107 protein-coding genes and 1 tRNA gene (1 of these 108 running past the window's edge) are annotated in these 115343 nt (G+C 58.9%); 57 read left to right on the top strand and 51 right to left on the bottom strand.

From position 1 onward, the window contains the following. The 5 genes from uvrB to tdh form a co-directional block, all read left to right on the top strand. Nucleotides 1–1563: the 3' portion of an excinuclease ABC subunit UvrB gene (gene uvrB / locus SLH49_RS07945; protein ID WP_320268635.1), read on the top strand. The gene continues 648 nt to the left of window position 1, outside the view; 1563 of the gene's 2211 nt are visible here — the last part of the coding sequence; the start codon falls outside the window, past its left edge; it ends in the stop codon at nt 1561–1563. A gap of 423 nt (nt 1564–1986) precedes the next feature. Then, nucleotides 1987–2415 (top strand): excinuclease ABC subunit B, encoded by a 429-nt coding sequence (locus SLH49_RS07940; protein WP_320268634.1) that lies wholly within the window; start codon nt 1987–1989, stop codon nt 2413–2415. A gap of 17 nt (nt 2416–2432) precedes the next feature. Next, nucleotides 2433–2885, top strand: coding sequence for a HugZ family protein (locus SLH49_RS07935; protein WP_320268633.1), 453 nt, complete (start codon nt 2433–2435; stop codon nt 2883–2885). Between the two features lie 328 nt (nt 2886–3213). Then, nucleotides 3214–4401, top strand: a complete 1188-nt coding sequence (locus SLH49_RS07930) for a glycine C-acetyltransferase (RefSeq protein ID WP_320268632.1) — start codon at nt 3214–3216, stop codon at nt 4399–4401. An 11-nt stretch (nt 4402–4412) separates the two neighbouring features. Next, nucleotides 4413–5441 (top strand): L-threonine 3-dehydrogenase, encoded by a 1029-nt coding sequence (tdh, locus tag SLH49_RS07925; RefSeq protein ID WP_320269772.1) that lies wholly within the window; start codon nt 4413–4415, stop codon nt 5439–5441. 53 nt (nt 5442–5494) lie between these two features. On the opposite strand, the gene SLH49_RS07920 is transcribed toward tdh, so the two are convergent. Next, entirely contained in the window at nt 5495–6139 is a 645-nt protein-coding gene (locus SLH49_RS07920; RefSeq protein ID WP_320268631.1) for a TetR/AcrR family transcriptional regulator, read from the bottom strand. A gap of 174 nt (nt 6140–6313) precedes the next feature. Between SLH49_RS07920 and SLH49_RS07915 the strand changes: the two genes are divergently transcribed. Further along, the gene (locus SLH49_RS07915) at nt 6314–7519 is read left to right on the top strand and encodes an efflux RND transporter periplasmic adaptor subunit (protein ID WP_320268630.1); all 1206 of its coding nucleotides are present in this window, start codon (nt 6314–6316) and stop codon (nt 7517–7519) included. A 12-nt stretch (nt 7520–7531) separates the two neighbouring features. Next, nucleotides 7532–10780: an efflux RND transporter permease subunit gene (locus SLH49_RS07910; protein ID WP_320268629.1), complete on the top strand. Its 3249-nt coding sequence runs from the start codon at nt 7532–7534 to the stop codon at nt 10778–10780. A 9-nt stretch (nt 10781–10789) separates the two neighbouring features. Here SLH49_RS07910 and SLH49_RS07905 read toward each other — a convergent pair whose 3' ends face one another. Beyond that, nucleotides 10790–11719, bottom strand: a complete 930-nt coding sequence (locus SLH49_RS07905; RefSeq protein ID WP_320268628.1) for a hydrogen peroxide-inducible genes activator — start codon at nt 11717–11719, stop codon at nt 10790–10792. 105 nt (nt 11720–11824) lie between these two features. On the opposite strand from SLH49_RS07905, the gene katG reads away from it, so the two are divergent. Further along, nucleotides 11825–14002 carry a catalase/peroxidase HPI gene (katG, locus tag SLH49_RS07900; protein ID WP_320268627.1) on the top strand — a complete coding sequence of 726 codons (2178 nt, stop codon included), beginning with the start codon at nt 11825–11827 and terminating at the stop codon, nt 14000–14002. A gap of 144 nt (nt 14003–14146) precedes the next feature. On the opposite strand, the gene SLH49_RS07895 is transcribed toward katG, so the two are convergent. After that, nucleotides 14147–14365: a hypothetical protein gene (locus SLH49_RS07895; protein ID WP_320268626.1), complete on the bottom strand. Its 219-nt coding sequence runs from the start codon at nt 14363–14365 to the stop codon at nt 14147–14149. An 18-nt stretch (nt 14366–14383) separates the two neighbouring features. After that, complete coding sequence (locus SLH49_RS07890; RefSeq protein WP_320268625.1) at nt 14384–15007, bottom strand: RtcB family protein; 624 nt, start codon at nt 15005–15007, stop codon at nt 14384–14386. Here SLH49_RS07890 and SLH49_RS07885 point away from each other — a divergent pair. After that, nucleotides 14893–15270, top strand: a complete 378-nt coding sequence (locus SLH49_RS07885; protein ID WP_320268624.1) for a helix-turn-helix domain-containing protein — start codon at nt 14893–14895, stop codon at nt 15268–15270. The genes SLH49_RS07890 and SLH49_RS07885 overlap by 115 nt on opposite strands. Nucleotides 15271–15391: 121 nt before the next feature. Here SLH49_RS07885 and SLH49_RS07880 read toward each other — a convergent pair whose 3' ends face one another. Beyond that, a complete protein-coding gene (locus tag SLH49_RS07880) occupies nt 15392–17674 on the bottom strand; it encodes an adenosylcobalamin-dependent ribonucleoside-diphosphate reductase (protein WP_320268623.1) in 2283 nt (760 codons plus the stop codon). A 182-nt stretch (nt 17675–17856) separates the two neighbouring features. On the opposite strand from SLH49_RS07880, the gene SLH49_RS07875 reads away from it, so the two are divergent. The 3 genes from SLH49_RS07875 to SLH49_RS07865 are packed head-to-tail and all read left to right on the top strand — an operon-like array spanning nt 17857 to nt 20065. Beyond that, nucleotides 17857–18288 carry a DUF1489 domain-containing protein gene (locus SLH49_RS07875; protein WP_320268622.1) on the top strand — a complete coding sequence of 144 codons (432 nt, stop codon included), beginning with the start codon at nt 17857–17859 and terminating at the stop codon, nt 18286–18288. A 49-nt stretch (nt 18289–18337) separates the two neighbouring features. After that, nucleotides 18338–19234 (top strand): DMT family transporter, encoded by an 897-nt coding sequence (locus SLH49_RS07870; RefSeq protein ID WP_320268621.1) that lies wholly within the window; start codon nt 18338–18340, stop codon nt 19232–19234. Between the two features lie 39 nt (nt 19235–19273). Further along, entirely contained in the window at nt 19274–20065 is a 792-nt protein-coding gene (locus SLH49_RS07865; RefSeq protein WP_320268620.1) for a YkgJ family cysteine cluster protein, read from the top strand. On the opposite strand, the gene hisG is transcribed toward SLH49_RS07865, so the two are convergent. The 4 genes from hisG to SLH49_RS07845 are packed head-to-tail and all read right to left on the bottom strand — an operon-like array spanning nt 20062 to nt 23959. Beyond that, on the bottom strand, nt 20062–20754 hold the full coding sequence (hisG, locus tag SLH49_RS07860) for an ATP phosphoribosyltransferase (protein WP_320268619.1): 693 nt from the start codon (nt 20752–20754) through the stop codon (nt 20062–20064). The two genes, SLH49_RS07865 and hisG, sit on opposite strands and share 4 nt — an antisense overlap. Continuing rightward, a complete protein-coding gene (locus SLH49_RS07855; protein WP_320268618.1) occupies nt 20748–21824 on the bottom strand; it encodes an ATP phosphoribosyltransferase regulatory subunit in 1077 nt (358 codons plus the stop codon). The genes hisG and SLH49_RS07855 overlap by 7 nt, the downstream gene beginning before the upstream one ends. Continuing rightward, the gene (gene hisS / locus SLH49_RS07850) at nt 21824–23458 is read right to left on the bottom strand and encodes a histidine--tRNA ligase (protein WP_320268617.1); all 1635 of its coding nucleotides are present in this window, start codon (nt 23456–23458) and stop codon (nt 21824–21826) included. Before hisS ends, SLH49_RS07855 begins: the two co-directional genes overlap by 1 nt. A gap of 42 nt (nt 23459–23500) precedes the next feature. Further along, complete coding sequence (locus SLH49_RS07845) at nt 23501–23959, bottom strand: Lrp/AsnC family transcriptional regulator (RefSeq protein WP_320268616.1); 459 nt, start codon at nt 23957–23959, stop codon at nt 23501–23503. A gap of 107 nt (nt 23960–24066) precedes the next feature. On the opposite strand from SLH49_RS07845, the gene phhA reads away from it, so the two are divergent. After that, nucleotides 24067–24858, top strand: coding sequence for a phenylalanine 4-monooxygenase (gene phhA, locus SLH49_RS07840; RefSeq protein WP_320268615.1), 792 nt, complete (start codon nt 24067–24069; stop codon nt 24856–24858). Nucleotides 24859–24868: 10 nt separating this feature from the next. After that, nucleotides 24869–25072 (top strand): SlyX family protein, encoded by a 204-nt coding sequence (locus SLH49_RS07835; protein ID WP_320268614.1) that lies wholly within the window; start codon nt 24869–24871, stop codon nt 25070–25072. A 97-nt stretch (nt 25073–25169) separates the two neighbouring features. On the opposite strand, the gene SLH49_RS07830 is transcribed toward SLH49_RS07835, so the two are convergent. The 3 genes from SLH49_RS07830 to dnaE form a co-directional block, all read right to left on the bottom strand. Further along, complete coding sequence (locus tag SLH49_RS07830; RefSeq protein WP_320268613.1) at nt 25170–25634, bottom strand: GNAT family N-acetyltransferase; 465 nt, start codon at nt 25632–25634, stop codon at nt 25170–25172. Nucleotides 25635–25646: 12 nt separating this feature from the next. Next, nucleotides 25647–25904, bottom strand: a complete 258-nt coding sequence (locus SLH49_RS07825) for a YjhX family toxin (protein WP_320268612.1) — start codon at nt 25902–25904, stop codon at nt 25647–25649. Between the two features lie 278 nt (nt 25905–26182). Continuing rightward, entirely contained in the window at nt 26183–29710 is a 3528-nt protein-coding gene (gene dnaE / locus SLH49_RS07820; protein WP_320268611.1) for a DNA polymerase III subunit alpha, read from the bottom strand. Nucleotides 29711–29885: 175 nt separating this feature from the next. Here dnaE and SLH49_RS07815 point away from each other — a divergent pair, with 175 nt between their 5' ends. The 16 genes from SLH49_RS07815 (at nt 29886) to SLH49_RS07740 (ending at nt 47170) form a co-directional block, all read left to right on the top strand. Further along, a complete protein-coding gene (locus SLH49_RS07815) occupies nt 29886–30233 on the top strand; it encodes a metalloregulator ArsR/SmtB family transcription factor (protein ID WP_320268610.1) in 348 nt (115 codons plus the stop codon). Next, complete coding sequence (locus SLH49_RS07810; protein ID WP_320268609.1) at nt 30223–30687, top strand: SRPBCC family protein; 465 nt, start codon at nt 30223–30225, stop codon at nt 30685–30687. The genes SLH49_RS07815 and SLH49_RS07810 overlap by 11 nt, the downstream gene beginning before the upstream one ends. Nucleotides 30688–30859: 172 nt before the next feature. Continuing rightward, nucleotides 30860–32215, top strand: coding sequence for a xanthine dehydrogenase small subunit (gene xdhA / locus SLH49_RS07805; RefSeq protein ID WP_320268608.1), 1356 nt, complete (start codon nt 30860–30862; stop codon nt 32213–32215). After that, a complete protein-coding gene (xdhB, locus tag SLH49_RS07800; protein WP_320268607.1) occupies nt 32212–34530 on the top strand; it encodes a xanthine dehydrogenase molybdopterin binding subunit in 2319 nt (772 codons plus the stop codon). Before xdhA ends, xdhB begins: the two co-directional genes overlap by 4 nt. Beyond that, complete coding sequence (gene xdhC, locus SLH49_RS07795) at nt 34527–35267, top strand: xanthine dehydrogenase accessory protein XdhC (RefSeq protein WP_320268606.1); 741 nt, start codon at nt 34527–34529, stop codon at nt 35265–35267. The genes xdhB and xdhC overlap by 4 nt, the downstream gene beginning before the upstream one ends. After that, entirely contained in the window at nt 35264–36787 is a 1524-nt protein-coding gene (locus SLH49_RS07790) for an ABC transporter ATP-binding protein (RefSeq protein WP_320268605.1), read from the top strand. The genes xdhC and SLH49_RS07790 overlap by 4 nt, the downstream gene beginning before the upstream one ends. A gap of 51 nt (nt 36788–36838) precedes the next feature. Continuing rightward, nucleotides 36839–37921, top strand: a complete 1083-nt coding sequence (locus tag SLH49_RS07785) for an ABC transporter permease (RefSeq protein WP_320268604.1) — start codon at nt 36839–36841, stop codon at nt 37919–37921. Then, complete coding sequence (locus SLH49_RS07780) at nt 37918–38277, top strand: hypothetical protein (protein ID WP_320268603.1); 360 nt, start codon at nt 37918–37920, stop codon at nt 38275–38277. Before SLH49_RS07785 ends, SLH49_RS07780 begins: the two co-directional genes overlap by 4 nt. Before the next feature lie 88 nt (nt 38278–38365). Continuing rightward, nucleotides 38366–38740 (top strand): hypothetical protein, encoded by a 375-nt coding sequence (locus SLH49_RS07775; protein ID WP_320268602.1) that lies wholly within the window; start codon nt 38366–38368, stop codon nt 38738–38740. A gap of 85 nt (nt 38741–38825) precedes the next feature. Next, nucleotides 38826–39134 carry a hypothetical protein gene (locus SLH49_RS07770; protein ID WP_320268601.1) on the top strand — a complete coding sequence of 103 codons (309 nt, stop codon included), beginning with the start codon at nt 38826–38828 and terminating at the stop codon, nt 39132–39134. Further along, the gene (locus SLH49_RS07765) at nt 39135–40049 is read left to right on the top strand and encodes an ABC transporter permease (protein ID WP_320268600.1); all 915 of its coding nucleotides are present in this window, start codon (nt 39135–39137) and stop codon (nt 40047–40049) included. It abuts the gene before it with no gap. A 28-nt stretch (nt 40050–40077) separates the two neighbouring features. Continuing rightward, entirely contained in the window at nt 40078–41157 is a 1080-nt protein-coding gene (locus SLH49_RS07760) for a BMP family ABC transporter substrate-binding protein (protein WP_320268599.1), read from the top strand. Between the two features lie 578 nt (nt 41158–41735). Next, on the top strand, nt 41736–43313 hold the full coding sequence (locus tag SLH49_RS07755) for a phosphate ABC transporter substrate-binding/OmpA family protein (protein ID WP_320268598.1): 1578 nt from the start codon (nt 41736–41738) through the stop codon (nt 43311–43313). 169 nt (nt 43314–43482) lie between these two features. Beyond that, nucleotides 43483–44949: a type IV pili methyl-accepting chemotaxis transducer N-terminal domain-containing protein gene (locus SLH49_RS07750; RefSeq protein ID WP_320268597.1), complete on the top strand. Its 1467-nt coding sequence runs from the start codon at nt 43483–43485 to the stop codon at nt 44947–44949. Between the two features lie 334 nt (nt 44950–45283). Beyond that, on the top strand, nt 45284–46231 hold the full coding sequence (locus tag SLH49_RS07745; protein WP_320268596.1) for a type IV pili methyl-accepting chemotaxis transducer N-terminal domain-containing protein: 948 nt from the start codon (nt 45284–45286) through the stop codon (nt 46229–46231). A gap of 90 nt (nt 46232–46321) precedes the next feature. Continuing rightward, on the top strand, nt 46322–47170 hold the full coding sequence (locus SLH49_RS07740; protein WP_320268595.1) for an MBL fold metallo-hydrolase: 849 nt from the start codon (nt 46322–46324) through the stop codon (nt 47168–47170). Between the two features lie 56 nt (nt 47171–47226). On the opposite strand, the gene SLH49_RS07735 is transcribed toward SLH49_RS07740, so the two are convergent. Then, entirely contained in the window at nt 47227–48780 is a 1554-nt protein-coding gene (locus SLH49_RS07735) for an alanine/glycine:cation symporter family protein (RefSeq protein ID WP_320268594.1), read from the bottom strand. 11 nt (nt 48781–48791) lie between these two features. Further along, nucleotides 48792–49232, bottom strand: a complete 441-nt coding sequence (locus tag SLH49_RS07730; protein WP_320268593.1) for a universal stress protein — start codon at nt 49230–49232, stop codon at nt 48792–48794. Between the two features lie 333 nt (nt 49233–49565). Between SLH49_RS07730 and ettA the strand changes: the two genes are divergently transcribed. The 3 genes from ettA (at nt 49566) to SLH49_RS07715 (ending at nt 53238) form a co-directional block, all read left to right on the top strand. Next, nucleotides 49566–51221 (top strand): energy-dependent translational throttle protein EttA, encoded by a 1656-nt coding sequence (gene ettA, locus SLH49_RS07725; RefSeq protein WP_320268592.1) that lies wholly within the window; start codon nt 49566–49568, stop codon nt 51219–51221. A gap of 394 nt (nt 51222–51615) precedes the next feature. Next, entirely contained in the window at nt 51616–52206 is a 591-nt protein-coding gene (locus SLH49_RS07720) for an outer membrane protein (protein WP_320268591.1), read from the top strand. A gap of 822 nt (nt 52207–53028) precedes the next feature. Beyond that, a complete protein-coding gene (locus SLH49_RS07715) occupies nt 53029–53238 on the top strand; it encodes a cold-shock protein (protein WP_320268590.1) in 210 nt (69 codons plus the stop codon). A gap of 78 nt (nt 53239–53316) precedes the next feature. Here SLH49_RS07715 and SLH49_RS07710 read toward each other — a convergent pair whose 3' ends face one another. Genes SLH49_RS07710 through SLH49_RS07700 form a run of 3 tightly spaced genes read right to left on the bottom strand, consistent with a single transcriptional unit; the run spans nt 53317 to nt 54743 of the window. Then, the gene (locus SLH49_RS07710; protein ID WP_320268589.1) at nt 53317–53520 is read right to left on the bottom strand and encodes a dodecin family protein; all 204 of its coding nucleotides are present in this window, start codon (nt 53518–53520) and stop codon (nt 53317–53319) included. A gap of 38 nt (nt 53521–53558) precedes the next feature. After that, complete coding sequence (locus SLH49_RS07705; protein WP_320268588.1) at nt 53559–54140, bottom strand: SOS response-associated peptidase; 582 nt, start codon at nt 54138–54140, stop codon at nt 53559–53561. 3 nt (nt 54141–54143) lie between these two features. Further along, nucleotides 54144–54743: an arylesterase gene (locus tag SLH49_RS07700; protein WP_320268587.1), complete on the bottom strand. Its 600-nt coding sequence runs from the start codon at nt 54741–54743 to the stop codon at nt 54144–54146. A gap of 82 nt (nt 54744–54825) precedes the next feature. Here SLH49_RS07700 and SLH49_RS07695 point away from each other — a divergent pair, with 82 nt between their 5' ends. Genes SLH49_RS07695 through SLH49_RS07685 form a run of 3 tightly spaced genes read left to right on the top strand, consistent with a single transcriptional unit; the run spans nt 54826 to nt 58570 of the window. Further along, entirely contained in the window at nt 54826–55518 is a 693-nt protein-coding gene (locus SLH49_RS07695) for an ABC transporter ATP-binding protein (RefSeq protein ID WP_320268586.1), read from the top strand. Further along, entirely contained in the window at nt 55515–58031 is a 2517-nt protein-coding gene (locus SLH49_RS07690; protein ID WP_320268585.1) for an ABC transporter permease, read from the top strand. Before SLH49_RS07695 ends, SLH49_RS07690 begins: the two co-directional genes overlap by 4 nt. Beyond that, the gene (locus SLH49_RS07685; protein ID WP_320268584.1) at nt 58028–58570 is read left to right on the top strand and encodes a gamma-glutamylcyclotransferase family protein; all 543 of its coding nucleotides are present in this window, start codon (nt 58028–58030) and stop codon (nt 58568–58570) included. Before SLH49_RS07690 ends, SLH49_RS07685 begins: the two co-directional genes overlap by 4 nt. Here SLH49_RS07685 and SLH49_RS07680 read toward each other — a convergent pair. Genes SLH49_RS07680 through gltX form a run of 3 tightly spaced genes read right to left on the bottom strand, consistent with a single transcriptional unit; the run spans nt 58541 to nt 61555 of the window. After that, nucleotides 58541–59935 (bottom strand): MATE family efflux transporter, encoded by a 1395-nt coding sequence (locus SLH49_RS07680; protein WP_320268583.1) that lies wholly within the window; start codon nt 59933–59935, stop codon nt 58541–58543. The two genes, SLH49_RS07685 and SLH49_RS07680, sit on opposite strands and share 30 nt — an antisense overlap. Continuing rightward, complete coding sequence (locus SLH49_RS07675) at nt 59935–60243, bottom strand: hypothetical protein (protein ID WP_320268582.1); 309 nt, start codon at nt 60241–60243, stop codon at nt 59935–59937. The genes SLH49_RS07680 and SLH49_RS07675 overlap by 1 nt, the downstream gene beginning before the upstream one ends. Beyond that, entirely contained in the window at nt 60236–61555 is a 1320-nt protein-coding gene (gene gltX / locus SLH49_RS07670) for a glutamate--tRNA ligase (protein ID WP_320268581.1), read from the bottom strand. The genes SLH49_RS07675 and gltX overlap by 8 nt, the downstream gene beginning before the upstream one ends. A gap of 144 nt (nt 61556–61699) precedes the next feature. Between gltX and SLH49_RS07665 the strand changes: the two genes are divergently transcribed. Continuing rightward, the gene (locus SLH49_RS07665; protein WP_320268580.1) at nt 61700–62608 is read left to right on the top strand and encodes an MBL fold metallo-hydrolase; all 909 of its coding nucleotides are present in this window, start codon (nt 61700–61702) and stop codon (nt 62606–62608) included. 27 nt (nt 62609–62635) lie between these two features. On the opposite strand, the gene SLH49_RS07660 is transcribed toward SLH49_RS07665, so the two are convergent. The 3 genes from SLH49_RS07660 to SLH49_RS07650 all read right to left on the bottom strand — a co-directional run bounded on the left by SLH49_RS07660 (nt 62636) and on the right by SLH49_RS07650 (nt 65421). Continuing rightward, the gene (locus SLH49_RS07660) at nt 62636–63064 is read right to left on the bottom strand and encodes a DUF1801 domain-containing protein (RefSeq protein WP_320268579.1); all 429 of its coding nucleotides are present in this window, start codon (nt 63062–63064) and stop codon (nt 62636–62638) included. A 17-nt stretch (nt 63065–63081) separates the two neighbouring features. Further along, nucleotides 63082–63639 carry a hypothetical protein gene (locus SLH49_RS07655; RefSeq protein ID WP_320268578.1) on the bottom strand — a complete coding sequence of 186 codons (558 nt, stop codon included), beginning with the start codon at nt 63637–63639 and terminating at the stop codon, nt 63082–63084. A 120-nt stretch (nt 63640–63759) separates the two neighbouring features. Continuing rightward, on the bottom strand, nt 63760–65421 hold the full coding sequence (locus tag SLH49_RS07650) for an NAD+ synthase (protein ID WP_320268577.1): 1662 nt from the start codon (nt 65419–65421) through the stop codon (nt 63760–63762). A 155-nt stretch (nt 65422–65576) separates the two neighbouring features. On the opposite strand from SLH49_RS07650, the gene SLH49_RS07645 reads away from it, so the two are divergent. Beyond that, the gene (locus tag SLH49_RS07645; RefSeq protein ID WP_320268576.1) at nt 65577–66989 is read left to right on the top strand and encodes a 2-isopropylmalate synthase; all 1413 of its coding nucleotides are present in this window, start codon (nt 65577–65579) and stop codon (nt 66987–66989) included. A gap of 174 nt (nt 66990–67163) precedes the next feature. Next, a complete protein-coding gene (locus tag SLH49_RS07640) occupies nt 67164–67916 on the top strand; it encodes an SDR family oxidoreductase (RefSeq protein ID WP_320268575.1) in 753 nt (250 codons plus the stop codon). A 65-nt stretch (nt 67917–67981) separates the two neighbouring features. On the opposite strand, the gene SLH49_RS07635 is transcribed toward SLH49_RS07640, so the two are convergent. From SLH49_RS07635 to SLH49_RS07605, 7 genes are all read right to left on the bottom strand, one after another. Then, entirely contained in the window at nt 67982–71068 is a 3087-nt protein-coding gene (locus SLH49_RS07635; RefSeq protein WP_320268574.1) for an alpha-mannosidase, read from the bottom strand. After that, nucleotides 71065–72822, bottom strand: coding sequence for an ABC transporter ATP-binding protein (locus SLH49_RS07630; RefSeq protein WP_320268573.1), 1758 nt, complete (start codon nt 72820–72822; stop codon nt 71065–71067). The genes SLH49_RS07635 and SLH49_RS07630 overlap by 4 nt, the downstream gene beginning before the upstream one ends. Continuing rightward, nucleotides 72822–73745, bottom strand: a complete 924-nt coding sequence (locus SLH49_RS07625) for an ABC transporter permease (protein ID WP_320268572.1) — start codon at nt 73743–73745, stop codon at nt 72822–72824. Before SLH49_RS07625 ends, SLH49_RS07630 begins: the two co-directional genes overlap by 1 nt. Then, nucleotides 73742–74752: an ABC transporter permease gene (locus SLH49_RS07620; protein ID WP_320268571.1), complete on the bottom strand. Its 1011-nt coding sequence runs from the start codon at nt 74750–74752 to the stop codon at nt 73742–73744. The genes SLH49_RS07625 and SLH49_RS07620 overlap by 4 nt, the downstream gene beginning before the upstream one ends. A gap of 64 nt (nt 74753–74816) precedes the next feature. After that, nucleotides 74817–76541: an ABC transporter substrate-binding protein gene (locus SLH49_RS07615; protein WP_320268570.1), complete on the bottom strand. Its 1725-nt coding sequence runs from the start codon at nt 76539–76541 to the stop codon at nt 74817–74819. A 13-nt stretch (nt 76542–76554) separates the two neighbouring features. Next, nucleotides 76555–77262: an MBL fold metallo-hydrolase gene (locus tag SLH49_RS07610; RefSeq protein ID WP_320268569.1), complete on the bottom strand. Its 708-nt coding sequence runs from the start codon at nt 77260–77262 to the stop codon at nt 76555–76557. Continuing rightward, nucleotides 77263–78087, bottom strand: coding sequence for a phytanoyl-CoA dioxygenase family protein (locus tag SLH49_RS07605; protein WP_320268568.1), 825 nt, complete (start codon nt 78085–78087; stop codon nt 77263–77265). Nucleotides 78088–78219: 132 nt separating this feature from the next. Between SLH49_RS07605 and SLH49_RS07600 the strand changes: the two genes are divergently transcribed. From SLH49_RS07600 to SLH49_RS07565, 8 genes are all read left to right on the top strand, one after another. Further along, nucleotides 78220–79071 carry an AraC family transcriptional regulator gene (locus tag SLH49_RS07600; RefSeq protein ID WP_320268567.1) on the top strand — a complete coding sequence of 284 codons (852 nt, stop codon included), beginning with the start codon at nt 78220–78222 and terminating at the stop codon, nt 79069–79071. Between the two features lie 357 nt (nt 79072–79428). Next, nucleotides 79429–81408 carry an acetate--CoA ligase gene (gene acs, locus SLH49_RS07595; protein ID WP_320268566.1) on the top strand — a complete coding sequence of 660 codons (1980 nt, stop codon included), beginning with the start codon at nt 79429–79431 and terminating at the stop codon, nt 81406–81408. After that, nucleotides 81408–82094, top strand: coding sequence for an adenylate kinase (locus tag SLH49_RS07590; protein ID WP_320268565.1), 687 nt, complete (start codon nt 81408–81410; stop codon nt 82092–82094). The genes acs and SLH49_RS07590 overlap by 1 nt, the downstream gene beginning before the upstream one ends. A 64-nt stretch (nt 82095–82158) precedes the next feature. After that, on the top strand, nt 82159–82437 hold the full coding sequence (locus tag SLH49_RS07585) for a DUF4212 domain-containing protein (RefSeq protein WP_320268564.1): 279 nt from the start codon (nt 82159–82161) through the stop codon (nt 82435–82437). A gap of 3 nt (nt 82438–82440) precedes the next feature. Continuing rightward, nucleotides 82441–84243 (top strand): sodium:solute symporter family protein, encoded by a 1803-nt coding sequence (locus tag SLH49_RS07580; RefSeq protein WP_320268563.1) that lies wholly within the window; start codon nt 82441–82443, stop codon nt 84241–84243. Between the two features lie 66 nt (nt 84244–84309). Beyond that, nucleotides 84310–86136 carry a DUF294 nucleotidyltransferase-like domain-containing protein gene (locus SLH49_RS07575; protein ID WP_320268562.1) on the top strand — a complete coding sequence of 609 codons (1827 nt, stop codon included), beginning with the start codon at nt 84310–84312 and terminating at the stop codon, nt 86134–86136. 24 nt (nt 86137–86160) lie between these two features. Further along, on the top strand, nt 86161–86682 hold the full coding sequence (locus SLH49_RS07570) for a hypothetical protein (RefSeq protein ID WP_320268561.1): 522 nt from the start codon (nt 86161–86163) through the stop codon (nt 86680–86682). Nucleotide 86683: 1 nt separating this feature from the next. Further along, on the top strand, nt 86684–88072 hold the full coding sequence (locus SLH49_RS07565) for a 3'-5' exonuclease (RefSeq protein WP_320268560.1): 1389 nt from the start codon (nt 86684–86686) through the stop codon (nt 88070–88072). Here SLH49_RS07565 and selD read toward each other — a convergent pair. From selD to SLH49_RS07530, 7 genes are read right to left on the bottom strand one after another with little or no spacing between them, the layout of a single operon-like run. Next, a complete protein-coding gene (gene selD / locus SLH49_RS07560) occupies nt 88069–90165 on the bottom strand; it encodes a selenide, water dikinase SelD (RefSeq protein WP_320268559.1) in 2097 nt (698 codons plus the stop codon). The two genes, SLH49_RS07565 and selD, sit on opposite strands and share 4 nt — an antisense overlap. A 24-nt stretch (nt 90166–90189) precedes the next feature. After that, nucleotides 90190–90747, bottom strand: coding sequence for a pyridoxamine 5'-phosphate oxidase family protein (locus SLH49_RS07555; protein ID WP_320268558.1), 558 nt, complete (start codon nt 90745–90747; stop codon nt 90190–90192). Next, a complete protein-coding gene (locus tag SLH49_RS07550) occupies nt 90740–91765 on the bottom strand; it encodes a lipocalin-like domain-containing protein (RefSeq protein WP_320268557.1) in 1026 nt (341 codons plus the stop codon). The genes SLH49_RS07555 and SLH49_RS07550 overlap by 8 nt, the downstream gene beginning before the upstream one ends. Then, nucleotides 91755–94139 carry an ABC transporter permease gene (locus SLH49_RS07545; RefSeq protein WP_320268556.1) on the bottom strand — a complete coding sequence of 795 codons (2385 nt, stop codon included), beginning with the start codon at nt 94137–94139 and terminating at the stop codon, nt 91755–91757. Before SLH49_RS07545 ends, SLH49_RS07550 begins: the two co-directional genes overlap by 11 nt. Continuing rightward, entirely contained in the window at nt 94136–94792 is a 657-nt protein-coding gene (locus tag SLH49_RS07540; protein ID WP_320268555.1) for an ABC transporter ATP-binding protein, read from the bottom strand. The genes SLH49_RS07545 and SLH49_RS07540 overlap by 4 nt, the downstream gene beginning before the upstream one ends. A gap of 60 nt (nt 94793–94852) precedes the next feature. Then, a complete protein-coding gene (locus tag SLH49_RS07535; RefSeq protein WP_320268554.1) occupies nt 94853–95431 on the bottom strand; it encodes a hypothetical protein in 579 nt (192 codons plus the stop codon). Between the two features lie 3 nt (nt 95432–95434). Further along, nucleotides 95435–95830, bottom strand: coding sequence for a glyoxalase (locus SLH49_RS07530; protein ID WP_320268553.1), 396 nt, complete (start codon nt 95828–95830; stop codon nt 95435–95437). Between the two features lie 234 nt (nt 95831–96064). On the opposite strand from SLH49_RS07530, the gene SLH49_RS07525 reads away from it, so the two are divergent. Then, nucleotides 96065–97240 (top strand): acetyl-CoA C-acyltransferase family protein, encoded by a 1176-nt coding sequence (locus SLH49_RS07525; protein WP_320268552.1) that lies wholly within the window; start codon nt 96065–96067, stop codon nt 97238–97240. Here the strand turns inward: SLH49_RS07525 and SLH49_RS07520 are convergent, their stop codons facing one another. Continuing rightward, the gene (locus SLH49_RS07520; protein WP_320268551.1) at nt 97241–98014 is read right to left on the bottom strand and encodes an aspartate dehydrogenase; all 774 of its coding nucleotides are present in this window, start codon (nt 98012–98014) and stop codon (nt 97241–97243) included. Between the two features lie 150 nt (nt 98015–98164). Here SLH49_RS07520 and SLH49_RS07515 point away from each other — a divergent pair, with 150 nt between their 5' ends. Beyond that, entirely contained in the window at nt 98165–99001 is an 837-nt protein-coding gene (locus tag SLH49_RS07515) for a DUF2927 domain-containing protein (RefSeq protein WP_320268550.1), read from the top strand. A gap of 68 nt (nt 99002–99069) precedes the next feature. Here SLH49_RS07515 and yaaA read toward each other — a convergent pair whose 3' ends face one another. After that, a complete protein-coding gene (gene yaaA / locus SLH49_RS07510; RefSeq protein WP_320268549.1) occupies nt 99070–99846 on the bottom strand; it encodes a peroxide stress protein YaaA in 777 nt (258 codons plus the stop codon). A 79-nt stretch (nt 99847–99925) separates the two neighbouring features. Between yaaA and SLH49_RS07505 the strand changes: the two genes are divergently transcribed. Beyond that, a complete protein-coding gene (locus tag SLH49_RS07505) occupies nt 99926–100759 on the top strand; it encodes a fumarylacetoacetate hydrolase family protein (protein ID WP_320269771.1) in 834 nt (277 codons plus the stop codon). On the opposite strand, the gene hspQ is transcribed toward SLH49_RS07505, so the two are convergent. Continuing rightward, nucleotides 100756–101082: a heat shock protein HspQ gene (hspQ, locus tag SLH49_RS07500; RefSeq protein ID WP_320237244.1), complete on the bottom strand. Its 327-nt coding sequence runs from the start codon at nt 101080–101082 to the stop codon at nt 100756–100758. The two genes, SLH49_RS07505 and hspQ, sit on opposite strands and share 4 nt — an antisense overlap. 80 nt (nt 101083–101162) lie before the next feature. Here hspQ and SLH49_RS07495 point away from each other — a divergent pair, with 80 nt between their 5' ends. Both SLH49_RS07495 and SLH49_RS07490 read left to right on the top strand, forming a co-directional pair. Beyond that, nucleotides 101163–102044, top strand: a complete 882-nt coding sequence (locus SLH49_RS07495) for an AEC family transporter (protein ID WP_320268548.1) — start codon at nt 101163–101165, stop codon at nt 102042–102044. A 72-nt stretch (nt 102045–102116) separates the two neighbouring features. After that, nucleotides 102117–102707, top strand: a complete 591-nt coding sequence (locus SLH49_RS07490) for a lytic transglycosylase (protein WP_320268547.1) — start codon at nt 102117–102119, stop codon at nt 102705–102707. A gap of 155 nt (nt 102708–102862) precedes the next feature. Here SLH49_RS07490 and SLH49_RS07485 read toward each other — a convergent pair whose 3' ends face one another. From SLH49_RS07485 to ttcA, 3 genes are all read right to left on the bottom strand, one after another. Continuing rightward, nucleotides 102863–103654, bottom strand: coding sequence for a hypothetical protein (locus SLH49_RS07485; protein ID WP_320268546.1), 792 nt, complete (start codon nt 103652–103654; stop codon nt 102863–102865). Between the two features lie 385 nt (nt 103655–104039). Next, nucleotides 104040–104645 carry an outer membrane lipoprotein carrier protein LolA gene (locus tag SLH49_RS07480; RefSeq protein ID WP_320268545.1) on the bottom strand — a complete coding sequence of 202 codons (606 nt, stop codon included), beginning with the start codon at nt 104643–104645 and terminating at the stop codon, nt 104040–104042. A 116-nt stretch (nt 104646–104761) separates the two neighbouring features. Then, nucleotides 104762–105613, bottom strand: a complete 852-nt coding sequence (gene ttcA, locus SLH49_RS07475) for a tRNA 2-thiocytidine(32) synthetase TtcA (RefSeq protein WP_320268544.1) — start codon at nt 105611–105613, stop codon at nt 104762–104764. Between the two features lie 90 nt (nt 105614–105703). Between ttcA and SLH49_RS07470 the strand changes: the two genes are divergently transcribed. Next, entirely contained in the window at nt 105704–106240 is a 537-nt protein-coding gene (locus SLH49_RS07470; RefSeq protein ID WP_320269770.1) for a DUF3833 family protein, read from the top strand. Nucleotides 106241–106296: 56 nt separating this feature from the next. On the opposite strand, the gene yidD is transcribed toward SLH49_RS07470, so the two are convergent. From yidD to rpmH, 3 genes are read right to left on the bottom strand one after another with little or no spacing between them, the layout of a single operon-like run. Continuing rightward, a complete protein-coding gene (yidD, locus tag SLH49_RS07465) occupies nt 106297–106518 on the bottom strand; it encodes a membrane protein insertion efficiency factor YidD (protein ID WP_320268543.1) in 222 nt (73 codons plus the stop codon). Beyond that, complete coding sequence (rnpA, locus tag SLH49_RS07460; protein WP_413785275.1) at nt 106515–106904, bottom strand: ribonuclease P protein component; 390 nt, start codon at nt 106902–106904, stop codon at nt 106515–106517. Before rnpA ends, yidD begins: the two co-directional genes overlap by 4 nt. Before the next feature lie 14 nt (nt 106905–106918). Further along, nucleotides 106919–107053 carry a 50S ribosomal protein L34 gene (gene rpmH / locus SLH49_RS07455; RefSeq protein ID WP_007204042.1) on the bottom strand — a complete coding sequence of 45 codons (135 nt, stop codon included), beginning with the start codon at nt 107051–107053 and terminating at the stop codon, nt 106919–106921. A 312-nt stretch (nt 107054–107365) separates the two neighbouring features. Between rpmH and SLH49_RS07450 the strand changes: the two genes are divergently transcribed. The 4 genes from SLH49_RS07450 (at nt 107366) to SLH49_RS07435 (ending at nt 111065) form a co-directional block, all read left to right on the top strand. Then, nucleotides 107366–108088, top strand: a complete 723-nt coding sequence (locus tag SLH49_RS07450) for a TVP38/TMEM64 family protein (protein ID WP_413785289.1) — start codon at nt 107366–107368, stop codon at nt 108086–108088. Between the two features lie 3 nt (nt 108089–108091). Further along, nucleotides 108092–109510 carry a dihydrolipoyl dehydrogenase family protein gene (locus SLH49_RS07445; RefSeq protein ID WP_320268541.1) on the top strand — a complete coding sequence of 473 codons (1419 nt, stop codon included), beginning with the start codon at nt 108092–108094 and terminating at the stop codon, nt 109508–109510. A gap of 15 nt (nt 109511–109525) precedes the next feature. Beyond that, the gene (locus SLH49_RS07440) at nt 109526–110926 is read left to right on the top strand and encodes a HAMP domain-containing sensor histidine kinase (RefSeq protein WP_320268540.1); all 1401 of its coding nucleotides are present in this window, start codon (nt 109526–109528) and stop codon (nt 110924–110926) included. Nucleotides 110927–110988: 62 nt separating this feature from the next. Further along, nucleotides 110989–111065: transfer RNA gene (locus tag SLH49_RS07435), tRNA-Arg, on the top strand. Between the two features lie 99 nt (nt 111066–111164). On the opposite strand, the gene SLH49_RS07430 is transcribed toward SLH49_RS07435, so the two are convergent. The 5 genes from SLH49_RS07430 to SLH49_RS07410 form a co-directional block, all read right to left on the bottom strand. Beyond that, on the bottom strand, nt 111165–112202 hold the full coding sequence (locus SLH49_RS07430) for a tyrosine-type recombinase/integrase (RefSeq protein WP_320268539.1): 1038 nt from the start codon (nt 112200–112202) through the stop codon (nt 111165–111167). Between the two features lie 169 nt (nt 112203–112371). Next, a complete protein-coding gene (locus tag SLH49_RS07425; protein ID WP_320268538.1) occupies nt 112372–112782 on the bottom strand; it encodes a helix-turn-helix domain-containing protein in 411 nt (136 codons plus the stop codon). Nucleotides 112783–112791: 9 nt separating this feature from the next. Continuing rightward, nucleotides 112792–113004, bottom strand: coding sequence for a helix-turn-helix domain-containing protein (locus tag SLH49_RS07420; RefSeq protein WP_320268537.1), 213 nt, complete (start codon nt 113002–113004; stop codon nt 112792–112794). An 81-nt stretch (nt 113005–113085) separates the two neighbouring features. Then, nucleotides 113086–113904 carry a hypothetical protein gene (locus tag SLH49_RS07415; protein ID WP_320268536.1) on the bottom strand — a complete coding sequence of 273 codons (819 nt, stop codon included), beginning with the start codon at nt 113902–113904 and terminating at the stop codon, nt 113086–113088. Continuing rightward, on the bottom strand, nt 113901–115052 hold the full coding sequence (locus tag SLH49_RS07410; protein WP_320268535.1) for a hypothetical protein: 1152 nt from the start codon (nt 115050–115052) through the stop codon (nt 113901–113903). Before SLH49_RS07410 ends, SLH49_RS07415 begins: the two co-directional genes overlap by 4 nt. Between the last annotated feature and the right edge of the window lie 291 nt (nt 115053–115343).

Genomic DNA, 115343 nt, shown 5'->3' with positions numbered 1-115343 from the left:
CAGGCATTTCAGCGCGGTAGCTTCCGTGTGCGTGGAGACTCGCTTGAAATCTGGCCCGCCCACCTGGACGACCGTGCCTGGAGATTGTCGTTCTTTGGCGAAGAACTCGAAAACATCACGGAATTCGACCCACTTACAGGCGAAAAGACAGATAGCTTCGAGAAAATTCGCGTCTATGCAAACTCGCACTACGTGACGCCGCGACCAACAATGCAGCAGGCCATTCAAGGCATTAAAAAGGAACTGCGGATCAGGCTGGACCAACTTGTCGCGGACGGCAAGTTGCTGGAGGCACAGCGGCTTGAACAACGGACAAATTTCGATCTTGAGATGCTCGAGGCGACGGGCGTCTGCAACGGTATCGAGAATTACTCACGCTATTTGACAGGACGCGCACCGGGTGAGCCCCCGCCAACACTTTTTGAATTTATCCCGGACCATGCAATCGTATTCGCCGATGAGTCTCATGTCAGCGTTCCGCAGATTGGTGGTATGTATAAAGGCGACTACCGACGCAAGTTCACGCTGGCCGAGCACGGTTTCCGGCTGCCTTCGTGCATGGACAACCGCCCGTTGAAGTTCGAAGAATGGGACGCAATGCGGCCCCAATCAATTTTCGTCAGCGCAACCCCAGCGTCGTGGGAGCTTGAACAGGCTGGCGGCGTGTTTACCGAGCAGATTATCCGCCCAACAGGCCTGATCGATCCCGAAATCGAAATTCGCCCGGTGGACATGCAGGTCGACGATCTGCTGGACGAGGTGCGAAAGGTAGCCGCGAACGGCTACCGCACACTTTGTACAACGCTGACCAAACGGATGGCGGAGGACCTGACGGAATACATGCATGAGCAGGGCATCAAAGTGCGCTACATGCATTCCGACATCGACACGATTGAACGGATCGAGATTTTGCGTGACCTGAGGCTTGGCGCTTTCGACGTTTTGATCGGTATCAATCTGCTACGGGAGGGGCTCGACATCCCAGAATGCGGGCTTGTTGCCATCCTTGACGCGGATAAAGAGGGTTTCCTGAGATCAGAGACATCGTTGGTCCAAACCGTGGGCCGGGCGGCGCGGAACGCGGATGGCCGCGTCATCATGTACGCTGACAGCATCACCGGATCTATGGACCGCGCGATAAAGGAAACCAACCGGCGCCGCGCCAAGCAAATCGACTACAATACAGAGCATGGCATTACGCCCCAAACCGTCAAAAAGAATGTCGAGGATATCCTCGCCGGTCTTTACAAGGGCGATGTCGACATGAACCGCGTGACCGCCAAGGTGGACAAACCCATGGCGGGAAGCAACCTTCAGGCGGTGCTGGACGGGTTGCGTGACGACATGCGCAAAGCCGCCGAGAACCTCGAATTCGAGGAAGCCGCCCGTCTGCGGGACGAGATCAAGCGTCTCGAAACGGTCGATCTCGTGGTCAGCGATGACCCCCTCGCACGGCAACAGGCCGTAGACAAGGCAGTCGGCGAGGCACATAAGGCCGGCGGTAGAAGTACAGCCGGAAGACCCGGTCAGCGAGGTGGGAATGTGAAACGCCGAAAGCGGTGAGTATTGAATGATTGTGCCAATATGGTTTGATCACAGACAATGCAGCCTAAACTGATCAATAAATGTGCTAAAGTAGATGCTTGTCTCGTCTTTGCCGATCTAAGTCGAAGAGTTTGGTGAACCATATGACGAACCATATAGTCTTAAGGTATTATCTGGGCCACCAAGCACCTTTAGAGGCGCATCCTTGTTCGCCTCCTACTGTGAAACACTTCGCGTTCCTCCAGAAATCCGACCAACAAAATGCGAATATTTTATTTGACCATCGAACCTCCTCAATTCAAACACCGACAGCCGCAGAAAGCTAGCACGCGTTTCAAAAGGGTCACCAGATCCCGAACCGTGCGACGCAGCAGAAGAGGCCACACCAATCGCCTGATTGACGAAACTTGCCTGCGACGCCACGCCAGCTACTTCAGCTCTATGCGTATCGCTTTTGCTTTCACTCTGTTTGCGTGGCCGGCCGCGGCATGGCAATTCTCGCCCAGCCCGATCTGCACACTCACCGAAACAACCGTCGACGGTACGCTGACCATAACCTATGACGCTAGCCTACCCGAATACGTCATCACAATAACCCTACCTGATACCAGGTGGCCGAAAGCGCCAGAATTCGCAATGGCCTTTTCAGGCAACCAACCTATCGCGCTTCGGACAGAACGTCATCAACTCAGCGACGACCGTCGCAGCCTCACTGTAACTGATACAGGTTTTGGAAATGTCCTGAATGGATTGGAATTCAACTTACGTGCCTATGCGACTTCCGGCGGCACGACGGTCGGGTTCACGCTCACAGATATCGGGCCCGCGATCCGCGATTTTCGGAATTGCCCCGCTGCCAACGTTGCATGATGTCTAAGCGCGTGCCCGTGAGTGCGGCGACTGATGAGGCGCGCGCACTTGCGCGTAGCCTTTTGGAAGGGACACGCTTTGGTGCTTTGTCAGTAATTACTCAGCCAGGCGTACCCTATGTCGCGCGCGTCGCAATGCTTCCCGACAATGATGGATTACTTACCCTCATCTCGACGTTGTCGACGCACACTAAAGCATTGCAAAAAAAACCAAATTTTGCAGCGCTTATCGGGGAGCCGGAAATGAGGGGAGATCCCTTGACCCATCCTCGTATGACGATCGTTGGAACTGCAGAAATTGCGGACAAAGCCGCCAACAAAGAAAGATGGCTTGAGGCGATACCCAAGGCAAAACTATACTACGATTTCTCCGATTTTTTTCTGTTCCGTTTACGCCCGACCGACGTTCACCTCAACGGAGGCTTCGGCAAGGCTTACCACCTGACACCAGATGACATTCGCCAATTCTGAGGAGGGATGAAAGGGGTGCGTTGACGCCGGGCAAAGCATAACGATGTCAACCGATCTAGGTGCGGTGTTACCCGACATAATCGATCCGGCATACTTTAGTCCTATACTTAGCTTACTTGACGCAGTTGGTTGTCGCCGGCGCTTCATCACCCTACAGGTCCGAACAGACCATCGCGTTAAAGATCGCTTTTCGCGCGTTTTCATGGTGGTCAAAAAGACTTAAAAGCGCAACACACTGCAGATCAGATGGACTCTTGTTCTGCGTGATCCGCTATTTAGGATTGTCATCCGATATCATAGGTTCAAGGTGACATCGTAGAGGTTGACCATGTCAGATGCTTTCCTGTCACACACATCGAAGACGCTTGAGCAGATCACGAACGAAGGTCTATACAAGCATGAGCGCAAGATCACCTCGCCCCAGGGTGGCGAGATCACAGTGGGTGGCAAACAGGTCATCAACCTTTGCGCCAACAACTATTTGGGTCTGGCCGATCACCCGGTGCTCATCGAAGCGGCAAAGGCAGCAATGGGACCCAAGGGTTTCGGCATGGCATCGGTCCGTTTCATCTGCGGGACGCAGGATATCCACCGTGCTTTGGAGCAGAGACTCGCAGCCTTCTTGCGCAAGGATGATTCCATCCTTTTCGCGGCCTGTTTCGACGCCAATGGCGGGCTTTTCGAGCCATTGCTGGGCCCTGAGGATGCCATTGTCTCGGACAGCCTGAACCATGCATCGATCATTGACGGGGTGCGGCTGTGCAAGGCGAAGCGCTACCGCTACGCCAACAACGACATGGGCGATCTGGAGGAGACATTGAAAGGCGCACGCAATGACGGTGCGCGGCATGTCATGATCGCGACGGATGGGGTGTTTTCGATGGATGGCTATCTTGCCAATCTGCCCGAAATCACTCGGTTGGCAAAGGAGTATGACGCGGTGGTGATGGTCGACGATTGTCATGCCACCGGCTTTATGGGGCCACGAGGTGCTGGTACGCCGGATTATTTTGGCGTTGATGTGGACATTCTAACAGGGACGCTTGGCAAGGCCATGGGAGGCGGCATTGGCGGCTACATCGCGGGGCCGCAGCCGGTGATTGACCTTTTGCGGCAACGGGCGCGGCCGTATCTCTTTTCCAACTCACTGCCCCCAGCCATTGTCGCCGCGGGGCTGGAGGCCATCCGGCTGTTGGAAGAGGGAGGCGCATTGCGGGCGCAACTCTTTGAGAATGCGCGCTATTGGCGGGCAGGATTGACCGCGCTTGGCTTTGAGCTCTTGCCCGGTGAGCATCCGATTATTCCGGTGATGCTGGGGGATGCTAAGCTTGCGCAGGATATGGCGAACCGATTGTTCGAGGAGGGTGTCTATGTCTCTGGCTTCTTCTTCCCGGTCGTGCCGCGCGGGCAGGCGCGGATCAGGACGCAGATGAACGCGGCACTCACCAAAGAGGAACTAGACCGCGCCTTGGATGCCTTTGGCAAGGTGGGCAAGGAACTGGGGGTGATCAAGTGAGACCCAACACGATGAAAGCGCTGGAAAAATCCAAGCCGACTGAAGGGTTGTGGATGGTGCAGGCGCCCGTACCGGAAATCGGCCCGGATGAGGTGCTGATCCGTGTGCGCAAGACGGGGATCTGCGGTACCGACATCCATATCTGGAATTGGGATGAATGGGCGGCGCATACCGTGCCTGTGCCGATGATCACCGGTCATGAATTTGCGGGCGAAATCGTCGAGATTGGCAAGGATGTCACTGGGTTGTCCATCGGCCAACGCTGTTCGGGCGAGGGGCATCTGATCGGGAAGGAAAGCCGGCAAAGCCGCGCGGGAAAATTCCATCTCGATCCCGGTACGCGCGGTATTGGCGTGAACGAGCAGGGGGCCTTTGCCGAATATCTGAAGCTGCCCGCCTTTAACGTCGTGCCACTGCCGGATGACATTCCCGATGAGATTGGCGCCATCCTCGACCCGCTGGGCAATGCAGTGCATACCGCGCTCAGCTTTGATCTGCTGGGCGAGGATGTTCTGATCACCGGGGCGGGCCCGATTGGCATTATGGCAGGTGCCGTTGCGCGTCATGCAGGCGCCCGCAATGTCGTGATCACCGATATCAACCCTGATAGGCTGAGGCTCGCGCAGCACGTTGTGCCCACGGCGCGGGTCGTCAATGTTGCCGAGGAAGACCTCAACGACGTCATTGCCGCGCTTGGCCTGAAAGAAGGGTTTGATGTTGGGCTAGAGATGTCGGGCAACCAGCAGGCGCTTGATCAGATGGTTGAGGCATTGGTGATGGGCGGCAAAATAGCGCTTTTGGGCATCCCGCCCGGTAAATCGCCGGTGGACTGGTCACGCATCGTCTTCAAGGCCATCACCATCAAGGGCGTCTATGGCCGCGAGATGTTCGAGACCTGGTACAAGATGATCGCAATGCTGCAAAATGGGCTCGATGTCAGTCGCGTCATTACGCATGAACTGGATGTTAACGATTTTGCCAGTGGCTTTGCCGCGATGAAATCCGGGCGATCGGGCAAGGTTGTGCTGAACTGGGTTTGAATAGCTCGCTCCTGGAAGGGTGAGCCTTCAGATGGCCGAGCTACGGCGCCGATTCAGGTGGCGGTATCAGGGCAGGGTCGGCTGATCACGCCGTTCAGGATCAATTCGACATGCGCCTCGAAATAGGTGTCGAAGTCCAGCGTCTCGATCCGGCTGAACATCATGTTGTGCAGCGCAAAGAACATCGCTGGCGCGATCATCACCTGCGGGTTCTCAAGGATCGCCGTGTTCGCAACCTCACCGCGTTGGATGCCGCGCTCAAGAATGCGGCGCAAAAGGCTCGCGCCGCGCTTGATCGTCATCGTGTGATAGCTGGTCAGGACATGGGGGATGCGGTTTCCCTCGGTGATCAATATGCGAAACAACGTTTGTGCCTGGCCCTCGACAAAACGGCGGTAAATGCCACGCAAAAGCTGGGTCAGTATCTCGCCTGTCGTGCCTTCAAAATGGTCGAGCGCGCTTTCATGTTCGGCCATCACCGCAATGACGTGTTCTTCGACGGCGGCAAGGAAAAGCGCCTCTTTCGATGGGTAATAAAGGTAGATCGTCCCCTTTGAGATGCCCGCGGCCTTTGCGATCCGGTCAAGCCGGGCGCGTTCAAAGCCATAGGTGGCGAATTCCGCAATACCGGCTGCCACGATCTCGGCGGGGCGCGCTTCTTTCCGGCGGCGGGGTTTGGTTTTGGGGGTGTCTGTCATTTCTGCCAATTTTTTATGCACATCATAAGCTGCCGTTTTCTGTCTTCTTTTTCAATGGCCACTGAAAAAATCTCATCCATCTCTTGAAGCGATGCGTAGCAATGACAGTTTGAGCTTTACTGACCACATGGTCAGTTGTTAATGACCTAAGGGTCAGTAATTGAAGGATGCACCATGCGCAAGGTCATAGGCTTCGTTGCCAGAGCAATACGCGAACTGTTTTGGATCGCCGCGGCCGCAGCGATTGTGGTCGGCGGGTTCGTCGGGTTCAACTACCTGGGTGAGAACAGGGAAGTCGTGACTGCCGAGCCAGCGGCGCGCCCTGTGACGCTGGTCGAAACTGCCGCGTTTGAACCCGTGAACCGACCTTTGCCCATTCGGGGCGAGGGATTTGTGGAGCCATTCCGCACAGTCTCTCTTTCCGCACCGACAGGCGGTCGGATCGTCATGCTGCATCCCGCGATCACCAACCGCAACGGCTTTCAGGAAGGCGATGTTCTGGTTGAGATCGATGCCAGCAATGAGCGTGCCCAGATCGCACAGGCCAAGGCCGCAATCGCGGCGACCGAAGCGCGTTTGGACCTGATCGATACGCAATTGACGCGGGCCAGCAACCTGCTCGAGCGCAACGCCGTGTCACAGGCAACGGTTGATGATCTGCTGGGTCAACAGGAAGAGGTGCGCGCAAACCTTGAAGGACAGCGCGCGCAACTCGCATCTGCCGAAATCGCGCTTGAGAACAAGATCGTCCGCGCGCCATTTGACGGGAGTGTGCAGACCAAAGAGGCCGAGATCGGCAATGTCGTCGCCGGTGGCAGCCCGATTGCACAGATCTACACCGACGACCGGATGGAAGTGAGCGTTGCCATTCGTGAGAGCGACGCCGCGCTGATCCCCGGCCTTTTTGAAGGTCGCGCCGCGCCCGCGACAGTGACAATCGCATTTGCCGGTATCGACGAAGGCTGGCGCGCCGAAATCGTCCGTGTTGATCCATCGCTTGATCCGCAGACCCGCACATTGACAGCAACCGTAGCTCTGCGTGAGCGGATTGAGGGCGACGCGGCTTTGGCCTCTGGCGCGCCGCCTGCCTTGATCAACGCATTTGCGCAGGTGGTGATTGATGGCATAGAGCCCGCAAACACCTATGCGATCCCCTCCACGGCCTTGCGGGACAGCGATACGATCTGGCTTTTGCGCGACGGTGTCCTGGCGATCCACCCTGCATCGCTCGTTCATGTGGATGGTGAGACGTCCTTTGTCGAAATCCTTGACCTGATGCCGGATGACCGGCTGATCCTCACGACTTTGGCGGCACCGCAGCCGGGCAAGGCGCTGCGCGACATCGTCGAGGACGACCGCATGTCACTGGTGGCTGAATAGGGGGTCCGCATCATGAATGCCGCGATCAAATGGATGACGGAACACCCTGTTGCCGCCTGGCTGGCCATGATCCTGTTGGTCGGGCTTGGCGGAGTGACAGCCGCTAACCTGCCGCAAAAGACGTTTCCGGAATTTGCGCTCGATTCCGTTTCGATCTCGGTCAGCTATCCGGGCGCATCACCGTCCGAGATACAAGACAGCATCGTGCGCCCGATTGAGGATGAACTCAGCGGTGTTGATGGTATCGATGACGTGACGGCCAATATCTCGGAGGGGCGGGGCGGTGTGACCGTCACCTTCCTTGATGGCGAGGATATCGAAACCAAGCTGGATGAGGTGAAGACCGAGGTCGATAGTATCGATGTTTTCCCGGAGGACGCCGAGGAGCCTGTTGTTGTCCGGTCCGACAATTCAACGCGGGTACTTGAAATCGCGGTCCATGGCGCGGCAACCGAACAGGTTCTGAAGGAAGAAGCACGACGCCTGAAGGATGAGCTTGCCGCACTCGACGGGATTTCCTTTGTCGAGGTCGCCAATATTCGCGATTACGAAATCAGCATCGAGATTAACCGCGATACCTTGCGCGCCTACGGCCTGACACTGGGCGAAGTGGCACAGATTGTTGGCGTGAACTCGTTGGAATTGCCGGGTGGGTCGATTGAGACAGAGAGTGTCTCCATCCCCATTCGTACACTGGGGCGCAATTACACGCGCACGGATTTTGAGAACATCGTGATCCGCACAAGCGGGACAGGTGCACAGGTTTTCCTGCGCGACATCGCGACGGTCAGTGACGGCTTTGAAGACAGTGACTTGTCATCCTCTTTCAACGGCGACCCTTCGGTTTCTGTGAATGTCTACCGCGTCGGGGACGAGCAGATCCTGCGCATTGTCGAAGTGGCGCAAGAGCATTTGCGGACCTCATTCCGCCCCTCACTAGAAGAGGGGATCGAGGCGACGATCTGGCAGAATGAGGCCACGCAGCTTCAGTCGCGCATCGACCTTCTGACGAAAAACGCGGTGATCGGGCTCGCGCTGGTGATCCTATGTCTGGCGCTGTTCCTCGATGTCCGCCTTGCCTTCTGGTCGGCCATGGGGATCGGGATCAGCTTTGCAGCCACCTTCATAGTGATGGGCGCGCTGGGCATGTCGATCAACATGATCTCGCTTTTCGGCTTTATCCTGGCGATTGGGATCGTGGTGGATAACGCGATCGTGGTATCTGAGAACATCTACAAGAACGGGGAAAAGGGCCTGTCGCCGGTGCAGGCAGCAGTGCGCGGGACGCAGCGGATCGCTGTGCCTGTCATCTTTTCGACCCTGACGACACTGGTCGCCTTCTGGCCGCTCTTGCAGATGCCAGCACCCCTGGGATCGTTCCTGGGCGATATTCCAACGGTGGTGATGATCGTTTTGTTGCTATCGCTGCTGCAGGCGCTTTTGATCCTGCCCCGCAACTTGTCGAACCTTGATATCGGGCCGGATTACAAACCAAACCTCGTATTCCGTCTTATTGGCGCGATCCGTCATGTGATTGATGCGGGCTTGAAATGGTTCATCCGCTACCCGCTTGATGCGATGTTGCGCTTCTGTGTGAACAGGATTTTCATTCCGATCGCCGCCGTTGTCGCGCTGATGACCCTGACCGTTGCGTTGATCGCGCACGGCTATGTCCGTTTCAGCTTCTTTCCTGAAATTCAGGGGGAGTTCGTGACCGCAGCCGTTGAGATGACCGACGGAACAACGTTTCAACGCACCGAAGCGGTCGCCGAAGACTTGCGCGTCGCAGCCATTCGTGCCGGCGACCGTTTGCAGGAAACGTTGCCCGCTGGCGCGCCTGACGTGGTGATCGGCCAATATGTCGTCGTTGGCATCGGCGCGGGTGGTGGCGGACCCACCGGTGATGCAGCCCCTGTTGCCCCAACCTTGGCGCAAGTGGTGGTCGAGGTTACCGAGGCGTCTTCCAGAGACTGGGAAACCGCCGCCTTTGAGGCACTCTGGCGCGAGGAAGTGGGCCAGATTGCGGGTGTGAATACGCTCACAATTTCGTCCTCGCTGGTCGATGCGGGCGATGCGATTGCAGTTGGGTTGTCGCTGCCGGGCGAGGAAGACATCTCACCTATCGTGGAAGAATTGCGCGCAGGCCTCGGCGCGATCCCCGGCGTGTTCCAGATCCTTGACGACAATTCATCGGGCAAGCTGGAATACAAGCTGGAACTGAAACCCGAAGCCCGGCTTTATGGGCTCACATTGCAGGACCTAGCCGTGCAAACGCGCAATGGTTTCTTCGGGATCGAGGCGACGAGCGTGCAGCGTGGGCAGGACAATGTGTCGGTCATGGTGCGCTTCCCGTCTGAGGATCGTGACAGCCTTTACGATCTTCTCGATACCCGGATCTCGACCCCATCGGGGGACCTGATCCCGCTCTCGACCGTCGCCACTTTGGTAGAGGGCCTCTCACCTTCTGAAATCCTGCGCCAGAACGGGCGCCGCGTGACGACGGTGACAGCGGACGTCGATGAAAGCATCATCACCAATGGTGAGGCGAACCGGATCATTCGCGAGGAATTGCTGCCGCCGCTCATGGCCGCAAATCCGGGGCTGAATGCCAGCTTTGGCGGTGAGCAGGAGACGCAAGGCGATGCGCAGGCTGCCCTTGGGCAGGCGCTGGCGATTGCGCTTTTTGTCATCTTCGCCCTGCTTGCTCTGGTGTTCCGCAGCTTTGTGCAGCCGATTGTGGTGATGCTGGCCATTCCGCTGGGGTTGATCGGGGCCGTCACCGGGCACCTTATCCTTGGGATCCCGCTGGGCCTTTTGAGCTTCTTCGGGATCATCGGTCTGGCTGGTGTGGTGATCAACAACAGCCTCGTGATGATCGACCTTTATAACGAGTATCTGTCGCGCGGCTACGCGGTGAAGGACGCCGTTGTCGAAGGGACCAAAGACCGGTTCCGCCCGATCCTTTTGACTTCGGTGACGACATTCCTGGGCGTCTATCCGCTGATCATGGAGACGTCGCTGCAGGCGCAATTCCTGATCCCGCTGGCGGTTTCGATTGGCTATGGGGTGTTGCTGGGAACCGGTGTTATCATCTTTGCAATCCCGGCTGTGTTCATGCTCGTGCACTATATCTCGACGGCGTCTCTGGTGGTCGCAAAGGGCTTCTCGCCCGCAAAAGCGTCTAATGATCCTTCGCCGGAAATGGTGGTACGCAAGCCCGTTGATGGCGATGGGCCGCTTATCCTCAAAGCCGCAGAATAGCGATAGCGGTCAGGCGGTACCAGAGACCGAAGGGACCCGCTTTTCGCGGCTCGCTTCGGCCAAGTTTCGGATGGAGGCGCCGATGGTCATGAACTGATCGCCCAACGGGCTGGCCTTGCGCCAGATCATCCCAATTGTCCGCCGTGGCCGCTGACCCTGAAATCGCGCAACGCAGACTTCTGCCGAGCGTGTTTCATAGTCCAGCGCCATTTCCGGGATCAGCGTCGCGCCGATCCCGGCCCCCACCATCTGCACGAGTGTGGATAGCGAACTGCCCTCCATGATGTGCTTCGGCCTCGTCCCCGAGATCTCGCAAAACGACAGTGCCTGATCGCGAAAGCAATGCCCCTCTTCAAGCAGCAACAGTCGCATCGCCTCAAGGCTGGCGGCGCTGGGGACAGGGGCATCGGCCTCTGTTTGCGGGCGGACGAGATAGAATTCTTCGTCGAAAAGCGCGAATTCCCGCAAAGCCGGGTCCGAGATGGGAAGTGCAAGGATCGCGATGTCTAATTGGGACGAGAGCAGCCCCTCCACCAGCGATTGCGTGACAGATTCGCGCGGTTCGATCTCGACGTCCGGAAAGCGCTCGCCCAGCGTTTGGATCACGCGTGGCAGCAGATAGGGTGCGACGGTCGGGATGATGCCCAACCGCAGGCGTCCCGTCAGCCCGTCCTTGGATGAGCGGACCAGCTGTTCAAGGTCATCAACGCGGACCAGAATATCCTGTATCCGCTCCAGGAAATCTTCGCCCAAAGTTGTCAAATGCATCTGCCGCGCGGTGCGTTCGACCAGTGGCGCACCCAGCATTTCTTCCAGTTCCTTTATCTGTAACGAAAGGGCGGGTTGTGAGATCGCACAGGCCTCTGCCGCGCGCCCGAAATGGCGATGCGCAGCAAGGGCAGAGAAATAGCGCATATGTCTGAGGGTGACGCCAATCATAAGAACAGCTTATCACAGAGTTTAGAAGAATAAATTGGAATAAATGACGATTCTGCTCTACCTCACCGTCATCACCCACGAAAACCTACTCGCAGGAGATCCGACATGGACGGAAGCAACACCCCCCCCGGCACCGGTTGCCCAGTTATGCATGGTGGCAATACCGGCATGGATAACGCGGTTACCAAATGGTGGCCAGAGGCGCTGAACCTCGACATTCTGCACCAGCATGATCTGCGCACGAACCCCATGGACCCGGATTACGATCATCGCGAGGCGGTCAAGGGGCTGGACTATGAAGGTGTCAAAGCCGACCTGACGGCGCTGATGGAAGACAGTCAGGATTGGTGGCCTGCCGATTGGGGCCATTATGGTGGCCTGATGATCCGTTTGGCCTGGCACTCTGCCGGATCGTACCGGATGGGCGACGGACGTGGCGGTGCCGGGTCCGGCAATATCCGTTTCGCGCCGCTCAATTCCTGGCCTGACAATGCCAGCCTCGACAAGGCACGCCGCCTGCTGTGGCCGGTCAAGAAGAAATACGGCAACGCGCTGTCCTGGGCGGACCTGATTATTCTGGCAGGCAACGTGGCTTACGAATCGATGGGTCTGAAGACCTTTGGCTTCGGCTTTGGCCGTGAAGACATCTGGGGGCCCGAAAAGGATGTTTATTGGGGGTCCGAGAGCGAATGGCTCGCCCCGTCAGAGCTGCGCTATAGCGAGCTGGAGACCCCATCGACGATGGAGAACCCACTAGCGGCTGTTCATATGGGTCTGATCTACGTCAACCCAGAAGGCGTGAACGGCAATCCTGATCCCGCGAAAACCGCTTTGCATGTGCGCGAGACATTTGCGCGGATGGCGATGAATGATGAGGAAACGGCCGCGCTCACCTGTGGTGGTCATACCGTCGGCAAGGCCCATGGTGGCGGTGCCCATGATCAGATCGGTGCCGAGCCCGAGGGCTGCCCTGTCCACGCCCAGGGCATGGGCTGGTCAAACCCCGGCCATGACGGCAAGGCGACCAATGCGTTCACCTCCGGTATCGAAGGCGCTTGGACGAAAGAGCCGACGAAGTGGGATATGGGCTATTTCGACTACCTCTTCGGCTACGAATGGGAACTGACGAAATCGCCCGCCGGGGCCAATCAGTGGCAGCCTGTCGATATGCCGGAAGATGAGATGCCAGTTGACGCCACCGATCTGTCCAAGCGCGTCAAGCCAATGATGACTGACGCGGATATGGCGATGAAGGTCGACCCGATCTACAACGAAATCTGCCAGCGCTTCCGCGCTGATCCGGATTACTTTGCCGAGACTTTCGGGCGGGCATGGTTCAAGCTGACCCACCGCGACATGGGGCCGCGTGCGAACTATTACGGCCCTGATGTGCCTGCTGAAAACCTGATCTGGCAGGACCCAATCCCAGCGGGCTCAACCAGCTATGATGTGGATGCGCTGAAGGCCAAGATCGCCGATAGCGGGCTCAGCAGTGCCGAGATGATCGCCACAGCTTGGGACAGCGCCCGGACCTACCGTGGCTCTGACAAGCGTGGCGGCGCCAACGGAGCGCGCATCCGTCTTGCGCCTCAGAGGGACTGGGAAGGGAACGAGCCTGCGCGGCTCGCCAAGGTGCTTGGCATACTGGAGCCCATCGCGGTCGACGCAGGCGCGTCCGTTGCTGATATCATTGTCCTCGCCGGCAATGTGGGGCTAGAACAGGCGATCAAGGCTGCCGGCTTTGATGTCGCCGTCCCCTTCACGCCAGGTCGGGGTGATGCCAGCGACGAGCATACGGATGCCGACAGCTTTTCTGTTTTGGAGCCTCTGGCCGACGGTTTCCGCAACTGGCAGAAAGCAGCATATTCCGTCTCGCCTGAGGCGATGATGCTTGACCGTGCGCAACTCCTTGGCCTCACTGCATCTGAGATGACGGTGCTTGTGGGCGGGATGCGCGTGTTGGGTGCGAACCATGGCGGTACAGCTTTGGGCGTGTTCACAGACCGTGTAGGCGCTTTGACGACTGACTTCTTCGTGAACCTTACGGATATGGCGATGTCCTGGCATCCGGTGGATGGTGGCAGCTACGAGCTGCGCGACCGCAAGACGGGCGACGTGAAATTCACCGCAACAAGTGCTGACCTCGTCTTCGGCTCTAACTCTATCCTGCGTGGCTATGCCGAGGTTTATGCTCAGGATGACAACGCCGAAAAGTTCGTGCGCGACTTTGTGGCGGCCTGGACCAAGGTCATGATGAACGACCGGTTCGACTTACTGGCCTGATGGCTTGCATCGGCGCAGCGTCACTGATGCTGCGCCAACTGCTTTTGTGCACTAAACTTGATGACGTTGTCGTGTCGGAAGTGAATATCTGCAGTATACAAAACCAACGCTCATCAGTGAGTGGATTGAAAAGGTCGCCAGAAATTACCGGCGACCTTTTTTCCTGTTTTGCCAGAAAGGTGGAACGTCTCCTGCCATGATGCAGCCGTAGGGATCGATGTAATCTTCGATCTCGGCCAGATCGTAGGATTTGATCTGGGCAACCACATTATCGGCGTTTTTGTATCTCGACGAGAGTTCCGACGCATCCACGCCACCGGCACGGAACCGAATATCCAAACCCTCGGTTTCTACCTTCAGCATCTCATCTGGCGTGACCGATCACATGCGCCGCTTGTGCTCGGACCATGAGAAGTTGCGACCTGCACCATGCGGGCTGAACCCCAGACCGTGACCCGCATCCTTACCACGCACAACAAGCACGGGTTCGGACATGTTCAGCGGAATAAGCGTGAGCCCCGTCGCATCCGATGCGTATCCATCCCAGGCAGGGGTCGCGCCCTTGCCGTGATAATAGATATCACCCCGCTTGAAGACGAAATTGTGCTCGTTCCAGAACCGCTCACCCACATCACCCACGCGCGCGGCCTCGACCGTTGCTTGGTAGATGACGTTGTGGTTGGGCTTGGTCCACTTACGGATCAGCTGCAGCGCCTCCCAATAGTCACGACCTTCCTCGGTATCTGCCAAGATCCAGGCGTTCTGCTTGGCAGTCTCGGGCGATAGGTCTTCACGGAACTTCTCGGCCAGATGCATCCCATGCTTATGCAGAACCGCACTCGGCCTGCGCGACCCTTGGTGGGTCACAATCGCGATCCGTCCGGTTTTGCGTGAACGTCCGACAAACAGGAAGTGGTCACCGTCTCCGACCATACCGCCGCGAGTGCAATGGCAATGCCCAAAGAACCAACGCTCCGGTCGATACCGCAAAATCAAATAACTCAAGTCGCTCGCGTAGGCAGCGCCGACGTCATCCGCATAAGTTACTCAGTTCATTTGCATTTGCGCTACGCAGACGCCGGACTGAGCTTGGGCCAATGCAAGAAAAACTGGCACACCGGGCTGGCGTTTCGATGCGTTACATCTCTCTTTTAGAGACTCAAAAGCACCAACCGAGGCTTGACGCGATAAAGGGCCTCAGCGAAGGCCTCGAGACCACGATGGTTGCGCTTGTCTCTGAAATCGAAGACCTGCTTCGTGAAGGCTAGCCCATTGAATTGAAGCTATTTTATTGCCTCGCGGAGACAGATGGGCTCTGAGCTAGAGGTCGTTTCGTGACCCAAATAGCCATGTCGGATGACGCGTTTCAAAAAATACAGGTTTGGCTGGCTAACTACATTTGGAGTATCCACAGGCGCCGCAGGTCATGCAGCCTTCGATCATCCGCATCTCGTAAGACCCGCAGGATGAACAAGCTTTGCCGCGTGGGCCGCCATTGATGGCAACCACGTCTGCTTTTGGATCGGCTTTTAGACCCATGCCTTCGCCCGCAAGGAAGCCGATCGAGATCATGTGTTTTTCGATCACGCCACCAATCGCCGCCAGGATCGAGGGCACGTATTTGCCTTGCATCCAGGCCCCGCCGCGCGGGTCGAAGACCGCTTTCAACTCCTCCACCACAAAAGACACATCTCCACCGCGCCGGAACACGGCCGAGATCATGCGGGTCAGCGCCACGGTCCAGGCGAAATGCTCCATATTCTTGGAGTTGATGAACACCTCAAACGGTCGTCTGTGCCCGGCAATGACTAGATCGTTTACGGTGATGTAGATCGCATGCTCACTATCGGGCCATTTCAGCTTGTAGGTCGCGCCCTCCAATTCCTGCGGGCGGTCGAGCGGTTCGGACATATAGACCACCTCGGCGCCGGTGTCGCTGTCCCGGACTTGATCCGGGACCTCTGATGGAGAGGTCTCTTCCGACACTGACAGAACAGACCCTGTCACATCGTTGGGCCGGTAGGTCGTGCAGCCTTTACAGCCCTGATCCCAGGCGGCCATGTAGACCTCTTTGAAATCGTCAAAGCCGATATCTTCGGGGCAGTTGATGGTTTTGGAGATCGAGCTGTCGATCCATTTCTGCGCCGCCGCCTGCATGCGGACATGATCGAGTGGCGCGAGCGTCTGAGCGTTGACGAAATGGTCGGGCAAGGGAGCGTCGCCCTTCAGGTCGCGCCACAGTTGGACGGCGTAGTCGACCACTTCTTCTTCGGTCCGCGAGCCGTCTTTCTGCAGCACCTTGCGGGTATAGGCGTAGGCGAATACGGGTTCGATGCCCGAGGACACATTGCCCGCATAAAGGCTGATGGTCCCGGTCGGCGCAATCGACGTCAGAAGCGCATTTCGTATGCCATTTTTACGGATGGAGTCACAAACATCTGCATCCATGTGTTGCATTGCGCCACTTGCCAGAAACTGATCCGCGTCGAACAGTGGGAAAGCGCCCTTTTCCTTCGCCAAATCGACCGACGCCAGATACGCGGCGCGGGCGATTGCGTGCATCCAGCAGTCGGTTTGACGCGCCGCTTCCTCCGAGCCATAGCGCAGCCCAACCATCAAGAGCGCATCAGCGAGGCCCGTCACGCCCAGCCCAATCCGGCGCTTGGCTTGTGCCTCCTGCCGCTGCGCCTCCAGCGGGAATTTCGAAGCGTCGACAACGTTGTCCATCATGCGGACGGCGGTCGTTGCCAGATCGGTCAGGGCCGCTTCGTCCAGTGCTGCCGCGTCTTCAAACGGGTCGGCCACCAGCCGGGCGAGATTGATTGAGCCCAGCAGACAGGCGCCGTAAGGCGGCAAGGGTTGCTCACCACAGGGGTTGGTCGCCGCAATCGTTTCGCAATAGTTCAGGTTGTTCATCTGATTGATACGGTCGATGAAGATCACGCCAGGCTCGGCATAATCATAAGTCGACTTCATGATCGCATCCCAAAGGTCACGGGCTTGCAAGGTCTTGTAGACCCTGTCGCCGAACACCAAATCCCACGGCTTGTCGGCCTTCACCGCCTCCATGAACGGGTCGGTCACCAGCACCGACATGTTGAACATGCGCAAGCGCGCGGGGTCCGATTTGGCGGTGATGAAATCCTCCACATCCGGGTGATCGCAACGCATCGTGGCCATCATTGCCCCGCGACGAGAGCCTGCCGACATGATCGTGCGGCACATCGCGTCCCAGACATCCATGAAGGAGAGCGGGCCAGAGGCATCGGCTGCCACACCTTCGACCGCAGCACCTTGGGGTCGAATGGTCGAGAAGTCGTAGCCGATCCCACCACCTTGTTGCATGGTCAGCGCGGCCTCTTTCAGCATATCAAAAATGCCGCCCATACTGTCGGGCACGGTGCCCATGACGAAGCAGTTGAAAAGGGTCACTGACCGTGCGGTGCCAGCGCCTGCGGTGATCCGGCCTGCGGGCAAGTATTTAAAGTCCGCCAGTGCATCATAGAACTTGTCTTCCCAGGCCTGCGGGTCGTCCTCGACTTCCGCCAGTGACCGGGCAAGGCGCCTCCATGTATCTTCAACCGTCTGATCGATTGGTGTTCCGTCAGCCTCTTTGAAGCGGTACTTCATATCCCAGATCTGTTCGGCAATCGGGGCAGCAAATGCACTCATCGGGCGATCCTCGCGTCGGGTTGTGGCGGCGGTTGCAGGCGTTCAGTTTTGACAGGCACACCCCTGTTGGTCAATCAGAACCGGCAGGCGCGGCGGATTGAAACAGTGGCGTAGGACGCTACTTTCAGAATCGTCTGTAACGCGGTAAACAAGGATCTACATACTACATCTTGGGGTGCGAATTGGCAAGATACGTAAATCTAGTTAAGCTATCCGTCGGGACCGATGATGTCGCGGGCCTCGCAGCATGGCAGGCCACCAAACGCGCCCAAGCCAATGATGGCTTGCCACGCCATGTCACGCGCATGTGGCCCAAGCGTGGCAAAGAGATTCTGAACGGCGGCTCGATCTTCTGGGTGATCAAGGGCGTCATCCTCTGCCGACAACCCATTCTGCGGCTGGACGAATACGTGTCAGCTGATGGGATCACGCGCTGCGCCATCGTTTGCAAGCCGGGCCTGATCCGGGTCGAAGCCACGCCCAAGCGCCCGTTTCAGGGCTGGCGCTATCTCGCCGCCGCGGACGCGCCCGCTGACCTGCCAGAGGGGCGCCAGACAGAAGAACCACTGCCGCCAGAACTCAGCAAGGCGCTCGCCGATATTGGTGTACGTTAGGTGCTGTTGCACTTTGTGACGGCGGCGGCTTTGCGCTAGCTAAGCGTTCATGCAAAGCGCACGCATCACGCATATCGCGACAGTGTTGGCCGTTTCCTGTGGCCTTTTATGGGGCTTGTACTGGCTGCCTGTCAGAACACTTGCGGATGCCGGACTAGACGGCGCGTGGGGCACCTTCCTGATCACCGCGAGTGCAGTGATCGTTCTGCTCCCGTTCGCGGCGCGGCATAGGCACGATTTCCGCGCTTCATCTCCGCTGACCCTGGCAGCCATCGCACTCGGCGGGGCGGCCTTTGCGCTGTACTCAATCGGCTTTGTCTATGGGCGCGTCGCAATCATCGTCCTGCTGTTCTTTCTCACTCCGGTCTGGAGCACGTTGATCGGGCGCTACATCCTCGGCTGGCAAACCCCGCCCTTGCGGCTTGCCGCTATCGCTGTTGGATTGGTGGGGCTTGGATTGATGCTCAGTGCTGATGGGCACTGGCCGATCCCACGCAACATCGGCGAATGGATGGGTCTGACCTCCGGCATTCTGTGGTCCATCAGTTCAACGGCCATGCGGACGCGGGCATCTCTCAAACCCGGTGCAGCCGCTTTTGTCTTCGCCTGCGGGGCTACATTTGCCTCGCTCGTCATCGCCGTGGTGATGGCCACTCCTCCGGCCTTTGAGGAGGCAGGGCGCATCGCCGTCATCGCTTTTGGCACGGGCGCACTCTGGTGGGGACTGACCATTATCGCACTGATATGGGCCACGATGCGGCTCGACCCCGCACGGACCGGCATCCTGTTGATGTCGGAAGTGCTGGTCGGTGCCACCTCTGCCGCCATCATCGCCAAGGAAACACTGTCGCCGGTGGAGATCATCGGCGGGCTTTGTGTATTGACTGCCGCTGTTCTGGAGCTGTGGCCTGTCAAGGAGAGCCAAGCCGCCTCTGGACGGGCCTGACGAGCCACCTATAGTGCGCCGATAAATGCAGGAAACCACATGAAACCCACCTCTCCCCGTGCTGCGCGCAGGTTGGCAAAAAGGCAGACGAAATCCGGCGCGCTGACGCTGGCTGACCTTTTGCAACGCGTCGAACGCAGCAAGATCAAAGGGGTAAGCGGCGCGCTCGAAACCCGCGCGAAACGCATCCTCGCCTCCTATCTACAGACCGCGCAGACCTATGGCCTGCCCGTTAAACAAGTTGTGGACGAAATGGCAAGCGGTCAGGCCGCTTGGCGGCTGGGCCACGCGGTCCGCGATGAAATGCTGAAGACCCCGCCTGATGCCGTGCGCAAGGCAGCCTGCAAAGAGGGTTGTGCCTTTTGCTGCATCCTGTCAGGCGGCGAAGGCGGGGTGATCACCGGGTTCGAGGCCGCTCAGCTTCACGCCGCACTTAGCCCCCTTGCCGGTCAACCCGATGGGCGCGACTGGCATCCGCAGGCTTGCCCCGCACTCGACCCTGAGACCCGTGCTTGCCGCGCCTATGAGGCCCGCCCCATGATCTGCCGGTCTTTCCTGTCCACCGATGCAGCGGCTTGCGAAGCCAACGCCGAAGGTGGCACCGAACAGGGCGCGGGACTTCTGGGCAGCCATCTCGACTACCTTGCCGTGCATGCGCTCTGCCGTCAGGTGCTGAAAGGGATCACGGCGGTGCAAACCTACAGCCTTGCCGCAATCGCGCGGGAGGCGACAGAAGGCGCCGAGGCCGAAACGGCGCTGAACGCCGCGCGGCATGGACCTGCCGTGCTAGAAGGGGCCTGCCGCGACGCGATGGCGGCCTCCGCCAGTTAGGTAATCCCCAGCACCATCTGCAGCGTCTTCAGTTTCTGGCGTTGCGCGTCGGTCCAGCCATGCCGCCGGCCCCGCAAGAGCGTGGCCTGACTGGCATGGATTAGCCCGTCATCAAGGATCTTCAGACCGTTAGCGCGAAGGGTCTCGCCCGTCGAGGTGATATCAGCAATAGCTTCGGCGGTTTCGTTCTTCACCGTGCCTTCGGTCGCACCCTGGCTGTCGACGATCTGATAATCGGCGACACCGTTGTCGCGCAGGAACTCCCGGACGAGCCGGTGATATTTGGTGGCGATCCGCAGCCGGAAGCCGTGTGTCTTGCGGAACGCGGCAGCGGCGGCGTCAAGATCGTCCAGCGTATCCACATCGACCCAAACCTGCGGCACCGCGATGATCAGATCAGCATTACCAAAGCCCATCGGTGCGAGTTCAGCGACCCGACTGTCCCAATTTGCAAGCTTCTCGCGCACCAGATCAGTGCCTGTCACCCCCAGATGGATATTGCCTGTGGCCAGTTCCCGCGGAATTTCCCCGGCGGAGAGCAGGACCAATTCGATCCCGTCGATCCCGTCCACCGCACCCGCATATTCGCGGTCCGCCCCGGATTTGCGCAAGGTGACACCGCGTTGCCCGAACCAGTCAAACGTCTTGTCCATCAGCCGCCCCTTGGACGGCACCCCAAGCTTTAGCATGTCAGCCCCACCACAAGATCGGGTCGGATCACGCCGCCCACGGCGGGCACTGCCCTGCCCTGCCCTAGCTGTGCTGTCAGCGCATCATAGCGCCCGCCTGTGGCTACGGGCGGCAGGTCCGGCCGTTGGGTGGAGTAGAAGCCGAAGACAAAGCCATCGTAGTATTCCAGCGATGTGCGCCCATAGTTGCCTTCGAATTCCAGCGCATCGACATCCACGCCGCGCGCGCTCAGAGCATACATTCGTGCGGCCATCCGGTCCACCGCCGGGCCGATGGCTGGCAAATCGACGGCGATATCGGCGAGGGCACTCAACACGTTTGGCACAGTTTCGCGCAGATTCAAAAGCGCGTCGATCAGAGCAGTTTCCTCACTCGCGAGCGGGGCCGCGGCGGCATCGGTGCGCAAGGCATCGATGCGTGCGGCAACCTCGGCTCGACTGCGCAAGCCGATATCGGGGCCAGCATCGGCAAAAGGATCATCCGCTGCCAGCAAGGCTGATCGCGCCGCAGGGATGTCGCCGGAGCCATAGCGTTTCAAAAGCGCCTTGAACCGCCCCGGCCGCCAGATATGCCGCAAAAGCGCCGCCTTGCGCGCCTCAGTGGTCTTCAGCCCGCGCACCGCAGCGGTCAGGATGCCGATATCACCCGTCGCAGGCCGCACGGGCAGGCCGGCCAGCGCATCGGCGATGGCGGCGAACACCTCGGCATCGGCGGCGGCGGGATTCTGGCCATCAAAGACCTCGTAACCCACCTGCACATATTCATTGGCGCGGGTTTCATCGGTTTCCTGCTTGCGGAAAACCTTGCCGGAATAGGTGTAGCGTGCGGGCTCCGCATGGCTTTCCATGTGCATTTGCACGACGGGCACGGTGAAGTCTGGCCGCAGCACCATCTCGCCCCGCAGCGGGTCGGAGGTCAGGTAGGCGCGCGCGCGGATATCCTCGCCGTAGAGGTCCAAGAGTGTGTCGGCGGGCTGCAGCACATCTGCCTTGACCACCTGCGCGCCGAGGGCGGCGAAATGATCACGCAGGCGGCGCGCCTCCGTCAGCGTTTCGGGGGATGTAGGCATCAGCCGTCGCCGTTCAGGATGCTGCGGACTTTGGCAAGCATCTGGTCGGGTTCACCACGCTTATAGGGCACCTCGTATTGGCTGGGCCGGTCCTTCCATTCCTCCAGCGTCGCGTTCTTGGCGATTTCCGCGCCAAGGATCAGGTCTTTGATCTGGACGACACCTTTGTCGAACTCATCCCCGCCCGCAATGATCGCGATGGGAGAGTGGCGTTTGTCCGCGTATTTGAGCTGGTTGCCGAAGTTCTTAGGGTTACCCAGATAGACCTCGGCCCGGATACCCGCATTGCGTAACTCGGCGACCATGGTCTGATAATCGGCCATACGGTCGCGGTCCATGACAGTGACAATAACAGGGCCTTGGGCGGTGCTGTCGATGCGGCATTTGGCGTGGAGCGCGGCCAGCAGGCGATCAACACCGATGGAGACACCCGTGGCAGGCACAGCCTGCCCGGTGAAGCGCTTGACAAGGTCATCATAGCGCCCGCCCCCGGCGACGGAGCCGAAATTGCGGGGACGGCCCTTTTCGTCTTTGATCTCAAAGGTCAGTTCGGCCTCGTAGACGGGGCCGGTGTAATATCCGAGGCCACGGACGACAGAAGGATCGATAATGATGCGATCAGGGCCGTAGCCTTGTGCATCGAGGAGAGTGGCAATTTCAATCAGCTCATCAACCCCAGCCGATCCAGCCTGTGAGCTTTCCACAAGGCTGTATAGGTAATAGCAGGTTAGTAGGTTCGCCTCATAACCTATGTGTCGTTGATCAATTGGAAGTTTCTCAGGCGCGAGACGATACGAAATGAGCTTCTCTAATTCTTGGGCCTTCGGGAAATTACTTTCCTTCACTGCCGACAGGAGCGAAGCATAGTCCTCTCTCTCAACCGCACCCTTTGAGTCTACAAAGGCCATCACAACGTCCGCCTGCTCGCCCGTCAGCCCCGCACCTTTGGCGAAATCCCCGCTTTCATCCTTGCGCCCTTCACCTAACAAGGCACGCACGCCGTCCGGCCCTAGGCGGTCGAGCTTATCAATCGCGCGCAGCACGATCCCGCGCTCAGCTTCCTTGTGGTCGCCGGAAAGCCCGGCAACCTCCATCACGCCATTCAGCACCTTCCGGTTATTCACCCGGATCACGTAGTCTCCGCGCGGGATGCCGACCTCTTCGAGCGTGTCTGCGAGAATCGCACAGATCTCGGCATCAGCGGCCACGGACGCCGTCCCGACCGTATCCGCATCGCATTGATAGAACTGCCGAAACCGCCCCGGCCCCGGCTTTTCGTTCCGCCAGACCGGGCCCATCGTGTAGCGCCGATAGGGCGAGGGCAGGTCGTTGCGGTATTGCGCGGCGACGCGGGCCAGGGGGGCCGTCATGTCGTAGCGCAGGGCGAGCCAGTCGCCGTCTTCCTCCCACGCGAAGACGCCTTCATTCGGGCGGTCCACATCCGGTAAGAACTTGCCCAGCGCCTCGACCGTTTCGACGGCGGATGTCTCCAATGCGTCAAACCCATAGCGATGGTAGACCCCGGCGATCTTTGACAGCATTTCAGCGCGCGCGGTCACCTCTGCGCCGAAATAATCGCGGAAGCCCTTGGGCGTGATGGCCTTGGGGCGGGGCTGTTTTTTGTCCTTCGCCATGGTCCTATCCTTTGTGGTCGTGCGCCGTTTAGCGCGGCATTGTCACAGGGGCAATGCGGTCGTGTATTTCAGCTCTTTCAGGCTGAAAGACGAGACGACGGATTTGACAAGGGGCGAGCGGAGGAGTGTGTGGGTCATGAAGGCCTCGTAGGCTTCGACATCCTTGCAGCGGATTTTCAGGATGTAATCGGCGGTGCCGGAAATGGCATGCGCCTCCATGATTTCCGGGTGGCTGCGGATGATGGTGGCGAAACCGGCGATGGACGCCTCGGCATGGTCGGCGAGCCTGACGGTGGCAAAGACGCAGAGTCGGGTATCGGCTTTGGCAGGATCGAGGAGTGCGACGCGGCCTTTCAGAAGGCCGATATTCTCGAACTCCTGCATCTTTCGCCAGACGGTCGAGGTGGCCATGCCGGATTGCTCGGCCAGTTCGGCGAGCGAGAGGGCCGCATTGCCCTGCAGTATGCGGAGCAGGGTTTGTTCCTGATCAGAAAATTTCACTTTTGGTCCAGACTTGGTTTGATCAGACCAATTCTAGCCTCCAGCCGATCAGATTGACAGGATTTTCCCGCTAATCCGGTGCAAGCTGAACCAAAGGAGTTTGCGCCATGCCCAAAGACACGACCTACGCTTCGCTACTGCCGGATGAGAACGGGTATTTCCCTTACACGGCGGATGATGATGCGGTCTGGGGCGAGCTTTTCACACGGCAGATGGATTTCCTCCCCGGTAAGGTGGCGCCTGAATATCTCGATGGCGTCGCCAAGCTGGGGTTGAATGCGGACCGGACGCCACAAGTGAAGGATATCGACGCGCGCCTACACGCGCTGACCGGGGCCGGGGCGCATGGGGTACCCGCGATCATCCCGCCGTCGCAATTCTACGATCTGCTGAGCCAGCGCAAGTTTCCGGTAGCCACCTTCCTGCGCCGTCGCGAACATATGGATTACATCGAAGAGCCGGACCTGTTTCACGAGGTCTTCGGCCATTGCCCGATGCTGACGAATGACGCCTATTGCGATTTCATCGAAGGGTTCGGGCACCGCGCTAAGGCGCTTGGCAAGGGCTATAGCTGGCACATGTTCCGGCTGTTCTGGTTCACGGTCGAATTCGGGATGATCCGCACGCCCGACGGTTTGCGCGCCTACGGGGCGGGGATCGTGTCCTCCCCGGCGGAGGCCGCGCATGCGATGTCGGGTGATGCGCTTATGCAGGATTTCGACCTGCTGACCGTGTTCCGCACCCCTTACCGGATCGACATTGTGCAGCCGAGCTATTTCGTCATCGACAGTTTCGATCAACTGGCGGGGCTTTTGGAGGCCGATTTCGGTGCGCTGGTTAATCAGGCCAAGGCGAAGGGCGACCTGCCCGCCCTTTTCCCGGCCAAGGAAGCCAGCTAAAAGCGGTCGCATGGCCGACACCACGCATCTCGAAGAACAAATCGCCCACCTGACCCGCACGGTCGAGGAGCTGTCAGACATCGTCGCCCGGCAAGAGACAGAGCTGGCGCTGGCCACGCGCCGGGTCGCGATGCTGATGGAACGTGAGGCGCAGCGGGAGCTGGACACGGGTGGCACCGTGCCCTTGGCGGATCAACGGCCACCGCATTGGTAGGCGCTTCTACCTCGGCAAGAGCGGCCTTCACGGCAAAACCGGCGGGTATCTAGACGCGATGCCTTCCGCCACGAAAGCGGCGAAAGGCATCTCAGGGTCAGAGTGCTTTTCGGAAGGTGATCTTATCATCGCCCTCCGCCCAGAAGTCGCGGATACGCGCCTCTTCCTGATAGCCTGCCTTCCCATAGAATTGCCGGGTTCGCGCGAACGCTTCGGCCCCTGATGTATCCACGATGAGGATACGTTGCTGCTGCGCGATCAGTTGCTGCTCAACAGCGCTGACGAGGGCCGTCCCCAAACGCCTACCCTGCAGATCAGGATGCACCGCCAAGGCCAGCATGTTCCAGGTGCCGGGCGCGAATTCCTCGGGGATTGTGTAGCATAGGCCGCCCACCTTCTCATCGACCAAGCAAGTGAGACAGAACGCCTCCGTCTCGCCCGCAATGGTCGGTGCCAACATATCAGGCAGCAAATCGCTGGGGAACAGCCCGGTTCTGTCCAGCACCTCTTGCAACGCGGGAATGTCCTCGGCTGATGTAGTCTTGATGATTGGTTTTGTCATTTTTCACTTACCTTATCGGTTGTCGTATTGGGGGTTCACGGACCGGATACCCAACCTTGTGATGCGGTAGGGCCGTCCGTTAATGGATTTGATGAAGCGCCGCTTTTTCAGGCGTTCGAAGAGTTTCAGCGAGCAGTCGGACAGGACATGTCCGTCCCGCGTGAAACAGGAAACATCGCGGATTTTGCCGTTTATCATGCGCTCAAAGTGGATCGCGCCACCTTGCGCCAGGACATGCAAAACACGCTGTTCGTGCTTTGAGATATTCAATGGATTTCTCGTGAGCCTATGTCAGCCAGACAGGCTTCCGGCATCGCGCGCGGAAGGCCGTTGGTTCAGGTTGGTCTAAGGTGGTGGACCCTAGTGGCGAACCACAATTGTAGACATAAAAGCTCCATCGGTCGGGGTGTCTCCGACCGTGACGACCGTCTAACGTCTTGAGCATACTTGGGCAAGCCAGCGTGTACCCAAGCGGCGCTGGATGGTCGTCGATCAGTGCTTGGTGCAGCGTTGGCGACCAAACAGATGTTGACCACCATCCCTTAAGATCAGGCGTCTTCGACCTCGATCACACCGCCCAAGCTGCGCAAGGCGCCTTTGATCTGCGGGTTCACCGGGAAGTCGTCGCCGAGGTCGAGTTCTACCTCGCCGGGCAGGTCGTCGCCCATCAGGCAGAAATAGATCGGGCCGCGGCTCGCGCGAACTTTGCTGTCGTTCGCGGCGTTCTGTAGGATGCTGGCGACGGACGGAATCGCCTCTGGCCCGTCGATGAAGACGCGCAGGCCTGCCCCGCCCGCATCGGCCACGATGGCGTCGATAGGCGATACGGACCTCCCCAGCAGTTTCAGCTGATCGGCCTCAAGCGTGGCTTCGCAGGTCAGCACGATCTGCGCGCCGGTGTCCAGGAATTCGCGTGCGGTCTCCAGCGTGTCCGAGAACATCGTGACCTCGTACTGCCCGCTAGGGTCGGAGAGTTGCACGAAAGCGAACCGGTTGCCGCGCGCCGATTTGCGTTCCTGCCGCCCGCTGACGGTGCCTGCCATCTTGACGATAGCCGCGCCCTTTTCGGCCCGCGCTGTGACCTCGTCCAAGGTCATCACCTGTTTGCGTTTGAGCGGGCCCATATAGTCGTCCAGCGGATGGCCTGAGAGGTAAAAACCAATCGCCTTGAACTCTTCAGCCAGCCGTTCGGCGGGCAGCCAATCCTCGCCGCCCATCAGGCGCGGTTCAGGCAGATCCTCGCCCGCATCGCCGAAAAGCGAGACCTGGTCGGAGGATTTCTGGTCGTGGATCGCGCCGGAATAGGCCGTGAGCGCATCAAGACTGTTGAAGACCCGCCGCCGGTTCGGGTCGAGCACGTCAAAGGCGCCTGCGCGGGCCAACATCTCTAGCGGGCGCTTGCCAACGCGCTTGAGGTCCACGCGGCGGGCCAGATCGAATAGGTTCACAAACTCGCGGTCGCCGCGTCCGTCCACGATCAGCTTCATCGCCTCGACGCCGACGTTTTTCAGCGCGCCCAGCGCATAGACCAGCTTGCCATCGTGGACGTCAAATGTCGCCATTGAACGGTTCACGCAAGGTGGCACATAATCGAGACCGAGGCCTTTTTTGACCTCCTGGAAATAGATTCCGAGCTTGTCGGTCAGGTGGATATCGCAGTTCATGACGCCGGCCATGAACTCAACGGGATGGTTCGCTTTCAGCCAGGCTGTCTGGTAGCTGACGACCGCATAGGCGGCCGCGTGCGACTTGTTGAACCCGTAATTGGCGAACTTCTCCAGAAGGTCGAAAACCTCGCGCGCCTTTTTGGCATCAACGCCGTTCTTCTTCGCCCCCGCCTCGAATTTCGGGCGCTCGGCGTCCATCGCCTCCTTGATCTTTTTGCCCATCGCGCGGCGGAGCATGTCGGCGCCGCCGAGGCTATACCCCGCCATTTCCTGCGCGATCTGCATCACCTGTTCCTGGTAGACGATGATGCCCTGCGTCTCGTCCAGGATATGGTCAATCGACGGATGCAGAGTTTCGCGGTCGCTGATCCCGTTCTTGACCTCACAGAATTTCGGGATGTTCTCCATCGGGCCGGGCCTATAAAGCGCGACGAGCGCGATGATATCCTCGATGCAGTCGGGTTTCATGCGCTTGAGCGCGTCCATCATGCCCGAACTTTCCACTTGGAACACGGCGATGGTCTTGGCACTCGAATAGAGCGCATAAGACTTTTCGTCGTCGAGCGGAATGGCCCCGATGTCGTATTCAAACCCTTCCGGCGCATCATAGAGTTTGGTCCCGTCAGCGGCGATGTTCAGGGGCCGTCCGGCACGTTGGATCAACTCGACCGCGTTCTGGATCACGGTCAGGGTTTTCAGGCCGAGAAAGTCGAACTTCACCAATCCCGCCTGTTCCACCCATTTCATGTTGAACTGGGTCGCAGGCATGTCAGAGCGCGGGTCCTGATAGAGCGGCACCAGCTCATCCAGCGGCCTGTCGCCAATTACCACGCCGGCGGCATGCGTTGAGGCGTTCCGCAACAGCCCCTCGATCTGTTGCGCGTACTCCATCAGACGAGCGGCGGGGTTGCGGTTGCCGTCGCGGATATCCTGTTCGGTTTCCTTGATCTCCTCGCGCAGGCGCGGCTCATCCGCCAGCGCCTTTTCGATGCTGACGGGTTTGACGCCTTCAACGGGGATCATCTTTGACAGACGGTCCACCTGCCCATAAGGCATCTGCAAGACGCGCCCGACATCGCGCACCGCGGCCTTAGAGAGAAGCGCACCGAAAGTGATAATCTGACCGACCTTGTCGCGCCCGTATTTCTCTTGCACGTAGCGGATCACCTCTTCGCGCCGGTCCATGCAGAAATCGATGTCGAAATCCGGCATCGAGACCCGTTCGGGGTTCAGAAACCGTTCGAACAGCAGCGAATAGCGCAACGGGTCCAGGTCAGTGATCAGGAGCGCATAGGCGACGAGTGATCCCGCACCGGAGCCTCGCCCCGGTCCGACAGGGATGTCATGATCCTTGGCCCATTTGATAAAGTCGGCAACGATCAGGAAATAGCCGGGGAAGCCCATCCCCTCGATAATCCCAAGCTCGAAATCGAGGCGTCTTTCGTATTCCTCGACTGGAGCCGCGTGCGGGATCACGGCAAGGCGGTCTTTCAGCCCAGCTTCCGCCTGACGGCGCAGTTCCGCGACCTCATCATCGGCGAACTTGGGCAGGATCGGGTCGCGCTTATAGGCCTTGAAGGCGCAACGTTTCGCAATCTCGACGGTATTCTCAATCGCCTCTGGCAGATCAGCAAAGAGCGTCGCCATTTCCTGCGGGCTCTTGAAATAATGCTGTGGGGTCAGGCGTCGGCGCGGTTCTTGTTGATCAACATAGGCGCCGTCAGCAATGCAGATCAGCGCGTCATGCGCCTCGTAAAGATCCGTTTTGGGAAAGTAGACATCGTTCGTGGCGACCAGCGGCAGGTTCTTAGCGTACGCCATTTCAATATGGCCCCGTTCAGACAGCCGCTCTGCCTCTGGCGCGCCGTCGCCCGGGTGACGCTGCAGTTCGACATAGAGCCTGCCGGGATAGATCGCCGCCAACTCATCCATCAACGCCTCGGCCTTTGGGCGTTGACCCTGCCGCAAAAGCCGGCCAATTGGGCCGTCCGGGCCGCCGGTCAGGCAGATCAGACCGTCGTGATACGCAAGCAGTTCATCGACTGTAACCTGCGGCAGCTGTCCATCCGCATCCAGATAGGCGCAGGAATTCAGCTTCATCAGGTTCATGTAGCCCGTTTCGTTCTGCGCAAGCAGGACAATGGATGCTGGATCTTCGGGGCGTTTCCCGGGTTCAGCAGCAAGATAGGTCATATCGACCTGGCACCCGATAATCGGCTGCACCCCGGCCTTGGCGGCACCTTCAGAAAACTCCAGCGCGCAGAACATGTTGTTCGTGTCGGTCACGGCCACCGCGGGCATGTCCATGGAGGTGGCCAGATCAGGCAGTTTCTTGACGGGAATAGCCCCTTCGAGCAGGGAGTATTCGGTGTGGGTGCGCAGATGAATGAATCGGGGATCAGTGCTCATGCCGCGACCCTAGCGCATGACGGCCCATGTACAAGCGGCGGCGCACGCCTGGTGCCGTTAGACTTTCGCAGAAAGTCTGGACACAAATCCTCGCAGAGGATTTGGCTTTGCCCAAAAGTAAGCCAAATGGCTAACTTTCTTGACAAGCGCACCTCGAGTTGCAATACTTAGCCACATGACTAACCAACTTGATTCCTTCTTCGGCGCCATGGCCGACCCGACACGCCGCGCGGTGATCGAACGGCTGGCCGCAGGTCCTGCCAGCGTCAGCGAGCTACATGCACCACACAAAATGGCGCTGCCCACCTTCATGCGGCACCTGAAGGTGCTGGAGGAGACCGGCATCGTCCGGTCCATCAAAAAGGGTCGCGTGCGCACCTGCCACATCGAAGCGGCACCCTTGATCGAAGCGCAAGGCTGGCTCGCCTGGCAGCGCGAGATCTGGGAAAGCAGACTGGACCGGCTTGAGGTCCTCGCCCGTCAAATAGCCCAACAAAGTGAAGGAGAGAATAGTGACACTTGATACCAAGTCCTTTGATATGCATCGGACCCTGCCACTGTCGCCCGCCAAATTGTGGGAGGTGCTGACCGACCCCAAACACCGCGAAAAATGGGGCGGGCCGGATGCGGATACCGTATTAATCGTTGACCGGGCTGATCTGCGTGTTGGCGGGCAGGATCGGCATCGCTGCGGGCCTGCGGATGCGCCGGAATTTGTTATCGACACGCGGTGGTATGACCTGACCGCACCAGACCGCGCGGTCTTTACCGAAACGCTCGTGATCGGCAATGAGGCCATGTGTACCAGCCTGGTGACCTATGCGCTGACAGCGGAAGGGATGGGAACGCGATTGAGCCTGACTGTGGCAGTTTCATCGTTTTCCGGCCGAGAGGCACTGGCTGAGTTTCAGCAGAGCTGGCAGGGCGGCTTGGACAATTTGGAGCGATATGCCCCGACGGTACTGGCTCCGCACTAGACCGCTGCGCCCAAAGAACCGGCAATTGCCGGACCTTTGGGCGCAGCGCAGTCAAAACCGCTTGCAATAGCGTCCTAGCCTCGTTTTGATATCTTCTGGGACGGGGCAGAGGTCTACGCCGCATCGACATCTGCCCCACGACAGGCGTTTGGTAAGGCGGCAGGTTAGCATCATGGATGTGACGTTTCTTCTGAATGGGGAAACTGTGCAGGTTCAGACCGCGCCAACGCGCACCCTGCTCGATTGGTTACGTGAAGACCGGGAGCTTTGCGGCACGAAGGAAGGCTGTAACGAGGGGGATTGCGGCGCCTGCACAGTTATTGTCAGCGATGCTGATGGCACAAGGGCCCTGAATGCCTGCATCCTGTTTCTGCCGCAACTGCATGGCAAAACCGTCCGCACGGTTGAAGGGATCAGTGGCCCCGATGGCCAGTTGCACCCGGTGCAGGCGGCGATGGTAGAGCATCATGGCTCGCAATGCGGGTTCTGTACGCCAGGCTTTGTCGCCGCGATGGCCGCGGGCCATATGAATGGCCGGACCGATCACGATGACGTTCTGGCGGGCAACCTCTGCCGGTGTACGGGCTATGCGCCGATCATTCGGGCTGCGGAAGCCGCAGCGGCCACGCCTGTGCCTGAATGGATGAGCGACGATGCGCCTCAAACGGAGCCGCAGCCCTATGCGCCGGAAAGCCTTGACGAACTAAGCGACTGGTACGCCACCAATCCTGATGCGACCCTGATTGCCGGCGCCACGGATGTAGGTCTCTGGGTGACCAAGGACCTGCGCGATTTGCCCAAGGTCGCGTTTCTCAACCGATGCGCCGATCTCCGTCAGATCACGGTTGATGAAGATACTCTGCATCTCGGGGCTGGTGTGACGATGACCGAAGCGCTGCGGGTGATGGGTGACTATCACCCATCCTACGCGGAACTGATCCGTCGTTACGGATCTGAACAGGTCCGCAATGCAGCTACGATTGGCGGCAACATCGCCAATGGCTCGCCCATCGGCGATAACCCACCTGCGTTGATCGCCTTGGGGGCGACCCTCCATTTGCGGCACGGCGATGCCACGCGCGATGTGCCAATCGAAGACTTCTTTCTCGACTACGGCAAACAGGACCGCACGCCGGGCGAACTGGTGACATGCGTGACGCTGCCGAAATCCGCCCCTGCCTTGCGCTGCTACAAAATCTCCAAACGGTTCGATCAGGATATCTCAGCACTCTGCGGCTGTTTCAATGTCACCATCGCTGAGGGGATCGTACAGACCGCCCGGATCGCCTTTGGCGGCATGGCGGGTACACCACATCGGGCGCGCGCAGTTGAGGCGGCGTTGGTCGGACAAGCATGGACAATGGACACGATAAGACATGCCGCTGACAGGTTTACCGATGATTACACCCCGCTTTCCGACATGCGGGCCTCAGCCGATTACCGTCTAACCACAGCGCAAAACCTGCTGCACCGCTACTTCGCCGATTTGTCCGGTCAGGCGACGAATGTGCTTGAGGTCACCTCATGAGCGTCGCCAAGCCCCTGCCCCATGATGCGGCCCGTCTACATGTGAGCGGTGCCGCACGATACGTCGATGACCTGCCGACGCCATCAAATACGCTGCACCTTGCCTTCGGCATTTCGGAGATTGCCAAGGGACGTATCACCGCGATGAACCTAGCAGAGGTGACGAGCGCCCCAGGTGTCGTCGCCGTTCTGACTGCAGATGATCTGCCCTTCGCCAACGACGTCTCGCCTTCGATCCATGATGAGCCGCTTTTGTCGGATGGCGCGATCCACTACCTCGGCCAACCGCTCTTTCTGGTGGTCGCTGAAACCCACCTTCAGGCCCGCAAGGCGGCACGTCTGGGGCAGATTACCTATGCCGAAGAAACGCCCATCCTGACAATTGAAGAGGCACTGACGGCGGGCAGCCGCTTCGAGGACGGCCCGCGTATCTGGACCAAGGGCAATGTGGACACGGCCCTGGCAGAGGCCTCGCATCAGGTGCGGGGCACAATCAATATGGGCGGGCAGGAGCATTTCTACCTCGAAGGGCAGGCAGCGCTCGCACTGCCGCAAGAAGGTGGGGATATGGTCGTCCATAGCTCCACCCAGCACCCAACCGAAATCCAGCATAAGGTGGCCGAAGCGCTGGGGCTTCCAATGCATGCCGTCCGCTGCGAGATCCGGCGGATGGGTGGGGGCTTTGGCGGCAAGGAAAGTCAGGGCAACGCGCTAGCCGTCTCTTGCGCCGTGGCCGCGCGTGCCACAGGTCGACCTTGCAAAATGCGCTATGACCGCGATGATGACATGATAATCACCGGCAAGAGGCATGACTTCCGGATCGACTATGTCGCGGGTTTTAACGATCAGGGCAGGCTCCTCGGCGTCGATTTTACGCAAGCAACCCGCTGCGGCTGGGCGCAGGACCTGTCGCTGCCCGTGGCAGACCGGGCGATGTTGCATGCCGATAACGCCTATCATCTGCCGACCGCCCGGATCACGTCGCACCGGCTGAAAACCAATACCCAATCGGCCACTGCCTTTCGAGGCTTTGGCGGCCCGCAAGGCGTGCTGGGGATCGAACGGGTGATGGATCATATCGCGGCGACACTCAAAATCGACCCGGCAGAGATCCGGCGCCGTAACTACTACGCCCCCATGCAGGGCGTGACAGACCCGGATCGTAAGGTGGATCTTGATCCACCCCCCCAAATCACCCCCTATAAGATGCCGGTCACTGATTTCATCTTGCATGAGATGACCGACGACCTGCTGAAGCGGTCGGACTACGCCGACCGGCGCAAGGCCATCGCGGACTGGAACGGCGAGCAACCGATCCTCAAGAAGGGCATCGCCTTCAGCCCGGTGAAATTCGGGATTTCCTTCACGCTGACACATCTCAATCAGGCGGGCGCTTTGGTCCATGTCTATCAGGACGGCTCGGTCCACATGAACCATGGCGGGACCGAGATGGGGCAAGGCTTGTTCCAGAAGGTCGCGCAGGTGGCAGCGCATCGCTTCGGCATTGATGTGAGCGCGGTGAAGATCACGGCGACGGATACCGGCAAGGTGCCCAACACCTCGGCCACCGCCGCCTCCTCCGGCTCGGACCTCAACGGCATGGCCGTGGCGAATGCCTGCGACATCATCCGCGACCGGATCGCGGCTTACCTCGCCGAACTGCACCAGACAAAGACAGAAAACATCCGTTTCGAAGATGGCCACGTCTATATTGGCACGGAGCAGATCACATTCGCCGAGGCCGCCGCCACCGCCTATCAGAACCGTGTCAGCCTCTCGGCAACCGGCTTCTACAAAACCCCCGGTCTGCAATGGGACCGGATCAAAGGCGAAGGCACGCCATTTTTCTACTTCGCCCAAGGGGCCGCCGTCACCGAAGTGGTCATCGACACGCTCACTGGTGAAAACCGCATCCTGCGCACCGATATCCTACATGACGCAGGCGCGTCCCTGAACCCGGCCATCGACATTGGCCAGATCGAGGGCGGCTATGTGCAAGGCGCGGGCTGGCTGACGACCGAGGAACTGGTCTGGGATTACAAAGGTCGCCTGCGCACACATGCGCCTTCGACCTATAAGATCCCGGCCTGCTCAGACCGGCCCGACATCTTCAACGTTGCACTTTGGGATGCGCCAAACCCGGCGCAAACGATCTATCGCTCCAAAGCCGTGGGTGAGCCGCCCTTCATGCTGGGCATCTCCGCCTTCCTGGCTCTGTCCGATGCGGTCAGCGCCTGTGGACCCAACTACCCTGACCTGCAGGCCCCCGCGACTGCTGAAGAGGTCCTGAATGCCGTACACAGGGCGCGCGGATGAGTGATTGCATCCGCATCACCGTGACCAAAACTGCAGGCTCGGTCCCGCGTGAGGCGGGCACGCAGATGCTGGTCTTTGCCGATCGCTCCAAAGGCACCATCGGCGGCGGCACATTGGAATGGGAGGCGATGGCTGAAGCCCGCAAAATGCTGATCGAGGGCCGCGACCACCTGACCCGCACCATTCCGCTTGGCCCCGCACTCGGACAATGCTGCGGTGGGTCGGTGACGCTATCGTGGGAACGGGCAGACCAGCTTTCCGAAACACCAAAACGCCCGCTTTGGATCTACGGTGCGGGCCATGTGGGGCGCGCCATCGTGCATGTCACAGCACCCCTGCCAGATTTTGTGATCACTTGGATCGATACCGCCGCCGACCGGTTCCCGGAGACCGACGTCACCACTTTGGTTGCGAAAGACCCGGCTCAGGTCGTCAAACATGCGCCCAAAGATGCCGACCACCTGATCCTGACCTATTCCCACGAGATCGACCTCGCGCTCTGCCACGCGATCCTCAGCCACCAGTTCAATACGGCTGGCCTGATCGGATCAGCCACCAAATGGGCGCGCTTCAAAACGCGCCTCGCCGCATTGGGGTATGCGCCCGCACAAATCTCGCGCATCGCGTGTCCGATCGGTGATCCGGCCCTTGGAAAACATCCCGCGGCCATTGCACTTGGCGTCGCAACCAGCATGATTGCTGGTCAGAAAGGCCGGACCAAGGACCGTACTGCATGAGTGAACCGTTACTGCGCCTGTCCGGCCTGACCAAAGCCTATCCGGGCGTTGTCGCGAACAAGGATGTGTCTTTTGATATTCTGCCTGGCGAGGTGCACGCGCTGCTTGGCGAAAACGGCGCTGGCAAGTCGACCCTTGTGAAGACGATCTACGGGCTGGTGAAACCCGACAGCGGAACGATGTCACTGAACGGTCAGCCGTTCCAGCCGCCCGAACCGCGCGCCGCCCGCGCGGCTGGGGTGGCGATGGTGTTCCAGCATTTCTCGCTCTTTGACGCGTTGAATGTGGCCGAAAACATCGCGCTCGGTATGGAAAACCCACCGCCCCAGCGCGAGATCGCGGCGCGCGTGCGGAAAGTCTCGGACCAATACGGCCTGCCCCTCGACCCCGACCGGATCGTCGGTGAGCTTTCCGCAGGTGAGCGCCAGCGGGTTGAGATCATCCGCTGCCTGCTGCAGGACCCCAAGCTTTTGATCATGGACGAGCCCACCTCTGTCCTAACCCCGCAAGAGGTGGCGATCCTGTTTGAGACGCTCCGGCAACTCAGCGCCGAGGGCACGGCGATCCTCTATATCTCGCACAAGCTCGAAGAAATCCGCACCCTTTGTGACAACGCCACGATCCTGCGATTGGGCGCGGTTGTCGCGACCTGCGATCCGCGCGCGACCTCGGCCCGGGACATGGCCGAACTGATGGTCGGCAGCAAACTGCATGTGCCCGAAAAGGCGGACAAACCGGCGGGCGAGACTGCATTGACCCTGCAAAACCTTAGCGCCAAGGCGCCACATCGGTTCGGCACGGCGCTGAAAGACATCTCGCTTGAGGTCCGCAAGGGCGAAGTGTTGGGCATCGGCGGTGTGGCAGGCAATGGACAGGACGAGCTGGTCGCGGCCCTGTCGGGTGAGATGCGCGTGGCGCCTGCGATGATCACCTATCAGGGTCAGGGCATCGGGCAGATGCCACCCAATGCACGCCGCAAGATCGGGCTCTTGGCGGCACCCGAAGAACGGATGGGACACGCGGCGGCGCCCGATATGTCACTGACCGAGAATGCCGTGATGACGGCCATGACGCGGGAAAAACTGACCAGCAATGGTTTTCTGCATTGGGGCAAGGCGCGGGGCTTTGCGGAAGGTGTGATCAAGGCGTTCGATGTCCGGACGCCCGGCCCTGCCAACGCGGCCCGGTCGCTCTCGGGCGGCAATCTGCAGAAATTCGTCATCGGGCGCGAGATATTGCAGAAACCGGACGTCTTTGTGGTCAATCAGCCCACATGGGGAGTCGATGCCTCTGCCGCCGCCGCTATCCGGCAAGCGCTTCTCGATCTGGCCGCAAAGGGGGCGGCGGTGATCGTGATCAGTCAGGACCTCGACGAACTCATGGAAATCTCTGACCGTTTTGCCGCACTGAATGAAGGCCGTCTGTCACCGCCCCGCCCGGCCAAGGGGCTGACGGTCGAGGATATCGGCCTGATGCTGGGTGGCGCCCATGACATGGAGGTGGCGCATGTGGAGGGGTGAGGATGCCTCCGGCGGGAGTTTTTGGGCCAAGATGAAGGGGGCAGCCTCTTTATGATCACGCTCGAAAAGCGCCCTCAGCCCTCACGTATCTGGACCTTTGCAACGCCTGTTCTGGCGGTCGTCCTGACGATGATCTGCGGTGGCCTCCTTTTCGCCGCCCTTGGCAACAACCCGTTCGAGACGATCCGCACGATCTTTCTCGATCCGCTTTTCTCGGAGTTCGCGTGGTTCTACCGCCCGCAGCTTTTGATCAAGGGGGCCCCGCTGGTCCTGATTGCCATTGGCCTCTCTTTCGGGTTCCGGGCGGGCATCTGGAATATCGGGGCCGAGGGGCAATACATCGTCGGTGCCATTTGCGGCGCGGCGGTGGGGCTCGCCTTTTTCCCGATGGAATCGTTTATCATCTTCCCGCTGATGGTGCTGGCGGGTGCCTTAGGCGGCTTTCTCTGGGCTATGATCCCGGGTGTCCTGCGGGTGCGGTTCGGGACCAACGAAATCCTCGTCTCGCTGATGCTCGTTTACGTGGCCGAGCAGCTCTTGGCCTCCATGGCGCTTGGTGCCTTGCGCAACCCCGACGGGATGGGCTTTCCGGGCAGCCGCAACCTGTCGCAATATCCTTCTGCGGCCAATCTGGAAGTCTTTGAGGGCACCGGCATGCATTGGGGCGTGCTGACGGCGTTCATCGCTGTGATCTTTGCCTATATCGCCCTGTCGCGGCATATCTTCGGCTTTCAGGTCCGGTTGGCAGGGCAAAGCCCGCGTGCGGCACGGTTTGCAGGCGTCAATCCGGGGCTGCTGGTGCTGATCTGCATGGGGCTCTCTGGCGCGCTGGCTGGGCTCGCCGGGCTTTTCGAAGTCGCAGGTCCCGCAGGCCAGATCAGCATTGATTTCAACGTGGGCTACGGGTTCACGGCCATTATCGTCGCCTTCCTTGGGCGGCTGCATCCCGTCGGTATTCTGCTTGCGGGCGGGCTGATGGCGCTGACCTATATCGGCGGCGAGATCGCGCAATCCAATCTGGGCTTGCCACTCGCCGCGATCCAACTGATGCAGGGGATGCTGTTGTTTTTCCTCTTGGCGGTGGATGTGCTGACCAACTACCGGCTGCGGTTTGGGCGGAGGATACCTGCATGAAGCTGTTTCTGGATATCCTTGCGTTCCTGGCCTTGGCGGGCTTTGCCTTGCTGATTGTCGGCCTGGGGTATTTCGTGATGACTGTCGGGCTAAATTTTGGTTGGATTGCCATTGTCGGATTTCTGGCGTTTGTCGCCTTTGTTGGTATTCTTGAAGGGGCTATTCAGACTGTGATGCTTGCCCCGTTCTATGTGATCAAGGCGATCTTTGGACGCCGCAAGCCCGTCACTTCGGATGAGCTGAACGCGGAGGGAAAAGCCGAATTGAGGCTGATGCGCAATGGCGTTCTGTCTTGCTTTGCAATCGGGGCGATGATCGCCATCATCCAATTCATAATCACCGGAGGAATGGTCTAATGGATCTCTCCGCCATCAAACCCGCCTCCTTGCGCACAATGGATACTTTGACGCATTACCAGATGCGGTTCTGCGCAGGACAACCGGCATGAGCACCGATCAGCCCAGTTTCGAAGATTGGGTGAACGCGGTGACCAGACCCGTCATCGGCCTGTTATTGGGGCTCGTTGCTGGTGAAGTGATCAAACTTGCGATCGGCGGATCAATCTGGTTGGCCGTAATCACGGCAGTAATCTGCGCCGCGATCTGGTTCGGGCTCCTCTTTCTGGAAAAACTGAACATCCGGGTCTCCACCTGGTTGTTTGGCGGATCGGGCGTGCAGCCCGCTCGTTTGCGCCGAAAGAGGGCGCCCGGCACATCCTGGCCTGCCAGGGTTGGACGCTATGGGCTGGCTGGCGGCATGCTGGTTGGATGCCTTACCGCGCTCGTGCTGCCACAATCACCGTTGGTTCTGTTGGTATGACCGAGCTTTCTACGATCAACCCGGTCTTGCCACCCGCCGGGCGCGAACGCGCGACTGTTCAGCAAAGTTGCAAAAGGAAGCACGCATGACGACCACGACGAAGCCCTTGCTCATGGGCGCATCGATGGGGCTGATGATGCTCTGGATGGTGCATGGTCAGTTAACCGGTGAAACAAGCCTGTCCGGCATTGCCCTGGTCACCTTTGTCGGTGCGCATATCCTTTTCGCCGCCACAATCATCGGCGCCGGGCTTGTTGTCACTCGCCTGTCGCCCGCCGCACGACAATGGCTGCGTAACCTGCGTCGGCCGTCGCTACGCCATCTCGGAATAATGCTACTGGGCGCGACCCTCTCTGCGGGTGCCGTTCATATCTGGATACATGGGCTGATCTGAATGGACCTTTCCGCCATCAATCCCATCCTTCTGCTCGCCTCGCTGATGGTGGCCGCGACACCTATTCTTCTGGCGGCCATCGGTGAGCTTGTTGTGGAGCGTGCCGGGGTCCTGAACCTTGGCGTTGAGGGGATGATGATCACCGGAGCGGTTTGTGGGTTTATCGTCGCCGTCAATACCGGATCCCCGTGGGTCGGGTTTCTTGGCGCTGCGGTTGGCGGTGCACTCTTGTCGCTGGTCTTCGGATTCCTGACCCAATTCCTTTTGTCCAATCAGGTGGCCACGGGGCTGGCGCTGACACTTTTTGGCCTCGGCCTGAGCGCGCTGATGGGCCAGGGCTATATCGGGATAAAGGCACCGGATTTCCCGGATTGGGATATCCCGCTGCTGGGTGACATCCCAATCATCGGGCCGATCATCTTTCAGCATGATCCGATGGTCTATGTGGGGCTTTTGATCGTCGGGGGTGTCTGGGCTTTCCTGAGATACTCCCGCGCTGGCTTGATCCTGCGGGCTGTGGGCGAAAACCACGAAGCGGCCCATGCGCTGGGTTACCATGTCATCCGCGTGCGCATGCTTGCCATCATGTTCGGCGGGGCATGCGCGGGGCTGGGCGGGGCCTATCTGTCGCTCGTCCGGGTCCCGCAATGGACCGAAGGGATGACCGCCGGTGCGGGCTGGATTGCACTGGCCATCGTGGTCTTTGCCAGCTGGCGGCCGGGGCGGCTTTTGATCGGCGCTTATTTGTTTGGCGGTGTCACGGTGTTGCAGCTTAACCTGCAGGCAGCCGGGGCCGCGATTTCGGTCGAATACCTTTCGATGGCGCCCTATCTGGCCACCATCGCGGTTCTCGTTATTATGCGTGCCGGACGTGCGCCGGGGTCACTCGGCCAACCATTCCATGCCTCACGTTGAGGCGATCAAGACCACCAAGGGGAAACACATGACAATGAAAAAACTACTGGCCGGTGCGACGCTCGCGCTTGGCATCACAACAGGGGCTTATGCGCAGGACGATCCGACGAAGGTCGGCTTTGTTTATGTGGGGCCTGTTGGCGATGGCGGCTGGACTTATGAACATGATCAGGGCCGTCTGGCCGTGGAGGAGCATTTTGGCGACGCGGTTGAGACCGTCTTTGTCGAAAGCGTCCCCGAAGGCGCAGATGCGGAACGCGTTATGACACAGATGGCGCTTCAGGGTGCTGACCTCATCTTCACCACCTCGTTCGGTTACATGGATGCGACCAACGCCGTGGCCGCGCAATTTCCTGACGTGAAGTTTGAACATGCGACGGGCTACCGCCGGGACACGCCGAACGTGTCGACTTACTCTGCGCGTTTCTACGAAGGCCGTGCCGTTCAGGGGCACATCGCGGGCCACATGACCGAAAGCAACATCGTGGGCTACATCGCCTCCTTCCCGATCCCCGAAGTGATCCGGGGCATCAACGCGGCCTATCTGCATGCCAAGGAAGTGAACCCCGATATCGAATTCCGGATCGTCTGGGTCTACACATGGTTTGACCCTGCGAAGGAGGCCGAAGCGGCCACGGTGCTGATCGAACAGGGTGCTGATGTGGTTCTGCAGCACACGGACTCGACCGCACCACAGGCCGCCGCACAGCAGGCAGGCGGTGTTGTGACCTTTGGTCAGGCGTCCGACATGGCCGAGTTCGGACCCTTCCCCCGTGTGTCATCCATCATCGATGACTGGGCACCTTATTACATTGCCCGCACCCAGGCCGTGATCGACGGCACTTGGGAAAGCATGGACACATGGGACGGGATTGCCCCTGGCATGGTGAAAATCGGTGAGATCACTGATGCTGTGCCAGCAGAGGTAAAAGCCAGCGCCGAAGCGATGATCGAGGCGATGCGGTCCGGCGAGTACCACCCGTTCACTGGGCCGATCAACCGACAGGACGGCTCTGCATGGCTTGCTGACGGTGAGGTTGCCGATGACGGTACGCTTGCAGGCATGAATTTCTATGTCGAAGGCCTAACTGGCGATATTCCTCAATAAACGTCACGTCATCTCGGAAGGGGCCCCGCTTTGCCGAGCGGGGCCTTTTTGTATCCGCGCAGTACTGCGTGCGGTATTCGGCTCGTAAACAACTATGGGGACAAAAGTGGCAATTTCGCCAATTTCTTTGCAATCCATGGTCACCAATATCGTCCTGAGGCGCGGTTTTTGGCACAAATGGCCAAAAAGCTCTGCCTCTGAGACGGCATTGATCTCACCAGCGCAAACAAGGCCAACCGTTTCCGTGTTGTCATAGAATTAACCAGTATTTCTACACTTTAAGTTGTTTGACCCCACGGCACCCAGACAGCACTCCCCCGCGTTAAGGGCAGGGTATCGTGGGAAATGCAACGCCGGCCCTTTCATTTGCGCCACGTCGCGCCAGAATTATTCAGTCACCCCAATTGTTGACGACTTATGCCCAATTTTTCGCACATTCCGGCGACAGAGTGAATGTGTCGCAGCGGTTTTTGTGACGATCAGTAACGTAGTGTCTCCGGTCACAAGTGCAAAAACAAATGAACGCCTTGGGGGTGCTTTGAGCACTTTGGCAAATGGAGAAATGGATGGCATTTGATATGTCAATAATCACAAAAAATTTGGTTTCGGCGACTGCTTTGGCCGTCGCGCTTGCGGCACCTGCCACGGCGCAATCCTCTGAAGTTACGCTTAGGTCAGCCGACGGTACAGTGAACCTTGTTGGTGAGTTTATCGACTTCACCGACAACAATTACATCATTCGTACAGGTCTGGGCGACCTGCGCATCTCGGCATCGCGTGTGCGCTGTGAAGGGGCGGCCTGTCCGCAATTCGGCGATACATCAGCTGATGTCATGATCGCGGGCTCTGACACGGTCGGTGACGGTGTGATGCCACTTCTGCTTGCAGGCTATGCATCTTACCGTGGCGCGGAAGTGACGCAGACTGCCACTGGGAACGGCAATGAATTCCTTGCAGAGATGATCAGCGATGAGGGCTTTGGCGATCCGATGGGGTCGTACTTGATCACCTCCTCAGGTTCCAACGACGCTTTCGCAGGCTTGCTGGACGAAAGCGCACATATCGGGATGTCGGCGCGCCGCATTCTTCCACCCGAAGCGCGTGCGCTTCGGGATGCCGGTGCGGGAAACATGATCAGCACATCGCAAGAGCATATCATTGCCGTCGACAGTCTGGTCGTGATCACCCATCCGGCAAACCCGGTGCGCTCGATCAGCATGGATCAGTTGCGTGGTATCTATAGCGGTGCGATCACCAACTGGGCAGAGTTGGGCGGGAACGACGCGCCAATCAAAATCTTCAGCCGCCAAGCCGATTCAGGTACCAAAAGCGTCTTTGACAACGGTGTCTTCGGCGAGGATGTGCCGAACTTACCCTCCGTCACCCAGATCGCCAGTGACAATACCGAGATGGCAGCGTTAGTGAACGCCGACGAAGCAGCGATCGGATTTGTCGGCTATGCCTTTCAACGCGGCGCACGGGCGCTGACCTTGGTGAATGATTGTGGATTGAGCATGGCGCCAGACGCATTCTCGGCGCGGACCGAGGAATATGCATTGCAGCGGTTCCTCTATCTCTACACACGTGACGACACCCAGGATCAGTCGACCACCGAATTTGTGAACTATGCCGCGTCAGAGCAGGCGGATGAAGTGATCGCCAAGGCGGGCTTTATCGATCTCGGCGTTGACCGCCGCGCACAACCTGTGGATGGCGATCGCGCCCGTCAGTTGCTTGACCCCAATGCGGACGCCTATGAAGGCGGCATCATGCGCGAAATGCTCGCGCAGATGATCGATTATGATCGCCTGTCGACCACGTTCCGCTTCCGCACCGGATCGCAAAACCTCGACCCACGCGGGCGTCTCAACCTCGGGCGCTTGGCCGACTACCTTGAAAGCCAACCTGCTGGCACGAAGCTGTTGTTTGTTGGTTTCACTGACGATGTCGGCGCTTTTGACAGCAACCGTGAGCTTTCCTATCGCCGCGCGGCCCGCGTCATGGACGAACTCCGCGATTTCGCCGGGGATCGATTGAACGGCGTCGAAATGGCCAGCACAGGTTTTGGTGAAATTGCCCCCACCGCCTGTAACACCTCAGACAACGAACGCCGGATCAACCGTCGGGTTGAAGTCTGGATCCAGTCACCGACCTGATAACGCAACCGCCAAGATGTCATCCACCCTGGCACCTGGCACAACTTCAATCCTGGTGGGCCAGAAAACGTTAAACCAAACGCAACTGCCCCGCCAGCACAGTAACGAGAGCCCCTCTATCCCGCGCCGCACATGGCTTGGGAGAGACAACGAGACAGGAAAACAAGCTATGTCACACGGCACATCCACAACCAAATCCAGTAGCCGTCACACAAAGCTGGCAACGACAGCCTGCGCCACGATCATGGCGCTGGGTACAGTGGTCAGCGTGGGTGTCGCGCCAACGCCCGCCAGCGCGCAATTCATTGATCGTGCGCTTTATGACGGTGGCAAAGCGCGGGTGAACCGCTCTGCCAGCCTGCGGTCTCTGACCGAGAGGGTTGCATCAGCCAGTTGCCGCCTTGAAGCGGGGATTGATCAGGCAACAGCGCAGGCTGACCTGACCTCTGCGCGCGAGGATTTCGATGCCATTCTGGTCGGTCTTGAAAAAGGCGACAACGCCTTGGGGATGCCCGGTGCAGAGACGCGCCCACGCACTGTTGCCGCAATCCAGGCGACAGCCGAACTGTGGCAACCCATCGAAGTCGCCGCCAACCGTATGCTGGACGGCTCAGGCTCTGCCGCTGACGCAACAATGATCAGCCAATCCTATGGCGATCTGTTCGAACAGACCGTTGTATTGGCGGCAGACGTTTCCGGACAATACTCTGATCCTCAGGAATTGCTGCAAAGCGACGCGACCGTGCTGAACTTCGCTGTTCGTCAGCGTGCCCTGGCCTATCGCATGACCCGTGTGATGTGTGAGCTAGCAACCGGCACAGGCGACGACGGGACGGTCAGTGAACTGGGTGACACCCTTGATCTCTTTGAGCGTACCCTTGCCGCCTTGCGTGATGGTTTTCCTGACGCGGGCATCAATCCTCCGCCAAATGATGCCGTCAGAAACAGCCTCGAGCAGACCCTTGAGATTTGGGAAACCCAGCGTGGTATCTTCAGCGCTGCAGTCTCCGGCCAGCAACCATCATCTGACGATGTAATCGCAGCCGCTGCGCTGACAGGAAAGCTGTCAGTGGCAATGAACAACACCATCACGCTTTACCTGATCGCGACACCCGGTCAGGACGGCGTCTACCGTGTGCCGCTTGAAGCCTATGCGCGCGGCGAGTTGGCCAAGTGGATCGAAGATCCCGCGCTGATCGAAGCGATCAAGGTCCAGAACGACCGTCACACCGGACTGACCGAGGACGAGGTCATCGCACTTGACCAGCAATGGCGCGCAGAGGCTGGCGATGGTGGCGGCCCTCTGATCTCAGAGCTTCTTGCACATCCTGTATCGGCTTGGCTGCGCGGCCAGCAGACCGCCACAGCTGGTTTTGTCACCGAAGTCTTTGTGATGGACGACAAAGGATTGAACGTCGCGCAAAGTGTCGAGACATCTGACTACTGGCAGGGTGACGAAGCAAAATGGAAAGAGACATACCAGGTCGGTCCGGACGCGCTTCACATCAGCGAAGTCGAATTTGACGACAGTACCGGTTTCTACCAGTCGCAGGCCTCTCTGGCGATCAAAGATCCTAGCAGCGGTGAGGTGATCGGTGCGATCACCTTCGGAATCAACGTCCAGAACCTGATGTAAAGGTAAAACGAATCTTGTTTCTGGCGGCGTGCAAATCCTTTGCGCGCCGCTTTTCTTTTCTATCCTAGGGTGAAACCACTTATCCGCTTCTATCCTAGATTGTTTATCTTGTCCTTTAGATCAGGCAAGTAACCGTGATTTCACATAAATCTTGATAAAAAAAATTGCCAAATGCTACCGTTGCCCTAGCGTCATGATGTTAGCGCGCAGGCGATAATGGCGTGCAGATCGTTTGCGCACCGTTCGGTAGTGCATTCATGGGGGCCGCTGCCCGAACGTTAAAGAGTTCAATGTCACCTTCAGCGAAGTCGCTGAAGTTTTTAGCGGGACCGCCATGGCCTATAAACAATTCTCAACACATTCACGCCGTATCGCGCATACGGCACTAATCGTTCTTGGTATCAGCTGCACCTCTTTGCAGGCGCAATCAGTCTCTGAGGGGCAGGCTGTCATCCATCGGGCACAATTTGTCGAAGATATCGGCGCAAGCCAGCGCATCGATTTTTCTGGCAAGCTGCGCATGCTGAGCCAGCGCATTGTTGCAGCTGGATGTAACTATGCCGCCGGGATTGACCCCGAAAGAAGCGGCGCGATGCTGCGCGCGACGAGCGAAGAGTTCCAGCGTATCGTGGATGCACTCGAATACGGTGACCCGGATCTTGGGATCATCGGGGTCGAGGAACGGCGTCGAACCCTGGTCGGGATCAGCAAGCTACGCACTTTGTGGGACCCGACCAATGAAACCGCGCAGTTGATCGCCCAAGGCCATGGTTCGCCAGAACTCGTGGAGCAGCTTGCCGATCAAAGCGCGCCACTGCTCGAGATGGCGAAGCTTTTGGTGAGCGAAGTTTCGGCTCAATACTCCGATCCAACAGCCCTGCTCCAAGCCGATGCGCTTGCCATCGATATTGCCGGTCGGCAACGGATGCTGTCGCAGCGCATGTCAAAGAATGTTTGCCTCATCCGCTCTGACATCAATACTGCAACCGCAACCGGAGAACTCGAAGGCGCGATGCAGATGTTCGAAGTGTCGCTGATGGCGCTGCGGCACGGCATGCCGGATGCCGGGATTAAGGAACCGCCAAATGACGAGATCGTTGCCGGTCTTGACGTGGTAATCGCTGATTGGGACGCCCTGAAACCCATTGTGGGCACAGTGCTCGCCAAGCAAAGCATCGATGAAGAGCAACGCGCAATCATGTTTAACGGCGCGCTTGCTATGACAGGTCACATGAATACTGTCGTTGGCCTTTACTCCGAGGCTTCAAAACTCGGCATCTAACAGCATAAGGTGAGGTCAGGCGGTCCGTTGGGGGCAACGCCGGACAGCCGGTGGTTTCCAATATCATCGGCGCGCTGAAGGGAGCTTTGGGTGACAGACAGTGTGGCACTGATTGGTGTGAAAGGTGGCCCGGCGATCCGACCGGGCTCTCACATGCCCACGTCATCGCTACTGCGCCTCGGTGAGCAAACCATTCTGGTTGATGCCGGTCTGGGGGTGACGCGCGGTATTTGCGATCAAGGCGCGGCTTTGACCGAGATCGACCTGATCGTCATCACACATCTGCACTCGGACCATTATCTGGAGCTTGGCCCACTGCTGCACACTGCATGGACAGCCGGGCTGAACAGACCGATCCCGATCCTGGGTCCCGCTGATCTAAGGGCTTATTGGGACGGCTTTCAGGCTTCGATGGCATTCGACATCGACCTGCGTATCCGGGATGAGGGGCGATGTGACTTCAGCACCTTGGCCGATCTTCAGGTCCTAACAGAGGCAACTGGGATCGGTGGCAGCCGCATCAAGGCCATGCGAAACCAACATCCACCCATCACCGACAGCTTTGCCCTGCGATTTGAAGCCGAAGGAAAATGCGTCGTCTTCTCGGGCGATACGGCCTACATGCCGGAAATGGCCACGTTTGCGAAAGATGCGGATTTGCTGGTACATGAGGCGATGCTGCGCAACGGGGTCGATGCCCTTTGCGCACGGATGACAAATGGGGACGCACGCTTGCGCCAACACATCCTACGCAGCCACACCGATGCAGTCGATGTGGGGCGGATCGCGCGCGATGCAGGCGTGAAACAACTGGCACTCAACCATTTTGTCCCTGACGGAGACCCCGACTTCACCGACGCCGATTGGGAGACTGCTGTTCGGGCCCACTGGTCCGGCCCATTGCATTTGGGCAAGGACGGCATGCGCATCATGTTTTAAAACATGAAACGGCGCGCCCGTCGCCCGGCGCGCCGTGCAGCATTCAGGCAAACGACCTAATGCTTGTGTTTGACAATCTCACCGGTCTTAAGACGCTCAAAATAGCTATTCATTTCGCGCTTCACGACCGGCATCAGGAAATACAGTGCGGTGATATTCACCACGGCCATCGCAAAGATCATAGCATCTGAGAAGTCGATCACAGCGCCCAACTGGGCTGCGGCACCGATCACGATGAACACACAGAAGATCAGCTTGAACACCAGTTCCTTGGTCTTTCCTTCACCAAACAGATAAGTCCAGGCCTTCAACCCGTAATAAGACCAGCTGATCATGGTCGAGAAGGCGAACAGGACCACGGCAATCGCCAGCACATAAGGGAACCAGCTAAAGCCTGTCGCGAACGCGGCCGATGTCAGCTGTACACCGGATGATCCGTCAACTGTCTGGATCGCTGTACCTGCTTCGTTCAGGACAAACAGGCCCGTATCGGGATCCACAACCAACACACCGGAAATCGTGATGACCAACGCCGTCATCGTACAGATCACAACGGTATCAATGAACGGCTCCAGCAACGATACGACGCCTTCTGTCACCGGCTCTTTCGTACGCACGGCAGAGTGTGCAATGGCCGCAGACCCCACACCGGCCTCGTTCGAAAACGCGGCCCGTTTAAAGCCCTGGATCAGCGCGCCGACAAAGCCACCAGCAACACCCAGACCAGTAAATGCACCTGCCCAGATCTGGCCAAAGGCCCATCCGATCTTGTCGTAGTTCACCAGCAGGATCACAAGAGCGACGCCCACATACATTATGCCCATGAAGGGCACGACCTTTTCCGTGACACTCGCAATGGACTTGATCCCGCCGACAATGACAAGGAAAACGACAATGGCAAAAATCACGCCCGTGATCCAGCCAGGATAGTCCCCCACGATCCCGGAAATCTGCGCATGGGCTTGATTGGCCTGGAACATATTGCCGCCGCCCAATGCACCCAGGATACAGAAGATCGAGAAAAAGATGGCCAGAATGCCCCCACCAGGCAAGTTACGCTCCTTAAAGCCCTTCACCATGTAGTACATCGGGCCACCCGAAACGGTCCCGTCCGGGTATTCGTTCCGATACTTCACGCCCAACGTACATTCGGTGAATTTCGACGCCATGCCCAGCAGACCCGCAAGGATCATCCAGAACGTGGCCCCCGGGCCCCCGATGCCCACGGCGACCGCGACACCAGCAATGTTGCCGAGCCCAACAGTACCGGAAAGGGCCGTCGTGAGCGCCTGAAAGTGGCTCACCTCGCCGGCATCTTTGGGGTCGGAATAGTCGCCTTTTACAAGGGAAATCGCGTGCCCAAAGGCGCGCAACTGGATTAGACCGAAATAGATCGTGAAGACCGTCGCACCGATGACAAGCCACATCACGATCCATGGGAAATCTGACCCCGCAATCTGAAACGGCAGTGGCGAGAAGATCAGGTTAACGAACCAACCGGTTGAACTGGCAAAAACTTGGTTGACGCGATCATCGATCGACATCTCTTGCGCGGCCGCTGTGACAGGCGCAAGCGTCACCAGTGAAGCCGCAGGAAATAGCTTTTTCATGATTTTTCCCCTTACGGAATGATCGTCACAGGCACAGAGGCCGAAGCGACCAATCTCCCGGTCACACCACCAAATACCCGTTCTTTCAGGCCACGTATGCCAACACGTCCCACAATGATCTGTGCGGCATCCAACTCCTTGGCCAGATCATCAAGGATCTCTGCCGCATCACCATGCCGAACAATGCCCGACACCTCGCAGCCATCTTTTTTGGCGTCTGTGACTGCAGGGTCCAGCACACGCGAATGCGCCATACTGATCTCTTCTTCGCGGCGCTTGTGGCGTTGTTCGTTCTCTTCAGGTGTCTGAAAGCTGAAGGGCGACCATTCTATGACGTAGCATAGCGTGATGGCGCAATCTCCCACCGCTTTTGCGCGAGCTTTGGCGAAAGCAACCGCCCTTTCTCCCGCGTCTGAGCCGTCAATTCCGACGACAAATGTTGTCTTACTCATGATAATGTCCCCGTTTGAGTGTTCATTTGAACCCGGGCCAAGACATCGTATCGACCCAAGCAGATCGTTCAGCTTCTTGTGTCTGATACTTCAGCACCATACGCGAAAATCACCTAATAAGCAGAAAAACTTCAGATAACGCAGAAATCAGATACTATAGCCTCCTGTGGTGCCAATCTGCAGAACAAAAGCCCACCTCAGATCAGTACGCAGGAAAATTGCACATCCCATGCTAGGCCGCACATGCGGTTTCTGATCGTGCTTATACACGATTGCCCCCGATGAGCCCTGCCGCTATCTAAGGCCAACTCATAGCATAGCGGAGCAGCGCCAATGGCCAGCAACCAATTCGTCTACTTCATGGATGGCGTGTCCAAAACCTATCCCGGCGGAAAGAAGGTCTTTGAAAACATCCGCCTGAACTTTCTTCCCGGAGTGAAGATCGGTGTCGTCGGCGTGAACGGCACCGGTAAGTCCACCCTGATGCGGATCATGGCGGGTCAGGACAAGGAATTCGCGGGGGAGGCTTGGGCGGCTGAGGGCGCTCGCGTCGGGTACCTGCCGCAGGAACCGGAACTCGACCCTGCGCTTACGGTGCGCGAGAACGTTATGCTGGGAGTGGCTGAGAAGAAAGCGATCCTTGATCGTTACAACGAAGTGGCCATGAACTATTCCGAAGAAACCGCTGACGAGATGGCGCAGTTGCAGGATCAGATCGACAGCCAGAACCTTTGGGACCTCGACGCACAGATCGACATCTCGATGGAGGCCCTGCGCTGCCCACCCGATGACTCGAATGTGGAAACGCTGTCGGGGGGTGAAAAACGTCGCGTTGCGCTGTGCAAATTGCTGCTCGAAGCGCCTGACATGCTGCTGCTCGACGAACCGACCAACCACCTCGATGCGGAAACCATCGCCTGGTTGCAACAGCACCTGATCGACTACAAAGGCACCTGCCTGATTGTCACCCACGACCGCTACTTCCTTGACGCAATCACCGGTTGGATCCTGGAACTCGACCGCGGGTCGGGCATCCCGCATGAAGGCAACTATTCCAGTTGGCTTGAGGCAAAGGCGAAGCGGCTTGAGCGGGAAGCCAAGGAGGACAAATCCAAACAGCGCACGCTGGCCCGCGAACTCGAATGGATGCGGCAAGGCGCTAAGGCGCGGCAAGCCAAATCCAAGGCCCGGATCGCCTCCTATAATGAACTCGCCAATCAGTCCGAACGCGAAAAGGTCGGGCGCGCACAGATCATCATCCCCAACGGTCCCCGGCTTGGATCCAAGGTGATCGCAGTCGAGAACCTCAAGAAACATATGGGCGACAAGCAGTTGATCGAAGACCTCAGCTTCGATCTGCCCCCTGGCGGCATCGTCGGCGTAATCGGGCCAAACGGTGCAGGTAAATCCACCCTGTTCGGCATGCTGACCGGCCAGATCGACCCCGACGAAGGCAGCGTTGAATACGGCGACACGGTCAAGCTGGCCTATGTCGACCAGTCCCGCGATGCGCTGAGCGCCGACGCCACCGTGTGGGAGGAAATCAGCGGAGGGGCCGAAATCATCGAACTCGGCGATGCCTCCATGAACTCCCGCGCCTATTGCTCGGCCTTCAACTTCAAGGGCGGCGATCAGCAAAAGAAAGTCGGCCTGCTGTCCGGCGGTGAACGCAACCGCGTCCACATGGCCAAACTGCTCAAATCCGGCGGCAACGTCCTCTTGCTCGACGAACCCACCAACGACCTCGATGTCGAAACGCTCCGCGCTTTGGAAGACGCCCTGGTCAGCTTTGCCGGCTGCGCGGTGGTCATCAGCCACGATCGCTTCTTCCTCGACCGGATCTGCACCCACATCCTCGCCTTCGAAGGCGACGCCCATGTCGAATGGTTCCAGGGCGCGTTCACCGATTATGAGGAAGACAAGAAGCGCAGGCTCGGCGCAGACGCGCTGGAGCCCAAGCGGATGAAGCACAAAAAATTCGTGCGGTGAACAGACTTACGCAATTCGTCTCGAGATCGGTTGACAGAACCTAACTTGCTGAAACCCAAGTCCCCCCGGGATAAGCATATCTCGTTTAGTATAATTGGCGGACCTTGGATCCGAACGTTGACAGCTCGGAGGCGAAAATCAGCAGATACGCGAGACGTCGGTAGTTGCGCCAAGGACGGCGCGATAGGGCGTAAGAGTCTTCAAACACCTGGTCACAACTTGTTAACTCAACAATCGAGGAAAACTAGCTCACAGACTCTACCAACGTCGGAAAGTTAAGTAATTGGTCTGCATGGAAAATTCCGCATGCCATAGTTTTACCCGGGCAGCGTCGCGAAAACGTTCATAAACTGCCCATAACGGTCGATCAACGAGTAGCATAAGGCATCAATTAATGAGACTTCTAGCAACAACCCTCATCATTTTCACTACCATATCCAGCTTCGCCAACGCACAGTCAGCTTGGGAAGGCTTGTACGCCGGGGGTTCTTTCGCCGTGTTCCGCGGAGAAAACACATACGCCAATTCCGATGGTGATCTGGGCTTCAATCTCGAGGGTGACATGTTTGGCGCATTTGCCGGATACAATACCTTGTTCAATGGCCTTGTTGTTGGTGGTGAACTCGCCTTGATGGCTGGCGCTGCGAACGAAGAAGGCTTTGCAGGACAGTACGAGTATAGCTCGTTCGTTGATATCAAAGGAAAGGTGGGCTTGATTGCTGGCGAATTCATGCCGTACCTGATGCTGGGCGCCTCAATTGGTACTCTCGAAGTCGACGAAGAAGGTCGGCCTGATCGAAATTTTGATCAGACAGAAACCGGCATGTTGATCGGAGCTGGTGCGGATTTTGCTGTAAATGGACAGTTTGCGGTGGGTGCAGAAGTGATGTCACGGCGGTTTGATTTCGATTTTGGTGATGTCCCTCTGGTTGATATGGAAGCTAACGTAAACAGTTTCGCTTTGCGAGGCCTTTACCGCTTCTAAAAATCTGCGCGAAAGTAATCGTCGCTTCGATGTGCGCACCTATCTGGCGTGAAGGTTTCGGCCACTGCGCTAGTCGTTTGTAGATTGCATGTCCATGAAACGGCGCGCTTAGCAAAAAAGGTATTGGCAATCGTCAGCCCAGAACGTGAAGTTCCCGGTTCAGACACAATCGGGCATCTCCCGAAGTATTGCACAGGAGGTGAAGTCAACGCCGGAGTAATCCAAGATATCCACCTGAAATCCTCACATTCTTGCCATCTTCGTTTGGCCCCCTGCAAGTCCCAATAGGCGAGGAGTTGGCGATGTTTTTTGTACGTGTTTGTATAAGTGCGATCTTGGCCCTTGCAGCCTTAGCAATCTTTCGAACGATGATTGGCTCACAAATGGGTCAGGGCGGTGCAGTGTTGTTTACGCTGCTGACTGTCTCGTTGATCAGCTTGTCTCTGCAGATGCACCTACCATCCGGCACAGCGGCGAAGCAGCAATCCCCGCGCCCCCGGACTGATCAACGGCTTTAAGAATAGTGGGCCAGAGTGCTAAACTTGAAAGGGCAACAGGACACCCTCGATAGTTATGGAACGCACCCAACAAAGTCGCAAATGGCTACGCAAAAAACCCAAAAAATCGACAGTATTCAATTTACTGCCGACGCGGCAATAATCTTGTGAGTTCCTTTCATTTTGTTGCCGATTCAGATATGATCAAAATGCAACGCGACTCTATCGACCACTGTCTCCTTCCACGGCCCAGTCCTTCGATTGAAGTTTGACCGAGCCGACCCGCTGCACTCCCGCGAGCGGAAAACATAAGGAAGACAAAGACATGGCTTCAGGCACTGTCAAATGGTTCAACACAACCAAGGGCTACGGTTTTATCGCGCCCGACGGCGGCTCAAAGGACGTATTCGTTCATATCTCAGCCGTTGAGCGGGCGGGTCTGACCGGTCTGAAAGACGACCAGAAGGTGAATTTCGACATCGAGGCTGGACGTGACGGGCGCGAAAGCGCCGTCAACATCACCTTGGCAGACTAAGTTTACCTGAATTATACTCACCGGAAGGGCACCGAAATCGGTGCCCTTTTGCATTCTGGCAAAAATCCGCGCCTGTTCTCACTCGTGCAGGACAAATGTGACGCGCATCACCACGCGATATTCATCTATCTTGCCATCCGTCACAGTCACTTTCTGATCTGCGATCCAAGCACCCGTGATCCCTTTGAGCGTTTTCGACGCCTTCTCGATCCCCTTTGCGACAGCATCATCAAATGACGTTGTCGATGACGCGATGATCTCACTTACCTTAGCAACTGACATGGCATCCTCCCGGTTTGATGTAGAAAGTTAACGTAGCGTCAAGCGCCGTCCCAGTCCACATCATCGGCCTTTTCCACATGGAGCATACCGTCCGGATATGGCTGCATCATCGATTTCGCGGTGGCTTCGTCGGATGAAAACCAAAGGTCGACCTGATCGGCATTCAATATCACGCCCATACGGTGATGGATATCGCGCACGTCGGCTGAGGGCGCGCAGGTGATCGTGGCCACCTGAGACACCTCGATACCGCCAGGGCCGTGCCAGATGTCGTAGATGGCCGCAAAATACAGCAATTCGCCGTCTTTGCGTGAAATACGCCAGGGCTGCTTGCGGCGCCTTTCGCCCGTCCATTCGTACCAGCCCTCCACGGGAACGACCGCACGTTTCACATCCGCAAAGGCCGATTTGTCGAAAACGGTCTCGGACCGCGCATTCACGATCGTCTCCATCACGGGGCGACCGCGCGCGTTCACGCGCCCGACCGGGATCATTCCCCAGCGCATATGTTGTGCGCCGTCTGAGGTCAGCGTGATCACCTCCTGCCCAGGCGCGATGTTGTAGCGCGGCGCGTCAGCCATCCCAGCCGCTTCGCGCGTCAGAAAGAAACGACCGGGCAACGCCTAGTCCACCGTTGCAATCAGGTCGAGGATTGCCGGACCCATCGCATTCACGATTGCGGACACCCCTTCCGTGTTCGGATGGAGGCCGTCTGCCTGCATGAGGGCCGCCATTCCGTCTTGCGTCCCCGCAACAGCGCGTAGACCGGCAGCGAAATCGGGATAGAGCGGTACGTTGTATTTTTCGGCAAGTGCCGCATACATCCCTTCGAAATCCGCCTTGTAAGCAGGGCCGTAATTGGTGCCGACTTCCAAGCCGACGAGCAGCATGGCCACATCGGCCTCCGCTCCGGCCGCCAGAATACCGTCCAGATTCTGGCGGCTCACCGCTGGATCAAGCCCGCGCAGGTAGTCGTTGCCGCCCAGGCTGATGATCATCGCATCCACATCCGGGGTCAGTGTCCAGTTGACCCGGCTCAGCCCGCCTGCCGTCGTATCGCCAGAGACCCCGGCATTCATGATTTCGACATCAGCGCCTTGCGCCTGCAGCCAATCCTCAAGCTGTGGGACAAATCCGTCCGCCTGCGGCAGGCCAAAACCGGCTGTCAGGCTATCGCCCAATGCCGCGACGGTGATCGTTTCGGCTTGGGCCGCACCAGCCATCAGCAAAACCGCTGCACTCAGGTTGCGGAGTGTCGAAACCGCCCCATATCCAACTGAAACGATCTGTTTAGAGGCACGCCGTATGACCGACCCCGTTCTAACCATTACAGATGCAAACCTATCGCTTGATGGGAATGCAGGCCGGGTGGACATCCTGCATGACATCTCGCTCACCGTCGCGGCTGGTGAGACGTTGGGGCTTGTGGGGCCAAGCGGATCGGGCAAATCATCACTCCTCATGCTCATGGGCGGGCTTGAACAGGCCACATCCGGCACGATCAGCGCCCTGGGTCAGAACCTGACCGCGATGAACGAAGACCAGCTTGCCCGCTTTCGCAGGGACAATATGGGGGTGGTTTTTCAATCTTTCCACCTGATCCCGACGATGACAGCATTGGAGAACGTCGCAACCCCGCTGGAACTGGCCGGTGCGGCCGACGCCTTTGCGCGGGCCGAGGCGGAGTTGGAGGCCGTGGGACTGGCCGACCGGATGGATCACTACCCCAACCAGATGTCGGGTGGGGAACAACAGCGCGTCGCGCTCGCCCGCGCCTCGGCCCCACGGCCTCGGCTGCTCCTCGCGGATGAACCGACCGGCAATCTGGATGAAACGAACGGCCACGCGATCATTGATTTGCTGTTCGGGTTGCGTGACCGGCACGGAGCGACGCTGATCATGGTGACCCACTCCAATGAACTTGCGCGGCGCTGCGACCGCGTGGTGCGTTTGCGTGATGGCCGCATTGATGCGCCGCTGGCCGAGGCCGCGGAATGAGTCTGCGCGTCGCGTCTCGTTTTGCCGCGCGAGAGTTGCGCGGTGGCTTGCGTGGGTTTCGGGTGTTTCTCGCCTGTCTGGCCTTAGGTGTGGCGGCGATTGCCGCCGTTGGCACCGTCCGTGCCGGGATTGAGGCGGGGCTGAAACGCGACGGGGCGGCGCTCTTGGGCGGCGATGCGGAGGTCGAGTTCACCTATCGTTTCGCCCGCGAAGATGAGCTGGCGTGGCTGCAATCGATTGCTGAGGACATCTCAGAAACCGTCGATTTCCGCTCAATGGCGGTTGTGGAACGCGATGGCGACACCGAACGCGGCCTGACCCAGATCCGCGCGGTGGATGACGTCTATCCGCTTGTGGGGCAGGTCCAACTGGACCCGTCCATACCGCTGGAAGATGCACTTGCGGATTATGGCGGTGTGATGGAACGCGTGCTGGTCGACAGGCTCGCCCTGCAGCCGGGAGACACTTTCCGTTTGGGCGAACAGAACTTCACCTTGCGCGCAATCCTCGACCGCTACCCTGACAACGCCGCCGGAGGTTTCGGCCTTGGCCCACGTACGATTGTCCTGACTGACGCACTGGCGGAGTCCGGTCTGATCGCGGAGGGCACGCTCTTTTCGACGCAATATCGGCTTGATCTACCAGATGGCGCGAACCTGCAGGCGCTGGAAGATGAAGCCGAGGCGCAATTCCGCGACAGCGGCCTCCGCTGGCGCGACAGCCGCCGGGGCGCAGGCGGGGTCGAGGAATTTGTGGACCGGATCGGCGCCTTTCTGATCCTTGTAGGTCTGTCCGGTCTCGCCGTTGGCGGTGTTGGCGTATCTGCCGCCGTGCGGGCTTATCTCGCGAGCAAAACGAACGTCATTGCCACGCTAAAAACGCTCGGCGCGACGCGCGAGACGATTTTCCTGACCTATTTCCTGCAAACCGGGGCGCTGACCCTGCTTGGGATCACGATTGGCGTCATTCTGGGCGGCACCCTGCCCGTCCTGTTCGCACCGATCATCGAGGCGCGCCTGCCGATCCCGGCGGCCTTTGCGATCTATCCGGGGCCCTTGATCGAAGCCGCGATCTATGGACTGCTAGCAGCGCTCATCTTCACGCTCTGGCCGCTGGCCAAGACGGAAGATATCCGCGCGGCCACCCTTTTTCGCGACGCGTTTGCGGCATCGCAGTTTCTGCCTGCCAAACGCTATCTGGCGGCCATCGGGGCCCTCCTCGCTGCGCTCATCGGGGCGGCGATCTGGTTTTCGGGCACCGCTTTCCTCACGCTTTGGACGGCGGGCGGCATCGCCGGGTCGCTCATGATCCTGATCCTTGCCGCTGTGCTGATCCGCTGGATTGCCCGCCGCTTGCGGAAACCGACGCGCGGGCGCACAGCCTTGCGCCTCGCCTTTGGCTCCATCGGTGCACGTGGTGGTGAGGCGACCTCAGTCGTCCTCTCACTCGGCCTTGGCCTGACGGTGCTTGCCACCGTTGGCCAGATCGACGGCAACCTGCGCTCATCGTTCAGCGATGATCTGCCCGCCGTCGCCCCCAGCTATTTCTTTGTGGATATCCAGCGCGACCAGATCGACGGCTTCCGCGAACGGCTCGACGACGACGAAGCCGTCAGCCGCGTTGACAGCGCGCCGATGCTGCGGGGCATCATCACCCAGATCAACGGCATCCCGGCCGAGGATTTCGCCGAAGGCCACTGGGTCGTTCAAGGCGACCGGGGTGTGACCTATTCGGACGCCCAGCCCGACGGCACCGAAGTCACCGCCGGGACATGGTGGCCCGAAGGCTATAACGGCCCGCCCCAGATCAGCTTTGCTGAGGAAGAGGCGCTGGAAATCGGCCTTTCCATCGGGGACATGATGACGGTCAACATCCTTGGCCGCGATATCACGGGCGAGGTCACCAGCTTCCGGAACGTGACATGGGAAGACGCAGGCATCGGCTTTGTGCTTGCGATGAACCAAAGCGCATTAGCGGGCGCACCCCATAGCTGGATTTCGACCGTCTATGCCGAAGAAGAGGCCGAGGCGCAGATCCTGCGCGATCTGGCGACGGCATATCCCAACATCACAGCCGTGCGGATCAGGGATGCCATTGATCAGGTCATCGAATTGGTCAGCGGTATCTCCGCTGCCACGCGTTACGGCGCGCTGATTACGCTCATCACCGGTTTTCTGGTACTGATCGGCGCGGCGGCAGCGGGCGAGCGGATGCGGACCTATGAAAGCGCGGTTCTAAAAACACTGGGCGCGTCGCGACAGAGTATTCTGGTCAGCTTTGCCTTGCGCGCCGCCCTTCTCGGCCTCGCAGCGGGGATCGTGGCGCTCGGAGCCGGTATCCTTGGTGGCTGGGCCGTGTCGACCTTTATCATGGAGACCGGTTATAGCATCATCTGGACCAATGCGCTTTTGATCATCGGGGGTGGTGTCATGGCCTCAACACTTGCCGGGCTGGCATTCGCATGGCGCCCGCTTGCCGCGAAACCGGCGCGTGTCTTACGGGCGCGTGAATGACCGTACCTGCCTTTTTTGGCTATGGCAGCCTGGTTAATTTGGGGACGCATGACTATGCCGACCCAACGCCTGCGACGCTGACAGGCTGGCGACGGGTCTGGCGCACCACGAGCTTGCGCGAAACGGCGTTTCTATCGGTTGAACGCTGTGCCGCGAGCGAAATCAAAGGCATCATCGCTCATGTGCCGGATGCCGATTGGGCGGCGCTCGATGCGCGCGAGGCGGCATATCAGCGCTACGATGTTACGCACGAAATCGGTCATCACCGACCAACTGCGGTATATCAGGTGGAGGAGGCTCACCGAGCGCAGACCGGGCCACAGCCCATCCTGCTGAGCTACCTCGATGTGGTCGTGCAAGGTTATCTGCAGGTTTTCGGTGAGGAAGGCGTCACTCACTTCTTTGACAGCACGCATGATTGGCAGCCGATCCTCAACGACCGCGCCGCCCCGCGCTACACGCGTCATGTGCCGGTCAGCGAGGCCGAACAGGCGCTGGTTGATCGCCACTTAACGGCGGTGATGCAGAATGCTGAATAGGCGCGCCTGGCGCTGAAACGGCTCTTGCCCGCATTCCTCAGGTTTGGCATCGGCCATGATCCGGCGCGCAAGGATATAGGCGAGCACAGCAAAGACCGCACCGCCCAGATACTGCCCGATCAGCACGCCCGGCGCGCCAAAAAGTGCGGCACCAACAATCACAAAAGGGATCGTGCCGAGCGTATTGCGGCCCCAGTTCACGATGGTCGAATAGAAGGGATGGCCCAGATTGTTGAACGAGGCATTGGCCACAAAGATCACGCCATTAAAGAAAAACATCAGCGACAGCGGCCCGGCAAAGAGAAACACCAGCGTCAATGCCATACCGTCCAGTTGGAACAGCCAGACAAGGCCGGGGCGTGCCAGAAACAGGATGAGTGAAACGACGATGACTACCAATCCGGCAAACATCACCCCTTCGCGAAAAGCCTGTCGCACGCGGTCATTCAAACCTGCACCCGCATTCTGACCGATGATGGGACCAATAGCGCCCGACAACGCAAAGATGATCCCAAAGCCCACGGGCGTGATCCGCGCGACGATTGCCATACCGGCCACCGCGTCCTCACCATATTCGGCCATGGCGCGGGTAACATAGGCCTGCCCCACGGGCGTGGCCAATTGCGTCAGGATCGCGGGGACAGCGATTGCCAGGATCGTGCGCAGATCGATGGACAGGCTGGCTGGTGTCGGTTTGTCGAACCCGCCGTAATGCCTGATCAGCGGGATCAGTGCGACAACTGCAATCACGATCCGTGCTGCGACACTGGCGAGTGCTGCGCCCATAAGCTCAAGATCAAGACCAAAGATCAGGATTGGGTCCAGGACGGCGTTCACCAGGCCACCCCAGATCGTCGCCATCATCGCCCGGCGCGCATCGCCGTGGGCGCGCAGGATCGCGCCGCCGATCATGCCGACCATCAGGAAGGGCAGCGAAGGGACGATGATCTGCAGATACATCACGGCAAGGTCCAGGGTCTCACCCGTTGCCCCCATCAATCCTGCAAGGAAGGCGAGGTTAAACCACACCACCGCAGCGAAGATCGCCCCGAAGATCACGCCATAGATCAGAGAGTTGGTGGCACGCCTGCGCGCCTCTTCGGCCTCGCCCGCCCCCAAGGCACGGGCGACAAGGGCACCAGCGGCGATGGCCATGCCGATCCCGAACGAGGTGGTGAAAAACAGTATCGCGCCCGCATATCCGACGGCAGCGGCAAGCTCGGCCTTGCCAAGCATCGAGATGAAGATCATGTCGATGAAATCGACGAGGAACACCGCCATCAGCCCGATGGAGGCTGTGAACGACATCACCGAGATATGACCAAAGAGGTTGCCTTGGGTGAATTTCGCCTGCGCGTCCGCCATCAGGGCCGCACGATCCGAAGGGCAAAGGGAAGGGTCTTTAGCTTTCGCATCTCTAACGCCGTCTTCCTTTCCACACTGATCACAAGCGTGTCGCCATCATGGACGTCTTGCAAGGGGAAAGGATCGGCCTCGGTCCAGCCCATGCGTAATGTCAGCATCTGCGCGCCAGCAGGCAGGGCCGTCTGCATCTCCTGCCCATGTTTAAGCTGCACGATCTCCTGCCCGTCCACACCCACCCGGAGCGGACGCAGAACGCCGAAGAAGCCGCGCAGGCGGCGGATGGTGACGTGCTTTTCCGGCTCAGACAACAGGCTTGGTCTGCAAGAGCGGCATGACATCCGCCATTTCCGGCCCCCGCTCCCGGCCCGTGATCGCCTTGCGCAGCGGCATGAAAAGGCCCCTGCCCTTGCGCCCTGTCGCGGCCTTCACCGCATTTGTCCACTCGCCCCACGTCTCTGGCCCGTAGGGCAGCGGCGGCAGCAGATCAAAGGCTTGCGCGACAAATTCACGGTCCTCATCGGCGATCAGCGGCGTCGGCCCATCACGGAAGAGCGCCCACCAACCGGCCACATCATCAAGCGTGTTGATGTTGTCGCGTACGACATTCCAGAAAGGTGCTACCAGAGCGTCCGGCACACCGGCTGCAGTGATCACATCAGCCACATCACCGGCATCCAGCGTGGCAAGATGGCGTGCGGTCAGAGGCCCCAAATCATCGGCATCAAACTTGGTCGGGGCAGAGCCGAATTTGGACAGATCAAAGCCTGCCACAACCTCTTCGACAGACGCGCGCAGCTCCACGGGGTCCGAGGACCCAAGCCGCGCCATCAGGGACAGTATCGCTTGCGGCGCAATCCCCCGCTTGCGCAGATCACGTAACGCCAGCGTGCCCAGCCGCTTTGACAGCGCCTCGCCCTGTGGGCCGGTCAGCAGCGAATGATGCGCAAAGCGCGGGACATCGCCGCCCAGCGCCTCGATCATCTGGATTTGTGTCGCCGTGTTGGTCACGTGATCCGACCCGCGCACAACATCGGTGATCCCCATCTCAGTATCATCCACGACAGAGGCAAGGGTATACAGGATCTGCCCGTCATTTTTGAACAGAACAGGATCACTGACCGAGGCTGCATCAATCGAAATCTCACCGATAATCCCGTCGACCCAGTTGATCCGTGCATGATCCAGCTTGAACCGCCAATGCGAGCCGCGTTCTGCCCGCAGGCGGTCCTTTTCATCTTCCGACAAATCCAGCGCCGCCCGGTCATAGACCGGCGGTTTGCCCATATTCAGCTGCTTCTTGCGCTTCAGTTCCAGTTCTGTCGGCGTCTCAAAGCATTCGTAAAGCCGGCCCATGTCGATCAGCCGCTGCTTCGCTTCCAGATACCGGTCCATCCGTGCTGACTGATGCTCCACCCGGTCCCAGGTCAGGCCGAGCCAGGTCAGGTCGTCCTTGATCCCTTGGATGTATTCATCCTTCGACCGCTCCGCATCCGTGTCATCGATCCGCAGGATGAAGGTCCCACCCTGTTGCCGGGCAATGGCGTAGTTGAACAAGGCAGCGCGCAGGTTGCCGATATGCAGCCAGCCGGTGGGCGAAGGGGCGAATCTGGTTGTCGTCATGGACCTGTCTCCTATTGGCGGCACGCTTTGTCATGACGGGCCGGGTTTGTCCATTGTGCGCCACTGATCACGTCGCTGTGCATTGCCCCTGCGTCATCCTGCCCTACCCTCACACCATCCAACAGAAATGAGAGGTTCATTCCGATGAAGCTGACCCGTCGCCAAACATTGTTGACCGGGGCCGCGTTGCCCCTTGCCGCCACCGTGCCAGGCACCGCGCAGGCCGAAGGACATGCCGCCGCCCTGCCCACCCATCGCGACTTCACCTTGGGCGATTTCAAGGTCACCACCCTGCTCGCCGGAAGCCGCGCAGTGGAGGACCCGCAAAGCATTTTTGGCATGAACGTTGATGCCGAGACCTTTGCTGATGTCAGTGCAGCCAATTTCATTGCCGACGACAGCGTACAGTTCTTCTTTACGCCCACGGTCGTGAATACCGGGACCGACATCATTCTGTTCGACACTGGCTTGAACCCCGCCGGTACGGGTGCGGCCGTCAATGCCGCCGGCTACACAGCCGCAGACATCACGCATGTGGTCATTACCCATATGCATGGCGATCATATTGGCGGCCTTAGCGATGATAGTGGCGCCGAGACATTCACAAACGCAGCTTATCTGACTGGACAGGTTGAGTTTGACCACTGGGCCAGCGCCGAGAATGACAATTTTGAAGCAAAGGTGCGCCCACTGGCTGAGAAATTTGCTTTCCTGGGTGACGGCGACGCCGTGCGCTCAGGCGTGACGGCAATGGCCACGTTCGGGCACACGCCGGGGCATATGGGCATCATGCTGGAAAGCGGTGGTGAGCAGCTTTTCCTGATGGGTGATATCGCCAACCACCATGTCTGGTCGGTGGGTTACCCCGATTGGGAGGTGCGCTTTGACATGGACAAGGCTGCGGCAGCGGCCACACGCCGTCGCGTCATGGACATGGCAGCAACGGACCGGATTCCAATCATCGGCTACCACATGCCCTTCCCCGGCATGGGCTACATCGAAACGCGCGATGACGGCTTCCGCTACATCCCGCATAGCTATCAGTTGCTTTGAAGCAGCGCCTTTGGGAAGCCCGTCTATTCAGGACGGGCTGACCGGCCATCTCTGGCCCAGATCCTCCAACCCGGCTTTGACGATCTCTTCGACGACATCCAGATCCACATCAGCCAACTTGTTGATGTAAAGACAGCTTTTCCCGATCTTGTACTTACCAAGCCGGTCCAGAACCGACTGGAAATCGGCATAGCCCGGCATGATGTAAAGCGACAGGTTCGCCTTGCGCGGGCTAAAACCGGTGGCCAGAAACTCTCCCGACCGACCGCTTTCATAGGTGTAGCTGTAAGAGCCATAGCCAATGATCGTTGGACCCCACATCTTGGGCTGCCAGCCGGTCACCCGACGAAACAGCGCATCCAGTGTTTGTGCGTCAGCCCGGCGGGTTGGATGCTCAACCGCGTTGATGAAATCAACGGGATCGACTTCGGTGGGCTGTGTCTTGTTCTCGGCCATGCGTTCAGCCTAGCAGATCAAATCTCGTCCTCAAAAGGATTGCCTATGCGCACCTCCCAAATACCGTTTGGGGCGCCAAGGACATCTGTACGACCTTCGCGCAGATGCTTACCCTTTTTCTCAAGCCGGATGCCAACAAGATTGATGATATCCGCGGCTTCATGGGTCATGTGAACGACGTCGAACCTGATGCTGTTACCATCCGTGTTGAAGGAAAGCCGTTGCTGGCTCTGTCGTCCGGGATGCCGCCGCTGAATGCTGCGCAGATCATCCAGCGGAATGGTGGTTTCTTCACGGCGGTTTATGATCCGCAACACCTCATCCCCGATGATCAACCGCACCCGCGGCGCGCGCCTTGGAAAGGCGGCCCATAAGCCCGCCAGCAGCAGGCCGGGGCCAGCCAGGATGAACAGAAGATCCACGAAATCGTAGCGCAGCGGCAGTCCGAACCGCGCCCAGAACAAGGTCAGCGGGATGGCGATAAACACGAGCAGCCCGCCCCCAACGCGGCGAAACCGGAAATCCTCTCGGATGTATGTGTCAGCCGCCGGTGCTGTCATTGCGAAATCTGGCAACCAGCGCCTTGGAATGAGACTTGTAAGTTGTTCCCGTATGGCGATTGCGGAAAGACCGATGCTGGCTTGTCACCGTGACATCCCCCCGCTCATAAGTGCGCAAAGACCGAAAGGCGAGGCTTAGGCATTGTCGCGCCACCTGTTCACAATGGGGTAACGCCGGTCGAGCCAGAACGCTCGGTTGGACAGCCGTGGCCCCGGCGCGGACTGAAACCGCTTGTATTCGCTGATGTAAATCAAGTGCTCCACCCGCTTGACCGTCTCGCGATCATAACCAGCCGCGACGCATTCAGCCACGGAAGCCTCCTGATCCACAAGCATGTCCAGAATGCCGTCCAATACTTCATAGGGCGGCAGGCTGTCTTCGTCCTTCTGATCCGGGCGCAGCTCGGCCGAGGGCGGTTTGTCGATGATCGCCACCGGCACAACCTCGCCCGCCGGGCCCTTCATCCACTCGAAGTGGTTGGCATTGCGCCAGCGTGCGGTCTCAAACACGCGGGTCTTGTACATGTCCTTGATCGGGTTGTAGCCGCCCGACATGTCGCCATAAATTGTGGCATAGCCCACCGCGACTTCGGACTTGTTTCCTGTCGTGAGCAACATTTCGCCGAACTTGTTCGACTGCGCCATCAGGAGCAATCCGCGCAAACGCGACTGGATGTTTTCCTCGGTCAGGTCCTCGGCCCGCCCCTCAAAAAGCGGTGCAAGCGCTTCGGTCACCGCCGCTCGCGGACCCGCGATACTGATCGTGTCGTATTTCACGCCTAGCGCCTTTGCCGCCGCTGCCGCGTCATCCAACGAGGCCTGGCTCGTGTACTCCGACGGCAGCATCACACAGCGCACGTTCTCCGCGCCCAGCGCATCCACGGCGATGGCTGCGACCATCGCGCTGTCGATCCCGCCTGAAAGACCCAATAGCACCTTTTTGAAACCGGTCTTGTGCATGTAATCGCGTAAAGCTTCGACCATCACCCGATAATCCTGTGCGGTCGCGTCGGGCAGCAGCGCTTTCTCTCCGTCCAGCGCGACCCAGCCGTCATCGGTTAGTTCGAAGTCCACATGGGCATATCCGGTCTCAAACACCGGCATCTGCAAGGCGAGTTTCGCGCCGGGGTTCAGGACAAACGAACCCCCGTCAAACATCTGATCATCCTGCCCACCGACCATATTTACATAGACCATCGGCACCTTGTTTTCGATCACGCGCGCGACCATCGTGTTCATCCGGATCGGGAATTTGTTCCGGAAATAGGGCGATCCATTGGGCACCAGCAGGATCTCTGCCCCGCTTTCCACCATCGCCTCGCACACATCCGGATACCAGGCATCCTCGCAAATCGGCGCGCCAATGCGGGGGCCGTTATTTGTGGAAAACGGACCCGCGATATCGGCACTCTTGAACAGGCGCACCTCGTCAAAAACGTTGAAATTCGGCAGGAAGTGTTTGCGCATCCGGGCAATCACCTCGCCGCCGCGCAAGGTGTAATAGGCGTTGTAAAGCCGCTCTTCCTCAATCACTGGACAGCCAATCGTCAGGGCGGGACCGTCAGCACAATCCGCCGCCAGTTGCATCAGGTGCTTCTGCGCATCAGCGACGAATGCAGGCTTCATGACAAGGTCCTGCGTCTGGTAACCGACAAGGAACATCTCGGGCAACGCAACCAGGTCCGCACCGGCCTCTTTGCCGACGGCCCAGGCCGCCCGCGCCTGTGCCGAATTGCCTGCGATGTCGCCCACTGTGGGGTTCAGCTGCGCCATCGTAATTCGAAATATTTTTGTCATAGTTTTGTCCCAATGCACTGCAATGGATGTAGCAGATTGATGCGTGGGGAAAAGGCAATAGCGCCAGATCGCAGAAGTGATGTGAGCGTTAACAGTTGTCTCTACATAGGACGTCACCTAAGCTGCGCTCGGCTGGGGAAGAGATGGAGAAACACATGAAGACGTTTGGATTAACATCGGGCCTTGCGGTGGCCGCATTGTCGGTGGCCTTCGCCACGGGCGTGCAAGCCCAAACAGTCCAAACAAAACAATATGATGACGGTGGCGTCTACGAGGGCGAGTTCCTCGAAGGCAAACAGCACGGCACCGGCACTTACAGGCTACCGAACGGATACGAATACACCGGCGATTGGGTCGAGGGCGAGATTCGCGGGCAAGGCGTCGCGACTTTCCCCAATGGATCGGTCTATGAGGGCGCGTTTGTCGCCGGCAAACCCGAAGGTCAGGGTCGAATCACATTTGCTGATGGCGGCACGTTCGAAGGTGAATGGGTTGACGGCAACATCACCGGTCAGGGCGTCGCTGAATACGCCAATGGCGTAGTCTACCAGGGCGAGTTCCGCAACGCGATGCATCACGGCGTCGGGATCATGACAAGCCCCGGCGGTTACATTTACGAAGGTGAGTGGATCAACGGCACGAAAGAGGGGCAAGGCAAGATCACGTACCCAGATGGCGCCATCTACGAGGGCACGCTGAAAGCAGGCGAGCGTGACGGCACCGGAACACTCAGCATGGCAGATGGGTTGGTCTATTCAGGCGAATGGGTTGACGGCCAGATCCAAGGCGTCGGGACGCTGACCCAACCTAATGGCGATGTGTACGAAGGCGACTTGGTCGCCGGTCGCCGTGAGGGTAACGGCAAAATCACTTACGCAAATGGTGATGTCTACGAAGGCACCTTTGTATCTGACCGCCGTGAAGGCACCGGCACGTTCCGCGGCGTTGACGGTTATGTCTATGCGGGTGCCTGGGTTGCCGGCCAGATCGAGGGCAATGGTGAAGTTACCTACCCCGACGGCTCTGTGTATGTCGGCTCTTTCCAGGCAGACTTGGCCCATGGTGCAGGCAAGATCACCTATCCCGATGGCTCAAGCTATGAAGGCGATTGGGACATGGGTGTCATCAACGGCACTGGCATTGCCACTTACGTCAACGGCCTTGTCTATGAAGGCGAGTTCCTGAACGCCAAGAACCATGGTCAGGGCACGATGACTTATGATGATGGCTATGTTTACGAAGGTCAGTGGGCCGAAGGTCAGCGCAACGGCATGGGCCGCGCGACCTACGCCGACGGCACGATCTATGTGGGCGAGTTCCTGAACGGCCAACGCCACGGTGAGGGCGAGATCACGTTGCCTGATGGCTTCACCTATGTGGGCGCTTGGGCCGAAGGTGTGATCAACGGCGAAGGCGTTGCCACTTACGCCAACGGTGATGTCTACGAAGGCGAATTCATCCGAGGCCGCCGCGAAGGCGAAGGCACTATGCGCTATGCCACCGGCCAAGAGACTACCGGTATCTGGTCCGACGGCGCTTTGGTGTCTGAGACGAGCTCGAACAACTGATCAAATCCTCATACGGATTTTCGGGGCCCTGCGCGCAGCGTGGGGCCCCTTTTTTTATGAACCACCTTTGGACCAATCTCTGGTTCTAACCCGTCCATTTACGCAAGAACCGGGTCGTTCCAGCGAGACGGCTCAATTAGGCGTCCCCTACTAAATCATCAAACGGAGACCGGAATGCTTCTGGACGGAAAGACGATCATTGTGACCGGGGCGAGCAGCGGAATAGGCGCCGCAGCGGCGCAGATTTTTGCGGCAGAGGGCGCGAAGCTGGTCCTCGGCGCACGTCGTGCTGAAATGCTCGAAAAAGTCGCGGGCGAGATTCGGGCAACCGGTGGCGAAATCGATTTCGTCGCAGGCAGCGTTGAAGAAATTGGATATGCCGAAGAACTGGTCAATCGCGCGGTGACCCGTTTCGGCGGCCTTGATGGCGCATTCAACAATGCCGGCATCACAGGAGACATGCGCCCGATACCTGAAATGGACGAAGGCAACTGGCAAAAGGTCATGGCCGTCAATCTCAACAGTGGTTTCTACGCGGCCAAGTATCAGATCCCGGCAATGCGCAAGCGGGGCGGTGGTGCGATTGTCTTTACCTCCTCCTTCGTCGGTCACACGATTGGTCTGCCCGGTATGGGCGCCTACGCCGCAGCAAAGGCGGGCCTGATCGGAATGACGCAGGTTCTGGCGGCCGAGCATGGCCCAGAGAACATACGCGTCAACGCTCTTCTGCCCGGTGGTACCTTGACACCGATGGCTGGAGAGGATGCCGGTTTCCATGAGGTTGTTCGAGGCTTTCATGCGCTCAAGCGCATGGCCGAACCAACCGAGATCGCGCGCGCAGCCCTCTTCCTGCTTTCTGATCATGCCTCCTTCGTCACCGGAAGCGCCATGATCGCAGATGGCGGGAACTCTATAAACAAGCTTTAGTGGTGGGGCGACGACGGCGGCAGCGTCAGCGCGCGAGCCAGTGGAATGCAGTGCCGGTCTCTCGACTACTCCCGCGCCTCCGCATCCCCGGCAAATACGGCGCGGAGCGAGATGATTTCGAACCGGCCAAAGCGCAAGCTGACCGAGCGCCCCTCCACGTCTACTTCGTCAATCTCCTCTTCCAGGAAATTCACGCGGCAGACACGGAGGGGGGCTTTGGCAAAGGTCAGGTGCGCCTCGGTCTCTATCCCCTTCGCTTCAAAGGCACGGAGGACAACTCCCGCCCCGTCGAAGGCGGGTTTCAACGTCTCCACAACAATGCTTGCGCTGTTCGAGATAACGAAAGCGGGCCCTTCGGCAGCATCGCCCGTTGCAGGCAGCACCCGAATTGGTGCGTTGAGATCGTAGGCCGCCTGATCCAGCACCTCGCGGTGCGCGCCCGCGATGGGCAGCAGACTGTAGGTGAATTCATGCGAACCCTGATCCGCCTCCGGGTCCGGCGTGGTGGATGACTTGATCAGCGTCAGGCGGATCGTCTGGTCGTGGATGTCGTAGCCGTACTTGCAGTCGTTCAGAACCGCAACGCCGAGCGTCTCATCTGCCAGTTGCACCCATTTTTGTGCGGGCACCTCAAACCGGGCGGCGTCGAACGCCGTATCCCGCCGGTTTGAGCGTTCGATCACGCCCCATTGAATATCGCATTGCGCGACGGGCGCATCCACACTCGTCGGGAAAGCGACCTTCAGCAATGTGTGCTTTTCGTGCCAATCGACCTCGGTTTCAAAATCGACCCGGTTGGAATGGGCGCAGAGCCGAATGATTTGCGCGATCCTGCTTCCCCGCCAATCCAGCGTCCATCTCAGGCTGGCGCGCAGCGGTCCGTTTTCGACTACCTCGAGCGCAGTCGCGCCATTCACCACCTCCATCCGGTCTTCGAAAAACGGATCAATGTCCCAGGCGTCCCAACAAATGGGACGATCCTCGAATGCTTGCCATTGATTGCCCAAGGCCCCTTGTTGCAGGACGTCACGACCGGCCGCCTTATCATAAACGGATGCGATCTGCCCGTCGTCGCGGATCACAACGCGCAGGCTGGCGTTTTCCAGGATCGCACCATCTCTGACCAGGTTGCATTCGCAAAAGCCTTCCGGCGCGGATGCCTGACTGATTGGCGTGATCGAATATGGCGGCAAGGCCGGGAAATGTACCAAGCTGCCCCCTTCGACGGGCTGTCCGTCTGGTGCTGCATCACTTGGAACAAGAGCGAGCCGCGGCCCGGTTACTGGGGAAGTATTGGCGACCGCCACCTCATCAAGGGCCAGTATCGCGGAAGCGTCCTCGGTGACCTTTTCCACAAGCGCGCCAATCGTCGCGAAATCCTTGCAGGCATCCGCAAAGACCTGCGGCACAGACGTCCCCGTGATGATGTCGTGGAACTGGTTCAGGGATAAAAGCCGCCATGCCTCGTCCAGATTTGGCATTGTGCCCGCCATTGCCGCCAAAGCCTCGGCCTCATGCAGGGCCCATTCGGCCTTGCGGTTGGCGCGTTTGATCCAGGCTTGCGAGGTGAAGACCCCGCGATGGCCTTCCATGTAATGCTCGCCCCGCCAGATGGGCAGGTCATCCCGCAGCGTCTCAAAATGCTCAAAAGTGGCACGGACCGTTTGCATCTGCATCCTCGGCATGCCTGGCATCGCCGCATACGCATGGGCCTTGGCGAGCAAATCCTCGGTCGGCCCGCCACCGCCATCCCCGTAGCCATAGCAGATGGGCAGCGTGCGGACCTTTTCGCTGGCATGGGCATTGGTCCAGCTGCCCAGCACCTCTGCAGCGCTCAGATCACTTTTGTAGTTCGTGGGGAAGGGCAGATATTGCACATCCCGTGGAGTGGTCAGCACATGAGCGAGCACACGCGACCCATCGATACCTTCCCAAAGATGGGTGGACCACGGCACCGGGTTGCGCTGGTTCCAGTTGAGCTTGTTGGTCAAAAACCAGGGCAGGCCCGCATGGCGCATCAGTTGCGGCACCTGGCTGGGAAATCCAAACGTGTCCGGCAGCCACAAAACCGGCGTCTCAACATCCCCGAAAGTGTCGCGATAATATTGCCGACCCAGCACCAGCTGCCGCACCAGCGCCTCTGGTCCTGGGATGTTCATGTCGGGTTCGACCCATGTCCCGCCCAACACCTCCCACCGGCCCTCGGCCACGCGGTCTTTGATCCGCGCGAAAAGGGCTGGATAATCCTCGGCTGTGTAGGCATAAAGCTGCGGTTGGGAATGGCTGAAGAGGTAGTCCGGATCATCCTCCATCAGCCGCAGGACGTTCGTGTAGGTCCGGGCATTCTTCAGCCGGATCTGCGCGATGGGCCAGAGATAGGCGACATCCATATGCGCATGGCCAATCCCATTTAGTGTCACATCCAACGGCGCACCCGCAGCGGCGATCCCGCGCCGCAGGACCTTATCGGCGTCTGTCACGCTGGCATAGAACGCCGCACCCAACGGGTGGCGCGTATCCAAAACACGAAAGGCATCGTCCAGCGCTGCCAAGACCCCAGCTTGTACGGAACTCTCCTCATCCAAGACCCGCGCCACATCCAATGCGGTGCTGGCAAGTTGATGAAAGGCCAGCAATGCCGGATCACGCTGCACCAGCGCAGGCGTGCCCATGAAAAGCTTTGTCTTGCTTTCCGGATCGGGCGGCCAGCCCGCCAGACCTGTCCAGCCATGCAGCGACAGCGTGTGGCGCTGCCCATCCTGCACCCAGGGGTCGAGCCGGATCGTGTGATGATGCCGATCAGCTGATCCAATGGGCAGCGTATCAATATGCACCAGCGCTTCTGGGTGGTTGAAGATATCGCCCAAGCCCCCCAGCGGTAGATGCAGCGCGAGATGCTGCGCGTCCCAATCAGGCGGCACGGTAAAGTGGCTTTTCATCACAAAGTTCAGATCGGCGCGGCCCCAATAGCTTTGATGCGGGATCTCCTCCCACCCGGTTGGGTCTGCACAAATCGGCGCATCGACATGCGCATCCTGCAAAGGCAGCAAACGGAAATGCGGCAACGGCTCCCGACGGCGAAAGATGTGGGGCGCGATCAGATCAAGCCGTGTTGCTATCTTTTCCGCCGTGAAGGGCCATTTGCCCTTCATCTGCCTATGCCTTGCGCGCGCACCAAATCAAACCCCGGCACATCCCCGCGATGAACCGGCGGGGCGAGCGCCGCCTGCCCCTCCAGTTGCGCTGGGTCCCAATCGTCGCGCCCGTCCCCCCAAGCGCGGTTCAGGTCAGGCCAAGGGATCGAATCGATCAAAAGCTGGGTGTAAGGGTGTTCGGGCGCGCCAATCACCGCTTTCGGCGGGCCAGCCTCCACCACGCGCCCCTTGAAGAGCACGATGACATAATCGCTCACATGATAGGCCGTGGCGAGGTCATGCGTGATGTAAAGGATCGAAATCCCGTATTTGTCCTTCAGATCGTAGATATTCGATAGGATCGACGCGCGCAGAGAGGCATCAACCATCGACACAGGCTCGTCCGCGATCAAAAGTTTCGGCGACAGCATCAGCGCCCGCGCCACGATCAGCCGTTGCCGTTGCCCACCCGACAGCTGATGCGGATAGCGCGGCAGAACCAGATCGGGGTCAAGGCCCACGGCATCACAAGCCTCCTCCATCGCCTTTTGCGTACGTGCCTCACTCTGTGCCAGGCCGAATTGTTTGAACGGGAACTTCAGCGCATGATTGACGCGGTAGAAGGGGTTGAAACAGGCATAAGGGTCCTGAAACACCGCCTGCACGTTCTTGCGAAAATCCAAAGACTGCGCCGCGTTCATCGCCTGCACATCCTGCCCCTCATACAGCACACGGCCCGTAGTGGGCGGGTTGAAGCCCAGCATGATCGACCCCATCGTCGATTTGCCAGACCCTGATTGCCCCACGATCGAGATGATCTGTGGCGTATCCCCCTGCAGGCTGAACGACATGGGATGTAAGGCGGTGACGGAGCCATATTCCTTGGTCACGTTTTTAAATTGCAAAAGCGGCTCTGCACTGCCACGTTTTGGGGCTTCGGCTCGCTGCTCCGGGTTAAGAAAACTCTCGCCCCCGACAAGCGGAACCGAGGAAATCAGGTCTTGCGTATAAGGGTGCTTGGGCGCTTCGAGGATCTGTTTGACGCTCCCATGCTCGACCAGTTCCCCGTTTTTGAGCACGGCCAGCTCATCCACCGTTTGTGCCATCAGACCCATATCATGGCCGATCAGCATCAGGCCCGATCCGATCTGGCGTTGGATGTCTTTCAGCGTCTGCATGACCTGCCTTTGGGTGACAACATCCAAGGCACTGGTCGGTTCATCCGCAATGATCAGTTCGGGGTTCAGGATGATCCCCATCGCAATGCAGACCCGCTGTTTCATACCTCCCGACAGCTCATGCGGATAGAGCGACCCGGTATGCAGCGGCAGGCCCACGCTTTGCAGCGCGGCATCGGACCGGCGTTTGAGTTCCGCGCGGTCGAGCTTGCCCTCATGCGCGATGATCCCGTCCCACATCTGCGGCTCAATCCGCATCACGGGGTTGAGCGAATTCATCGCCCCCTGCGGAATATACGCGATACGCGACAGGCGCGTGCGGCGCATCTGTTCCTCGTCCAGTGCCAGCACATCCGTCTCATCCAGAATGATCGAGCCACTGGCAACGCGCCCCGGCTCCGCCAACATCTGCATGACCGCCAGAGCGGTTGTGGTCTTGCCTGACCCGCTTTCTCCGATAAACCCGACACGGCGACCTTTGTGAATGTCGAGGCTAATCGCTGTGACGGCCTTCACGATCCCCTGCGCGGTCGGGAACTCGATCGACAGATCGCGCAAGGTCAGAACGGGTTTATCGGTGCTCTGATCCAGCATCAGCTTAGCTTTCTCAAACGCGGGTTTGAGACTTCGTCGAGGCCGAGGTTAATCAGAAGGAGCCCGATGAACATCACCCCCAGTAGCAAGGTCGGAATACCCCACCACCACCAGAGGTTCTGGATCAGTGCACCGGCGTTGATCGCCTCGTAAATCGTGCGGCCCAGGGTCGGGATGCGCTGTGGGCCGAGGCCTAACACCTCAAGACCCACCGCCGTGACAATTGATGTCGTGACGGATGCGATGAAGCTGCCAAAGAGGTACGGCACCAGGTTCGGCAGCATTTCCTTGAACATGATGTGCCCGGTCGAGGCCCCAGACAGCTGCGCCATCTGCACGTAGCCTGACTGCTTCATCGACAGGACCTGCGCGCGGATCAGCCGCGTGGGCGACTGCCAGACGAAACCGGCAATCAACAGCGCCATCATCGTCAGCGTCACGTCGCCAAAGGCGGATTGGAACACGACGAGGATCAGCAAGGGTGGGATCGTGATCATCACGTCTGCGCCGACGCGGATCAAATCATCAATGCGCCCACCAAGGAAACCCGCGGAAAAACCAAGGAAAATCCCAATGGACATGCCGATCAGGCTCGCCAGCAGCCCCACAAACAGCGTGTTCGGCGCGCCGATGATGATCAGCGCCAGCATGTCGCGCCCGCCGCCATCAGTGCCCAGCGGATAATCTATCACCCCAGCCTGTCCGCGCAGGTTCTCGAACCCGATGGGCGGCAGGCGCAACGGAGCTGAGCCGGTGAAGACCAGCTCCAGGTCCCAAACCAAGCGGCCCAACAGGCCCAGCGCGATGATCGCCAACAAGAGGCCCAAGCCCCACAAAAGCTTGGGGTTCAGCCACGGGTTATCAAACCGGCGAATGCGTCTGGCTTGTCTGCGTTCCGCACGGGTTACGGGCGTATCGGTCATGCGGTTTCGTGCCTGATGCGGGGGTCAATGAAGGGGTAAAGCAGGTCGACAAGGAATACCGACAACGCGGTGATCAGGATGATCACATAGCTGACCCCTTGGATCACCGGAAAGTCTTGGTTGAGAATCGCGTCATACAAGAGCTTGCCCATCCCGTTATAGGCAAAGATGCGTTCGACAAGGACCTGACCTGCGATCAAGAGGCCGATCTTCAGCGCAAAGGCCGTGATCTGCGGCAAGATCGCGTTGCGGATCATGTAACGGTAGAGGATGTAGCGTGGCCGTAACCCCTTGGCTTCGGCCAGTTTTACGTAGTCTTCGCCCTGCACCGTGATCATCAGGCCGCGCATGCCGAGGGCCCAGAAACCGAAGGTGACGATCACGATGGAGAGGGCGGGCAGGAAGCCGTGGTGGAGTACGGATTTGACGAACTCCCAGGTCCAGCCTGGTTCGACGAAGAGCCCGTATGCGCCGGTCAGCGGGAACCATTGCAGCTTGGCCGCGAAGACCCACATGAGCAGCAGGCCCGACAGGATCGGTGGGATTGATGTAAAGACCATGGCCGCAGGGATGGCGACGCGGACGAGCTTTGGTGAGCGGTCCCAGACCATCAGTGCGCCCAAGAGGTTGCCGATGAAGAATGTGATGATGAGCGACAGGATCATCAGGCCGAGCGTCCACGGTAACGCGTTGAGAATTAACGTGGAAACGGGTGTCGGGAAGGCCGCCGTGGAGAGGCCGAAGTCGAAGACGAGCGCGCCCGAGAGGTACTTGAAATATTGCACGATCAGCGGCTGATCGATGCCCATGTTGGCACGGAGTTGTGCGAGAATTTCCTCGGAATTCGCGACCGAACCGGCCCCGGCAGCCATCCGGCCCAGCGCGATTTCGGCGGGGTCCACTGGGGACAGGCGCGGGATAATCCAGATGATCGTGGCGGCGATCAGTACTGTCAGAACCAGTGTCGTCAGCCGGTTGATCAGATAGGCGCGGGGGATGCGTCCCATGCAAAACGCTCCGTTTTTGGGGTCGGCCGCGCCCCAGTACAAGCCCCCGGGACGCGGTCAGGTGTTACTGCGCAGGTTCCAGATTGTGGATGATCTGATGCGTGTGGTTCCACCAGAAGAACGGGTGGTTGTAGTAATTGTCCGCCGTAGGCCAGCCAGTCCAATAGGTCTGGTTCATCGGCAGCAGTTTCGCGGCCTGCACGAGCGGGATGAACGGCATTTCGGCGTCCAGATGCTGGTAGGCCTCGGCCACCAGACCGGGGATCGCGTCATCGCCCAAGGAACGTGAGGCGATATCAGCCATGATGGCTGAGTACGCCTCTGCCGCCGGGCCATCCCAGCGTGCGGTGTTGTTGAAGCCGGGGCTGCGTTCGCCCACCGGCACGACATCGGCCACCGTGTAGCGACCCATCGACGCCCAGGGTTCATTCACCGACCCGCAAGAGAGCCAGCTATAGGACATCTCGTAAGCGCCAAAAGGCAGGACCTCGCCCCAGAACACGCCGTTTTCAACCGGCACCGCGCGGGCATCGATCCCGGCACGTTGGAGTTGTTCGACGATCACATCGATGGTGCGGGTGTACTCGGTTGAGGCCGAGTTGACGTGAATGTTGACCGACAGCGTCTCACCATCTTTGGTGTAATAGTCGCCATCGCGGGTCCACCCTTCACCCTCGATCAACGCTTGTCCTGCCTCCACATCGGCGGATGCAGGCAGGCCGTAACCCGCTTCCACCACTGCATCGATAAAGGGGGCCATGGAGCCATACTGCGCAAACATCGTCTGGGACGCGGCGGTCGTGCCTTCATAGGCCACATTCACGATCTGGCTGCGGTCGATGATGTAGGCCACGGCCTTGCGCATATTGGCGTTGTCCCAAGGTGCTACGGTCGTGTTGATTTCGAGCTGCCGAGCGCAGGGGTCAGCCGCAGCGTAAGGGTAATCAGCATACCAGGCGATGACGTTGGGGTTCTGCGCCTGGATCGCCTCAAACGTGCCGATGGTCACGTTCTGAGCGGCGTCGAGTTGGTTGGAGGCCATCAGCTGCGCGCGGCTTTCCTCGCCCCCGCTTTCCAGGAACACGACACGTTCCGGTGCGGGCAGGTCCATGAAGCCTGTCTTAGCGCCCCACCAATCATCGTTGCGATCCCAGATCGCGCGGTTCGACGCGGCTGAGGTGAAAGTATACGGCCCCGTCCCGATAGGCGGGTTGAAGGCGAATGTCGCGGGGCTTTGACCGTTCCAGATGTGCTCTGGCATGATCAGGAAAGAGCCGAAAATGCGCACGCCGAAATTCTCCACAATAAAGCGCGGGTTCGGTTCGTTGAGGTCAAACTGCACGGTCAGATCGTCCACCTTGGTGACGCTTGCCACCTGCGCGCGGATCGTCGCCGCCTCGCGGCTGGAAATCTCTTCATCGGTCAGCGCGATATTGACGGTGAACATCACGTCATCGGCGTTGAACGCCTCTCCATCGGACCACTCAACGCCCTCCCGCAGGCTGATCGTGAAGCGGGTGCTGTCTTCGTTCGCCTCAAAGCTCGTGGCCAGCCATGGGTCGAGTTCGCCGGTGCCGTAGTTCAGGATAAAAAGGGGCTCCCACATGGTCTGGTGCGCACCATGCATGCGCTTGGTGCCTGGGGTCATCCAGTTGAAGTTTTCGGGGTCCTGAATGGTGCGGTCCAGATCGAAGATGACCGTATTCTCGCGCGCCACATTCTGTGCCCATGATGCGGATGCGATCAGGCCCAGTGCGGCGGATGCCAGCAATTTGGTTTTGAAGTTCATGTTTTCCTCCCAGTTATAGGCTTTTGCCTATTGTGCCCGCGTTGCGGACATAATCCATCACCAGAACCCGTGTCCGGTCTGGCAGATCCTCCTTTTTCAGCTCCGTTGTTGCGCCGAATGCGAAATCAACGTCCTCGTCTTTGAAATGGCTGAGAAAGCTTTCGATCCACATCGTGTTGCGCGGGCGGTAGGTCAGCGTGCGGAAATGCATCGGGATGACCAGTTTCGGCCTTGTGCGGTGGATCATCTCCATCAGGTCCGGCAGTTCCAGCGTCAGGTAGCCGCCCGTCAGCGCAAGCAGGACATCCGTGTCTTGAAAGAAGTCCTGCTGCGCATCCGTGAGCGGATTGCCGACATCGCCCATATGGGCGATTCTGATCCCGTCGAGGGTGAAGCGATACATGCCGTTTTGACCGGGCACTTCATGTTCGGGATGATGATCCCATTCCGCCGCCTCAATGGCGGTGATGTCGATCCCAAGGGCGGTTGTTTTGCCACCTGATTGGGCGACTTCCAGAGCATTCACGACCTCTGGATTGCCGCCGATCAGGTCGGCCCGGCAATGGGCGCTATCATCGTCAGATGAGATGATGACCAGATCGGCGGGGTCCAAGATCGGGTCATAGCCCACACCCTCTGGCGTATAAGGGTCGGTGATGATGCGCGGGCCGTTTTCGGGGGTCAGCCCAAATGCCGCATGTCCGTACCACGTCACCTGCATTCAGTTGTTCCCCACCACATGCGGGCTGCTGGTTTTGGTGATGTCGTCGTTCGCTGGCCGTGGATGGGTGCGCCAGTTGCCCACATCACCCCGGCACAAAATCGGTTCGACCCCCGAAGCCCAATCCGGGTCAGTGATCTGTACCGCCGGTGGGCAATAGCGCAGGGTCAGCCCGCAGCGGCGCCGGTCGCTGCGGTTGGGTTCCGAGCCGTGCACCAGCATGTCGGCATGCAGCGAGATTTGCCCGGCTTTGAGGCTGTTGGTGAAGGGCTCGCCCATCGTAGCGGCCCCGGCGGTTTCTTTGTGGAACACGGCCTCCGCCCCGGTGGATTGCATGTTGAGGAGGCCCTGGTTGTGCGTGCCGGGGATGAACCGCATCGCGGAATTTGCGTCATCCACATCGTCAATGGCGAGCCAGACGGTGACGGTGCGGGCGGGGGTTAGGGACCAGAACCCCGCATCCTGATGCCATGGCACGGCCTTTGGATCACGCGGCGCTTTTGACAGGATCGCAGTCGCCCAGCACAGAATATCCGGCCCGATGATATCCTCCACATGATCCAGAATGCGCGCGTCGGTCGCGATATCCCAAAGCCCTGAAAGGCGCGCCTGATAGCAGTTGATCCCATAGGCACCATCAGGGCCCATATCGGCCATCAGCCCGTTGATGTAAGACCGGATCTCGCCAATCTCTGCCGCGCTAAAGATATCAAACGGTTGCACGAACCCGTCGCGGTTATACTGCGCGATATCAGCCTGCGTCAGCCGCTTTGGCTGCGCCGTCGCAACAGGCACGAACCGCAGATCGTGCGCCTCCACCAACATGTGACTTCCTCCCAAAAGTATCCGCCAGCCTAGCGAATGGGCGGGAGCTGTCAGTGGCCGGGATTGACATTTTATTGCACAATTTTGATATTCAAGCCACTTTCGAACCACTTCTTTTGCTCAATTGACGTGATGGACCGCACAACGTTTCGCCTTGCCGACTACCTGCGTCCTGATGAGGCGTTTCATTTTGCGCGCAAACGCCTGGCCAAACGGTTCCCGAAAAAGGCGCATGATCACGATTTCTTTGAGGTTTTTCTGATCGAAAGCGGACGGACGGCGCATTGGATCAACGGCGCCTCCCAACACCTCACGCGCGGGCAATTGGTGTTCTTGCGGCCCCGGGATGCCCATGCCTTTTGCGCCGATCAAAAGACCGGTTGCCAGATTATCAACGTGATGTTCCGCAGTGAAACGGCGGCTCATCTGGCAGACCGGTATGCGGCGACAATCGGTGGGCGGTTCTTTGATGCGCGGGGGCCCCTGCCCGAGACACATCAGCTTGCAGCCCCCCGGCTCGCACGGGCGGTGAATGTGGCGCAGCAATTGCAAACCGCCGAACGCTCGCTGGCGCAGATTGAAGAGTTCCTTTTGTTCCTTACAAACCGGGTCGCGCTGGCCAGTACCAGTGACCAGCATGACGCGCCGCATTGGTTTTCCGAAGCCTGCAGCGCTGCGCAATCGCGCGAGGTTTTTGCCAAAGGTGCGCCGGGTTTCATCAAGGTTGCAGGGCGCAGCCACGAACATGTCTGTCGCACCTGCAAGGCCGTGACGGGCCTGACGCCGTCCCAATACATCAACCAGATCCGCATCGCCTATGCAGCCGACCTTCTGCGCAGCGATGAGGTCTCAATAGACGATGTAATCAGCGATTGCGGGTTTGAGAACACCAGCTATTTCTACCGTCTCTTCCGGCGGCAATTGGGCACAACGCCACGGGCCTATCGGCGCGCCCACATGCGCGATCCGTTTCAGTTGGCCTAACAAGCGACTCGGCTGTCGTAACGTCACCCGACAGTCCCAACCACACGCTTAGGATGTTCCAATGAGAGAAACGCACGCGAAAGCTTCTTGCGTCAAACGCCCTTTCGCCGTGTTTTTGTTAACAATGCATTAACAAGCTAAGCGCGTTGTTTCTACACGGTTTTGTGAGGCGATCAGCATTCATGTTTACAGGAGCAGAGATGCGTTGAAAACTTTTTCACGCGAAAATCGATGCAAAACAATTGTTTAGTGAAAGTGACAGCGCAACCAGTCTATCTTTCTTTACAACAGGGAGGGGGATCACAGTGGTGCAGTCACGTCATTTCCCACCATGTCGCAAGCTGGAGGAGGCTGGAAATGGACACTGTCACAACCAAAGACACCCCAAAATCTGAAGATCTGCTGTCACCGCATGTGCCTGCGCGCGTGCCGCATGTGAATGCCACGCAATATGCCGACATGTACGCGAAATCTGTTGCGGACCCGGAGGCATTCTGGGCCGAACAGGGCAAGCGGCTCGACTGGATCAAGCCCTTTACCAAGGTCAAGGATGTGGATTTCACGCTCGGCCAGGTTTCCATCAAGTGGTTCGAAGATGGCGTGCTGAATGTCAGCGCCAACTGCATCGACCGGCATCTGGAAATGCGCAGCGATCAAACCGCTATCATCTGGGAGCCGGATGATCGGAGCGACGCGGCCCTGCATATCACCTACAAAGACCTGCATCGCAGCGTCTGCAAGATGGCCAATATCCTCGAAACGCTAGGCGTGCGCAAAGGCGACCGGGTTGTCATTTACCTCCCGATGATCCCGGAAGCCGCGTATGCCATGCTGGCCTGCGCGCGGATCGGCGCGATCCATTCCATCGTCTTCGCTGGATTCTCACCCGATGCGCTGGGTGCGCGGATCAATGGATGCGACGCCAAGGTGGTGATCACCGCCGATGAAGCCCCGCGTGGCGGGCGCAAGACAGCGCTGAAATCGAACACTGATGCCGCACTTCTGCATTGCTCGGACAAGGTCAAATGTCTTGTCGTGAAACGGACGGGTGGCCAGACCACATGGACCGACCGGGACTATGATTACAACGAAATGGCGCTGGAGGCGGATGACCACTGCGCGCCGACGCCGATGGGCGCGGAAGATCCGCTCTTCATCCTCTACACATCCGGCTCAACCGGTCAGCCCAAAGGTGTTGTCCATACATCAGGCGGCTATCTGACTTATGCCGCGATGACGCATGAGCTGGTCTTTGATTATCACGAGGGCGATGTGTTCTGGTGTACGGCCGATGTCGGCTGGGTCACCGGGCATTCCTACATCGTCTATGGCCCCTTGGCCAATGGTGCCACGACAATCATGTTCGAAGGCGTCCCAACCTATCCCGATGCGGGCCGGTTCTGGGCGATCTGCGAAAAGTACCGTGTGAACCAGTTCTACACCGCCCCAACCGCGATCCGCGCTTTGATGGCGGCCGGAAACGAACCTGTCGAAGCCTATGATCTGTCCGATCTGCGTGTACTGGGCACGGTGGGTGAGCCGATCAATCCAGAGGCCTGGAACTGGTACAACGAGGTTGTGGGCAAAGGAAACTGCCCTATCGTCGATACGTGGTGGCAGACGGAGACAGGTGGTCACCTGCTGACCCCCCTGCCCGGTGCGACGGAACTGAAACCCGGCTCGGCGCAGCAACCGTTCTTCGGTGTAGTACCCAAAGTGCTTGACCCGCAATCGGGCGAAGAGATCACGACGACCGAGGCTGAGGGCGTGCTGGTGCTCGCCGATAGCTGGCCCGGTCAGATGCGCACCGTCTGGGGTGACCACGAACGGTTCGAGAAGACCTATTTCAGCGACTATAAAGGCTACTACTTCACCGGCGATGGGTGCCGTCGCGATGCCGACGGTGATTACTGGATTACCGGACGTGTCGACGATGTCATCAACGTCTCTGGCCACCGGATGGGCACGGCGGAAGTCGAAAGCGCGCTGGTTGCCCATGCCAAAGTGGCGGAGGCGGCGGTGGTGGGTTATCCGCACCCGCTGAAGGGGCAAGGCATCTATGCCTACGTGACGCTGATGAACGGGGAAACCCCGTCAGAAGAGTTGCGCAAGGAACTCGAAAAATGGGTCCGGTCCGAGATCGGCCCCATCGCCAAGCCTGACCTGATCCAATGGGCGCCCGGCCTGCCGAAAACCCGTTCCGGCAAGATCATGCGCCGCATACTGCGCAAGATTGCCGAGGATGATTTCGGCAGCTTGGGTGACACCTCGACGCTGGCCGAACCAGCTGTGGTTGACGACCTGATCGCGAACCGGATGAACCGCGAGGACGCGTGATGGACGGCTCTCGCACAGTTGGTACGCCCCCAGTCCTGATCCTTTTGGGACCGCCAGGCGCCGGCAAGGGCACCCAGGCCCGCATGTTGGAAGAGCGGTTTGGCCTAGTGCAATTGTCCACCGGCGACCTTTTGCGCGCAGCAGTGGCGTCCGGGTCCGAAGCGGGCAAGGCGGCAAAATCCGTGATGGAGGCTGGCGGCCTTGTCAGCGACGATATCGTGCTCGCGATCTTGCGCGACAGGCTCGCCGAACCTGATTGCGCCGGCGGTGTGATCCTTGATGGGTTCCCGCGCACAACCGCGCAGGCCGAGGCGCTGGATCAGATGCTGGCGGAGACCGGCCAGCAGATCGACGCCGCCATCCTTCTGGAAGTGGATGACGTCAAAATGGTCGTCCGGATCGCCGGACGTTTTACATGCGGGGCTTGTGGCGAAGGGTATCATGACACCTTCAAGAAACCCAAAGTCCCCGATACTTGCGACGCATGCGGTGCCCGACAGATGACACGCCGGGCCGATGACAATGCAAAAACCGTAATGTCGCGCCTTGATGCATATCATGAACAGACAGCACCGCTCATCGCATACTACGCGGACAAAGCCGTTTTGCGGCGCGTCGATGCGATGCAGGACATCGCCGCGGTTCAAGACGCTTTGGCAGCGCTGACACAGCGTGTCATGGCCTAAGGAGGACGCCCCGGGCGATGCCGCCCGGACGTAAAGTAGCCAATAAAACAAGGAGGAGCGCCATATGGCGGATGAAACAACAAGTGTAAGGGCGGCCGAGGATGGGGTCGGATACTGGAAAGCCAATCTGCGGCTTATCATTATCAGCCTCGTGATCTGGGCGACCGTCTCTTTTGGCTTTGGCATCCTGCTGCGACCAATGCTCGCAGGGATTGAAGTGGGCGGAACCGATCTTGGGTTCTGGTTCGCACAACAAGGATCGATTCTCGTATTTCTTGCGCTGATCTTTTTTTACGCATGGCGGATGAACAAGCTCGACCGTGAATATGGGGTAGAGGAGTAACCCATGGACCAGTTTACCATTAATCTGCTGTTTGTGGGCGGGTCGTTCGCGCTCTATATCGGCATCGCTGTGTGGGCCCGCGCGGGTTCTACGTCTGAGTTTTATGCCGCCGGACGGGGTGTACACCCCGTCACCAACGGAATGGCCACCGCAGCGGACTGGATGTCTGCGGCATCGTTCATCTCCATGGCGGGTCTGATTGCCTTTGTGGGCTATGACAATTCGACCTTTCTGATGGGTTGGACCGGGGGCTATGTGCTGCTGGCACTGCTTCTTGCACCTTACCTGCGCAAGTTCGGCAAGTTCACCGTGTCAGAATTCATCGGTGACAGGTTCTACTCGCAGACGGCACGTCTTGTTGCCGTGATCTGTCTGATCGTCGCGTCTGTGACATATGTGATCGGACAGATGACGGGTGTGGGCGTGGCCTTTGGCCGGTTCCTTGAGGTGTCCAACACAGCCGGTCTGTTGATCGGGGCCTGTGTGGTTTTTGCCTATGCGGTTTTCGGCGGCATGAAGGGTGTGACCTATACACAGGTGGCGCAATACTGTGTCTTGATCACGGCCTATACCATTCCCGCCGTGTTCATCTCACTGCAATTGACCGGCACGCCAATCCCGGCTTTGGGCCTGTTCAGTGAAACGGCTGCAACCGGAGGCGAAGGCAGTGTGTATCTGCTGACCAAGCTCGACCAGATCGTGACCGATCTTGGATTTGCGAGCTATACCGAGGCACATAAGGACAACCTGAACATGGTGCTCTTCACCCTGTCGCTGATGATCGGCACGGCGGGTCTGCCCCACGTGATCATGCGGTTCTTCACGGTGCCAAAGGTGTCTGACGCCCGCTGGTCTGCTGGTTGGACGCTGGTCTTCATCGCGCTTCTTTACCTGACAGCCCCTGCTGTCGGTGCGATGGCACGCCTGAACATCACCGAACTGATGTGGCCAAATGGCACGAGCGGTGATGCGGTCTCTGTCCAGACCATCGAGAATGATCCCGCTTATGACTGGATGCTAACCTGGCAGAAAACCGGTCTTCTTGATTGGGAAGACAAGAACGGTGACGGCCTGATCCAGTACTACAATGACGGATCTGACGCGATGGCAGAACGGGCCGCAGCCAATGGCTGGGAAGGGAACGAGTTGACGAATTTCAACCGTGACATCCTAGTGCTGGCGAACCCAGAGATTGCCAACCTGCCCGGTTGGGTGATCGGTCTGGTCGCTGCAGGCGGTCTGGCTGCAGCCTTGTCCACAGCGGCGGGTCTGCTTCTGGCGATCTCATCCGCGGTTAGCCATGACCTGGTGAAAGGTGCGATTGCACCCAACATCTCGGAAAAAGGTGAATTGCTGTGGGCGCGGATCGCGATGGCGGTGGCCATTGTGGTGGCGACAATCCTGGGGCTCAACCCGCCCGGATTTGCCGCACAAACCGTGGCACTGGCCTTTGGTCTGGCAGCAGCGTCGATCTTCCCGGCATTGATGATGGGCATCTTCTCAAAGCGCGTGAACAATGTTGGCGCTGTGTGTGGGATGCTGTCGGGTCTGATCTTCACGCTGATCTACATCTTCCTGCACAAGGGCTGGTTCTTCATCGCAGGCACCAACTCCTTCCCTGATACGGTGGATGGGTCGCTGTTTGGCATCCAGTCCACGGCGATCGGTGCAATCGGTGCGATCATCAACTTCGCTGTGGCCTATGCTGTGTCGATGGCAACCAAGGACACACCGCAAGAGATCAAGGATCTGGTCGAAAGCGTGCGTATCCCTGCCGGTGCAGGGGCGGCGGCTGCCGATCACTAACACAAATGGGGCCAGCAGCGCATGTTGCTGGCCCTCTCTTCCCAAGCGTTTTCGCGGATTTCAGCTATGACCGACACCGCAATTTCGTTTCTGAAACAACTCCACCCCTATGACGCCCTGCCGGACGTGGCGTTTCGTGCGTTGCGCAAAGAGGCGATGCTGCGCACCTACCCCGCTGGCGCGCCGATCTATACGCTGGGCGAGGATCTGGACGGGCTTTACGTGATTGAAAGCGGACAGGTCGCCGTCCATGATGAGAATGATCAGCAGATTTCGCTGTTGCATCGCGAGAACTCGTTTGGCGAACGCGGTCTACTCAAAAACGGGCGCGCGGTGACGTCCGCAAGGGCCGAGCAGGATGCGCGCTTGATCTGCATTCCCCCGCAGCTTTTTCACAAGCTGCGCGCAGATCATGAACCGTTTCGCCGCTTCTTCGACCGCAGCGGCAAGGCAGACGCGAAAGAAGCGCTCAGCGCCTTTGATCTGACCCGCGTGCAGGTCGAGACCCTGATGGTGCCCGACCCCGTAACCTGCACGCCCGGCATGACCATCAAAGAAGCCGCGCAGAAGATGCGCGATGCGCATATCTCGTGCCTCTGTGTCGTCGCCTGGAAAAAGCTGACGGGCATCGTGACCATCCGTGATCTGTCGGGCAAGGCGCTGGCACAAGGCCTGCCCCACGACACACCGGTCGGTGAGATCATGACGCCCGATCCCCGCACCTTGCCGCCATCCGCCATCGGCTCTGACGTGCTGCATATGATGATGGAATACCGGCTGGGGCATTTGCCGATTGTCTCTGCCGACAAGCTTGTGGGTATCGTCACCCAAACCGATCTGACGCGGTTTCAGGCCTCCAACACGGCGGGTTTCGTTGCCGATGCAGCAGAGGCCGCGGGCATCAATGAACTGGCTGCCGTTACAGGCCGCATCCCCAACCTTTTGGTGCAGCTGGTCGCCGCCGGAAACCGGCATGATGTGGTCACACGCATGATCACCGATATCGCCGATGTGGTCACCCGCCGCCTGCTGGCCATGGCCGAAGAGAAATACGGGCCCCCGCCCGCACGCTATGTCTGGCTCGCCTGCGGATCGCAGGGGAGGCAGGAGCAGACGGGTGTCTCTGATCAGGACAATTGCCTGATCCTGGAAGATGATCTGAGCGAGACCGCTTTGGCCTATTTCGAACCCTTCGCGCAATTCGTCAGCGACGGGCTGGATGCCTGTGGCTATGTCTATTGCCCCGGCGATATGATGGCGACGAACCCGCGCTGGCGGCAGCCGATCTCGGTCTGGCGGGAATACTTTCAGCATTGGATCAAGAACCCAAGTAAAGAGGCGCAGATGCTCGCCTCGGTCATGTTTGATCTGCGGGTGATTGGCGGCGATGCGACCCTCTTTGATGGGTTGCAGGGGGACACGCTGGAGGCGGCGGCTGGCAATTCCATCTTCACCGCGCATATGGCCACGAATGCGCTGACTCATCAGACGCCGTTGGGAATGCTCAAGGGTCTCGCGACAATACGGTCGGGCGAAAACCGCAATACGGTGGATATGAAGCTGAGCGGCGTTGTTCCGGTGGTTGATCTGGGGCGGATGTATGCGCTGCAAGGCAAGCTTGACCCGGTGAACACCCGAGCCCGGCTGCAGGCCGCCATCGCGGGTGAGGTGATCAGCGCGTCGGGCGGGCGCGATCTGCTGGATGCCTATGATCTCGTGGCGCAAACACGGCTTGACCATCAGGCGCGCCAGATCAAGGCGGGCGCGGCCCCGGATAACTTCCTGCCGCCCGCTGACCTGTCGGCGTTTGAACGCAGCCACTTGCGTGATGCCTTTGTTGTGATCAAAACAATGCAGTCAGCCCTGATGCAAGGACGGGGCGTTTTGGGATAAGATGAAAGACGGGGAGGAGGACCCATGTTTTTCGAATTGATCGGCACGATTGTCGCGGGTGTCGCAGCGGCACTCCTGGTCTGGGCATTGAACCGCGCGCTGAAAGGGCGGCTGCCATCCTGGCTGGTGCCGGTGTCGGCGGGGGCGGCGATGCTGCTTGCCACGATTTCCAGCGAATATGGCTGGTATGACCGCACCGTCGCGACGATGCCCGAAGGCATGGTCGTGGCACAGACGGTCGCGGAACCCGCCATCTACCGGCCCTGGACCTATGCCGCCCCCTTTGTCACGCGCTATGTCGCGGTCGATCAGCAAAGCACCCGCACCCATCCCGACCATCCCGGTCAGCGCATTGTCGATCTGGTGTTTTATGGGCGCTGGACCCGCACCGCGAAGGTGCCGATGCTATTCGATTGCGCGGACAACAGGCGCGCCGATGTGGTTGACGGCATCGAATTTGGTGCTGATGGCAGCGTCGTAAACGCGCAATGGTTTGCCGTGGAGCCAACAGACCCCCTACTCACCACGGCCTGTGCGGAAGCGTGAGATGAAAGAGCTCAGCCTGCGATTTCGGGTGTTCCTCTTCTTCTGCCTGATCGGCATTGGCGGCACACTCGCTGTGCTTGCAGCTCTGTTCCTGGGCTATCGCCAACTGGGCGCGGAAGAGGCGCTATCGTCTTTCATGACCGTCGGCATCGTGGCCGCCTTCGGCATTCTGGCACTGAGCACTTTTGTCTGGCGCCTGTTTGACGAAAACATCAGCAAACCGATTGAGGCGATGGCCGCCGAGTTTCGCGTGCGCGCCGAAACGGGGATCACAAGCGCCATCGATAGCCAGACCGCGCGGTATCTGGGTGACCTCGCCCCCGCAGCCTCGGCCATCAATGAAAAGCTGGGCGCGGCCTCGCGCGCGACCGCCGAAACGGTTGCCGAGAAGACTGCGCGGCTGGAACGCCAGCGCGCGCAGCTTCTGCGCATCCTCTCGGACATTCCCGTGGCGGTCATCGTCGCAACCCCCGACCACCAGATCGTCCTTTATGACGGACAGGCCGCCGACCTGATGGAGCGTGAGGCACCTGCCCGCCTCAACGGCTCTGTCTGTGACTATCTTGAGGAAAGCGCGCTGATGGCCGCGCTCAACACGATGGGAGAGCGTGACCAGTCGCGCCGCGCCATCACCATCAAGGGCAAATCGGGCGATGTCTATTCGGGCCATATCCGCGTCTTTGACGATGAGGGCGGCTATATGCTGATGCTGGAGCCGCTCAATCCCGACGCCGCCCGACCGCTCGTCTACGACTTCGATCTCTTGGAGAAGGACCGCCAGACCGACCCGAACGAGACACCTTTGCGCGACCTCACCTTTGTCGTCTTCGACAGCGAAACCACCGGGCTCGATCCGGAAAAGGATGACGTGGTGCAGTTGGGCGCGGTCCGCATCGTCAACGGCAAGCTGATCAAGGCAGAGGTCTTTGAGGCGCTGGCTAATCCGGGCCGTCCCATCCCGCCCGCCTCGACCAAGGTCCATGGCGTGAGCGATGCGATGGTCGCCGATGCGCCACAATTTGGTGAGGTCTGCGCACGCTTTCACGCCTTCGCGCGGGATGCAGTGATCATCGCCCATAACGCGCCTTTCGACATGGCGTTTCTCCATCGCAACAATCACCCGGCCTTCGATAACCCAATCCTTGATACGGTGCATCTCTCGGCCATCGTCTTTGGCGGCTCCGCCACCCATACGCTGGATGCGCTTTGCGACAGGTTAGAGATCACGATCCCGCAAGCCCTGCGCCACACCGCCTTGGGCGACGCCATGGCCACAGCTGAGGCGTTCGTAGCGCTCCTGCCCATCCTTGAGGCGCGGGGGCTGATCACCTTCGGTCAGGTCAAGGCCGAAATGCGCAAGCATGCGCGGATACTGGAAGTGCAGGATTAGGCGGTTGCGATCTGCCCGGTGTCGGTGATTTCACCAATGATCGCTGCTTTGAATCCGGCCTCTTTCAACTGCGACAAGGCCTTGTCCGCCGCATCCGTCGGCACAGCGGCCAGAAGTCCTCCAGCAGTTTGCGGGTCAAACAGCAGATCAAAATCCGGGCCACTGATCGGCCCTGCACCCTGTCGATTGTCGGCAAATAAGGTCGAGCGGATACCTTTTGCCGATAGCTCTTTGACACCCTGCATCAGTGGGATCGCATCGAGGTCCAGCCGCGCGCCAACACCGGACGCATCGCAAATGCCGCGCAAGTGCCCGGCCAGCCCGAAACCCGTCACATCCGTCATCGCATGGGCTCCCTGCAATATCCGAGCGGCGTCCCCCTGCGATTGCATCATCTGATCAAAGCACGCAATCACATCCGCCCCGTCCGCGTGACCGGCCATCTCTGCCGCCATGATCGTGCCGCCGCCAATCGGCTTCGTCAGGATCAGCGCGTCGCCGGGCCGCGCGCCGTCCAGACCAATGGGATGGTCCGTCAATCCGGTGATCGTAAACCCAATCGTCAACTCGTCCCCCAGCGAGGTATGGCCGCCAACGATCCTGGCACCTTCCGCACCCATTACATCCTTGGCGGTCGCCGTGATCTCTTCCAGCGTCCGTGACTGCAATTCCGCCGACATGCGCGGCAGGATGATGCTGAGCGTCGCGGCCTGCGGCGCGGCACCCATCGCCCAGATATCGCCCAAGGCATGGATCGCGGCGATCCGGGTCATCGCTGCCGGATCGTGGGTGAGCGCGCGTAGATGATCCGTTGTGATCACCTGCCCCGGCTGAATCATCGCGGCATCATCCCCAAATGCTTCGCCCAAAACGGTTTGCAGCGCCGCACGCCCGACCTTCGCACCACATCCGCCGCACATCGGCTGATCGCCTATGGCGGCGGCGACACCGATCGCACGGGTGCGTGGCAGTTTTGGCACTGACACCATCGTAAGATCGGCAAACTGATCCATGAATTTACGATCGATATGATCCTTAAGCCGCCACAAAAGCGGGCCGTCTCTTGCCGTGCCGAATTTCTCGGCCAGGGCAGATTTACTACCCAAAGAGATCAGCTTGAGGTAATCCCGCTGTGGCCTGTAGCGGCGCAAATCACCCCCGGACAAAACCGCCCGCAGATTGTCGTAAAGCACCGGGGCTTCGCGCACCGCATATACCCCGGCTTTGGGTCGGGGATCGTGGCTCAAGTGCGCGCAATCGCCCACGGCAAAGACGCTTTCATCGCTGGATTGCAGATGTGCATCGACGGAGATGAACCCCTCGTGTAGCTCCAGGCCTGTTCTGGCGATCCAGTCATGCGGCTTGGCTCCCGCCGCCCCCGTAGTGAAATCGCTGTGGATGACCCGCCCGTCATTCAGCACGACACCTTCGGGAAAGATCTCGGAAACCTCAGCATCCTCAATGATTTCGACCTGCTCAGCCGCCAATGCGGCCAGCATCTTTTGCCTGGCCTTGTAGCCCAGGGCCGTCAGCACGCGCGACCGATCTATCAGCCTGATCTGCGCGCCTTTGCCCTGCAATGCATAGGCCATCGCCATGGCAAGCTCTGCCCCCGCCACGCCGCCGCCAATAATGACGATTTGCGGGTTCTTCGCCCGTTCGCGAAACGTCGCCCAGCGCGTAGCAAAGGCCCCAAGCGGCTTCGCTGGGATCGCATGTGCGGCAAAACCCGGCAGATCGGGCATGGAAGAGGTGATGCCCACATCAACTGAGGCCACATCATAAGCGATGGCGGGCCTTTCGGGCACTGTGATGGTCTTGGAAACCGGGTCCAGCGTCGTCGCATATCCGTTGATCAGCCGCGCGCCCGCAAATCGTGCCAGCCGCACGAGATCAATATCCAACTCATCCCGCCCATAATGCCCGGCAACAAAGCCTGGCAACATCCCCGAATAGGGCGCGGTCGGCCCCGGATTGATCACCGTCAACCGCACGCCCGGAAGCGGGTTCATCCCCCATTGCTGCAAGACCAAAGCATGGGTGTGACCACCACCAATCAGCACCAGATCACGTGTCAGGGGAAAAGCGTTCATGGGCGTGTTGTAGCGAGCGCTGATCTAGGGCGAAAGCCATTGACCGCGCCACTGACGCGCACGTGAGAAACTGCAACGCCGATGCTCTGCACCCAGATGTACCGCGTCAATATGGGTCACCTTGCAACGCAGCACGGCAAAGGTCGCCGGGTCGGGCGATTTGTCATAGGCGAGCGCATCGGTGATGGGTGTCCCCGGCGCAGGCGTCACCCCATAGGATTGGCGCGCATGATCGGGGATCTTGTCCCACAAGGCCGTCGTCTCTAGCCCCGACTGAATAGTGACTTCGGCCTGCAACCTGATCTGCAAATCCTGTTTGGCATCCCAAATATGCAAGGCGGCCCGTGGGCTTGCGCGCAGGCTTTTGATCTTGTCGGAATGGAGGTCCGTATGCAGGCTTACCTCTCCAGCCTCGCGATCAGCGCTGCGCAACACAACCGTGCGCGCCTCTGGCCAGCCATCGGGTGAAACAGTCGCCAAGGTCGGCCTGCGGGCGGGATGTTTGGCATCCGCCACCCCTCGCCCCAACGTGTTCCAAACCTTCTCCCGTGTCCCGTCAAGGGTCTCAAACCAGCTAGTCATAGCCGGTCATCTCAAGATATCCGACACCCTCATGACTGCCTGTGACAGTCACAGGCCCCTCCCAATAGGGAATAGAGGTCGTCATCCACGCATTCTCATTGATCGCGGCAACAGTAACATCGACACCGTGCTGTGGCAGCATTACCTGCCAGCGGATCGGCACATCATCGGCGTTGGTCGCCAGCGGGGTCGCTGTGAATGCGCCATTGCTATAGGGCGTCGTCTGCCCGTCCGGTGCAATCCACGTGGCCGAGGTAAAGTTGTTCCCATCCGTCTGCTGCAACCGGAACCCCATCAGCTTGTTGCCGTCATCGAATGAGAGCGAGAACCAGTCCCACCCGGTCTGATTGTCCGCCAAAGGCTGCGAAGACCATTCGCGGTCCAGCCAGGCATTTCCGCTGACGGGAATCTCCCCTTCCGGCAATTGCAGCACCCCTTCGATCTGAAAGAACGGCTGGGAATAGTAGTAGGATGCTTGCCCTTCCGCCGATTTGACCGAGTAACCGCCCTCACCATGAAAGATCAGCGGGCCTTCCGCAGTCAGCGCCATTTCGTAGGCAAAATCAGGGCCACTTGCGGTCATCTGCAGCGTTTCCCAATCACCGCGCAGCGTCCAATCGTCAATCCAGGCCTCAAAAGGGTCGGCGATGACACCCGCCTGCCCGATGCCGCCACGACCCAGACGCTCGGCCACGTAATGCGCATCAGGCGTCGTCACCGCCGCATGCCCCATCCACAATTGGGGAGAGCGCCAGTCGTCGCTTTCACTGGGCGCCATCGCGCTGCGAAACAGCGTCCATTGCAGGCCGTAAGGTGTTTCGTCCGGCCCCTCCAGATTGGCCGTCAGATACCACCATTCGATCCTGTAATCGTTGTGTTGCCCATGATCGGTCGGAAAGTCGAAGACCGGGTTCGGCTGAGGGATCGCGAAACCCTCTACCTCGGTACCAAGCCCCGCAAAGCCCTGAGCCACGGACTGAACAGGCAACAAAAGGAAAACGAGCGCTCTAACGTTCATTCGAAAACACCTTCAAAAGGTCCGCAGGCGGCGTCCGCGCCAGCCGACGCGCGGGCCACGACGCGGCCAATGCCGCCGCCAGCAAGGCAAAGAGCCCCAGCCGCGCATAATCCAGCGGGAACAGATACATCGGCAGCTTCCAGCCAAAGGCCGCCACATTCACAACAGCCAACAGCGCCCAGGCCAGCACGAGGCCCAGTGGCAATGCAACCAGCGCCGTCAGACAGGCGAGCATCACGGCGCGCACCAGTTCAAGCTGGCCCAACTGGTTGCGGGTCATCCCCATCGCCCAGGCCGGTGCCAGTTGCGGCACCCGCATGGACGCCAAAGTCAGAAGGCTCATCAAAATCGCAAAGCCCGCCACGGCCAGCGTGAGGATGTTGAGTGCGGTCGTCACCGTGAAGGTTCGCTCGAATATCGACAGCGACATCGCCTTGATTCCGGCCTGATTGATCGATTGGCCCGGCCCAGTGCCGGTTGCTGCATCAAGGTCAGCCATAAAATCCGGCGCGGCTGCCGGGTCCAAACGGATGCCGAAACTCTGCGGGGTGACGTCAGGATAAAGGTGGGCAAAGATCGCCTCCCCGATTACCGCCTGCCCGATCGGGTTGCCATAATCGCCATACACCCCCGCAATCGCAAAATCCTGCCCCTGCAAGGCAATGACATCACCCACACCCAGTCCCACACGCCGCGACAATTGTTCGTTGATCAGCACCGTTTCACCCGCGAATGTTGTGTCCCACGCCGCATCGGCGCTTTGCAAGAACACCCAATTGTCGCGATAGGTCGCGTGGTCGCGGGTGCCGAAGACTTCGGTCGGTTGGCCCGCGACGGTGACATCCGCGCTCTGGATCGGCAGGATCGCATCGACACGTGGCGTGGCAAATTCAATCAGCGCCGCGCTTTGCGCCGCATCTTCGGTGCGAATGTAAAGCTCGGACGACAAACGCTGGTCCAGAAAATCGACAAAGGTCAGACGAAAGCTCGACACCATGGTCGAAACCCCCACATTCGCCGCCATCGCCAACAGCAGCGCCATCAGCGCCAGCGAAAGCCCCGGCAATTGCTGGCGCGTATCGGCCCAGAACCACTGCGCTCGCACGGATTTGGCGAGGCGGCTGGCGAAGGCAAGACATCGATCCAAGATCAAAGGCAGAGCCAAGGCCGCCCCGATCAGCAGGCTCGCCAGCAAGGCAAAGCCGCCAACCAATCCATTAGCCGTGAACATCAGGATCAGCGCGAGCATCAAAAGGATCGCAGCCCCCGCACCCTGAAGCCAGGCCCGGCGGCCTGCCGCCATCGCCATCGCGCGCGGTTGCGCTGCCGCCAAAAGCGGCATCCGCGCCAGCTGATAAAGCGCGCCACTGGCGGCCAGTGCCGTGCCGCCCAACGCGATCCCGAGCCCCGACAACCACCAGACAGGGCGCAATTGCAGCGTGCCTGCGACATCAGCCCCATAAAGCCCGCGCAAGGTCGCCGCAACATCCGGCAGCAACAGCGCAGCGATCACATAGCCCAACGCCACCCCAATCCCGCCCGCCACAAGGGCAAAGAGCATCAGTTCCGCCGCCATCAGCACGATCAACCGACCCAGCGGCAGACCCAGCGCGCGCAACGTGCGCACGACGGGCCGCCTTTGTTCAAAAGCGAGCCCAATCGCGCCGTGCACAATGAAAATCCCCACCGCAAATGACAAAAGCCCAAAGGCCGTCAGGTTCAGGTGAAAGCTGTCCGTAAGCCGCCCGATATCGGTGCCCGTCTGTGCCTGTTGCCGGGTCAGTTCTGGCGCAACAATGGCCAGTTCGGCTTGCGTTTTCGGCTGTCGCGGCAGCACGATCAGGCTGTCGATCAGGTCCTCTTTGCCCAACAATTGTTGCGCCACGCCGATATCCGAGATGGCGGTGTTCGGTGCGATATCGGGGGAAAGGGCGACGTCGAGTTCCGACAGTCGCGCCACCGTCTCTGCATTCGCAAAGAACTGCCCGCCACCTGCCAGAAAAGCGCCGATACTAGTCCGACCCTCCGAACGCGCAGGGGCAAGCCCCCCAGGCGCCGTCAGGACATCCACGCCGATAATCCGCACGCCTTGATACCGCCCCTGCACCACAGGGCTAACCAGCCAACCGGCGCGCCTCAGCGCGATATATGTCGATTGCGCCATCGGCTGGCCATCCGCCCGGATCAGGCGGTCGTATCGCCCTTCGCCCAATGTGGCGGCGGCGGCATCATAGCTCGCCCGCGCCTCGGCATTCACAGCCTGCACCCCGGACCAGAGTGCTGTGGCCAGCGCCAGCCCCGCCAAAAGCGTGAAAAGCTGCAGCGGATTGCGCCACCAATGCGACAACAGTACTTGCAGGGTGACCACCGTCATGTGATCTGCCCGGCTTTCAGATGCAGCCGCCGTGACAGGCGCGCCGCAAGAGCCTGCGAATGGGTCACCATCAGCAGGCCCGCGCCGGATGCCGCCACAAGCTCCAGCATCAGGTCCATCACGATGGCTGCGGTGTCTTCGTCCAAATTGCCCGTCGGCTCATCTGCCAGCACCAGCCGCGGACGTGGCGCCAGGGTCCGCGCAATCGCCACGCGCTGCTGCTGCCCGCCCGAGAGCTGCTCGGGATATTTGTTCAGGTGATCGTTCAGCCCCATCTCCGAGGCGAGATGCGCCGCCCAATCGGGATCATGCGCATCGGCAAGCCGGGCCTGAAACGCGATGTTGTCTACCACTTTCAGACTGGGGATCAGATTAAACTGCTGAAAGACAACACCAACCGTCCCGCGCCGCAAGGCGGCACGTCCATTGTCGTCAAGCCTTGCGATATTCTTACCATCGAGCGCGATGGTCCCCTGATCAGGCGTGTCGAGCCCGCCAATCAGATGTAAAAGCGTGCTTTTACCGCTGCCGGACTCCCCCGTCAGGGCCAGCGTCTCTCCCTTATCGAGGCGCAGATCAACGCCGCGCAGCACCTCAAACGGGCCGTCGGCTGTGGCATAGGTTTTGTGAATGTTTTCAGCGACCAACAACATGGCGCAAGACCTAACACAGCGCGCGCCAAAGGAAACGGCTGCGGCGAAAATGCACGGGGCTTAGGTAGGGATCAGGGCGATCTGATTCCCTGCAGGGTCCATGACGATCAGCTTATCGACGAATTGCTCACTGCGGTCCCACGCGGTGTCATATCCGTCCGTCGTCAAGCGATCCGCCACATCATGGATGTTGCGCAAGGGAAAGGCGGGCAGCGATGCGCGGTCAAAGGCGAAATCCGGCATGGTGCCCAGATAGATCTGGCGGGTGCCGGACACCGCCCAGAACCCGTCCTGCCCCAGATGGGAATTGGGCGGGCGCATCTCGTCAAGGCCCAAGATGCCAAGGTAGAAGGCACGCAAAGCCTCTTCTTCATGCGGTTCCATGGGAATGAAAATCTGGCGCAACCGGGTATTCTGATGGGCCGGGTCGCGCCCGGCGCTGAAGGCCATATCGGGGCCGCGCCGTTTGCGCGGCTTATCGCTATACGTGCTTTCGCGCCCGGTGAAAATCTCAACAATCCAGCCGAAAAGTGCATCAAGGAGCGAGAAACGGTCGGTCTTCTTGCGCTTGTGCAGCGCGTAGCCGCCCAAAATCAAAAGCCCCAGGATCAGCCAGGGAAGGGTTTCAGAATTCAGCATGCATCAACTCTGCGCAATCAACTCGACACGGTTGCCCACGGGGTCATGTGTAAAGCATCTTTTGACATCGGGAAGTGCCGTATCCCAAGTGATTTCATAACCAGCATCAGTAAAATCACGGGCAAGATCGTCTAGATTTGCCACCATGAAGGCCGGATGCGCCTTCCTTGCGGGTTGAAAATCGGGATCAACACCAAAATGCACTTCAAGCTGTCCGGCCCGGGCCCAAAATCCGCCGCGCGCCGCAAGGGGCGCTGGTTTGGGTATTTCGACCATGCCCAGATAGTCGCAGTAAAACGCGCGCAGATCATCTTCTGACCCTTCGGGCAAGGCGAGTTGGATATGATCAAGTGCTGTGATCATCGTCATGTCCTTTCTTATCTCGCTGATCGGGGTCATGCCGACCTTTGCCTGTACCCCGGATAAGCACCCAAACAACCACAACAAAGACAATGACGACGACAACAAAGTTTTGCGCAGCAACGTCCTGAAGCATGACTCTCCCGCATAATGTATACTACAGTATACACATGTGATCAAAAGCCGCCATTTCAAGATTACCATGCCGTCACGTTTTGCTGTTCCTCTTCGACTGCGCGGTTAAGGTGGTGGCGAAAAATCAGGGAGGAACGGATGACCGATATCGTTATTCTGGGCGGCGCGCGGACGGCTATTGGCACCTTTGGCGGGGCCTTGGCGGGCACAACGCCGATTGAGTTGGGCACCATTGCAGGCAAGGGTGCGCTGGAGCGTAGCGGCGTCGAGGGCGCGCAGATCGGCCATGTCGCGATGGGGCATGTGATCAACACAGAGCCCAAGGATATGTATGTCAGCCGCGTCGCCGCAATGAATGCGGGCGTGCCAGAGACGACGCCCGCGATGAACGTCAACCGGCTTTGCGGCTCTGGCGTGCAGGCGATTGTCTCGGTCGTCCAATCGCTGCAACTGGGCGATGCGGAGTTTGGCCTCGCAGGCGGGTCCGAGAATATGAGCCGCTCGCCGTTCATCATCTCGGACCAGCGCTGGGGCGCGAAGATGGGTGACATCAAAACGCAGGACATGATGCTGGGTGCACTCAACTGCCCCTTCGGCACCGGGCATATGGGTGTCACGGCGGAAAATGTCGCGGCGGAGCATCAGGTGACGCGCGAAGAACAGGACGCTTTTGCCCTGCAAAGCCAGGAACGGGCCGCCGCTGCGATCTCTGCTGGTTATTTTGAGGAACAGATCGTCCCCGTCCCGGTCAAGAAACGCCGAGAGATGGTGGATTTCGTGCAGGACGAGCACCCGAAGGCGACCACAGCCGAGGCATTGGCGGGACTGCGTCCAGTCTTTCAGAAGGACGGATCGGTCACGGCGGGCAATGCGTCCGGCCTCAACGACGGGGCGGCAGCTGTCGTTCTGGCCACAGCGGATGCGGCAGAGAATGCTGGGCTCACACCGAAGTTCCGGGTGCTTGGCTATGCCCATGCGGGCGTTCGGCCAGAGGTGATGGGGATCGGGCCTGTTCCGGCGGTCGCGAACCTTCTGATGAAACTCAAGCTGACGGTCGACGATTTCGATGTGATCGAGTCGAATGAGGCTTTCGCCGCGCAGGCGCTCGCCGTGAGCAAAGAGCTGGGCTTCGACCCCGCCCGCGTGAACCCCAATGGTGGCGCGATTGCGCTTGGCCACCCGGTGGGGGCCACGGGTGCCATCATCACGGTCAAAGCGATGTATGAGTTGGAGCGCATTGAGGGCAAACGCGCGCTGATCACGATGTGCATCGGCGGCGGTCAGGGGATCGCACTGGCGATTGAGAGTATTTGATCAGAAGCCAATAGGTCGCTTCCGCTCGGCCAGATCAGCGACAACACTCATTGCGGCGAGCGCGGAACTGCGCGGGTTGTCAGGCAAGCTGTTGCCGGAGATCGTGATGTCGAAGCTGCCAAAGGCGCCTTTGGCCGTGATCTGATGGATATTGGTGGAGATTTGCGGATCAGCGATGAGCGTCACGCGGGTCCGGTCGAAGCCAAGCCCCGCCAATGCAACCGCCGCCGCCACATTGGCGTTCTTGGGATAGCGCAACGCGGCTTCGCGGGCGGTGCCGCCGAAATGTGTCGCCGGTGTTGTGAGCGACGGCAGATCAAGCACGTCCTCTGCCGGTGACCCCACCCAACCTTTCGGCGGTTTGCGGCCGGTATAGGTGACTTCTGCCAAGCCCTTGACCCGGGCCGCGCGCAAGACGTCCAGCCCACCAATCGCGCCGCTTGTCAGATGCAGCCGTGCGCCGCCCCGGATGGCCGCCTGCTCCAATTCCGTCGCCAGCGCCGCATCCGCCAATGCCCCGAGCGAGACGGTCAGCACGTCAATGCCACGCGAAAGCGCCGTTGGCCCATGCTGCGCCAGCGCGCTATGCCCGGCGCAATCGACGATCAGATCGGGGACCTCCGGCAGATCATTCAGGTCAGACACATGCGGGACGTCCCCTGCCCGCTCCTTACCCTTGCGGACAATCTGCGCGACCTCCGTTATTGCCTCTGCCGTCACATGTTTGCGCACATATTGGGCAATCGCCCCCTGCCCGATGATCGCGACCTTCATCTCTTCACGCCCTTTGTTGCCTGCAAGACACGTCACAAAGCCCTGATTTAAATTTGCCCTAATTTGAGCAACAAACCGCTCGATTTGTCAGCTTTATCCACGAATACTATCCGCACGGGGTGGATCCAGCGATTGACAAAGAAGGACGCCATGACGCCTATTTTTCGACTATTCGCACTCTCCGCAATGTGTTTCTTCGCCCTGCCTGCAGCAGCGCAGACACAGGAAAAACCGATTTACGACCAGGTTGTTGAAATCATCGCGTCAGAACGCGGCACCGTACGCCGCTGGGCCTATTCGCCGAAAGTGACGGTGATACATGATGGCGAGGCCTATCAGGACCAGATCAACGGGCTGGTCGAGATGGTCAATGCGCGGGTGCCGAATTTCCCCGGTGTGGGCGAGGTTGAGTTCTTTGATCTGTCCCAGTTCAACCGCCGTCTGGCGGGCAACACGCAATTCCGGATGCCGCGCCAGGATTTTGACGGTGTTGAAGGGTCCATCGTGAACGCGATCCTGCGCGGTGAGGATGAGACGGACGATGTCTCGCTGACCGGCAGCATCTTTATCTTTCTGACCGGCCTTGAAGACGGGATTACGCTGGGTGCATTGACGCAAAGCACCAGACGGCTGAGCCGGCAATTCGCCGAAGGGACCGAGACTCGCTGCTATTTCAATCTGATGTCCAAGAATGATGAGCTGCGCGCGGGCTTTATCTTTATCAACAATGATGCGGCGACGCCGATTGCCGAGTGCATTTATGAAGAGTTTCTACAGACCTTGGGACTTTTGAATGACAGCCAAGGGTCATCGGTCTTTACCTTCGACAATACAGGTGCCGTGCGCGAGAACCGCGATCCGGATTTTCGTTTGCTTGAAGCGCTTTACAGCGACCGGGTATCGCCCGGTGACGATGCGCATGTCGTGGCCGATCTGTTTCTGAATATCGCGCCCGCGCCGATTGTCGAGATCGCCGACAAGCCCTGAGCGCGGAACCTTCCTTCCCTACAGGGAAAGCGCGCGCTCCGCTGGGGTTTTGCTGACCGTGCCAGTCGTCAAGCCGCCTCCGGATAGTCCCGCAGGAAGACCCATTTGTCGCCTTCGGACAAGTCGGAGTCAAAAGCATAACCACCGGTGTGGAAGTCTTTGATCGCGTCGGCCTCGGTTAGCCGATTCTCGATGATAAAGCGGGCCATCGCACCACGGGCGCGTTTGGCGAAGAAGCTGACAATGCGCGGCTTGTCGTCTTTGAGTTCCATGAAGGTCGGTGTGATCACCCGCAATTTCAGCGTCTTGCGGTCGGCGGCGCCGAAATACTCTTGGCTCGCGCAATTGACGAGCGTATCGGTGCCTTGTGCAGTGGCCTGTGCATTCAGCGCCTTGGCAATCGTGTCACCCCAATAATCATAAAGCGATTTGCCGCGCCGGGTTTTCAGCTTGCTCCCCATTTCCAGACGGTAGGGTTGAATCGCATCAAGAGGACGCAGAAGGCCGTAAAGACCCGACAGGATGCGCAGATGGTCCTGGGCCCAGGCGAGATCATCGGCGGAGAGGGTCTTGGCCTCTAGCCCCTGATAGGTGTCGCCGTTGAACGCGAGGGCGGCGGGTTTTATAGCCTCTGGCGCGGGTTCTGCCGCGAAGGCGCGAAACCGGTCGCGGTTCAGGCGCGCAAGATCGTCGGAGATGTCCATCAGGCCTTTGAGCTGCTTCAGCGTCAGGTTCTGCGCGGTCTTGGACAACCGCACCGCGTCGTCCTGAAACACGGGCGCTGTGGCCGCGATCTCCACCGGAGCCATATCGAGCGATTTTGCAGGAGAAACAACAACAAGCATCTCAGATCATCCTTTTCGTTCCGGCCACGATGTAACATGGTGAGCGGTGTTGACTAGGGCCAGAAAGGACGACACGCCCATGAAGCTTTGCCGGATCAGAACGGATGACGGGATCAAGCCTGCTGCTGTGGATAGCGCGGGGGCGTTTCGGGACCTTTCGGCCATTGTGTTGGATATCGACAGCGCGCAGATCACGCCGGAGGCGATCACAGCTCTAGGCTCGGTTGATCTGGCGACCTGTCCGGTGATCTTTGGCCGATTGGCACCGTTCCTGCGCGATGTGGGGCGGATCTTTTGCATCGGTCTGAATTACTACGACCATGCCGCCGAAATGGGGCTGGATGTGCCGGAGCACCCGATCCTGTTCATGAAGGCCTGTGCGGCGAGCGGCGCAACCGATCCGATCATCCTGCCCAAGGGCTCGACCAAGACAGACTGGGAGGTAGAATTGGGTGTCATCATCGGTACCACTGCCAAGCATGTCAGCGAAGAGACAGCGCTGGACCATGTTGCGGGCTATTGCGTCGCCAACGACGTCTCAGAGCGGAGTTTCCAGATGGATTTCGGTGGGCAGTGGGTCAAGGGCAAGTCCGCCGACAGTTTCGCGCCACTCGGCCCGTATCTCGCGACGCGGGATGAGATTGCGGATACGCTGAACCTTGCGCTGTCATTGAAGGTCAACGGGGCGACGATGCAGAATGGCAGTACGAAGACGATGGTTTTTTCGGTGCCGCAGATTGTGGCACACATCAGCCGGTTTCTGACTCTGCATCCCGGCGACATCATCCTGACGGGCACGCCGCCGGGCGTGGGCGGCGGTATGAAACCGCAAAAATTCCTGAAAGCTGGTGATGTGGTGGAAGCAGAAATCGAAGGTCTGGGCGTGATCCGACAGGACGTGTCCGCCGATTAGTTCAGTTGCACTTGTAAGGGATATTGCCCATCCTCGAACGGACCGAAGAGGTCTGGCAGGTCCGGGTGATCCACCGGTTCGCCCGAATAGTCGGCGACGAGGTTCTGTTCGGACACGTAAGCAACGTAAAAGCTCTGCTCATTCTCGGCGAGCAGGTGATAAAACGGCTGGTCCTTCTTTGGGCGGCTGTCTTCGGGGATCGCGTTGTACCAGGCGTCGGTGTTCGAAAACATCGCATCCACGTCAAAAATCACCCCGCGAAAAGGATGCTTTCTGTGACGGACGACTTGGCCCAGATGGTATTTCGCGTGCGTTTTAAACATTTCACTAACCCCATCCTTTATATATGTCCGCTGCAGATGCAAAGTCTACGTTGGCGCCAAAGAAATAAAGGAAACAGTTTGTGGACCTCGCTCTGACAGTGCTGAATATTACGGCACCTGTTTTCATTCTAGGGGCGGTCGGTTTCACATGGGTGAAGCTTGGTTTCGACTATCCGATCGCGTTCATCACGCGGATGGCGATGACGCTTGCAGTGCCCTGTTTGATCTTTGTGGCCCTGATGCAAACCGAGGTCGCACCAGAAGCGCTGGCCGCGTTGTCGCTGGCAACCTTTTCGGCCTATGGGCTTGTAATGATTGGCGCTTTCGTTCTGGTCAAGGTGACGGGGCTGAACGTACAGACCTACCTCGCCCCGCTGATTTTCGGCAATACCGGCAACCTTGGCTTGCCGCTCGCGCTTTTCGCGTTTGGTGAGATTGGTCTGGGCTATGCGGTGGTCGTTTTTGCCGTCATGGCCATCCTTTCATTCACCATCGGAATCTGGATGGTGGCCGGTGAAGGATCACTAAAACGTGTCGGCCAAGAACCGCTGGTTGCGACAACGTTACTCGGCGCGCTTTTCCTTTGGCAGGGCTGGGAAACGCCTGAATTCCTGACGAACGCCCTAGATTTGATCGGCCAGATGGCGATTCCCATGATGCTGATTACGCTTGGCGTTGCCGTCGCGCGGCTTGAAACCAAGGCGATTGCGCAAGCTGTCTGGCTGTCGCTGGCGAAGGTTGTCATCTGTGTGGCCGCCGCGTGGGCTGTGGCCAACTGGTTTGGGCTGGACCCGGTCGCGGCCGCGATCCTGATCCTGCAGATTGCAACGCCGGTGGCGGTCACATCCTATCTTTTGGCCGAGAAATACGGCGCCGATGCGCAGCCCGTCGCGGGGCTGGTGGTGACCTCAACGCTTTTGTCCGTGCTCTTTTTGCCGCTGATCCTTGCATTTGTGATCTGAAAACCGCGGCTTTGGGATTCCCACATCGCGCCTGAAGCGCTATGTTGCGAAAAAACAAAAAGCGAGAGGCAGATGAGCAGTATCTTTCGCGCCTTGGCATGTGTGCTGATCTTGGGCAGTTGCGGGTCCAGCCAGCGGGACTTTTCGGCCCCGCGGGACCTCGATAACGCTTGCAGCATCGTGGTAGAGCGCCCCGACTACCTTCGTGCATTCCGGCAGGTGGAGCGGCGTTACGGCGTGCCCGTTCCGTCGCTGATGGCGATCATCTATCAGGAAAGCAAATTCATCGGCGATATCCGCCCGCCGCATCGTTATGCGCTGGGGGTGATCCCGGTGGGCCGGCAATCATCGGCGCTCGGCTACAGTCAGGCGCTGGACGGGACCTGGGAAGAGTACCTGGACGCACGCGGCAGTCGCCGCGCCAGCAGGGAGGATATCTACGACGCGACCGATTTCATGGGCTGGTACATGACCCTGACAGTGGAAGAGACTGGCGTGCCGATCACCGATACGCGCAATCAGTATCTGGCCTATCACGACGGACGCACCGGGTTTAAGCGCGGCACGTGGCGGTCAAAAAGCTGGCTGATCCGGATCGCGGGCGAAGTTGAGGCGCGGGCGACCATGTATGACACGCAATTGCGCTCTTGCGGTAAAATCTGAAAACAAAAGGCACCGGCAATGCCGGGGCCTTCCTTTGCGTATTGCTCTCAAGTTTAAGGGCCAACGCTGCGTTTGTTCGGTCCGGCCCAATGGCGGGAACGAGCCCAAAGTACGTGATGCTGCATACTGCATGAAACTCTGTTTCGGCGTCAGATTTATGCGTATCCCAAAAGCAGGTTGCCGATTGAAATATCATTTAAGGTCACGAAGCGTGCGGTGCGCTCGCCGGAACCAGGCGGGGTGGCATCCAAGCGCGGGGGGCTGTTGCCAATGATTTCCATCTCCATGCGCTTGAAGTGACTTGGAGACAGGGTTCCAAAAACGAGATTATCAACAGGTGGAGCGTTTTCCGCATCCTGCGCACTTGGAGGCTGCTGACTGTCCCATTTGAGTCGGACCAGCTTTATCCAATTCAGGTAGTCGAACTCCCAGCCCACATCGTGGACTTGAACGATGCCCCAACCGTCAGGTTCAAAATCCTCACGTCCGGGCGGAAAGTAAGGGTTGCGCGATCCACGAAGTTGGGTTGGGAAGCGTACGTAGTCACCCGCTGACACGACGGCCGGTTGCGGTTTTGTCAGTGTTTTACGTGGCTTTTCTGGACGAGGATTTCTTAAGCGATCCAAGATCTTTGAATTGGACTTCTTGCGAGACCTGACGCCTTTCTCATCCATCTCAGCTTCCTGCAATATCTTGATGTCACTGCCAAATTCCAGCACTTTGATCGCCTCGGCGTAGGTTTTTGGGTGACGAATACCCCGCCTCTCAAACTGATCTGCCATAATCAGCACTGAAAGAATTGGATGTTCCATCGCGTCTTTAGCTTCATCGACCAACAGGTCCACCAGCTCATCAACAGGCTTTGGCAATCTCAATACGGCGCGAATGAGATCTACGAAATCAGCTGCATCATCATTCGAATACAGGCCGTCACCCCATGCGCCCATCAGATATCTTCTTTTGCGATTGTAACTTTACCAGCACTTTGCGTTGAGCGATGGCGCGCGACAAGAGAATGAATCTCTACCCGCGCAGACAAGAGTTCGGGAACCAAGAGCCGACCTTGGCGCATCTGCGGCGAAAGCTCACTTCGTCTCGCTCAACCGTCTTTGACTTTGTGACCAAATAGGTTGGTGGCTCCCGCATTTCGCAGATGAATAGAGGCCCTGACAGCGCCTGTGCCAATTCTTATTCGTACATTTGCATGCAAGATAGCGCGCCCGGTGTCCAGCACGCGCCCATCTATAGAGTGTCACCTGCTTCGCCAGCCCGTTATCCTAGCAGTGACCGCGCGACGCTGAAGAGCATCTTTTGTCTGTTCGACATGTCGCCTCAGAACCCGCGGTCACGCATTTCCGAGATGATGTTGAAGCGTTGATCGCGAATGCTGCCGCCGGTCACCAGATCATTCATGATGACCGTGGTCTGAGTGCCAAACTCATCGGTCACGATCCACTGGCGTAGCTCAATCGGGTTGGCCGTGAACACAAGCTGAATGTTACCGTATTGCGGATTGTCCGGGTCTTGCGCGGTGATCGTGGTTGTCGTGCCGTCCGAGGTTTGATTGGTCACCATACGTTCCCGCCCGAGATTCACGTTGTCCTGCAGAATAATGCCCAAGGGTGTCTGGTTCAGGGGGAACCGGTCTGGTGGAACGTTGGATCGCGGATCAAACACGGCCAATTGTCCACCACTGGCCAGCACCAACGCCTCATTGGGCGGGTTGTATTCAAAGCGGATACGCCCTGGGCGTTTTATGAAAATCTGCCCAGTCGACAGCGTGCCGTCCTGATTGATCTGGGTAAAACCGCCTCGCGCGGTCTGTAGTCCATTCAGATACTGCGAAATCTGGGCAAGTGACAGCTGCTGCGCCGAAGCAGCACCTGCGTAAAAAGCCAGCATCAGAGACATGGCTAGATAGAGGATACGTTTGCTCATATGTCTTACCTATGGGTTTCGGGGCGTCTTTGCACCCCTGCGATAGGTTTCACAACTGCACGTTCCGCCGCTGTTAGGCGATATCATGCCCGTTGATTTGCGATAGCAGGCAGGCCTTAGACTGCATCGCCGCTATCCCATGGCCCGGCGGCACGTGTGAGACCGGCAAAATCAAACAAGCCGGGATCAAGCAGATGCGAGGGCCGCGCATTCATCAGCGCGCGGAACATGACCTGGCGCCGCCCGGGGCTGTTTTTCTCCCACCCGTCGAGGATTTGTTTGACCTGCTGGCGCTGCAATCCGTCCTGCGAGCCGCAAAGATCACAAGGGATAATCGGATAGTTCATTGATTTCGCAAATCTCTCGCAATCCGTCTCGGCCACATGGGCCAGCGGACGATAGACGAAGAGATCCCCCTCCTCATTGACGAGCTTGGGCGGCATTGTCGCGAGCCGCCCGCCGTGAAAGAGGTTCATGAAGAATGTCTCAAGAATATCGTCGCGGTGATGGCCCAGCACGACGGCTGAACACCCCTCTTCCCGCGCGATCCGGTAGAGGTTGCCACGCCGCAGACGGGAACACAGCGCGCAATAGGTGCGACCTTCGGGCACTTTATCCATCACGATGGAATAGGTGTCCTGATATTCGATCCGGTGCGGCACACCCATCTTTTCGAGGAATTCCGGTAGGACCGTCGCCGGAAACCCCGGCTGGCCCTGATCCAGATTGCAGGCGATCAGATCGACCGGAAGCAGGCCGCGCCATTTCAACTCGTAAAGGGCCGCAAGCAGCGTGTAGCTGTCTTTGCCGCCCGAGAGGCAAACGAGCCATCGTGCATCCCGCTCAACCATCCCGTATTGCTCAATCGCCTCGCGGGTATGGCGCACGATGCGTTTGCGCAGCTTCTTAAACTCCGTTGTCGACGGGGCACCATGGAAAAGCGGGTGTATCTCTGTTTCATCCAGCATGGCGTGCATATGCCAGATGAGTGATGACCTGCCTAGAGCCCATCCAATCCTCCCGCCCCTGCGTATGAGATAAAATGTTTGGAGGATATGATGCGTCTGATCCTAGCCGCTGCCCTTGTTTTTCTTGCTGCCTGCACCGGCAAACCGTCATTTGATGACCCCAGCCTGAGCGACCGCAAGCTGAACCTTGAGGAGTTCTTTGACGGCGAGCTGGTCGCCTATGGCCAGTTTCAGGATATCCTAGGAACGGTTCGTCGCAGTTTCGTGGTGACCATTGAGGGCGATTGGGACGGTGAGCGGCTGCGGCTGGTTGAGGATTTCGTTTATGAGGATGGATCGACCGAGCAGCGGATCTGGACACTGACCAAGACCGGGCCGGACAGTTGGGTCGGCACCGCCCCCGGTGTGATTGGGCAGGCCACGGGGCAAGAGCAGGACAACCGGTTCAACTGGGTCTACACGATTGATCTGCCGATCCCCTCGGCCTCCGGCGAGACTGAAACGCTGCGGGTCAGTTTCGATGATTGGATGTGGCTTTTGTCCGAGGACCGGCTGCTGAACCTTGCCTATGTCAAGCGTTTCGGTCTGGATATAGGCACCGTGACGATATCATTTGAAAAGTTGTAGATCAGAATTTCGGCCAAAATTCTGATCCGCGAAAGACTTTTCGTTACGAAAAGTCTTTAGTCCGGAACGTTATCAATACCCGACCCGCCCCACGGGTGGCAGCGTCCGATGCGGCGGATGGCGAGCCAACTGCCCTTGATCGCGCCGTGCTTTTCGAGCGCTTCCAGCGCATAGGCCGAGCAGGTTGGTTGAAACCGGCAGCCATGCCCGACCCATGGTGAGCCGATCAGCCGGTAGGCGCGCACGGGCAAAGAGACGATATAGGCCAGCGGTGTCATCCATGTACCTTCGTCAGGGCACGTTTGAGATCTGCGATGAGCGTATCAAATGGCTGGCTGGCCGTCACATCTTTCCGACCAACCAGCACATAATCCCAGCCCTCGCGCCCATGGGACGGCAGCACCAGCCGCGCGACCTCGCGCAAGCGCCGTTTCGCACGGTTGCGGGCAACGGCATTGCCGACCTTCTTGGAACAGGTGAAGCCGACGCGGATGCCCTGTGCCTGGCCCTCAGACCGTTTGCGGGCCTGCAGATGAATGCCGGAGGTGCCAAAGCGCCGCCCGTGTGACGCGCGGATGAAATCAGCACGTTTTTTGAGGACCTGCAAACAAACGGAAACCGCCGGTGTGCCATCGGGACCCACCGGCGGTTTCAAAACGGTCAAGAGACTGGGCGCGCTTACGCGCTCAGCTTGGCACGGCCTTTTGCGCGGCGTGCATTCAGGATCTTGCGCCCGGCCTTGGTGGCCATGCGTGCGCGGAACCCGTGGCGGTTCTTGCGAACCCGGTTGGATGGTTGGAACGTGCGCTTCATCGCAAACTCTCCGGTTCATATAGCCAAATCCGAGCGAGGGATTCGAAGCCGATCTACATTTCAGACCTGCCGTTTAGAGGCATGCATGCCTCATGTCAACGCGGATGACGGGGCGGAATTGCAACAATCCGCGCCTGATGCGGCTTCCAAATGTTACAAGTTCCGTGATCAGCCCCCCGTAAACTGAAACATCAGACCCGTTTCCTATCAATGGGGCGTGAGGTGGGTATCGCGAACGCGGCCTTCCGTCCATCTAACCTGCAACACCAAATCTGAACCCATTCGCCCATAGGACCCCGAAAGATGACCGAGATGACCGACAAACCCGCCAACCCGCTTTTGCGCAATTTACCCCTGCTGACGATTATCGTCGTCGCCGTGCTGGGGGCGATCTACCTGCGCGATTACCTTTCTTTTGAAGCACTTGCCGAAAATCGCGAGGCGCTGATCGGGTTTCGCGATGACAATTATCTTTTGACGGTTCTGGTCTTCATCCTGGCCTATGTGGTGATCGTCGCCTTCTCACTGCCCGGTGCAACCATCGCCACACTGACCGGTGGTTTCCTGTTCGCGACCTTCCCTGGGGCGCTTTTCAACATCACCGGCGCAACACTTGGTGCCATCGGTATCTTCCTCGCCGCCCGCTGGGGTCTGGGCGAGAAACTGGCCGCCAAGATGGAAAGCTCTGAAGGGGCAGTGAAGAAGATCAAGGAAGGCATCGACAACAATCAGTGGGAGATGCTGTTCCTGATCCGTCTGGTCCCAGCTGTGCCGTTTTTTGTCGCCAATCTGGTGCCCGCGCTGGTCGGCGTGCCGCTCTTCCGCTTTGCTGTGTCCACCTTCCTGGGCATTATCCCTGGTGCGGTCGTCTACACCTCTGTCGGTGCTGGCCTTGGTGAAGTGTTCGCCCGTGGTGAGACCCCGAACCTCGGCATTATCTTTGAGCCTGCCATCCTGCTGCCAATCCTCGGCCTTTGTGCCCTGGCCGCACTTCCCATCGTCATCAAGGCCGTGCGCGGCAAGAAAGGTCTGTAAGTCATGAACCGCATCAAGACAGATATCTGCATTATCGGCGGCGGTTCCGGCGGGCTGTCCATCGCAGCCGGTGCCGTCCAGATGGGGGCCAAGGTGGTCCTGCTGGAAGGTCACAAGATGGGCGGCGATTGCCTGAACTATGGCTGCGTTCCCTCAAAGGCGCTGATTGCCTCGGCCAAACAAGCATATGCGATGTCCCACGGCGAAAAGCTGGGTGTGGGTGAGGTTGCCCCAAAGGTCGATTATGCAGCCGCCAAGGACCACGTGCATGACGTGATTGCAACGATCGCCCCGGTCGATAGCGTCGAACGGTTTGAAGGTCTGGGCGTTCAGGTGATCGAGGAATTCGGCACCTTCATCTCAAAGACCGAAGTGCAGGCAGGTGACAATATCATCGAAGCACGTCGTTTCGTCGTCGCCACTGGCTCCGGCCCCTTCGTCCCGCCCATCCCCGGCATCGAAGACGTTACCTACTACACCAACGAAAACATCTTCGATCTGCGCGAAAAGCCCAAGCACCTAATCGTCATCGGTGGCGGCCCTATCGGCATGGAAATGGCACAGGCGCATAGGCGTCTGGGCTGTGAGGTGACGGTGATCGAAGGCATGAATGCACTGGGCAAGGACGATCCTGAGATGGCCGAGATTGTGCTGGAAAACCTGCGCGCCGAAGGCATCAATATCGTCGAAGAGGCGCAGGCCGAAAAGATCAGCGGCAAGGATGGCGAGATCACCGTGCATACGCCCAAGGGCGATTTCACCGGCTCTCACCTGCTGATGGCGGTTGGGCGCAAGGTGAATATCGACAAGCTTGATCTGGATGCGGGCGGCATCGCCCATGACCGGACCGGCCTGAAGGTCGGGCCCGATCTGCGGTCGGTCACCAACAAAAAGGTCTATGCGGCGGGTGATGTGGTCGGTGGCCTGCAATTCACCCATGTGGCCGGCTATCATGCCGGTGTGCTGATCCGATCGATGCTCTTCGGCCTGCCCTCCAAGCAGCGGACCGATCACATTCCCTGGGCCACATACACGGACCCTGAGCTCGCACAGGTCGGCCTGACCGAGGCGCAGGCAAGCAAGAAATTCGGCGCCAGTGTTGAGGTCGTCCGCTTCGAATTCCACCACAATGACCGCCTGATCGCCGAGCGCAAAACCAAGGGCCTGATCAAGGTGATGGTGGTCAAAGGCAAACCTGTCGGCGCCTCAATCGCAGGGCACATGGCGGGCGAGCTGATCGGCATGTGGGCCATGGCCATCGCCAACAAGATGAAGATGTCGGCCATCGCCAATACTGTCGTGCCCTACCCGACCGTAAGTGAGGTTAACAAACGCGCCGCTGGTGCTTATTTTAGTCCAAGGCTATTCGACAACCCGACCGTCAAGCGGGTCGTCGGCTTTGTGCAGCGCTGGCTGCCCTAAGTGTAACGGGGAAATATGGCAAACTCTCTTTCAGGTCGCTTTCTGATCCTCACGGTGATCTTCGTGATGCTGGCCGAGATTTTCATCTTTGTGCCATCGGTCGCGCGGTTCCGCGAGGATTACCTGCTGGCCCGGCTTGAGAGAGCACAGATCGCGTCATTGGCCCTTGAGGCGGATGACATGATCAGCCCCGCGCTAGAGGCGGAGCTTTTGGAGAATGCCGAAGTTTACAACGTGGTCCTGCGCCGCGATGAGATCCGGCAATTGGCGCTTTCCTCGCCGATCCCCTCGCCTATCACCGCAACCTACGACATGCGCGACCCCAGCAGTATGACGCTGATCACCGATGCTTTGCGCACGTTGATCGATACCGAAGACCGGATCATCCGTGTGATTGGCAACCCTGTTCGCGATGGTGGGCTGCTCATTGAAATCACGATGGACGAGATGCCGCTGCGCGATGCGCTTTTGGCCTATGGACGCAACATCCTGATCTTGTCCGCTTTCATCTCGATCATCACGGCGAGCCTCTTGTTCCTGTCCGTACAAATCCTGCTTGTCCGCCCGATCAAGGGTGTTGTCGATCACATGCAAGCCTATGCCAAGGCGCCCGAAGATGCCCGCCAGATCATCCAGCCCTCTGCCGGGGTCAAAGAGTTACGCGACGCCGAAGAGTCGCTGCAGATGATGCAGACGCAACTGACGGGCGCACTGAAACAGAAAGAGCGGCTGGCCCAACTTGGGGGCGCTGTCGCCAAGGTCAGCCACGATCTCCGCAACATCCTGACCTCGGCGCAGTTATTCACAGACCGGATTGAGTCCTCTGACGATCCGCTCGTCAAACGCATGGCGCCGAAACTCGTGAATTCGATTACGCGCGCGGTAAACCTCTGCGAAACCACGCTGGCCTTTGGCCGAGTGGATGAGCCTGCGCCGACGCTGAACCGGGTGAACCTGTCACAGATCGTGAACGATGTGATCGACAGTGAGCGGCTCGCTGTGACGGACTATCCGCTCTCATTCGCCGAAGACATCCCGATGACGATGAACCTGCGCGCCGATGGCGAGCAGCTTTTCCGCGTGATCTTCAACCTCGTCCGCAACGCGCGGCAGGCGATTATGGCGACAGGCGAACCGGGTGAAATCGGCCTCATCGCAACCGAGGACGATCAAAGCTGGCAACTGACGATCACCGATACCGGGCCGGGCCTGCCTCAAAAGGCACAAGAGCACCTGTTTCAACCGTTTCAGGGAGGTGTCCGCAAGGGTGGCTCCGGCCTCGGCCTCGTGATCGCCGCCGACCTGATCCGCGGCCATGGCGGGCGGCTGGAGTTGCAACGGACCGACAAAACCGGCACGACCTTTCTGATCACTCTACCGAAAGAGGACGCCGCGCTGGCCCCTGCCGCAGAGTAACAAAAGAATCCCCATTAACCCCTTGCATCATGGGTTCCGCTTGTCTAAATCAGCCGACACGCGGATTGGTAGCTCAGCTGGATAGAGTACCTGACTACGAATCAGGGGGTCGGGGGTTCGAATCCTCCCCAGTCCGCCACAGAATCCACCCAAGTACACGATTTAAAATAAAAAGTTAGAGACATGATCTCATCGTTCCCACACTTGTTCCCACATAGTGACGCTGTTGGACTGGAGGTCATTCGATCAATTCGTCCGATTCTTCGCCCGTCACAAGCCTGCGTTGGTCGTCGCGGTTGATATGTCCGTAGCTGCGCAGAGTCGTCAGAACATCGGTGTGGCCGAGATTCTGTGATGTCGCGACCAATTCTGCGACGGAGTTGCAGTTCCGGGCAACGTGTCGTGACAGCATGTGCCTAAAGGAGTGCGGGCCAAAGGCTTCTAAACCAGCGTTCTTGAATGCGGCGTTGACGAGCCTGCGAACCGGTTCGGTTGTAGTCCAGTTCCGGCGCTGAAATCCGCTGACCTTGAAACCATCAGTGCCTTCCGCTTCAAGCGCAGTGGCCGGGAACAGCGGATCATCGGGGCTATAGAGCGCTGCCTCGTCCAGATAGGCCATCCACTTGCCCAGCACCTCTTCGGCCTCTTTGAATCCCTTACTGAAGAACGTGACGATGGACTTGCCACGTTTGGTAGCGACTTCGCGCGGGTTCTGCGTCACGGACTTGTCTTCAAGATCCACATGTTTGATCTTGAGCGTGATTAGCGCACCGACCCGAATGCCTGTGAGGCAAAGCAGGGCGAAGATTGCCTTGTCGCGCAAGTCACGCGGGTTTTCCTCGGGCATCGTTGCTAAGGCGCGTTGCGCCTGCTTGATGCTGGGCGCTGGCCGTTCCGGAGCTGCACGCGCCTCTGCCTCGTCGCGCAAAGACAAACGGAAGTATTCAGCATCCGCGACCCTGATGCGCCGCCGGAAACCATCTTGCTGAGACAACCAGATCACAAACTCGCGCAATGTCGCGATGATCGCACGCTGGGTGGATTTGCCGAGAGGCTTGCCATGCGCGGTCTTCGCCTGTTCGAGATGCGCGCGAAAGCCCATCGCCCAATCGATGTGAAACTTTGCGAAATCCTTGCGTCCGTTCCAAACATCGAAGCGTTCGAGCGCGGCGACCTCACGGTCGAGGGTCTTCTCGGAAAGCTGTTTTGCGTGCTTGCGATAGTTTAGAAAATCGCGCTTGGTACGTTCATTTTTCTCGTTCGGACGTTTAGTCATCTTAGTGCCTCACTGCTGAGAATTTGCTGATGAACAAATGGGATCAAGGACCGGGGCGCGACGTGGTAGTTCAAGGGGGCATGTGTCCACTACCTTAATGTCGATTCTTGCCCCTGCTTTGTTGAAGGGTCTTGTCTAGTTTTGGCGGCTGAACCGCCGAGCATGCGGCCTAGCCATCGTCGATCAGTTCTAAATTTTTGCGCAGTTCGGACAGGCGCGACTCGGCGAATGGTTTGTTCATCACCCCATCACATTTTTCGCAGATCGCTTGCAGAAACATGCGCGGACCCGTCCGTCGACAGGTCGCGAAACCGCCTGCCGCGTTGCGTGCGGCGCTACACTTTAGACACAGGAACTGGTGAGCAAGCAGGTCGATCTTCCGTTCGGCTCTTTGCCTTTTGATGAAGGCAATCAAATCATCGCCGCGAACAAGCGCAGGACGCTCAGCGGCCAAGACGGGCAAGCCCTGCTTGATCCACTTACGAATGGTTTGGTTCGTAACACCAGTCACGTCCGCTGCCTCTGGGATCGTGTAGCAGCGGAGCGACTTGATACCCGTCAAGCGCGCTGACTTCGGCATGACCAGCCCCTATGCTTTGGAGTCGGTTTCGTTGCGGGCCAGCCAATCGCGGATGGCGTCCACCCTGATCAGGCGGCGCGTGCCGATCTTGATACTGGGAAGATCGCCCTTTGCCAGGGCCGCATAGAGCGTCGTGCGCCCCACACTAGCGAGCCGCGCGGCCTCGTCAGGCGAAACAGCGATAGGAGGCTGCGGAAGGTTCTGTTCAACTGGGCTCGTCATGGCTCATTCTCCTTTGTAAGAGCATGAGTGAACCTTGACGGACGCAACCTGAGCAGAAACAGAGGCGAGGTTTCTGACCAGTTATTGCCCAGCGCGAACCTTGGTGACGTAGTCTTGGACGGAAGACAGTGACGGTGGGTTCAGGAGCGGGTTGGACTGCTTGAACACTGACAAGACGGCGCGGGCCTCTTCATTTCGCCCATCTAAGGCACTGCCGTCGACAATTCTCTGCCTAATCAATGCGGAGAGCGTTTCGCCGTAACGGTTGGGTGCTCCACCGAGATTCTTGCGCGGCGCGCCGACCAAGTCTCGCAGATCAGCAACACGTCGAAACCCCGCGCCACAAACATCGAGTTCAACCACGTCCAATAGAGGCACAGTTGTTGTTCCTGCGACCTTCAGCTTGCCCGCCGCTGACAGGATCAGCCGATATGTTGATCCCGGCTCTTGGGCCAAGGCCGCCGAAAGCTCCGTCGCATCCCGTTCGGCCCGCAACGTCGGATGGAAGTAGATCGTAATGTCACCTGCTTCGTTGATGGCTTTCCCGACGCGCCATGTCTGGCCCGCAACAGGCGAGGATTTGCGCGCGCGGCAATCGAAGGCATCGGCCAATGCGTTGATGATCTTCAACGTGTTCCCTCGCACCGCATTGATTTCGTCTTCTGCGACTGGAATAAAGCCCATCTCCGGGCAAAAGAACCCATCGCGCCCGCTATGATGCACGATTTCGGCATTGTGCGGGTTGTCGCAATTCAAACATGGTACGGACTGAACTGCCCCAGCCCGCTCAAGAAACCCAAAAGCCAAAAGGGCCGAGAAGTATGGATGCCTAGAATATGAGGACGCGGCGACTTTGCCTTTCTGTGCGACGATCTCGCAAAGCAATTTAATTGGTTTCAATTGCCCGTCTCCAAGACGTCGACGTCTTCAGCAGGCAGTGCAAGAAGGCCCCACCTTTCGAGCAGTGCAAAGATGAACTGCCTATCGCTTTCGGTCGTGTTCGGCGAAGTTGTCGTATTTGGCAGGCGCAAAGTCACAGTCAAGGCGCGTTGCCGTTTGCCTTCCTCAGCAGCGAGGATTATCCGAAACGTCGCTGAAAGAATCGTCCACCCGCCCCCACGCAACGGCGACGCAGTTCCAAATCGGCGATCAAGAAACCCATAAATCGTTTCGCCTTCGCCGCGCTTTTCAAATCTCGCGATACCGCCACTGCCATCGCCAAAATCGAGCGATGAGACCTCCACGCGCGCGATGCCGTCTGACGGAAAGATCTCGAAATCTGGCGGGCTCTTTAAAAGGTGCAGACGCACATCCCGGCGCGGGACTTCGAGCGGTGGTCGTGAGTGTGGTACGAAGTTTCTCGAAAACACCGCAGAAAACTGGTCGCGCATCTTCTTGCCACCGCGTGCGCAAATCTCGACAAGACGTGACTTCGGATCACAGGCAATGCCAACCTCCAAGACCTTCGCGACAACCTGCCGTTCCAGCGTGTCTGACGCTCCAAACCCCAACTCGCTTTCTGCCCGCTCTTCAACGTAGATCGTCGCGTGGGTAAAGGTCGTTTCCTCGCCCGTGATAGCGTGCGTGCGCACAGTCTCATACCAATCGGCAACGTGCTTTCTATGCTTGGGTAATTCCAGTACCGAAAGTGTTTCGGCCAAGAAATCCGCGCGTGCCACCTCACTTTCCAACATCCAAGGCTTTCCGTCGTTTTCAAACTGAAAAGTTGACCAATTCTGCCCGCCATGACGCCGCGACATCGACGCCTGCACCTCAATTCGGTTGATCAGGTTCGGGTGCTCAATCGCAAGAAACAGCAAGATATCCTGAATGCCATGCAGACCTTCAATGTCGATATTCTCGCCTGAGCAAACCTGTTCCGCTGCGACAAGACCGACCTTGTCAGACAGGGTTGCCAACAAATCGAGTTCCGCCCTCATGGCGTCTTGACGTTTGTCGGACAGTTCCGCGAGCAATCGTTCGATTGAGCGCACCAAATCGGTTCCGCGTCCTTCGCTGCTCCAATCAAAATCATCAGGCGCGGACATACCCCGGGATTCAAAATAGCTTTGAAGCCGTTCCGAAGGAGACTTTCGGATAAAGCCGCTGAATGAAGCCATATGTTGACCTCGCAGAAATCAATTTGTCCAGATATGGGGACTGCCTATGTTCCGCGCAAGTTGTTTACGTCACGGGAATGCTGCCCACCACAGCGTCGCCACTTGGCAAATACTGCGCCATGCTAAAACTGCAGCAATGCGCAGGAAGCGGACTTTGCAAAGTCGCACCTGACGTCGGCTTAGAGCCCAAAGTGCATAATGCTGTAACTGTTACAAGAG

The organism is Cognatiyoonia sp. IB215446, assembly GCF_033963825.1.
Taxonomy (GTDB): domain Bacteria; phylum Pseudomonadota; class Alphaproteobacteria; order Rhodobacterales; family Rhodobacteraceae; genus Yoonia.
The sequence above is the reverse complement of the archived record's forward strand: the minus strand, read 5'-3'. Positions and strand labels throughout refer to the sequence as shown.

Bases quoted from the DNA above. Each gene is read 5' to 3' on its own strand.
- SLH49_RS07940 (WP_320268634.1), top strand. From the start codon at position 1,987: ATGCGTATCGCTTTTGCTTTCACTCTGTTTGCGTGGCCGGCCGCGGCA.
- SLH49_RS07930 (WP_320268632.1), top strand. From the start codon at position 3,214: ATGTCAGATGCTTTCCTGTCACACACATCGAAGACGCTTGAGCAGATC.
- tdh (WP_320269772.1), top strand. From the start codon at position 4,413: ATGAAAGCGCTGGAAAAATCCAAGCCGACTGAAGGGTTGTGGATGGTG.
- SLH49_RS07920 (WP_320268631.1), bottom strand. From the start codon at position 6,139: ATGACAGACACCCCCAAAACCAAACCCCGCCGCCGGAAAGAAGCGCGC.
- SLH49_RS07915 (WP_320268630.1), top strand. From the start codon at position 6,314: ATGCGCAAGGTCATAGGCTTCGTTGCCAGAGCAATACGCGAACTGTTT.
- SLH49_RS07910 (WP_320268629.1), top strand. From the start codon at position 7,532: ATGAATGCCGCGATCAAATGGATGACGGAACACCCTGTTGCCGCCTGG.
- SLH49_RS07905 (WP_320268628.1), bottom strand. From the start codon at position 11,719: ATGATTGGCGTCACCCTCAGACATATGCGCTATTTCTCTGCCCTTGCT.
- katG (WP_320268627.1), top strand. From the start codon at position 11,825: ATGGACGGAAGCAACACCCCCCCCGGCACCGGTTGCCCAGTTATGCAT.
- SLH49_RS07895 (WP_320268626.1), bottom strand. From the start codon at position 14,365: ATGCTGAAGGTAGAAACCGAGGGTTTGGATATTCGGTTCCGTGCCGGT.
- SLH49_RS07880 (WP_320268623.1), bottom strand. From the start codon at position 17,674: ATGAGTGCATTTGCTGCCCCGATTGCCGAACAGATCTGGGATATGAAG.
- SLH49_RS07870 (WP_320268621.1), top strand. From the start codon at position 18,338: ATGCAAAGCGCACGCATCACGCATATCGCGACAGTGTTGGCCGTTTCC.
- SLH49_RS07865 (WP_320268620.1), top strand. From the start codon at position 19,274: ATGAAACCCACCTCTCCCCGTGCTGCGCGCAGGTTGGCAAAAAGGCAG.
- hisG (WP_320268619.1), bottom strand. From the start codon at position 20,754: ATGCTAAAGCTTGGGGTGCCGTCCAAGGGGCGGCTGATGGACAAGACG.
- SLH49_RS07855 (WP_320268618.1), bottom strand. From the start codon at position 21,824: ATGCCTACATCCCCCGAAACGCTGACGGAGGCGCGCCGCCTGCGTGAT.
- hisS (WP_320268617.1), bottom strand. From the start codon at position 23,458: ATGGCGAAGGACAAAAAACAGCCCCGCCCCAAGGCCATCACGCCCAAG.
- phhA (WP_320268615.1), top strand. From the start codon at position 24,067: ATGCCCAAAGACACGACCTACGCTTCGCTACTGCCGGATGAGAACGGG.
- SLH49_RS07835 (WP_320268614.1), top strand. From the start codon at position 24,869: ATGGCCGACACCACGCATCTCGAAGAACAAATCGCCCACCTGACCCGC.
- SLH49_RS07830 (WP_320268613.1), bottom strand. From the start codon at position 25,634: ATGACAAAACCAATCATCAAGACTACATCAGCCGAGGACATTCCCGCG.
- dnaE (WP_320268611.1), bottom strand. From the start codon at position 29,710: ATGAGCACTGATCCCCGATTCATTCATCTGCGCACCCACACCGAATAC.
- SLH49_RS07815 (WP_320268610.1), top strand. From the start codon at position 29,886: ATGACTAACCAACTTGATTCCTTCTTCGGCGCCATGGCCGACCCGACA.
- xdhA (WP_320268608.1), top strand. From the start codon at position 30,860: ATGGATGTGACGTTTCTTCTGAATGGGGAAACTGTGCAGGTTCAGACC.
- xdhB (WP_320268607.1), top strand. From the start codon at position 32,212: ATGAGCGTCGCCAAGCCCCTGCCCCATGATGCGGCCCGTCTACATGTG.
- xdhC (WP_320268606.1), top strand. From the start codon at position 34,527: ATGAGTGATTGCATCCGCATCACCGTGACCAAAACTGCAGGCTCGGTC.
- SLH49_RS07790 (WP_320268605.1), top strand. From the start codon at position 35,264: ATGAGTGAACCGTTACTGCGCCTGTCCGGCCTGACCAAAGCCTATCCG.
- SLH49_RS07785 (WP_320268604.1), top strand. From the start codon at position 36,839: ATGATCACGCTCGAAAAGCGCCCTCAGCCCTCACGTATCTGGACCTTT.
- SLH49_RS07780 (WP_320268603.1), top strand. From the start codon at position 37,918: ATGAAGCTGTTTCTGGATATCCTTGCGTTCCTGGCCTTGGCGGGCTTT.
- SLH49_RS07775 (WP_320268602.1), top strand. From the start codon at position 38,366: ATGAGCACCGATCAGCCCAGTTTCGAAGATTGGGTGAACGCGGTGACC.
- SLH49_RS07770 (WP_320268601.1), top strand. From the start codon at position 38,826: ATGACGACCACGACGAAGCCCTTGCTCATGGGCGCATCGATGGGGCTG.
- SLH49_RS07765 (WP_320268600.1), top strand. From the start codon at position 39,135: ATGGACCTTTCCGCCATCAATCCCATCCTTCTGCTCGCCTCGCTGATG.
- SLH49_RS07760 (WP_320268599.1), top strand. From the start codon at position 40,078: ATGACAATGAAAAAACTACTGGCCGGTGCGACGCTCGCGCTTGGCATC.
- SLH49_RS07755 (WP_320268598.1), top strand. From the start codon at position 41,736: ATGTCAATAATCACAAAAAATTTGGTTTCGGCGACTGCTTTGGCCGTC.
- SLH49_RS07750 (WP_320268597.1), top strand. From the start codon at position 43,483: ATGTCACACGGCACATCCACAACCAAATCCAGTAGCCGTCACACAAAG.
- SLH49_RS07745 (WP_320268596.1), top strand. From the start codon at position 45,284: ATGGCCTATAAACAATTCTCAACACATTCACGCCGTATCGCGCATACG.
- SLH49_RS07735 (WP_320268594.1), bottom strand. From the start codon at position 48,780: ATGAAAAAGCTATTTCCTGCGGCTTCACTGGTGACGCTTGCGCCTGTC.
- SLH49_RS07730 (WP_320268593.1), bottom strand. From the start codon at position 49,232: ATGAGTAAGACAACATTTGTCGTCGGAATTGACGGCTCAGACGCGGGA.
- ettA (WP_320268592.1), top strand. From the start codon at position 49,566: ATGGCCAGCAACCAATTCGTCTACTTCATGGATGGCGTGTCCAAAACC.
- SLH49_RS07720 (WP_320268591.1), top strand. From the start codon at position 51,616: ATGAGACTTCTAGCAACAACCCTCATCATTTTCACTACCATATCCAGC.
- SLH49_RS07715 (WP_320268590.1), top strand. From the start codon at position 53,029: ATGGCTTCAGGCACTGTCAAATGGTTCAACACAACCAAGGGCTACGGT.
- SLH49_RS07710 (WP_320268589.1), bottom strand. From the start codon at position 53,520: ATGTCAGTTGCTAAGGTAAGTGAGATCATCGCGTCATCGACAACGTCA.
- SLH49_RS07700 (WP_320268587.1), bottom strand. From the start codon at position 54,743: ATGGCTGGTGCGGCCCAAGCCGAAACGATCACCGTCGCGGCATTGGGC.
- SLH49_RS07695 (WP_320268586.1), top strand. From the start codon at position 54,826: ATGACCGACCCCGTTCTAACCATTACAGATGCAAACCTATCGCTTGAT.
- SLH49_RS07690 (WP_320268585.1), top strand. From the start codon at position 55,515: ATGAGTCTGCGCGTCGCGTCTCGTTTTGCCGCGCGAGAGTTGCGCGGT.
- SLH49_RS07685 (WP_320268584.1), top strand. From the start codon at position 58,028: ATGACCGTACCTGCCTTTTTTGGCTATGGCAGCCTGGTTAATTTGGGG.
- SLH49_RS07680 (WP_320268583.1), bottom strand. From the start codon at position 59,935: ATGGCGGACGCGCAGGCGAAATTCACCCAAGGCAACCTCTTTGGTCAT.
- gltX (WP_320268581.1), bottom strand. From the start codon at position 61,555: ATGACGACAACCAGATTCGCCCCTTCGCCCACCGGCTGGCTGCATATC.
- SLH49_RS07665 (WP_320268580.1), top strand. From the start codon at position 61,700: ATGAAGCTGACCCGTCGCCAAACATTGTTGACCGGGGCCGCGTTGCCC.
- SLH49_RS07660 (WP_320268579.1), bottom strand. From the start codon at position 63,064: ATGGCCGAGAACAAGACACAGCCCACCGAAGTCGATCCCGTTGATTTC.
- SLH49_RS07650 (WP_320268577.1), bottom strand. From the start codon at position 65,421: ATGACAAAAATATTTCGAATTACGATGGCGCAGCTGAACCCCACAGTG.
- SLH49_RS07645 (WP_320268576.1), top strand. From the start codon at position 65,577: ATGAAGACGTTTGGATTAACATCGGGCCTTGCGGTGGCCGCATTGTCG.
- SLH49_RS07640 (WP_320268575.1), top strand. From the start codon at position 67,164: ATGCTTCTGGACGGAAAGACGATCATTGTGACCGGGGCGAGCAGCGGA.
- SLH49_RS07635 (WP_320268574.1), bottom strand. From the start codon at position 71,068: ATGAAGGGCAAATGGCCCTTCACGGCGGAAAAGATAGCAACACGGCTT.
- SLH49_RS07630 (WP_320268573.1), bottom strand. From the start codon at position 72,822: ATGCTGGATCAGAGCACCGATAAACCCGTTCTGACCTTGCGCGATCTG.
- SLH49_RS07625 (WP_320268572.1), bottom strand. From the start codon at position 73,745: ATGACCGATACGCCCGTAACCCGTGCGGAACGCAGACAAGCCAGACGC.
- SLH49_RS07620 (WP_320268571.1), bottom strand. From the start codon at position 74,752: ATGGGACGCATCCCCCGCGCCTATCTGATCAACCGGCTGACGACACTG.
- SLH49_RS07615 (WP_320268570.1), bottom strand. From the start codon at position 76,541: ATGAACTTCAAAACCAAATTGCTGGCATCCGCCGCACTGGGCCTGATC.
- SLH49_RS07610 (WP_320268569.1), bottom strand. From the start codon at position 77,262: ATGCAGGTGACGTGGTACGGACATGCGGCATTTGGGCTGACCCCCGAA.
- SLH49_RS07605 (WP_320268568.1), bottom strand. From the start codon at position 78,087: ATGTTGGTGGAGGCGCACGATCTGCGGTTCGTGCCTGTTGCGACGGCG.
- SLH49_RS07600 (WP_320268567.1), top strand. From the start codon at position 78,220: ATGGACCGCACAACGTTTCGCCTTGCCGACTACCTGCGTCCTGATGAG.
- acs (WP_320268566.1), top strand. From the start codon at position 79,429: ATGGACACTGTCACAACCAAAGACACCCCAAAATCTGAAGATCTGCTG.
- SLH49_RS07590 (WP_320268565.1), top strand. From the start codon at position 81,408: ATGGACGGCTCTCGCACAGTTGGTACGCCCCCAGTCCTGATCCTTTTG.
- SLH49_RS07585 (WP_320268564.1), top strand. From the start codon at position 82,159: ATGGCGGATGAAACAACAAGTGTAAGGGCGGCCGAGGATGGGGTCGGA.
- SLH49_RS07580 (WP_320268563.1), top strand. From the start codon at position 82,441: ATGGACCAGTTTACCATTAATCTGCTGTTTGTGGGCGGGTCGTTCGCG.
- SLH49_RS07575 (WP_320268562.1), top strand. From the start codon at position 84,310: ATGACCGACACCGCAATTTCGTTTCTGAAACAACTCCACCCCTATGAC.
- SLH49_RS07570 (WP_320268561.1), top strand. From the start codon at position 86,161: ATGTTTTTCGAATTGATCGGCACGATTGTCGCGGGTGTCGCAGCGGCA.
- SLH49_RS07565 (WP_320268560.1), top strand. From the start codon at position 86,684: ATGAAAGAGCTCAGCCTGCGATTTCGGGTGTTCCTCTTCTTCTGCCTG.
- selD (WP_320268559.1), bottom strand. From the start codon at position 90,165: ATGAACGCTTTTCCCCTGACACGTGATCTGGTGCTGATTGGTGGTGGT.
- SLH49_RS07555 (WP_320268558.1), bottom strand. From the start codon at position 90,747: ATGACTAGCTGGTTTGAGACCCTTGACGGGACACGGGAGAAGGTTTGG.
- SLH49_RS07550 (WP_320268557.1), bottom strand. From the start codon at position 91,765: ATGAACGTTAGAGCGCTCGTTTTCCTTTTGTTGCCTGTTCAGTCCGTG.
- SLH49_RS07545 (WP_320268556.1), bottom strand. From the start codon at position 94,139: ATGACGGTGGTCACCCTGCAAGTACTGTTGTCGCATTGGTGGCGCAAT.
- SLH49_RS07540 (WP_320268555.1), bottom strand. From the start codon at position 94,792: ATGTTGTTGGTCGCTGAAAACATTCACAAAACCTATGCCACAGCCGAC.
- SLH49_RS07535 (WP_320268554.1), bottom strand. From the start codon at position 95,431: ATGCTGAATTCTGAAACCCTTCCCTGGCTGATCCTGGGGCTTTTGATT.
- SLH49_RS07530 (WP_320268553.1), bottom strand. From the start codon at position 95,830: ATGACCCCGATCAGCGAGATAAGAAAGGACATGACGATGATCACAGCA.
- SLH49_RS07525 (WP_320268552.1), top strand. From the start codon at position 96,065: ATGACCGATATCGTTATTCTGGGCGGCGCGCGGACGGCTATTGGCACC.
- SLH49_RS07520 (WP_320268551.1), bottom strand. From the start codon at position 98,014: ATGAAGGTCGCGATCATCGGGCAGGGGGCGATTGCCCAATATGTGCGC.
- SLH49_RS07515 (WP_320268550.1), top strand. From the start codon at position 98,165: ATGACGCCTATTTTTCGACTATTCGCACTCTCCGCAATGTGTTTCTTC.
- yaaA (WP_320268549.1), bottom strand. From the start codon at position 99,846: ATGCTTGTTGTTGTTTCTCCTGCAAAATCGCTCGATATGGCTCCGGTG.
- SLH49_RS07505 (WP_320269771.1), top strand. From the start codon at position 99,926: ATGAAGCTTTGCCGGATCAGAACGGATGACGGGATCAAGCCTGCTGCT.
- hspQ (WP_320237244.1), bottom strand. From the start codon at position 101,082: ATGTTTAAAACGCACGCGAAATACCATCTGGGCCAAGTCGTCCGTCAC.
- SLH49_RS07490 (WP_320268547.1), top strand. From the start codon at position 102,117: ATGAGCAGTATCTTTCGCGCCTTGGCATGTGTGCTGATCTTGGGCAGT.
- SLH49_RS07485 (WP_320268546.1), bottom strand. From the start codon at position 103,654: ATGGGCGCATGGGGTGACGGCCTGTATTCGAATGATGATGCAGCTGAT.
- SLH49_RS07480 (WP_320268545.1), bottom strand. From the start codon at position 104,645: ATGAGCAAACGTATCCTCTATCTAGCCATGTCTCTGATGCTGGCTTTT.
- ttcA (WP_320268544.1), bottom strand. From the start codon at position 105,613: ATGCTGGATGAAACAGAGATACACCCGCTTTTCCATGGTGCCCCGTCG.
- SLH49_RS07470 (WP_320269770.1), top strand. From the start codon at position 105,704: ATGCGTCTGATCCTAGCCGCTGCCCTTGTTTTTCTTGCTGCCTGCACC.
- yidD (WP_320268543.1), bottom strand. From the start codon at position 106,518: ATGACACCGCTGGCCTATATCGTCTCTTTGCCCGTGCGCGCCTACCGG.
- rpmH (WP_007204042.1), bottom strand. From the start codon at position 107,053: ATGAAGCGCACGTTCCAACCATCCAACCGGGTTCGCAAGAACCGCCAC.
- SLH49_RS07450 (WP_413785289.1), top strand. From the start codon at position 107,366: ATGACCGACAAACCCGCCAACCCGCTTTTGCGCAATTTACCCCTGCTG.
- SLH49_RS07445 (WP_320268541.1), top strand. From the start codon at position 108,092: ATGAACCGCATCAAGACAGATATCTGCATTATCGGCGGCGGTTCCGGC.
- SLH49_RS07440 (WP_320268540.1), top strand. From the start codon at position 109,526: ATGGCAAACTCTCTTTCAGGTCGCTTTCTGATCCTCACGGTGATCTTC.
- SLH49_RS07430 (WP_320268539.1), bottom strand. From the start codon at position 112,202: ATGACTAAACGTCCGAACGAGAAAAATGAACGTACCAAGCGCGATTTT.
- SLH49_RS07425 (WP_320268538.1), bottom strand. From the start codon at position 112,782: ATGCCGAAGTCAGCGCGCTTGACGGGTATCAAGTCGCTCCGCTGCTAC.
- SLH49_RS07420 (WP_320268537.1), bottom strand. From the start codon at position 113,004: ATGACGAGCCCAGTTGAACAGAACCTTCCGCAGCCTCCTATCGCTGTT.
- SLH49_RS07410 (WP_320268535.1), bottom strand. From the start codon at position 115,052: ATGTCCGCGCCTGATGATTTTGATTGGAGCAGCGAAGGACGCGGAACC.